At 27.7% G+C, this 115,343-nt stretch carries 126 protein-coding genes and 1 other RNA gene (1 of these 127 running past the window's edge); 101 read left to right on the top strand and 26 right to left on the bottom strand.

What is annotated here, in order from left to right; all coding sequences use genetic code 11:
• The 6 genes from CP965_RS04805 to CP965_RS04780 all read left to right on the top strand — a co-directional run.
• A protein-coding gene (locus CP965_RS04805) for an HAD-IIB family hydrolase (RefSeq protein ID WP_129060941.1) crosses the window boundary here: on the top strand, positions 1–90 show its final stretch. 717 nt of this gene lie to the left of the window's left edge; only the last 90 of its 807 coding nucleotides appear in the window; its start codon lies off the left edge, out of view; its stop codon occupies positions 88–90.
• On the top strand, positions 72–1,232 hold the full coding sequence (locus CP965_RS04800; RefSeq protein ID WP_129060940.1) for a glycerate kinase type-2 family protein: 1,161 nt from the start codon (positions 72–74) through the stop codon (positions 1,230–1,232). Before CP965_RS04805 ends, CP965_RS04800 begins: the two co-directional genes overlap by 19 nt.
• A gap of 1 nt (position 1,233) precedes the next feature.
• Positions 1,234–2,445, top strand: coding sequence for a glycosyltransferase family protein (locus CP965_RS04795; protein WP_129060939.1), 1,212 nt, complete (start codon positions 1,234–1,236; stop codon positions 2,443–2,445).
• Complete coding sequence (locus CP965_RS04790; protein WP_129060938.1) at positions 2,445–4,184, top strand: alpha-amylase family glycosyl hydrolase; 1,740 nt, start codon at positions 2,445–2,447, stop codon at positions 4,182–4,184. Before CP965_RS04795 ends, CP965_RS04790 begins: the two co-directional genes overlap by 1 nt.
• A complete protein-coding gene (gene galU, locus CP965_RS04785) occupies positions 4,181–5,014 on the top strand; it encodes a UTP--glucose-1-phosphate uridylyltransferase GalU (RefSeq protein ID WP_129060937.1) in 834 nt (277 codons plus the stop codon). Before CP965_RS04790 ends, galU begins: the two co-directional genes overlap by 4 nt.
• 88 nt (positions 5,015–5,102) lie before the next feature.
• Positions 5,103–6,368 carry a glucose-6-phosphate isomerase gene (locus tag CP965_RS04780; RefSeq protein ID WP_129060936.1) on the top strand — a complete coding sequence of 422 codons (1,266 nt, stop codon included), beginning with the start codon at positions 5,103–5,105 and terminating at the stop codon, positions 6,366–6,368.
• A gap of 2 nt (positions 6,369–6,370) precedes the next feature.
• On the opposite strand, the gene CP965_RS04775 is transcribed toward CP965_RS04780, so the two are convergent.
• The 3 genes from CP965_RS04775 to CP965_RS04765 form a co-directional block, all read right to left on the bottom strand.
• Entirely contained in the window at positions 6,371–7,276 is a 906-nt protein-coding gene (locus tag CP965_RS04775; RefSeq protein ID WP_228712675.1) for a DMT family transporter, read from the bottom strand.
• Positions 7,266–8,165, bottom strand: coding sequence for a uroporphyrinogen-III synthase (locus CP965_RS04770; RefSeq protein WP_129060935.1), 900 nt, complete (start codon positions 8,163–8,165; stop codon positions 7,266–7,268). The genes CP965_RS04775 and CP965_RS04770 overlap by 11 nt, the downstream gene beginning before the upstream one ends.
• A 141-nt stretch (positions 8,166–8,306) precedes the next feature.
• A complete protein-coding gene (locus CP965_RS04765; RefSeq protein WP_129060934.1) occupies positions 8,307–9,209 on the bottom strand; it encodes a helix-turn-helix domain-containing protein in 903 nt (300 codons plus the stop codon).
• Positions 9,210–9,312: 103 nt separating this feature from the next.
• On the opposite strand from CP965_RS04765, the gene CP965_RS04760 reads away from it, so the two are divergent.
• Positions 9,313–11,424: a TonB-dependent receptor gene (locus tag CP965_RS04760; protein WP_129060933.1), complete on the top strand. Its 2,112-nt coding sequence runs from the start codon at positions 9,313–9,315 to the stop codon at positions 11,422–11,424.
• A 507-nt stretch (positions 11,425–11,931) separates the two neighbouring features.
• Here CP965_RS04760 and ssrA read toward each other — a convergent pair.
• Positions 11,932–12,333: a transfer-messenger RNA gene (gene ssrA, locus CP965_RS04755) on the bottom strand.
• A 46-nt stretch (positions 12,334–12,379) separates the two neighbouring features.
• Between ssrA and bioA the strand changes: the two genes are divergently transcribed.
• Genes bioA through ppk2 (CP965_RS04730) form a run of 5 tightly spaced genes read left to right on the top strand, consistent with a single transcriptional unit; the run spans position 12,380 to position 18,024 of the window.
• Positions 12,380–13,630 (top strand): adenosylmethionine--8-amino-7-oxononanoate transaminase, encoded by a 1,251-nt coding sequence (bioA, locus tag CP965_RS04750; RefSeq protein ID WP_129060932.1) that lies wholly within the window; start codon positions 12,380–12,382, stop codon positions 13,628–13,630.
• Positions 13,631–14,824 carry a saccharopine dehydrogenase family protein gene (locus tag CP965_RS04745; protein ID WP_129060931.1) on the top strand — a complete coding sequence of 398 codons (1,194 nt, stop codon included), beginning with the start codon at positions 13,631–13,633 and terminating at the stop codon, positions 14,822–14,824.
• 2 nt (positions 14,825–14,826) lie between these two features.
• Positions 14,827–15,966, top strand: coding sequence for a carboxynorspermidine decarboxylase (nspC, locus tag CP965_RS04740; RefSeq protein ID WP_129061458.1), 1,140 nt, complete (start codon positions 14,827–14,829; stop codon positions 15,964–15,966).
• Between the two features lie 16 nt (positions 15,967–15,982).
• Positions 15,983–16,906: a polyphosphate kinase 2 gene (ppk2, locus tag CP965_RS04735; protein ID WP_129060930.1), complete on the top strand. Its 924-nt coding sequence runs from the start codon at positions 15,983–15,985 to the stop codon at positions 16,904–16,906.
• A gap of 2 nt (positions 16,907–16,908) precedes the next feature.
• The gene (ppk2, locus tag CP965_RS04730; protein ID WP_129060929.1) at positions 16,909–18,024 is read left to right on the top strand and encodes a polyphosphate kinase 2; all 1,116 of its coding nucleotides are present in this window, start codon (positions 16,909–16,911) and stop codon (positions 18,022–18,024) included.
• A gap of 2 nt (positions 18,025–18,026) precedes the next feature.
• Here ppk2 (CP965_RS04730) and CP965_RS04725 read toward each other — a convergent pair whose 3' ends face one another.
• Complete coding sequence (locus CP965_RS04725; protein WP_129060928.1) at positions 18,027–19,748, bottom strand: tetratricopeptide repeat protein; 1,722 nt, start codon at positions 19,746–19,748, stop codon at positions 18,027–18,029.
• 100 nt (positions 19,749–19,848) lie between these two features.
• Here CP965_RS04725 and tig point away from each other — a divergent pair, with 100 nt between their 5' ends.
• The 10 genes from tig to folE all read left to right on the top strand — a co-directional run bounded on the left by tig (position 19,849) and on the right by folE (position 29,415).
• The gene (tig, locus tag CP965_RS04720) at positions 19,849–21,150 is read left to right on the top strand and encodes a trigger factor (protein ID WP_129060927.1); all 1,302 of its coding nucleotides are present in this window, start codon (positions 19,849–19,851) and stop codon (positions 21,148–21,150) included.
• A 15-nt stretch (positions 21,151–21,165) separates the two neighbouring features.
• Positions 21,166–21,750, top strand: coding sequence for an ATP-dependent Clp endopeptidase proteolytic subunit ClpP (clpP, locus tag CP965_RS04715; RefSeq protein WP_129060926.1), 585 nt, complete (start codon positions 21,166–21,168; stop codon positions 21,748–21,750).
• A gap of 5 nt (positions 21,751–21,755) precedes the next feature.
• Positions 21,756–22,271, top strand: a complete 516-nt coding sequence (gene def / locus CP965_RS04710; RefSeq protein WP_129060925.1) for a peptide deformylase — start codon at positions 21,756–21,758, stop codon at positions 22,269–22,271.
• Positions 22,272–22,346: 75 nt separating this feature from the next.
• A complete protein-coding gene (locus tag CP965_RS04705; RefSeq protein ID WP_129060924.1) occupies positions 22,347–23,849 on the top strand; it encodes a YifB family Mg chelatase-like AAA ATPase in 1,503 nt (500 codons plus the stop codon).
• A 66-nt stretch (positions 23,850–23,915) separates the two neighbouring features.
• The gene (era, locus tag CP965_RS04700) at positions 23,916–24,800 is read left to right on the top strand and encodes a GTPase Era (RefSeq protein ID WP_129060923.1); all 885 of its coding nucleotides are present in this window, start codon (positions 23,916–23,918) and stop codon (positions 24,798–24,800) included.
• Positions 24,801–25,430: 630 nt separating this feature from the next.
• On the top strand, positions 25,431–25,688 hold the full coding sequence (locus tag CP965_RS04695) for a hypothetical protein (RefSeq protein ID WP_129060922.1): 258 nt from the start codon (positions 25,431–25,433) through the stop codon (positions 25,686–25,688).
• Positions 25,660–26,313: a hypothetical protein gene (locus tag CP965_RS04690; protein WP_129060921.1), complete on the top strand. Its 654-nt coding sequence runs from the start codon at positions 25,660–25,662 to the stop codon at positions 26,311–26,313. Before CP965_RS04695 ends, CP965_RS04690 begins: the two co-directional genes overlap by 29 nt.
• Positions 26,300–27,646 carry a GspE/PulE family protein gene (locus tag CP965_RS04685; RefSeq protein ID WP_129060920.1) on the top strand — a complete coding sequence of 449 codons (1,347 nt, stop codon included), beginning with the start codon at positions 26,300–26,302 and terminating at the stop codon, positions 27,644–27,646. The genes CP965_RS04690 and CP965_RS04685 overlap by 14 nt, the downstream gene beginning before the upstream one ends.
• Positions 27,643–28,830 carry a type II secretion system F family protein gene (locus tag CP965_RS04680; protein WP_129060919.1) on the top strand — a complete coding sequence of 396 codons (1,188 nt, stop codon included), beginning with the start codon at positions 27,643–27,645 and terminating at the stop codon, positions 28,828–28,830. The genes CP965_RS04685 and CP965_RS04680 overlap by 4 nt, the downstream gene beginning before the upstream one ends.
• Before the next feature lie 12 nt (positions 28,831–28,842).
• The gene (gene folE, locus CP965_RS04675; protein WP_129060918.1) at positions 28,843–29,415 is read left to right on the top strand and encodes a GTP cyclohydrolase I FolE; all 573 of its coding nucleotides are present in this window, start codon (positions 28,843–28,845) and stop codon (positions 29,413–29,415) included.
• A 24-nt stretch (positions 29,416–29,439) separates the two neighbouring features.
• Here folE and mgtE read toward each other — a convergent pair whose 3' ends face one another.
• Positions 29,440–30,792, bottom strand: a complete 1,353-nt coding sequence (gene mgtE, locus CP965_RS04670) for a magnesium transporter (protein ID WP_129060917.1) — start codon at positions 30,790–30,792, stop codon at positions 29,440–29,442.
• On the bottom strand, positions 30,792–31,982 hold the full coding sequence (locus CP965_RS04665; protein WP_129060916.1) for a peptidoglycan DD-metalloendopeptidase family protein: 1,191 nt from the start codon (positions 31,980–31,982) through the stop codon (positions 30,792–30,794). Before CP965_RS04665 ends, mgtE begins: the two co-directional genes overlap by 1 nt.
• An 80-nt stretch (positions 31,983–32,062) precedes the next feature.
• Between CP965_RS04665 and CP965_RS04660 the strand changes: the two genes are divergently transcribed.
• From CP965_RS04660 to CP965_RS04650, 3 genes are all read left to right on the top strand, one after another.
• The gene (locus CP965_RS04660; RefSeq protein WP_129060915.1) at positions 32,063–33,022 is read left to right on the top strand and encodes a L,D-transpeptidase family protein; all 960 of its coding nucleotides are present in this window, start codon (positions 32,063–32,065) and stop codon (positions 33,020–33,022) included.
• Positions 33,023–33,090: 68 nt separating this feature from the next.
• Entirely contained in the window at positions 33,091–35,304 is a 2,214-nt protein-coding gene (gene purL, locus CP965_RS04655) for a phosphoribosylformylglycinamidine synthase subunit PurL (protein WP_129060914.1), read from the top strand.
• 11 nt (positions 35,305–35,315) lie between these two features.
• Complete coding sequence (locus CP965_RS04650) at positions 35,316–35,696, top strand: DUF302 domain-containing protein (RefSeq protein WP_129060913.1); 381 nt, start codon at positions 35,316–35,318, stop codon at positions 35,694–35,696.
• 10 nt (positions 35,697–35,706) lie between these two features.
• On the opposite strand, the gene CP965_RS04645 is transcribed toward CP965_RS04650, so the two are convergent.
• From CP965_RS04645 to amt, 5 genes are all read right to left on the bottom strand, one after another.
• Positions 35,707–36,129, bottom strand: a complete 423-nt coding sequence (locus CP965_RS04645) for a hypothetical protein (protein ID WP_228712674.1) — start codon at positions 36,127–36,129, stop codon at positions 35,707–35,709.
• A complete protein-coding gene (locus CP965_RS04640) occupies positions 36,129–36,434 on the bottom strand; it encodes a metal-sulfur cluster assembly factor (protein ID WP_129060912.1) in 306 nt (101 codons plus the stop codon). The genes CP965_RS04645 and CP965_RS04640 overlap by 1 nt, the downstream gene beginning before the upstream one ends.
• Positions 36,424–37,674 (bottom strand): hypothetical protein, encoded by a 1,251-nt coding sequence (locus tag CP965_RS04635; protein ID WP_129060911.1) that lies wholly within the window; start codon positions 37,672–37,674, stop codon positions 36,424–36,426. Before CP965_RS04635 ends, CP965_RS04640 begins: the two co-directional genes overlap by 11 nt.
• Complete coding sequence (locus CP965_RS04630; RefSeq protein WP_129060910.1) at positions 37,674–38,012, bottom strand: hypothetical protein; 339 nt, start codon at positions 38,010–38,012, stop codon at positions 37,674–37,676. The genes CP965_RS04635 and CP965_RS04630 overlap by 1 nt, the downstream gene beginning before the upstream one ends.
• Positions 38,013–38,112: 100 nt before the next feature.
• A complete protein-coding gene (gene amt / locus CP965_RS04625; RefSeq protein ID WP_129060909.1) occupies positions 38,113–39,927 on the bottom strand; it encodes an ammonium transporter in 1,815 nt (604 codons plus the stop codon).
• 149 nt (positions 39,928–40,076) lie between these two features.
• Here amt and purH point away from each other — a divergent pair, with 149 nt between their 5' ends.
• The 7 genes from purH to CP965_RS04590 all read left to right on the top strand — a co-directional run bounded on the left by purH (position 40,077) and on the right by CP965_RS04590 (position 46,733).
• The gene (gene purH / locus CP965_RS04620) at positions 40,077–41,609 is read left to right on the top strand and encodes a bifunctional phosphoribosylaminoimidazolecarboxamide formyltransferase/IMP cyclohydrolase (protein WP_129060908.1); all 1,533 of its coding nucleotides are present in this window, start codon (positions 40,077–40,079) and stop codon (positions 41,607–41,609) included.
• Positions 41,610–41,979: 370 nt separating this feature from the next.
• Entirely contained in the window at positions 41,980–43,017 is a 1,038-nt protein-coding gene (locus CP965_RS04615; protein ID WP_206732256.1) for an RES family NAD+ phosphorylase, read from the top strand.
• 99 nt (positions 43,018–43,116) lie between these two features.
• Complete coding sequence (locus CP965_RS04610; protein WP_129060907.1) at positions 43,117–44,169, top strand: DUF6414 family protein; 1,053 nt, start codon at positions 43,117–43,119, stop codon at positions 44,167–44,169.
• A 70-nt stretch (positions 44,170–44,239) separates the two neighbouring features.
• Entirely contained in the window at positions 44,240–45,067 is an 828-nt protein-coding gene (locus CP965_RS04605) for a PIN domain-containing protein (RefSeq protein ID WP_129060906.1), read from the top strand.
• Between the two features lie 109 nt (positions 45,068–45,176).
• The gene (locus tag CP965_RS04600) at positions 45,177–45,617 is read left to right on the top strand and encodes a GNAT family N-acetyltransferase (RefSeq protein WP_129060905.1); all 441 of its coding nucleotides are present in this window, start codon (positions 45,177–45,179) and stop codon (positions 45,615–45,617) included.
• 67 nt (positions 45,618–45,684) lie between these two features.
• On the top strand, positions 45,685–46,002 hold the full coding sequence (locus CP965_RS04595; protein ID WP_129060904.1) for an antibiotic biosynthesis monooxygenase family protein: 318 nt from the start codon (positions 45,685–45,687) through the stop codon (positions 46,000–46,002).
• 359 nt (positions 46,003–46,361) lie between these two features.
• Positions 46,362–46,733 carry a hypothetical protein gene (locus CP965_RS04590; RefSeq protein WP_129060903.1) on the top strand — a complete coding sequence of 124 codons (372 nt, stop codon included), beginning with the start codon at positions 46,362–46,364 and terminating at the stop codon, positions 46,731–46,733.
• Positions 46,734–47,125: 392 nt separating this feature from the next.
• Here the strand turns inward: CP965_RS04590 and CP965_RS04585 are convergent, their stop codons facing one another.
• The gene (locus CP965_RS04585) at positions 47,126–47,449 is read right to left on the bottom strand and encodes a hypothetical protein (RefSeq protein WP_407646396.1); all 324 of its coding nucleotides are present in this window, start codon (positions 47,447–47,449) and stop codon (positions 47,126–47,128) included.
• A gap of 69 nt (positions 47,450–47,518) precedes the next feature.
• Entirely contained in the window at positions 47,519–47,767 is a 249-nt protein-coding gene (locus CP965_RS04580; RefSeq protein WP_129060902.1) for a helix-turn-helix domain-containing protein, read from the bottom strand.
• Positions 47,768–47,863: 96 nt separating this feature from the next.
• On the opposite strand from CP965_RS04580, the gene CP965_RS04575 reads away from it, so the two are divergent.
• The 16 genes from CP965_RS04575 to CP965_RS04505 all read left to right on the top strand — a co-directional run bounded on the left by CP965_RS04575 (position 47,864) and on the right by CP965_RS04505 (position 56,183).
• Positions 47,864–48,079 (top strand): hypothetical protein, encoded by a 216-nt coding sequence (locus CP965_RS04575; RefSeq protein ID WP_129060901.1) that lies wholly within the window; start codon positions 47,864–47,866, stop codon positions 48,077–48,079.
• Positions 48,080–48,210: 131 nt separating this feature from the next.
• Positions 48,211–48,450 (top strand): hypothetical protein, encoded by a 240-nt coding sequence (locus CP965_RS04570; RefSeq protein WP_206732255.1) that lies wholly within the window; start codon positions 48,211–48,213, stop codon positions 48,448–48,450.
• A gap of 191 nt (positions 48,451–48,641) precedes the next feature.
• Positions 48,642–48,776 (top strand): hypothetical protein, encoded by a 135-nt coding sequence (locus CP965_RS14440; RefSeq protein ID WP_267285279.1) that lies wholly within the window; start codon positions 48,642–48,644, stop codon positions 48,774–48,776.
• 90 nt (positions 48,777–48,866) lie between these two features.
• Positions 48,867–48,989, top strand: a complete 123-nt coding sequence (locus CP965_RS14435; protein WP_267285278.1) for a hypothetical protein — start codon at positions 48,867–48,869, stop codon at positions 48,987–48,989.
• Positions 48,990–49,100: 111 nt separating this feature from the next.
• Positions 49,101–49,250, top strand: coding sequence for a hypothetical protein (locus tag CP965_RS14215; protein ID WP_206732254.1), 150 nt, complete (start codon positions 49,101–49,103; stop codon positions 49,248–49,250).
• A gap of 183 nt (positions 49,251–49,433) precedes the next feature.
• The gene (locus CP965_RS04560; protein ID WP_129061455.1) at positions 49,434–49,928 is read left to right on the top strand and encodes an AAA family ATPase; all 495 of its coding nucleotides are present in this window, start codon (positions 49,434–49,436) and stop codon (positions 49,926–49,928) included.
• Positions 49,929–50,007: 79 nt separating this feature from the next.
• On the top strand, positions 50,008–50,607 hold the full coding sequence (locus tag CP965_RS04555) for a Crp/Fnr family transcriptional regulator (RefSeq protein WP_129060899.1): 600 nt from the start codon (positions 50,008–50,010) through the stop codon (positions 50,605–50,607).
• A gap of 57 nt (positions 50,608–50,664) precedes the next feature.
• Complete coding sequence (locus tag CP965_RS04550; protein ID WP_129060898.1) at positions 50,665–51,435, top strand: isocitrate lyase/PEP mutase family protein; 771 nt, start codon at positions 50,665–50,667, stop codon at positions 51,433–51,435.
• Positions 51,435–51,950, top strand: a complete 516-nt coding sequence (locus tag CP965_RS04545) for a methylated-DNA--[protein]-cysteine S-methyltransferase (RefSeq protein WP_129060897.1) — start codon at positions 51,435–51,437, stop codon at positions 51,948–51,950. Before CP965_RS04550 ends, CP965_RS04545 begins: the two co-directional genes overlap by 1 nt.
• 2 nt (positions 51,951–51,952) lie before the next feature.
• Positions 51,953–52,099, top strand: coding sequence for an Ada metal-binding domain-containing protein (locus tag CP965_RS14495; RefSeq protein WP_129060896.1), 147 nt, complete (start codon positions 51,953–51,955; stop codon positions 52,097–52,099).
• Between the two features lie 205 nt (positions 52,100–52,304).
• Complete coding sequence (locus CP965_RS04535) at positions 52,305–53,045, top strand: alpha/beta fold hydrolase (RefSeq protein ID WP_129060895.1); 741 nt, start codon at positions 52,305–52,307, stop codon at positions 53,043–53,045.
• 124 nt (positions 53,046–53,169) lie between these two features.
• Positions 53,170–53,343 carry a DUF4062 domain-containing protein gene (locus tag CP965_RS04530; RefSeq protein WP_129060894.1) on the top strand — a complete coding sequence of 58 codons (174 nt, stop codon included), beginning with the start codon at positions 53,170–53,172 and terminating at the stop codon, positions 53,341–53,343.
• Positions 53,344–53,566: 223 nt separating this feature from the next.
• Positions 53,567–53,926 (top strand): VOC family protein, encoded by a 360-nt coding sequence (locus tag CP965_RS04520; protein ID WP_129060892.1) that lies wholly within the window; start codon positions 53,567–53,569, stop codon positions 53,924–53,926.
• A 205-nt stretch (positions 53,927–54,131) separates the two neighbouring features.
• Complete coding sequence (locus CP965_RS04515) at positions 54,132–54,551, top strand: hypothetical protein (RefSeq protein WP_129060891.1); 420 nt, start codon at positions 54,132–54,134, stop codon at positions 54,549–54,551.
• A gap of 95 nt (positions 54,552–54,646) precedes the next feature.
• A complete protein-coding gene (locus CP965_RS04510; protein WP_129060890.1) occupies positions 54,647–54,994 on the top strand; it encodes a carboxymuconolactone decarboxylase family protein in 348 nt (115 codons plus the stop codon).
• A gap of 103 nt (positions 54,995–55,097) precedes the next feature.
• Complete coding sequence (locus CP965_RS04505) at positions 55,098–56,183, top strand: AAA family ATPase (RefSeq protein ID WP_129060889.1); 1,086 nt, start codon at positions 55,098–55,100, stop codon at positions 56,181–56,183.
• A gap of 43 nt (positions 56,184–56,226) precedes the next feature.
• Here CP965_RS04505 and CP965_RS04500 read toward each other — a convergent pair whose 3' ends face one another.
• Together CP965_RS04500 and CP965_RS04495 are read right to left on the bottom strand one after the other, a co-directional pair.
• On the bottom strand, positions 56,227–56,439 hold the full coding sequence (locus CP965_RS04500; RefSeq protein WP_129060888.1) for a hypothetical protein: 213 nt from the start codon (positions 56,437–56,439) through the stop codon (positions 56,227–56,229).
• An 84-nt stretch (positions 56,440–56,523) separates the two neighbouring features.
• A complete protein-coding gene (locus CP965_RS04495; RefSeq protein WP_206732253.1) occupies positions 56,524–57,402 on the bottom strand; it encodes a LysR family transcriptional regulator in 879 nt (292 codons plus the stop codon).
• 98 nt (positions 57,403–57,500) lie between these two features.
• Between CP965_RS04495 and CP965_RS04490 the strand changes: the two genes are divergently transcribed.
• The 6 genes from CP965_RS04490 (at position 57,501) to CP965_RS04465 (ending at position 64,363) form a co-directional block, all read left to right on the top strand.
• Positions 57,501–58,517 (top strand): YeiH family protein, encoded by a 1,017-nt coding sequence (locus tag CP965_RS04490; RefSeq protein ID WP_129060887.1) that lies wholly within the window; start codon positions 57,501–57,503, stop codon positions 58,515–58,517.
• Between the two features lie 99 nt (positions 58,518–58,616).
• Positions 58,617–61,220, top strand: coding sequence for an ABC transporter substrate-binding protein (locus CP965_RS04485; protein WP_228712673.1), 2,604 nt, complete (start codon positions 58,617–58,619; stop codon positions 61,218–61,220).
• Positions 61,221–61,239: 19 nt separating this feature from the next.
• Positions 61,240–61,893, top strand: coding sequence for an NUDIX hydrolase (locus CP965_RS04480; RefSeq protein WP_129060886.1), 654 nt, complete (start codon positions 61,240–61,242; stop codon positions 61,891–61,893).
• A gap of 9 nt (positions 61,894–61,902) precedes the next feature.
• A complete protein-coding gene (locus tag CP965_RS04475) occupies positions 61,903–62,760 on the top strand; it encodes a tetratricopeptide repeat protein (protein WP_129060885.1) in 858 nt (285 codons plus the stop codon).
• Between the two features lie 46 nt (positions 62,761–62,806).
• Positions 62,807–63,421, top strand: coding sequence for a fumarylacetoacetate hydrolase family protein (locus tag CP965_RS04470; protein ID WP_129060884.1), 615 nt, complete (start codon positions 62,807–62,809; stop codon positions 63,419–63,421).
• 84 nt (positions 63,422–63,505) lie between these two features.
• Entirely contained in the window at positions 63,506–64,363 is an 858-nt protein-coding gene (locus tag CP965_RS04465; RefSeq protein ID WP_129060883.1) for a bifunctional methionine sulfoxide reductase B/A protein, read from the top strand.
• 27 nt (positions 64,364–64,390) lie between these two features.
• Here CP965_RS04465 and CP965_RS04460 read toward each other — a convergent pair whose 3' ends face one another.
• Positions 64,391–64,729, bottom strand: coding sequence for a hypothetical protein (locus CP965_RS04460; RefSeq protein WP_129060882.1), 339 nt, complete (start codon positions 64,727–64,729; stop codon positions 64,391–64,393).
• A gap of 87 nt (positions 64,730–64,816) precedes the next feature.
• Positions 64,817–66,733, bottom strand: coding sequence for an ankyrin repeat domain-containing protein (locus tag CP965_RS04455; protein ID WP_129060881.1), 1,917 nt, complete (start codon positions 66,731–66,733; stop codon positions 64,817–64,819).
• 114 nt (positions 66,734–66,847) lie between these two features.
• On the opposite strand from CP965_RS04455, the gene CP965_RS04450 reads away from it, so the two are divergent.
• A complete protein-coding gene (locus CP965_RS04450) occupies positions 66,848–67,162 on the top strand; it encodes an MTH1187 family thiamine-binding protein (protein ID WP_129060880.1) in 315 nt (104 codons plus the stop codon).
• Here the strand turns inward: CP965_RS04450 and CP965_RS04445 are convergent.
• The gene (locus CP965_RS04445) at positions 67,154–67,720 is read right to left on the bottom strand and encodes a ribonuclease HII (RefSeq protein WP_129060879.1); all 567 of its coding nucleotides are present in this window, start codon (positions 67,718–67,720) and stop codon (positions 67,154–67,156) included. The genes CP965_RS04450 and CP965_RS04445 overlap by 9 nt on opposite strands.
• Before the next feature lie 64 nt (positions 67,721–67,784).
• On the opposite strand from CP965_RS04445, the gene CP965_RS04440 reads away from it, so the two are divergent.
• The 11 genes from CP965_RS04440 to CP965_RS04390 all read left to right on the top strand — a co-directional run bounded on the left by CP965_RS04440 (position 67,785) and on the right by CP965_RS04390 (position 80,727).
• Entirely contained in the window at positions 67,785–68,894 is a 1,110-nt protein-coding gene (locus CP965_RS04440; RefSeq protein ID WP_129060878.1) for an ABC transporter substrate-binding protein, read from the top strand.
• Positions 68,894–70,000 (top strand): ABC transporter substrate-binding protein, encoded by a 1,107-nt coding sequence (locus CP965_RS04435; RefSeq protein WP_129060877.1) that lies wholly within the window; start codon positions 68,894–68,896, stop codon positions 69,998–70,000. Before CP965_RS04440 ends, CP965_RS04435 begins: the two co-directional genes overlap by 1 nt.
• Positions 69,993–72,119 carry an ATP-binding protein gene (locus tag CP965_RS04430; protein WP_129060876.1) on the top strand — a complete coding sequence of 709 codons (2,127 nt, stop codon included), beginning with the start codon at positions 69,993–69,995 and terminating at the stop codon, positions 72,117–72,119. Before CP965_RS04435 ends, CP965_RS04430 begins: the two co-directional genes overlap by 8 nt.
• Before the next feature lie 74 nt (positions 72,120–72,193).
• A complete protein-coding gene (locus CP965_RS04425; protein ID WP_129060875.1) occupies positions 72,194–74,770 on the top strand; it encodes an ATP-dependent Clp protease ATP-binding subunit in 2,577 nt (858 codons plus the stop codon).
• 86 nt (positions 74,771–74,856) lie between these two features.
• Positions 74,857–74,991: a 50S ribosomal protein L34 gene (gene rpmH / locus CP965_RS04420; protein ID WP_044417745.1), complete on the top strand. Its 135-nt coding sequence runs from the start codon at positions 74,857–74,859 to the stop codon at positions 74,989–74,991.
• Positions 74,979–75,332 carry a ribonuclease P protein component gene (rnpA, locus tag CP965_RS04415; protein ID WP_129060874.1) on the top strand — a complete coding sequence of 118 codons (354 nt, stop codon included), beginning with the start codon at positions 74,979–74,981 and terminating at the stop codon, positions 75,330–75,332. The genes rpmH and rnpA overlap by 13 nt, the downstream gene beginning before the upstream one ends.
• Positions 75,316–75,663, top strand: coding sequence for a membrane protein insertion efficiency factor YidD (yidD, locus tag CP965_RS04410; protein ID WP_129060873.1), 348 nt, complete (start codon positions 75,316–75,318; stop codon positions 75,661–75,663). Before rnpA ends, yidD begins: the two co-directional genes overlap by 17 nt.
• Positions 75,644–77,251, top strand: coding sequence for a membrane protein insertase YidC (yidC, locus tag CP965_RS04405; protein WP_129061452.1), 1,608 nt, complete (start codon positions 75,644–75,646; stop codon positions 77,249–77,251). Before yidD ends, yidC begins: the two co-directional genes overlap by 20 nt.
• A gap of 9 nt (positions 77,252–77,260) precedes the next feature.
• Positions 77,261–78,139 carry a Jag N-terminal domain-containing protein gene (locus tag CP965_RS04400; protein ID WP_129060872.1) on the top strand — a complete coding sequence of 293 codons (879 nt, stop codon included), beginning with the start codon at positions 77,261–77,263 and terminating at the stop codon, positions 78,137–78,139.
• A gap of 2 nt (positions 78,140–78,141) precedes the next feature.
• Positions 78,142–79,482, top strand: coding sequence for a tRNA uridine-5-carboxymethylaminomethyl(34) synthesis GTPase MnmE (gene mnmE, locus CP965_RS04395; RefSeq protein WP_129060871.1), 1,341 nt, complete (start codon positions 78,142–78,144; stop codon positions 79,480–79,482).
• A gap of 6 nt (positions 79,483–79,488) precedes the next feature.
• Positions 79,489–80,727 carry a BaiN/RdsA family NAD(P)/FAD-dependent oxidoreductase gene (locus CP965_RS04390; protein WP_129060870.1) on the top strand — a complete coding sequence of 413 codons (1,239 nt, stop codon included), beginning with the start codon at positions 79,489–79,491 and terminating at the stop codon, positions 80,725–80,727.
• Here the strand turns inward: CP965_RS04390 and CP965_RS04385 are convergent.
• The gene (locus CP965_RS04385; protein ID WP_129060869.1) at positions 80,724–81,203 is read right to left on the bottom strand and encodes a SixA phosphatase family protein; all 480 of its coding nucleotides are present in this window, start codon (positions 81,201–81,203) and stop codon (positions 80,724–80,726) included. The two genes, CP965_RS04390 and CP965_RS04385, sit on opposite strands and share 4 nt — an antisense overlap.
• Before the next feature lie 88 nt (positions 81,204–81,291).
• Positions 81,292–81,780, bottom strand: a complete 489-nt coding sequence (locus CP965_RS04380; RefSeq protein WP_129060868.1) for a SixA phosphatase family protein — start codon at positions 81,778–81,780, stop codon at positions 81,292–81,294.
• A gap of 112 nt (positions 81,781–81,892) precedes the next feature.
• Here CP965_RS04380 and htpX point away from each other — a divergent pair, with 112 nt between their 5' ends.
• The gene (gene htpX, locus CP965_RS04375; RefSeq protein WP_129060867.1) at positions 81,893–82,741 is read left to right on the top strand and encodes a zinc metalloprotease HtpX; all 849 of its coding nucleotides are present in this window, start codon (positions 81,893–81,895) and stop codon (positions 82,739–82,741) included.
• A 12-nt stretch (positions 82,742–82,753) separates the two neighbouring features.
• On the opposite strand, the gene CP965_RS04370 is transcribed toward htpX, so the two are convergent.
• On the bottom strand, positions 82,754–83,407 hold the full coding sequence (locus CP965_RS04370) for a DUF134 domain-containing protein (RefSeq protein WP_129060866.1): 654 nt from the start codon (positions 83,405–83,407) through the stop codon (positions 82,754–82,756).
• A gap of 314 nt (positions 83,408–83,721) precedes the next feature.
• On the opposite strand from CP965_RS04370, the gene CP965_RS04365 reads away from it, so the two are divergent.
• Complete coding sequence (locus CP965_RS04365; protein ID WP_129060865.1) at positions 83,722–84,060, top strand: hypothetical protein; 339 nt, start codon at positions 83,722–83,724, stop codon at positions 84,058–84,060.
• Positions 84,061–84,161: 101 nt separating this feature from the next.
• On the opposite strand, the gene aroC is transcribed toward CP965_RS04365, so the two are convergent.
• Genes aroC through CP965_RS04345 form a run of 4 tightly spaced genes read right to left on the bottom strand, consistent with a single transcriptional unit; the run spans position 84,162 to position 87,416 of the window.
• Positions 84,162–85,235: a chorismate synthase gene (gene aroC, locus CP965_RS04360; protein ID WP_129060864.1), complete on the bottom strand. Its 1,074-nt coding sequence runs from the start codon at positions 85,233–85,235 to the stop codon at positions 84,162–84,164.
• Positions 85,236–85,269: 34 nt separating this feature from the next.
• A complete protein-coding gene (gene rnc, locus CP965_RS04355; protein WP_129060863.1) occupies positions 85,270–85,950 on the bottom strand; it encodes a ribonuclease III in 681 nt (226 codons plus the stop codon).
• Positions 85,943–86,392: a ribonuclease HI gene (rnhA, locus tag CP965_RS04350; protein ID WP_129060862.1), complete on the bottom strand. Its 450-nt coding sequence runs from the start codon at positions 86,390–86,392 to the stop codon at positions 85,943–85,945. Before rnhA ends, rnc begins: the two co-directional genes overlap by 8 nt.
• Positions 86,367–87,416: a tetratricopeptide repeat protein gene (locus CP965_RS04345; protein ID WP_129060861.1), complete on the bottom strand. Its 1,050-nt coding sequence runs from the start codon at positions 87,414–87,416 to the stop codon at positions 86,367–86,369. The genes rnhA and CP965_RS04345 overlap by 26 nt, the downstream gene beginning before the upstream one ends.
• Before the next feature lie 80 nt (positions 87,417–87,496).
• Here CP965_RS04345 and dnaG point away from each other — a divergent pair, with 80 nt between their 5' ends.
• The 33 genes from dnaG to CP965_RS04180 all read left to right on the top strand — a co-directional run bounded on the left by dnaG (position 87,497) and on the right by CP965_RS04180 (position 115,167).
• Complete coding sequence (gene dnaG, locus CP965_RS04340) at positions 87,497–89,131, top strand: DNA primase (protein WP_129060860.1); 1,635 nt, start codon at positions 87,497–87,499, stop codon at positions 89,129–89,131.
• A 55-nt stretch (positions 89,132–89,186) separates the two neighbouring features.
• Positions 89,187–89,570 (top strand): Rid family detoxifying hydrolase, encoded by a 384-nt coding sequence (locus CP965_RS04335; RefSeq protein WP_129060859.1) that lies wholly within the window; start codon positions 89,187–89,189, stop codon positions 89,568–89,570.
• Positions 89,571–89,672: 102 nt separating this feature from the next.
• Complete coding sequence (gene rplU / locus CP965_RS04330) at positions 89,673–89,990, top strand: 50S ribosomal protein L21 (RefSeq protein WP_129060858.1); 318 nt, start codon at positions 89,673–89,675, stop codon at positions 89,988–89,990.
• A gap of 17 nt (positions 89,991–90,007) precedes the next feature.
• Positions 90,008–90,262, top strand: a complete 255-nt coding sequence (rpmA, locus tag CP965_RS04325) for a 50S ribosomal protein L27 (protein ID WP_129060857.1) — start codon at positions 90,008–90,010, stop codon at positions 90,260–90,262.
• Between the two features lie 74 nt (positions 90,263–90,336).
• The gene (gene obgE / locus CP965_RS04320) at positions 90,337–91,428 is read left to right on the top strand and encodes a GTPase ObgE (protein ID WP_129060856.1); all 1,092 of its coding nucleotides are present in this window, start codon (positions 90,337–90,339) and stop codon (positions 91,426–91,428) included.
• Entirely contained in the window at positions 91,428–92,222 is a 795-nt protein-coding gene (gene proB / locus CP965_RS04315) for a glutamate 5-kinase (RefSeq protein ID WP_129060855.1), read from the top strand. The genes obgE and proB overlap by 1 nt, the downstream gene beginning before the upstream one ends.
• Positions 92,223–92,276: 54 nt before the next feature.
• Positions 92,277–93,197, top strand: a complete 921-nt coding sequence (fmt, locus tag CP965_RS04310; protein WP_129060854.1) for a methionyl-tRNA formyltransferase — start codon at positions 92,277–92,279, stop codon at positions 93,195–93,197.
• Positions 93,198–93,333: 136 nt separating this feature from the next.
• Positions 93,334–93,969 carry a biotin--[acetyl-CoA-carboxylase] ligase gene (locus CP965_RS04305; RefSeq protein WP_129060853.1) on the top strand — a complete coding sequence of 212 codons (636 nt, stop codon included), beginning with the start codon at positions 93,334–93,336 and terminating at the stop codon, positions 93,967–93,969.
• The gene (locus CP965_RS04300; RefSeq protein WP_129060852.1) at positions 93,966–94,742 is read left to right on the top strand and encodes a ParA family protein; all 777 of its coding nucleotides are present in this window, start codon (positions 93,966–93,968) and stop codon (positions 94,740–94,742) included. Before CP965_RS04305 ends, CP965_RS04300 begins: the two co-directional genes overlap by 4 nt.
• A gap of 20 nt (positions 94,743–94,762) precedes the next feature.
• A complete protein-coding gene (locus tag CP965_RS04295; protein ID WP_129060851.1) occupies positions 94,763–95,626 on the top strand; it encodes a ParB/RepB/Spo0J family partition protein in 864 nt (287 codons plus the stop codon).
• Positions 95,627–95,730: 104 nt separating this feature from the next.
• Complete coding sequence (locus CP965_RS04290; RefSeq protein ID WP_129060850.1) at positions 95,731–96,153, top strand: F0F1 ATP synthase subunit B family protein; 423 nt, start codon at positions 95,731–95,733, stop codon at positions 96,151–96,153.
• 10 nt (positions 96,154–96,163) lie between these two features.
• Positions 96,164–96,682, top strand: coding sequence for a F0F1 ATP synthase subunit B (locus CP965_RS04285; protein WP_129060849.1), 519 nt, complete (start codon positions 96,164–96,166; stop codon positions 96,680–96,682).
• On the top strand, positions 96,682–97,212 hold the full coding sequence (locus CP965_RS04280) for a F0F1 ATP synthase subunit delta (protein ID WP_129060848.1): 531 nt from the start codon (positions 96,682–96,684) through the stop codon (positions 97,210–97,212). The genes CP965_RS04285 and CP965_RS04280 overlap by 1 nt, the downstream gene beginning before the upstream one ends.
• 21 nt (positions 97,213–97,233) lie before the next feature.
• Positions 97,234–98,751, top strand: a complete 1,518-nt coding sequence (atpA, locus tag CP965_RS04275) for a F0F1 ATP synthase subunit alpha (RefSeq protein ID WP_129060847.1) — start codon at positions 97,234–97,236, stop codon at positions 98,749–98,751.
• A 10-nt stretch (positions 98,752–98,761) separates the two neighbouring features.
• A complete protein-coding gene (gene atpG, locus CP965_RS04270) occupies positions 98,762–99,649 on the top strand; it encodes an ATP synthase F1 subunit gamma (RefSeq protein ID WP_129060846.1) in 888 nt (295 codons plus the stop codon).
• Positions 99,650–99,667: 18 nt separating this feature from the next.
• Complete coding sequence (gene atpD, locus CP965_RS04265) at positions 99,668–101,062, top strand: F0F1 ATP synthase subunit beta (RefSeq protein ID WP_129060845.1); 1,395 nt, start codon at positions 99,668–99,670, stop codon at positions 101,060–101,062.
• Between the two features lie 16 nt (positions 101,063–101,078).
• A complete protein-coding gene (gene atpC, locus CP965_RS04260) occupies positions 101,079–101,456 on the top strand; it encodes an ATP synthase F1 subunit epsilon (RefSeq protein ID WP_129060844.1) in 378 nt (125 codons plus the stop codon).
• Positions 101,457–101,464: 8 nt separating this feature from the next.
• Complete coding sequence (locus CP965_RS04255; protein WP_129060843.1) at positions 101,465–102,025, top strand: MotA/TolQ/ExbB proton channel family protein; 561 nt, start codon at positions 101,465–101,467, stop codon at positions 102,023–102,025.
• 2 nt (positions 102,026–102,027) lie between these two features.
• Positions 102,028–102,417, top strand: coding sequence for a biopolymer transporter ExbD (locus CP965_RS04250; RefSeq protein WP_129060842.1), 390 nt, complete (start codon positions 102,028–102,030; stop codon positions 102,415–102,417).
• A gap of 1 nt (position 102,418) precedes the next feature.
• On the top strand, positions 102,419–103,147 hold the full coding sequence (locus tag CP965_RS04245) for a TonB C-terminal domain-containing protein (RefSeq protein WP_164970995.1): 729 nt from the start codon (positions 102,419–102,421) through the stop codon (positions 103,145–103,147).
• Between the two features lie 3 nt (positions 103,148–103,150).
• Positions 103,151–104,434 (top strand): Tol-Pal system protein TolB, encoded by a 1,284-nt coding sequence (tolB, locus tag CP965_RS04240; protein WP_129060840.1) that lies wholly within the window; start codon positions 103,151–103,153, stop codon positions 104,432–104,434.
• Between the two features lie 71 nt (positions 104,435–104,505).
• Positions 104,506–105,456, top strand: coding sequence for a YbgA family protein (locus CP965_RS04235; protein WP_129060839.1), 951 nt, complete (start codon positions 104,506–104,508; stop codon positions 105,454–105,456).
• Complete coding sequence (locus tag CP965_RS04230) at positions 105,453–106,796, top strand: cryptochrome/photolyase family protein (RefSeq protein WP_129060838.1); 1,344 nt, start codon at positions 105,453–105,455, stop codon at positions 106,794–106,796. The genes CP965_RS04235 and CP965_RS04230 overlap by 4 nt, the downstream gene beginning before the upstream one ends.
• The gene (locus CP965_RS04225; RefSeq protein WP_129060837.1) at positions 106,783–108,198 is read left to right on the top strand and encodes a phytoene desaturase family protein; all 1,416 of its coding nucleotides are present in this window, start codon (positions 106,783–106,785) and stop codon (positions 108,196–108,198) included. Before CP965_RS04230 ends, CP965_RS04225 begins: the two co-directional genes overlap by 14 nt.
• Positions 108,191–109,180, top strand: coding sequence for a sensor histidine kinase (locus CP965_RS04220; RefSeq protein WP_129060836.1), 990 nt, complete (start codon positions 108,191–108,193; stop codon positions 109,178–109,180). The genes CP965_RS04225 and CP965_RS04220 overlap by 8 nt, the downstream gene beginning before the upstream one ends.
• A gap of 4 nt (positions 109,181–109,184) precedes the next feature.
• Positions 109,185–109,895, top strand: a complete 711-nt coding sequence (locus CP965_RS04215; protein ID WP_129060835.1) for a LytR/AlgR family response regulator transcription factor — start codon at positions 109,185–109,187, stop codon at positions 109,893–109,895.
• Positions 109,896–109,907: 12 nt separating this feature from the next.
• Positions 109,908–110,768: a TIGR01777 family oxidoreductase gene (locus tag CP965_RS04210; RefSeq protein ID WP_129060834.1), complete on the top strand. Its 861-nt coding sequence runs from the start codon at positions 109,908–109,910 to the stop codon at positions 110,766–110,768.
• Positions 110,765–111,211, top strand: coding sequence for an SRPBCC family protein (locus CP965_RS04205; RefSeq protein ID WP_129060833.1), 447 nt, complete (start codon positions 110,765–110,767; stop codon positions 111,209–111,211). The genes CP965_RS04210 and CP965_RS04205 overlap by 4 nt, the downstream gene beginning before the upstream one ends.
• Positions 111,212–111,299: 88 nt before the next feature.
• Positions 111,300–111,857 (top strand): OmpA family protein, encoded by a 558-nt coding sequence (locus tag CP965_RS04200; protein ID WP_129060832.1) that lies wholly within the window; start codon positions 111,300–111,302, stop codon positions 111,855–111,857.
• Positions 111,858–111,859: 2 nt separating this feature from the next.
• Positions 111,860–112,852: a tetratricopeptide repeat protein gene (locus tag CP965_RS04195; protein WP_129060831.1), complete on the top strand. Its 993-nt coding sequence runs from the start codon at positions 111,860–111,862 to the stop codon at positions 112,850–112,852.
• A gap of 8 nt (positions 112,853–112,860) precedes the next feature.
• Positions 112,861–113,433 (top strand): FKBP-type peptidyl-prolyl cis-trans isomerase, encoded by a 573-nt coding sequence (locus CP965_RS04190; RefSeq protein WP_129060830.1) that lies wholly within the window; start codon positions 112,861–112,863, stop codon positions 113,431–113,433.
• 113 nt (positions 113,434–113,546) lie between these two features.
• Positions 113,547–114,479 carry an ACP S-malonyltransferase gene (gene fabD, locus CP965_RS04185; protein WP_129060829.1) on the top strand — a complete coding sequence of 311 codons (933 nt, stop codon included), beginning with the start codon at positions 113,547–113,549 and terminating at the stop codon, positions 114,477–114,479.
• Positions 114,472–115,167, top strand: coding sequence for a 5'-methylthioadenosine/adenosylhomocysteine nucleosidase (locus tag CP965_RS04180; protein WP_129060828.1), 696 nt, complete (start codon positions 114,472–114,474; stop codon positions 115,165–115,167). The genes fabD and CP965_RS04180 overlap by 8 nt, the downstream gene beginning before the upstream one ends.
• Positions 115,168–115,343 lie beyond the last annotated feature (176 nt).

Below are 115,343 nucleotides of genomic sequence, written 5' to 3'. Positions count from 1 at the left end.
CAAACAGATTTCAAAAATAGTTTAAAGTCTACATATAAAGGTTCAAAAGGTTTTAAGGAGATGATTTTAAAATGTCTAAAGAAATACTAGAAAAGCTTTATTTTAAAGCAGTAAATAAAGTAAAAGCCAAAAACTTAATACAAAATAATATTTCACTTAAAGATAATATTTTAACTTTAGTAGATACAAAATATGATTTAGCTAAGTATTCAGGGTTATATATATTTTCTGTAGGAAAAGCTTCTTTTTCAATGGCTAGGGAAGTTGAAAAACTTCTAAAAGATAAAATAACTGGTGGTTTAGCAGTTTGTTTAGAAGAAAAGAAATTAAAGTATATTGATACTTTTAAATCTTCTCATCCCTTAGTTACAAAAAGAAGTTTTAAAGCTGGAAATTTATTAATAGAAAAAATGTCATCTTTAAGTGAAAAAGATTTAGTACTTTTTTTCTTATCAGGTGGGGCTTCAGCAATGGTTGAAAAACCAATTGAAGGTTTATCTTTTAAAGATTTTGAAAAAGTTTCTACAGCAGTTTTAAAAAGTGGAGTTGATATAAAGGTTTTAAATAGTGTTCGAAAATCAATTTCACAAATAAAAGGTGGAAAATTAGCCTCTTATACAAAAGCAAAATGCCTTACTTTAGTTTTAAGTGATGTAATAGGAGATGATTTAAATACAATTGGTTCAGCATTAATGTATGATAAAAAAGTTCCTCATTATATAATTGGAAATAATAAAATAGCCCTAAAAGAAGCAAAAGAATCTATTAAAAATAAAGTGGAAAAAACAAAAATTATTACAACAAAACTCAATAAAAATACAAAAAGTGCAGCTAAATATATAAAAGAAATAGTTCAAAAATATGATAACAACTATGATAGCTTTGCACTTTTTTTTGCTGGAGAAACAACCACAAAAGTTAAGGCAAATGGAATAGGTGGAAGAAATCAAGAGTTAGCTTTAAGATTATTAGAAGAAACACAATTTAGTGAAAATATCTCTATCTTATGTGCTGGAAGTGATGGTATTGATGGAAATAGTAATTCCGCGGGTGCTTTTATTGATAAAGATATTTATTCAAAAATAAAAAAGATGAATCTAGATAAAAATGAGTATTTAAAAAATTGTGATAGTAATACTTTTTTTAAAAAACTAAATTATGATTTTACTATAAAAGCAACAGGCACAAATGTAATGGATTTTATCTTTGTATTAAAAATAAAAAGGAGTTAAAATGGCAGATTTTTTTCAAAATGGAGTAATCACTACTTTACAAAATCTAGGGAATAGAAATTTAGAAAGTTTAGAAGAAGATTTACATGAGTTTAGTAAAAGAAGAAGAATGGTACTTCTTTTACCTGCATTATACTCAGAGTTTGAAACTCCTGCAATGCATAAAATAATCGAAGAGTTAAAAGAAGTAAAATATCTTTATAAAATAATATTAGGTTTAGATAAAGCTACAAAAGAACAGTTTGAAGAAGTAAAACAATTAATGTCCGTCTTACCTTGTAAAGTTGATATTCTTTGGAATGATGGACCTTCAATACAAAAACTTTATAAGGAACTGACAAAAGAAGGTTTTCCTGGTTTAGAAACTCCAGGAAAAGGAAGAAATGTTTGGACAATGATAGGATATGGACTTACAGATAAAGATGCTTATGCTTTTGCTTTACATGATTGTGATATTGTAAATTATACAAGAGAAGTTCCTGCAAGACTTTTTTATCCAATTGTTCATCCCGCATTAGATTTTGAATTTAATAAAGGCTTTTATTCAAGGGTAACTTATAAGCTTCATGGAAGAGCTACAAGATTACTTTTTACTCCTTTAGTTAATTCTTTAAAAAAAGTTTTTGGAAATGATAGATATTTAGAATATATGGAAAGTTTTAGATATTCCCTATCAGGAGAGTTTTCCTTTATAAGGTCTCTTGGAAGAGGAATTGCAATTTCTCCAACTTGGGGCTTAGAAGTTTCTACTTTAAGCGAAGTTTATAAAAATACTTCAAATAAAAGAATTTGCCAAACAGAAATTATGGAAAGTTATGAACATAAACATCAAGATTTGGGAAGTTCTGATAGTGGTGGTGGAATATATAAAATGGCAAATGATATTGCAAAAACACTTTTTCGTGTAATGGCACAAGAGGGAGTTGTTTTTTCACAAAGCTCTTTTAAAACCCTTCTTGCTACATATTTTCAAGAATCAAGATTCGAAATTTCAAAATACAATGCTTTAAGTAAATTAAATGCACTTTCATATAATAGGGAAAAAGAGATAAAAGCAGTTGAAGCCTTTCAAGAAGCTATAAAAGAAGCAGCTCACGAATTTTATGAAGACCCAATGGGAATACCTTCTTTATCTCCTTGGATTACAGTTAGATCGGTTCTTCCTGATTTTTCTTATAAATTTTATGAAGCAGTACAAGAGGATAATAAATAATGCATATTTCTAATTCCAAACATACAATTAATAAAAGAATCAATAAGTTGTATCCTCCAGAAATTGCCCAAAAAGCTGTAAATAGTATTATTGATTTAGTTTTTAAGTATAAATCAAGAATTGAATCAAAACCTTATCATCTTAGTGAAAAAGATGTTATTTTAATAACTTATGGTGACCAAGTAAATAAAGAGAGTGAACCATCTTTACAAACGTTAAAGGAGTTTATGGACTCTCATTTAAAAGGAATAATAAACTCAATACATATTTTGCCTTTTTATCCATACTCTTCAGATGATGGTTTTTCTGTAGTAAATTATAATGCCGTTGACCCTCATATGGGTTCTTGGAAACAAATAGAGCAAATTTCTAATGAATATAGACTAATGGTTGATGGAGTTATAAATCATGTGTCACAATTTTCTGATTGGTTTAGAGCATATTTAGCATCAGATGAGTATTTCAAGGACTATTTTATAGAAGTAGATCCAAGTACTGATTTAAGTAAAGTTGTAAGACCAAGAGCAACACCATTATTAAGTGAGTTTACTGATGACTGTGGGAAAATAAGACACATTTGGACGACTTTTAGCAAAGACCAAGTTGATTTAAATTATAAGAGTCATAGAGTTTTAAGAAATGTACTTGATAGTATGTTTTATTATATTGAAAAAGGGGCTACATTAATTAGACTTGATGCAATTGCATTTATTTGGAAAGAAATAGGAACATCATGTGTTCATCTTCCTCAAACCCATGAATTGATTCAACTTATGAGAGAGGTATTACATGAGGTTGCCCCTGAAGTAATTATAATAACAGAAACAAATGTACCACACAAAGAAAATGTTTCATATTTTGGAAGTGGAGATGATGAAGCACAGATGGTATATAATTTTGCATTGCCACCTTTATTGGTACACTCAATACATAATGCTGACACTAAGAAATTAAGCTCTTGGGCAAAAACTCTGTCTTTGCCAAGTGATAAAGTATGCTTTTTTAATTTTACTGCAAGTCATGATGGAATAGGTCTTAGACCTGTAAATGATATTTTAGAGCAAGAAGAAATTGATAACTTAGTTGAAAGAATAAAAGAGAATGGAGGTTTAGTATCTTATAGAGCAAATGAAGATGGTTCTCAAAGTCCTTATGAATTAAACTGTTCTTATATTGATGCTTTAACTTTACCTAAGGAAGATGATCATTTAAGATTAAAAAAAATGCTTCTCACTCAAGGGACAGTTTTAGCCATGCCCGGAGTTCCTGGAATATATTTTCATTCTCTAGTTGGTTCAAGAAACTATTATGATGGAGTAAAACATAGTGGACAAAATAGAACAATAAATAGAGAGAAACTTAATATAGATTGGTTAGAACAAGAACTTTCAACTCAAGGAACACTCGCAAAAACAATGTTTGATAGTTATAAAAGATTAATTTCAATTAGAATAAATGAGAAAGCTTTTAATCCTTTTGGACAGTTTGAATTTTTAGATTTAGATTCAAGACTTTTTATAATTGATCAAAAATGTGTAGCTTGTGAAGAACGTATCTTAGCAGTTCATAATTTTTCTAATGAAATAGTAAAATGTGAAATTCCTAAAGAAATAAGCCTACCTTTATATGATATACTTTCGTCAAATTTAACAGTAAAAATAGAAGAAAAAAGAGAAATAACTTTAGAACCTTACCAAATGCTTTGGTTAAAAGGGAATATAAAAAAGGAGAAAAAATGATAAAAAAATGTTTATTTCCAGCAGCAGGATATGGAACAAGATTTTTACCTGCAACTAAAGCAATGCCTAAAGAAATGTTACCTATATTAACAAAACCACTTATTCAATATGGAGTTGAAGAAGCAATGGAAGCAGGATGTGATGTAATGTCTATTATTACAGGACGAGGGAAAAGAGCTATAACTGATCATTTTGATATATCTTACGAATTAGAGCATCAAATTCAAGGTTCATCAAAAGAAAAAATGCTTGCAGATATTAGAAATATTATTGATAAATGTACCTTTACTTATACAAGACAAAATGAAATGAAAGGTTTAGGCGATGCAATATTTAAAGGTAAAGTTTTAGTGGGAGAGACAGATCCTTTTGCTGTAGTTTTAGCAGATGACCTTTGTGTAAATCCAAAAGGTGATGGAATCTTAAAACAAATGGTAAAACTTTATGAAAAATATAAGTGTTGTATTGTAGCTTGTATGGAAGTTCCTAAAGAAGATGTTCATAAATATGGAATAATAGAAGGAAATCAAATAGAAGAGGGTGTATTTATGGTTTCAAATATGGTTGAAAAACCTGATAATGATAAAGCTCCCTCAAATCTAGCTGTAATAGGAAGATATGTTCTTACTCCTGATATTTTTGAAATAATTGAAAAAACAAAACCTGGTAAGAATGGTGAACTACAAATTACAGATGCTCTTTGTTCACAAGCAAAAAAAGGAATGGTAATAGCATATAAATTCAAAGGGAAAAGATTTGATTGTGGTAGTGTAGATGGTTTTGTAGAGGCAACAAATTATTACTATAATTTAGAAAAAGAAAAAAAATAATTGTAATTTAATTGAAACCTTTATAATTTATAATATTTATAAGTATAAAATACTATAATTGGACAAGATTTTTTAAAGGTAATTTGAAATGATAAATTTTGAACATAGATTTGAAGCTAAAATTGGAAAAGTAGCAAAAGAAGTAATAAAAAAGAGCTTTAAAGGTTTAGAAAGAGAAAGAGATTCTGATAAAATTGGTTATTATAATTTACCAAAAAATAGTTCAAAATTAGTAAACTCTTTAGAAGTATTTAATAATGAAAATAATTATCTTAAAAAAGATTTGATTAGAGATGTAGTTGTTATTGGTATTGGAGGATCAAGTTTAGGTACAAAAGCAGTATTTGAGTTTTTGAAGCACAACACTAAAACAAAAAGAAAATTATACTTTTTAGAAAATGTTGACCCAATATATATTAGTGAAACTTTGAAAAGAATTGATAAAAATAAAGCACTGTTTTTAGTTGTCTCTAAATCAGGAACAACAATTGAAACAACTTCAATTTTTAAATATATTTTAAAAAAATATAAATTTGATTTAAATAAAAAGTCAGATTCCCAAAGATTTGTTACTATCACAGATAAAGGTTCTGCTTTGTCAAAATTTTCTGATAAGTACTCTATAAAACAGTTTAATATACCAAATAATGTGGGAGGAAGATTTTCTGTTCTTTCAGCTGTTGGAATTGTACCTTTATATTTAATGAATATTGAAGTAAAGTCTTTACTAAAGGCTTCAGAGAATTTTATTGAATCTTTTTTTAACCAAAAACAAAATAATATTCTAGAAAAAGCTTTTTTTTATACAAAGATTGCAAAAAGATATCCTATAAATGTACTGTTTAGCTATTCTTCTTCTTTTACATATTTTAATCAATGGTATGTACAACTTTGGGCAGAATCATTAGGAAAAAATGATATTTTTGGAAATAGTGTAGGTTTAACTCCTGTTCATTTAGTTGGTTCAGTTGATCAGCACTCTTTTTTACAATTAATTATTCAAGGCCCAAAAGATAAAACTGTAACGGTTTTAAAAGTAGAAGATTTTGAAAATAAAAGTAAAATACCAAATATTCAATTAGATTTTTTAGATAATACAAATTATATAAATGGACAAACTTTTAGTAAACTTATAAATGAAGAGTGCAATGCAACTTTTGAAACAATAGTTGAAAATGATATTCCAGCTGATTTAATAACTTTAGATAAAATATCAGCTTCAAATATGGGAGTTTTAATATCTTATTATGAATTACTAACATCAGCAGTAGGACAGATGTTAGAAATAAATACCTATGACCAACCAGGAGTTGAGTTTGGTAAGAAAAAGTTAGTAAAAAAGTTTAAAAAATAGTTTTAAACTTTTTTCTCCTGATGTAAAATATATTGAAGTAAAACTGTACTTATGCAAGAAATAAATATAAATATCCAAACAATATAGTCTAAAACAATTCCATTAAATATAGCTACTAAAATAGCAACAATTGCTGGATTTAAATAAATATATGACATTATAATTTTAGGATTTAATACAGCAGTAGCTTTTTGATATAAATATAATGTAAGTAAAGTGGTCATAATGATTAAATAGCCAATATCAAAAGCATATCTTCCTTTTATAAAAGACCAATTAAGAGGGATATCAAATAAAATCAAAATTAAAAACATCCAAAAAGAACCACCTAATAAAATAGAAAATACCATAACAATTGGTGCTTCATTTTTTTGAAAAAGTTTAAGTACAATAGAATAAAAAGCCATTAAAATCATACTAATAAAAAATACTAAATCCCCTTCATTTAGAGAAAAACTTAATAATAAATCAAGACTTCCCTTAAAAATAACTCCACAAGTACTAATTACTGCTAGAAAAAATATTGAATATTGTTTTATAGAGATTTTATCTTTAAAAAAGAAAATACTAAATAAAGCAGTTAATAAAGGAGTTAAGGTATATAAAGCCCCTGTATTTAAAGCAGTTGTATCTTCTAAAGCGATTAATTGAAGAATAAAAAAACCTGCATAAAAAAGACTAATTATAGCTCCTCTTTTTAGTGTAGGAATGACTTGTCTTCTTAGCTTTTGTCTAAATAAAACAAAAGGAGATAAAATTATGGCAGAAATCAAAAATCTAAGTAGTATTAAAGAAAAAGGATTTATTAAACCAGCTAAATTTTCAACAGCAATAAAAGAACCACCTATTAAAACAGTGGCTAAGAAAATATAAAAATGCCCAAAAGCTATAGAATTGTTATGAGTCAATTTCTACTGCTTTTTGTACGCAAGCCTCTATTGAAGTATCATCAGCAATTATTGGTTTTATATAGTCTGGAAAATGTTTTGCAGTTGTATTTCCTATAGATATTGCATGATAAGTATCTTTCCATTTAAAATTTTTTAAGAAATACTCAATTGTAGATGGAGAAGAAAAAATTATTTTAGAATTTTTTGGAAGTGAAATATTTTTATCAGGTTTTTTATAATTATTTTCATAAATAGAAATCTCCTCACAAGTTACACCCTTTGAATTTAAAATATTAACTAAATCAGAAATAACTTTTTCACCTCTTAAGTAAAGAACTCTTTTACCTTTTAATTCTTCGGCAATTTCTAAAGCAAATTTATCTCCATGTTTTTCTTTTCCAATAAATTTAAGATTTCCATTTAAACTTTTAACTAGTTTAGCACTTTGATATGAAATAACATAAGATGGAAGCTTTTTCCAATCTTTGTTAAAGGAATTTATAGAATTAATAGCACTTTTTGAAGTAAAAATCAAAGCATCATAATTATCTAAATAGATATCTTTTTTTATATATTTTATTTCAAAAAGAGGAATGTTTTTTGCCCATTTAACTTTTTTGTTACTTAAAACATAAATATTTTTATTTTTATTTTTAAGATCTTCTACAAAAGATTTATATGCTCTTTTTATTTTGCAAGGTATAGAATTTTTTGAATTAACCAAAATAGACTTGTCTCCTAACACATCAAATTTTATATGTTTTTTTGATAAATAAAAAGTTATTTTTGTAAATTCTCTTTGGGTATGAAAATTAGAATAACTATTATCAACTTTGATTATATTTGTTTTTGGATTATACTCATAATAGATTAAATCTAAAGAATCAATAAGTTTTTTTATATTCATAACCTAACTCCCTATTTAAAATGTAATATATGTTTTTTAAGATTAATTTATTCTTAAATTGTAACCAAAAAATAGTAATAATGAGATTTTTAATAACTGAAAAGTTAATTATCTAAGAATTTTACTCCAATATATAAAATTTTAAAAATAATATTTTCTTTTTTTCATAATATCAATAGGTCTTACACCATATTTTTTAACAAAAGCTTTTGTAAAACTTTGTAGATATTTATATCCTGTCTGCTTTGCTATCTCTCCTACATTCATATCAGAAGCAAGTAATAACTCTTTTGCATATTCTAATTTATAATCTAGAAGAATATTGTATGGAGTATCATTAAAAACTGTTTTAAAACCAGATTTTAATTTAAACTCATTTATTCCTATCGTATGAGAAAGTTCAATTATGCTAGGAGGATTTTTCATATTTTGGACAAGAATCTCTTTTGCTTTTTTTATTGCTTCAATATCATAGTCATCTAGTTTTAATTTATTGTTTTTATTTGGTTCTATATCTATAAGGCTTTGAAACTCTAAATAAATAAGTTCTAATATTTTTGATTGGGCATAGAGTTCATCAAGTTGGCTGTTAAAAGGGTTGTTGTATAAAGTATTTAGTAAAAGTTGTGATTGAGGATTAATATCTTTTTTTGCTAAAAGTTCGCAAGGTTTATTTGTTTCAAGGTTTTCTATGATCTTTTCTTTTACTTTTCCCTCAGGAAGACTTTTTAGTAAAAACTCTTTTTCTAAAGTGATACTTGAAGTAGAAATATCTCCTTTTTTAATAGATATAGTTCCTTTATCATTATTATTCACAGTTAGTACCGAAAATGGTTTTTCTTGATAAGATGTAGATAAAGATAAACTTTCAAAATCACAATTACTATTGCCTTGGTGATGATAGAAGAAAACCAAGCCACTTATTGGCATTGAACCTGAGTATCTTATATTGTCTTCTAAATAATATTGTGATTTTAAAAAAAATAAGTTATCAGAAATTTTTTTAAATGGATTTTTATTACTAAATAAATTTCTATATGACAAAAAAACTCCTTATAAATTTAATTATACTACATATAGGATAAATAAAGATTTGATTTTGATAATCTCTATTAGTATACTATGAGAAAAATAAAAGGTACATCAAATGAAACAAAGAATAGTAAAATTATCTTTTTCTACAGCATTAATATTATTTAATATTCTTAATGCAAATGAAACTCAAAATGTAGGCGAAGTAACGGTAACTGCAAATAAAATGGAAGAAAATATTAAAGATATTCCTCAAAGTATTACGGTTATGACAGATGTTGAAATTGAAGAAAAAGGGATAGATAAGGTTAGTGACTTAATAAAATATATTCCAAATCTTATTACATCTTATATGAATTCAGATAGAGTAAATTTTAGAGGGATTAATAATTCACATTTTACAAATACAAATCCAATAGTGATATTTATAGATGGAATACCTTATAGTAATATGTATGGTTTCGATAAAACAATATCAAATATTTTAAGAGTAGAAGTTCTAAGAGGTCCACAAGGCTCAATTTATGGAAGAGATTCTATGGGTGGAGTTATTAATATCATTACTAAAGAGCCATCAAACACAGTAGAGGGAAGTATCTCTGCTGAATATAGCACAGATAATACAAAAGACACGGCTTTTGATATAAGTACTCCATTGATTGACAATAAACTATTTTTAGGAATAAACGGTACTTATTTTCAAACTGACGGCTATGCTACGAACCATCATCCAAAGAATAAAGAAAATGCAAATGAACAAGAAAGGTATCTTTTCAATGCAAATTTAAAATATAACCCAACTGATAATCTAAGTATAAAATTTATTATAAACAATGATAAAAATGATAAATACGGTATAGAAGGTGGAATAGCACCTTTAGGTTCAGATATCAGTAGTTATAAAAAAGAAGATTTTGAAGAACTATCTTATGATGTGGATACCTACACAAAAGCAAAGACAAATTCTCAGGCTTTACATGTGGACTATGATTTTAATGATATCACTTTTAGTTCACTTACAACTCACAGTATATCAAATACAGAGACAAACATAGATCTTGATTTATCTGATGATCCTGTATGGGATGATTTATCAACATTTTCAAAACAGGAAACAAAAAATCTATCGCAAGAGTTTAGACTGTCAGGTGAAAAAGATACATTTAAGTGGATAGCAGGTGTATATTATGAAAAAAATAAATTAAATAACGATAAATTCGGAGCAACATATCCTGCTTCTATGATGGGCAATCCTTTTGGAGCAGGGATAGATGTATCGATGAATGCCATTTCTGAAATAAATAGTGATACAATAGCAACTTTTGGACAAGTTGTTATCCCTTTTTGGGAGGATTATGAGCTAACTTTAGGTGGAAGATACCAAAAAATTAAAAAAGAGATAGATTTAAACTATTATGTTTTACCTTCTGGTACTACGGGAAATCCTATTAATACTTTTGATACGGATAATACTTGGAATACTTTTTTACCTAAACTTGCTCTTTCATACAAGATAGATAATGATCTAACATCTTACTTTAGTATCACACAAGGATATCTTGCAGGAGGGTATAATCTTTTTCCTAGCGGTGGAGGAACTGTAGAACAAAATAAATTTGATGCTCAAAAATCTACAAACTATGAACTTGGAATTCGGGGTAATTTATTGGATAATAGTTTATATCTCTCAGCAGCACTTTTTTATATGGATATAGATGATATGCATGTTTATAGTTATGATGCAACGGCTACGGGATATACTTCAAATGCTGGGAAAGCACACTCTCAAGGACTAGAATTAGAACTAGAATATACTATAAATGATAATTGGAGTATAGGCACCTCTTTAGGATTTATAGAAGCAAAGTATGATGAGTATACTGATCAAAGTGGAAATAGTAATAAAGATAACAAAATAGAGATGACTCCTTCACATACCGCTAATATAGGAGTATCGTATTTTAATGATAATGGAATATACGGTAGATTTGATATAAGAAATCAAGGGAAAATATATTTTGATAGTGCAAATGATATGAAAGAAGATCCTTATACTATAGCAAATATAAAAGTAGGATATCTCTTTGATGATTGGGATATTTATACTTATGCTAATAATATGACAGATGAAAGCTATTTAACCACTGCTACTGCTTGGTCTACGGGAAATGCTTTGACTTTCGGCAAAGGAAGATTTATAGGGATCGGTGCTAAATATCGTTTTTAGTGTATAAATATGAAAGTTGATATTAATTTATCAACTTTTCAAAACATTTGATAAAGGACCTACTGCGCCAATTGTCAGGGTGTCTGATTCCGGTACTATTGAAAGGGTCAGACTTCACATGACATTTGTATTTATAATGTTGTCTTTAGAAAAAATGGCATGAAGGTTTCATTTATGATAAAAAGATAGCATCTCGCCATATTATATTTTAATAATATTTCCTACTTCTTATAAGCTTTTTTGGTCTTACTCTAAACCGTTTATAAAAAGCTTGGGTGAAATTTGAAGGGTCTTTATACACCTACAAGCTTTGTTAGCTCATTTATATGTAAATCAAAAGATAATGTTCTGATTGTGGAATAATTAGCATTGTGTATATTAGTAACTTTTTTATATGAAAAACTATAAATTATTTATAGCTTTTTTAATTAATATTTTAAATTCTTTTTTAAATAAAAGAGAATATTACTTTAATTAAAATAAGTATGAGAGCATAATCATTAATATTGGTGGAGATGTGGAGAATCGAACTCCAGTCTTAAAACAGCTACTACCAGCGTCTACATGCTTAGAAGGGTTGAAAAATTTCACTTCACAACAGCTCAACCCGCAAAACAATTGCGAAGCTAAGATTTAAAAGTGTCTCAAATTAGCCAAATCAATTCTAAGATGATAATCTATCTTGGGTGAACCCACTAAAATCTACTTAGATAGAATCAGTAGTGTGAGCCTCCGAGGTCTCAAGCCCTAAGGCGAGTCCTATAAGTTTGTTAAAACTTACGCAGCTTTTGCGTAAGCTGGAGCGTAATCAGTATTGTTTGCGTCTAAAAAAAAGTGAACCGCGTAACGGCATGTTCAGGCCGACATGCAACTGATCCTCACTGCTCTAATCGATACCAAGTCATCCCCAGTAAATAAAGTGGAATTATAGCACTTTTTTTATATAATGTCACTTATGAATTATATAGAATTAGATAAAAAGCATACTTGGCATCCTTATAACTCTTTGCCAACAAAAACAAAAATACTACCAGTAAAGAAAACTTTTGGACAAACTATTGTTTTAGAAGATGATACTGAACTTATAGATGCCATGAGTTCATGGTGGAGTGCAATCCATGGATATAACAATCCAAAGCTAGTAGAGGCTTTACAAAAACAAGCAAATATTATGCCTCATGTTATGTTTGGAGGACTTACTCATGAACCAGCAGCTCTTCTTTGTGAAAAGTTAGCAAAACTTACAGGTTTACCTAGTGTATTTTTAGCAGATAGTGGAAGTGTTAGTATTGAAGTTGCATTAAAAACAGCTATTTTATACCAAAAAGCAAAAGGTAAAAATGTAGATAAGTTTATATCTTTAGAAAATGCTTATCATGGAGATACCTTAGGCTGTATGGGAGTGTGTGACCCAAATAATAGTATGCACTCACTATATGGAAACTATTTACCAAACAATATTTTTACAAGTATTGAAAATATTGAAAAAACAATAGAAAAACATCACCATGAAGTTGCGGGTATAGTATTAGAACCAATAGTTCAAGGTGCAGGTGGTATGAAAATTCATAAACCTGATTATCTAGTAAAGTTGCGTGAATTATGTACGAAATATGATATAATTTTCATCGCTGATGAGATAGCAACAGGCTTTGGTCACACTGGTAAAATGTGGGCTTGTGAACATGCAGATGTAGTACCTGATATTATAACAATAGGAAAGTGCCTAACAGGTGGTATGATGACACTTGCTGCAATGTGCACAACAAAACACATAAGTGATACTATTTCAAACTCTGAAATAGGTGTACTTATGCATGGTCCAACATTTATGGGAAACCCTTTAGCTTGTAGTGTGGCAAATGCTAGTATTGATTTACTATTAGAGTCAAACTGGCAAGAAAAAGTTTCAAATATCAATAAAATATTTACTCAAAAACTAAACACTTTGGAAGAAGTAGAAATTGTAAAAGATATTAGAACAATTGGTGCAATTGGTGTAGTAGAACTTCATGACCCTAATTTCGCTCAGTTTATACAAGATGAGTGTCAAAAAGAGGGTGTATGGATAAGACCATTTGGAAAACTGATTTATTCAATCGTTGCTTATACAATTACTAATGAAGAATTAAATAAGATATGTAATGCAATGATAAACGCAATTAAAAAAGCAAATATTCAATTTAAAAATATGGAGCAAAAATAGATGAAAAAAGGTATTTTAATCATTGGTGCAGGTGGAGTTAGTCGTGTGGCAACTGTAAAGTGTGCTATGAATATTGATACATTTGAAAAAATTACACTAGCGTCAAGAACGGTTAAAAAGTGTGATTCAATCGCAATGGATATTAAAGAGAAACTTGGAGTTGAGATTCAAACTGCCCAAGTTGATGCTGATGATATTCCTCAATTAGTAAGTCTAATTAAAGAGGTTAATCCAAAGGTTGTTTTAAATGTAGCCTTACCTTATCAAGATTTAACAATCATGGATGCTTGTACTGAATGTGGTGTTGATTATGTAGATACTGCAAATTATGAGCACCCAGATGAAGCTAAGTTTGAGTACAAAGAACAATGGGCTAGACATGAACAGTTCGAAAAAGCAGGTGTAAAAGCTTTACTTGGAAGTGGTTTTGACCCAGGTGTTACAGGTGTATTTTGTGCCTATGCCCAACAAAATCTATTTGATGAAATAAACTATATTGATATCATGGATTGTAATGCAGGTGACCATGGATATCCTTTTGCTACAAACTTTAACCCAGAAATCAACTTAAGAGAAGTATCTGCAAATGGAAGATATTGGGAAGATGGAAAGTGGATTGAAACAAAGCCATTAGAAATCAGAGTTGACCATGATTATCCAGAAGTTGGAGTTAAACCTTCATATCTTTTATACCATGAAGAGTTAGAGTCATTATCAAAAAATATCAAAGGCTTAAAAAGAATTAGATTCTTTATGACATTTGGAGATTCTTATATCCAACATATGAACTGCTTACAAAATGTAGGAATGTTAGGTATTGAACCAATAATGCACAAAGGTGTAGAAATCACTCCAATAGAGTTTTTAACTACATTATTACCAGACCCTGCTTCATTAGGACCAAGAACAGTTGGTAAAACAAATATTGGTTGTATTATTGAAGGTATCAAAGATGGAAAGAAAAAGAAAGTTTATATCTACAATGTTTGTGACCACCAAGAGTGCTACAAAGAGACAGGAGCACAAGCAGTTTCATATACAACAGGAGTTCCAGCGATGATTGGAACAAAAATGTTATATAAAGGTATCTGGGATGGAAAAGGTGTGTTCAATATTGAAGAGTTTGACGCGAAGCCATTTATGGATGAACTAATGACTCAAGGTCTTCCTTGGAAGATATTAGATTTAGAGTAGATATGGAAAACCAAACTTTTAAGTCACTAGAAGAGTTACCAAGTCCAGCATTTATATGTGAAGAAGAGCTTTTAGAAAACAATTTGAAGTTGCTAAAAAAAGTTCAAGATGAAGCAGATGTAAAAATTTTACTTGCCCTAAAAGGTTTTGCATTAAAGTCTAGTTTTGAGCTTTGTAGAAAGTATCTCCACGGCTGTTGTGCAAGTGGATTACATGAAGCACTTTTAGCAAAAGAAGAGTTTCAAAAAGAAGTTCATACTTATAGTCCTGCTTTTAAAGATGAAGAGATAGATGAGATTATAGATATTTCTAATCACTTAGTATTTAATTCATTTTCTCAACTTGAAAGATATGGCAAAAAAGCATATGGAAAAACTTCTATTGGACTTAGAGTAAACCCTGAATACTCTTCAGTAGAAGTAGATTTATACAATCCTTGTGGAGCCTTTTCTAGACTTGGAATTACAAAGAAAAACTTCCAAGAAGATAAACTTGATTTAGTAGAAGGTCTACATTTTCATGCTCTTTGTGAGCAAAATGTAGATGCCCTAGAAGGGGCTTTATCAAATTTTGAAGAAAACTTTGGTGAATATTTAGCACAAATGAAATGGGTAAACTTTGGTGGAGGACATCATATCACAAGAGCTGACTATGATGTTGAAGGTTTAATCAAACTATTAAAAGAGTTCAAAAATAGATATCCTCATTTGGATGTTTTTCTAGAGCCAGGAGAAGCAGTAGGTTGGCAAACGGGTTACCTTATGGCAACTGTTTTAGATATCGTAGAAAATCAAATGCAAATAGCCATTTTAGACACTTCAGCAGAAGCTCATATGCCTGATACCTTAGCTATGCCATACCGAGCAGATATTAGAAATTCTGGTAAGCCAAATGAAAAAAAATACACATATCGTCTTGGAGGAAACACTTGCTTAGCAGGTGATATTATCGGAGATTACTCTTTTGATAAGCCGTTAAAAGTAGGGGATAAAATCATTTTAGAAGATATGATTCATTATACAATGGTAAAAACAACAACTTTTAATGGAATAAAGTTACCATCTATTGTTTTAAAAAATACACAAGGGTGTTACCAAGTTGTAAATAAATTTGGATATAATGCATATAAATCTAGATTATAAATGACGGGAATAACTAATGGGAAGAGAAAGAAATATTATAAATGAAGAGTTTAAGGATGAAGAGGAAATAGATACTCAGAAAAATGAAAAACATAAAAGAAATAATTTTCAAAGAGTAAGAGAAGAGTTAAAGATAAAAGGTGACAAAGTCCAGATTTGGGTGAAAAAAGAGACTTTAGAGTATGAAAAAGAGCTTACCAAATTACAAATTGAACTTTTAAAATTTCAAAACCATGTGAAAGATAAGGGTTTAAAAGTTTTAATGATTTTTGAAGGAAGAGATGCTGCTGGAAAAGGTGGCACTATAAAAAGAATCACAGAGCATTTAAATCCAAGGGGAGCAAGGGTTGTTGCCTTAGAAAAACCAAGTGATGTAGAAAAAACACAATGGTATTTTCAAAGGTATACAAAACATTTACCAAGTGCTGGTGAAATTGTACTTTTTGATAGATCATGGTACAACAGAGCTGGAGTAGAACCTGTAATGGGATTTTGTACTCCTGAAGAACACCATGAATTTTTAAGAGAAGTTCCAGAATTTGAAAATATGCTTGTAAAGTCAGGAATTATTCTTCTTAAATTTTATTTCTCTGTATCTAAAAAAGAACAAGCAAGAAGATTTAAAAAAAGAGAAGTTGACCCACTAAAACAGTATAAATTATCACCTGTTGATAAAGAGTCTCAAAAACTTTGGGATAAGTATACTGTAGCTAAATTTTCTATGCTTATGGCTTCAAATAGTGACCATGCTCCTTGGACAATTATCAAAAGTGATAACAAGAAAAAAGCTAGATTAAATTGTATTCGTCATATTTTATGTACAGTTAATTATCCTAGTAAAATAGATAAATCAGAAATAAAAATAGATAAAAAAATTCTGATTAGTGGGACAAAAGAGTTAGAATATATGGAACAAGAAAATAAATTTGCAAAGGCGTAAGGATGAACTTAAGTGATTTTGAAAAAACAAATTATAGTGGACTTTATATATCAAAAACAGCACATCCAACTTTTGGAAAAAAATATATTGCAAGATTTCAATACAATAAAAAAAGATATGTAAAAGTTTTAGGATATACAAAAAAAGATAACCTTACAAAAAAATCAGCTTTAACTTTAATGCAAAGGTTTAAAGACTCAATTGTTGTAGAAAAAGAAGAAAGTACTCCTACAGTAGTTGCAACAGATAAAAATTTTGATAAAAAATATCAAGAAATATTAGAAGAAAATAAAAATTTAAAAGCAATATTAGGAAACTTCAAAGATATTGATCCAGAAGTTTTAAAAGATGGTATTCAAAAGATTTATGATTTAGAAGAATTAAAACGATATCAAATTGAGCTTATTAAACTTCAAAATTATCTTGAAGCAGAAAATAAAAGAATGATTATTCTTTTTGAAGGAAGAGATGCCTCAGGAAAAGGTGGAGCTATTAGACGAATTACAAGATATATGAACAACAAACACTATAGAGTTGTTGCACTTGGTAAACCAAATGAAACACAAAAAAACCAATGGTTTTTCCAAAGATATATTCAACATTTTCCTACAGGTGGAGAAATGGTACTATTTGATAGGTCTTGGTACAATAGAGCTATGGTTGAGCCTATTTTTGGATTTTGTACAAAAGAAGAGTATGAAATTTTTATGGAAGATGTTGTGAACTTTGAACAGGATTTAGTAAGACAAGGAATGATTCTTATTAAGTTATATTTTTCTGTTTCTAAAGATGAACAAAAAAGAAGATTTGATAGAAGAATAAATGATCCTCTTAGACAATGGAAGTTTTCAGAAGTAGATATGCAAGCTCAAGATCTATGGTCTGAGTTCTCAGAAAAAAAATATGAGATGTTAAGAAGAACATCTTCAAGATCTGCACCTTGGTATATTGTAAGAAGTGATGATAAACACAAAGCAAGATTAGAGGCTATGAAGATTATTTTAAATTCTGTTGATTATGATGGAAGAAATTATGCTTTAGATTTTAATGCAGATGAAAAAATAAATATTTCTGTACAAAAAGAATTAATGCAAATGAGAAAAACAGCAAACTACTAAAATTACCAAGGAGTTAAAGTGTTATTATCTTCACTTTGCTCTTTGGAGTCAAATTTTTTAAGCATTACAGGCATTTTTTTATTGTTTTCTAATTTTCTAAGCCATTTTTGTTCTTCTAAATCTGATAATTGATTTTTTTGTATTTTGCTATTATCAAAATTTTTATTTATCTCTTTATTTTTTTGTTTTTCCTTTTCTTCCTTGCTTTTATCTTTTGATTCTTTTTCTTTATTATTTTCTTGTTTATTTTTATTCTTTGATTCATTTTTGTCTTTTTGATTCTCTTGTTTATTTTGATTGTTTTTATTATTTTCTTTATTTTGGTTTTGGTTTTTATTATCTTGCTTTAAAGCTTTAAGAACTTCTTCTAAGTTTTCTTTTGTTTCTTTATCATCTTTTATTTTTAAAGCTTTTTCATAAACTCTTTTAGCATTTTGTAAATCATTTAATTTAACAAAAGAGTTCCCCATATTATGAAGTTTTTTATATTCTAAATTTGAATCAGAAGATATAACTTTTTGATAGTTTTCTAAAGCTTGTTTATATTTTTTCTGTTTGTAATAAGAGTTTGCTAAATTATAATAACTTTCTGGAGTTTTAGCTACTTTCTCAAACTCTTTTTGTGCTTTTTCATAATTTTGTTTTTTATAAAACTCATTTGCTTTTTCAATATCCTTAAACTCAAAAACAGAAGCATTTAAGTGATTATTACTTGATAAGATAAAAGCTAAAATAAAAAGTGAAATCTTATTTGATCTTTTTAAAAAAGTTGGAAAAGAAGAAAATGCAAGTAAAAGTATAAAAATAGAAAGTGCTAAAGGATAATAAAATAATTCAGTATAAGTTTTAAATTCTCTAGAATCCAAAGTTTTTTTCTTTGAGTTTGCATTTATCTCATCAATTAATTGTTTGATATCACTATTTGATAAAGAATATTTTATAAAAGCTGCATTTGTATTTAGACTTAAATTTTTTATATTTTCATTTAGTTTTACTGTAACAATACTACCTTTATTGTCTGTTAAAAAGTTTCCATCATTTAGTTTTATAGGAGTTAAATCATCACTTGCTAATGCTAGGGTATAAATATTTATATTATTTTTATTCGCGTATTCTATTTCTTTAGAAAAATCATTTTGATTTCCCCCATCACTTAAGATAAGAAGGTTTTTGCTTTCATAATCTTTTAGTAGCTTATTACTTGCTTCTAAAGTTGAAAAAATATTAGAACCATTGTCAAAATTCATACCAGTGTCAATATTTTCTATTAAAATTTTTAAGGAGTTATAATCTTGTGTTACAGGTGAAAGTATAAAAGAAGATTTTGCAAATAAAATAATTGCAATAGAGTTTTGTTTTGCATAATCAATTATTTCAAGAATCTTTCTTTTTCCAAAAACTAAACGATTTGGGGGTAAATCTGTAGCAAGCATTGATTTTGAAACATCTAATGCAATAGCCATTGAAACAGCTTCTTGTTCAAACTTTTGATTTTTTTCATTTGCAACAGGTCTTGCTAATGCTATTGTCATTAAAAATAAAGCTATAAAAAGAAGAGTATTTCTAGTTGTTTTTGTCATATAGCTATTTTTTATAGAAAGTTTTGACAAAGTCTCTTTTGTAAAATATTTTTCAAATTTATTTTTATTTGTTAAAATTAGAAACATTAAAATAATAATTGGAATTAACATAAAAAATAAAACATTTGGATATAAAAACTGCAATAAAATTCCTTGCTTTTTTTTTGATTTTGATATTTTATATTATCCCAAGTAACTTTTAGATAAAATCACGACTAAAATTAAAATAATCGGAGTAGATTTAATGGAATTGAATGCAAATAGAATTGACGAAGCTAATGCAGTTATTACTTCAACAATCTCAAAAGAAACAATTGAAAGTAACTTAGACAAAGTAGCTAAACAAGCTGCAAAAACTATGGATATTCAAGGTTTTAGAAAAGGGAAAGTTCCTGTAAAAGTTGTAAAACAAAGATATGCAGATAAGTTAAGAGAAGATGCAGAAGGTGAAGCAGTAAGAAAAGTACTAACTGATGGTTTAGCTGAGTTAAAAATTGCAAATGAAGATTTAATTGGTGAACCTACATTTGGAAAGTATGATAAAAAAGAAGATGGTTCTGTAGAAGTAGAAATTAAAGTTGCGTGCAAGCCACAAGTTGATTTAGGTGATTATAAATCATTAGTTCCTGATGTTGAGAAAAAAGAAGCAGATGCAAAAGAAGTTGAAGCTAGATTAGAAGAAATGGCTAAACAATCTGCACCATTAGAAAAAATCAAAAGAAAAAGAATGGTAAGAGAAGGTGACTTCGCTGTTATCGATTTTGAAGGATTTGTTGATGGTGTTGCATTTGAAGGTGGAAAAGCTGAAAAATTCCCATTAGAAATTGGTTCTGGTTCTTTTATCCCTGGATTTGAAGATCAAGTTGTTGGTATGAAATATGAAGAAGAAAAAGATGTTGTTGTAACTTTCCCAGAAACATATCAACAAAAAGATTTAGCAGGAAAAGAAGCTACATTTAAAGTAACTTTACATGAAATTCAAGAAAAAGTTGCAGAAGAATTAAATGATGATTTTGCAAAAAAAGTTTTACCTGGTGAAGCAGAAGCTACATTAGAAATGTTAAAAGAAAAAATTTCTGAACAACTTGTAGGTGAAGCAAAAGCTAAATACTATAGAGATGAATTAAAACCAGTATTTTTAGATAAATTAGTAGAAAATATTAATTTTGCACTTCCTTCTTCAGTAATTGAGCAAGAAATAAACTATACTTTAAATAATAAAGTAAGAGAAATGAAAGAAGAAGAAATTAAAGAACTTCAAGAAGATGCATCAAAAGTTGAAGCAATTAGAGAAGAATTAAAAGGTGACGCTGAAAAATCAGTAAAAGCTACATTTATTGTAGATGCTTTAGCAAAAGCTGAAAATGTAGATGTAACAGATCAAGAAGTTACACAAATTCTTTATTATGAAGCAATGCAAATGGGACAAAACCCACAAGATGTTTTAAAACAATATCAAGAAGCAGGATATTTACCAGCAATCAAAATGTCTTTAATTGAAGAAAGAGTTATTTCAAAACTTTTTGATGAAAAATCAGGAAACTAATCAGTAGGATAAGAGATGAGTTATATACCATATGTAGTTGAGAAAAGTGGAAGAGGGGAAAGAAGTTATGATATTTATTCAAGACTTCTTAAAGATAGAATCATCATGTTAAGTGGTGAAGTTAATGATCAAGTAGCATCAACAATTGTTGCACAATTGTTATTTTTAGAAGCAGAAGATCCAGATAAAGATATCTATTTATACATTAACTCTCCAGGTGGAGTAATTACAAGTGGTATGTCAATTTATGATACTATGAATTATATTAAACCTGATGTTTGTACTATTTGTATAGGACAAGCAGCTTCAATGGGAGCATTTTTATTATCTTCAGGAGTAAAAGGTAAGAGATATTCTTTACCAAACTCTAGAATCATGATTCACCAACCTTTAGGTGGTGCTCAAGGTCAAGCAACTGATATTCAGATTCAAGCTAAAGAGATTCAAAGAATGAAAGATGATTTAAATAGAATGATATCAGAGCAAACTGGTCAACCATTAGAAGTAATTGAAAAAGATACAGATAGAGATAATTTTATGAGTGCAACAGAAGCTTGCAATTATGGTTTAATTGATGAAGTAATTTCAAGTCATAAGTAAAAAAGATGATTAGAGAAGTTTTAACATATCCAAATAAACTACTTAGAACAAAATCAAGTGATGTAGAGAAGTTCGATGAAGAACTTCATACATTGCTAGATGATATGTATGATACTATGATGGCCGAAAATGGTGTAGGTTTAGCAGCAATTCAAATAGGAATCCCTCTTAATGCCTTAATTATTAATCTTCCAAATGAAGAAGATTTTCAAGATAAAGAAGATTTAATAGAAGCAATTAATCCTGTAATTACTCATAAAGACGGTGTTCAAGTTTTTGTTGAAGGCTGCCTTAGTGTACCAGGTTTTAATGAAGAAGTAAAAAGAGCAGAACATATTATAGTAGAGTACTATAATAGGCATGGTGAAAAGTTAACTATGGAGTGTGAAGATTTTCTTGCAGTTGCTTGGCAACATGAGATGGAACATTTAACTGGACATTTATTTATAGAAAACTTATCGATTACTAAGCGAAAAAAGTTTGAAAAAGAGTGGAAGAAAAAACACAAAAATAAAAACTAATTAATTTTAAATAACTTTAAAACTTACTTTTATGAACCTTTTTATATAATGAATTAAATTATATAAAGAGTTTATATGAAAATAATAAAATCTGCAAGTCTTACAAATATTGAAGCAAATGAAGTTTTAGTTGAATCTACTTTTACTAAAGGTTTACCAAGTTTCACAATAGTTGGTTTACCTTCTGATCATATAAAAGAGTCAAAAGATAGAACTAAATCTGCACTTTTAACAAATGACTATAAATTTCCTCCTAAAAAAATTACTATTAATCTAGCTCCAAGTGAAATTAAAAAAACAGGAACACATTTTGATTTACCAATTGCACTTTTAATTGCTTTATATGAGGAAAAGAATATTAATTTTGAAAATATACATATTTTTGGTGAATTATCTTTAAATGGTGAGATTAAAGATAGTACAAGTATCTTTCCTATAATTTTATCTTTGGCTAAACAAGAGATAGTAAAAGAAGTTCTAGTTTGCGAGAAAAGTGCTCAAAAAATATCAAAAATTCCAAATATAAAAATATATTGTGTTAAAAACTTATTTGAGGCAATAGAGTTTTTTAGTAAGAAAAATAAAAATGATTTTTTGTACAAAAAAGAAAATCTTGAATATGAAAAGATTAATATAAATAATAAAGATTTTTATTATGAACAGAAATATCCAAGTGATTTTCTTGATATTAAAGGACAAGAAAATGCTATAAATGCAGCATTAATTGCAGCAGCAGGCAATCACAATATTTTGTTAGAGGGAAGTCCTGGTTGTGGAAAATCAATGATTGCAAAGAGGTTGCCATATATAATGGCACCAATGAGTCTAGATGAAATTTTAGAAATTGCAAAACTGCAATCTTTGGATTTAAAAGAACCTGATTTTAGACCAATTAGAGTTTCTAGAAATCCTCATTGTTCTTCTACAAAAGCTTCAATTATGGGAAGTAGTAATAGTTTGGGAGAAGTTGCATTAGCAAATGTAGGATTACTTTTTTTTGATGAAATACCTCATTTCCCTGGTTCCATTTTAGAATCATTAAGAGAACCTTTAGAAGATAATTGTTTGTTAATAAGTAGAGCTAATTCTAAAATAAAATATGAAACAAAATTTTTATTTGTCGCTGCTATGAACCCTTGTCCTTGTGGTAACCTTCTATCAAAAACAAAAAATTGTAGATGTTCCGAACTAGAAATAAAAAGATATAAAAGTAAATTAAGTGAACCTTTCTTAGATAGAATAGACCTTTGTGTAGTAATGAATGAAACTAATATTGATGATAAATCAATAGTTGATTCTAAAACTTTACATAATAAAGTTATTGAAGCTTTTAAAATGCAAATTTTAAGAGGACAAAAGAATTTAAATGGGAAACTAGATGATGAAGAGATAAAAAAATTTTGTATTCTAACAAATGAATCTCAAGAGCTGTTAAGAAAAGCAACACAAAATTTTGATATGTCCTTTAGATCTATTAATAAAGTTCTAAAAGTTTCAAGAACAATTGCAGATTTAGATGGAAGTTCTGATATAAAAAAAGAACATCTTCTTAAATCTTTAGGATATAGAAGAAGATAGATTTATAGATTTATTAGAAAATAGCAGTTTTTATATGTTATAATCCAAAAAAACATAAGGACTCAAATGACAAAATGTGGTTATGTATCTGTAGTTGGAAGACCAAATGCAGGAAAAAGTTCACTACTAAATTGGCTTGTAGGTGAAAAAATTGCAATGGTTTCACATAAAGCAAATGCTACAAGAAAAAGATCAAATATAATTGTAATGCATGAAGATGACCAAATAGTATTTGTAGATACTCCAGGTATCCATGAAACAGAAAAGTTATTAAATCAGTTTATGCTAGATGAGGCTTTAAAAGCTATTGGTGATTGTGATTTGATTTTATTCCTAGCTCCTATTACTGATAAATTAACTCATTATGAAAACTTTTTGGAAAAGAATAAGAAAAATACAAAACATATTTTACTTCTTACAAAAATTGATAATGTATCAAATAAAGAAGTTCTTGAAAAAATGCAAGAATATGAACAATATTCTTCAAAATATGAAGCTATTATCCCTGTATCAATAAAAAAACAAACTAAGCATGGAGATATACTTGATGTGGTAGTAAAATATTTACCTGAACATCCTTATTTATATGATCCAGAAATTATGACAACAGAACATTTAAGAGATATTTTTAAAGAGTTTATTAGAGAGTCTATCTTTGATAATATTTCAGATGAAATTCCTTATGAAACGGATGTAATTATAAATAGAGTTGAAGAGAAAAAAGATTTAGATGTAGTTAAAGCAACAATAGTTGTACAAAAATCAACTCAAAAGGGAATGATTATAGGAAAAGGTGCAACAGCAATTAAAAGAATTGGTAAAGATGCAAGAATAAAAATAGAAAAACTTACTGGAAGAAAATGTTATTTAGAACTTTTTGTTTCAATCAAAAAAGGTTGGACAAAAGATAAAAAAGGTTTAAAAGAATTAGGTTACGATGTAACTTTCTAAAATAACTAAAAAATATATTTATTTAAACTGTATTAAAACTTTTTAATAATAAAATTACTTATATTTTATTATAAAGGTTTTATTATAGTACTTTATGAAATAGAAGCTCAAGAAAAAATTGCTAATAAATTCTTAAAAAAGTTTATTCTTACTAGTTTACAAAATCTTGATTGCAAGTTAGATAATAAGGACTTGATTTATTCTTCTTATTACGAACAAAATAAAACTTATTTTGTTTTTATTATAACTACTTTAAAAAATTACCCAAAATGCTTTTATCATAGTTGTCAAGAAGAAAACGAATTACTAATTTTGGAGAATTCTTATTATTTTTATAAAAATAATAAGTTAATTTTTTTTCAAGAATTAAAAAGTTTTTTAAGTGAAGAACAAATATTAAACTTCTTAAAAAATAAATTCAAAGTAAATAATATAAAGGTACGAAATAAAATAAATGAAAATAAAAAGTTAATAAAAAAATATACTTTTTTTTCTTTAAAACAAAATTATCTTTTTAAAGTATTCCTTCTTTATTTAGTATTCATTTTATTTTTTTACTTTTTTGTTTTTTCTAATAACAATATCGAAAAAAGTGAAGTTAGAATTTCTGAGTTAAAAGAAAAGTTTTCTATGGTAAAAGAGAAAAATAAATTCTTTTCTTTTTCTAACTGGTTAGTAGATTTCTATTTTTTAGCTAAACAAAAGGCTATAAAAATAGATTCATTAAAAAAAGACAATGAATATATACAGATAAGTTTGAGTTCTAAAAATAAAAACAGTATTTATGATTTTATTAAAATCTACAATAGTGAAATAAGTGAACTTATATATGATGAAAATACAAAAGAGTATAAAGCAAATGCAAATCTTCTCATTACTAGAAAATAAATTTGAGCAATTAAACTTTAGACTCAAAATAGAAATCTTTTTACTTCCTATTCTTCTTATTGGCTTTTTTTATTACTTTGAAAAAAGTTTTTTTATCAAAAAAGAGTATGAAGATAAAAGAATTTCAATAGAAAAAGAAAAAAATATGAGTAAGAATTTTATTGATATAATAAAAGATATTGAAAACTATTTATCAAAAAATAAAATAAATTTACATAATCTTTCAAATGAAAATCAAATTATAAAAATAGCTATAAATACCTCACTTATCAAACAACTAAACTTTTTAGAATTTTTAGAAAAATACAACTCATACTCCCATTTACATTTAGTTCAATTAAGAGGAAGTACTTTGTCCTTAGAATTAAACTTTAGAAAGTTTTATGTAAAAAAGATTGAAGATAAGAAATCTATATTAGAAAAAATCAAACAATATGAGCAAATAAAAAATGAGTTTATTTTGCAAGCAATAGTTGGTGAAAATGTTTTGATTAATAAAAAATGGAAAAAATTAAATGATTTTATTGATGGTTTTAAAATAATTTCTATTGAAAAAAATAGTGTAATTTTAGAAAAAAATACTTTTTTAATAGAATCAAAGGTTTATAATAATGAAGCTTTTTGAAAATCTTATTGATTATAGTTTTGTAAGTACTTTTGATATTGGCTTATTAAGAGAAAATTTAGTGATACCAATAAAGAATAATGGTATTTATATAAAATGTTTTACTTGTGAAGAGTCAAATTTGAATAATTTGAACTTCTCTTCAATAATTGAAGAAGTTTTTTTATCAAAAAATGAAATAGAGTTTTTTTTAAGTGATATTGATACTAGAATATCTTTTTTTAATTATAGTGAAGAGTTGGTAAAAATAGCAGATGTAAATCCAATTTTAGTAAAGGAGTTTTTTTCAAAATTTTTAAATAAAGCTTTGGTTCTTAGAAGCAGTGATATTCATTTTGAAACTTTAAAAGAATCTATGTCAATAAGATTTAGAATTGATGGTGAGCTGAAACTTTTTTATCTATTTAATAAATCCTTTTTCTCTATTTTAAGTTCTTATATAAAAATGCTTTCAAAACTTGATGTGACAATTATAAGAAATCCTCAAGATGGAAGATTTAGTTTTAACAATATGGATTTTAGAGTCTCAACAATGCCAACGATAAATGGAGAATCAATTGTTATTAGAGTTTTGGATAATCTTGATGTAGCAAAAGACTTTTCATCTTTAGGTTTTTCTTCTCATATATTAAAAGATTTAAAAAATATTTTAACTTTAAAAGAAGGATTGGTTTTAATTACTGGGCCTACAGGAAGTGGTAAAAGTACAACTCTTTATTCTATAATAAAAGAGTTAAATAGTGAAGATAAAAAGATAATTACAGTTGAAGATCCAGTTGAATATAAAATAGAGCAAGTTCAACAAGTAAATGTAAATGAATCTTTAAATTTGGATTTTCAAACTATTTTACGAAATATATTAAGGCAAGACCCTGATGTGATTTTAATAGGAGAAATAAGAGATTCTTATTCTTTAAGAATCGCATTACAAGCTTCCTTAACAGGTCACTTAGTCTTAGCCTCAATTCATGCAAATTCAAGTATTGATACAGTATCAAGACTTTTAGACTTAAATGCTGATAATTATCTTCTTGCTAGTACTTTAAAGTATATTATTTCTCAAAGATTAATATTAAAACTATGTGAATATTGTAAAGGAACAACTTGTGAAAAGTGTAACTATAAAGGCTTTTATGGAAGAACAAATATTGCAGAATCTTTAAAGATTGATGAAGCAATTAAAAAAATATTAGTAGAAAAGAAATCCACAATTCATATAAAAGAGTACTTAGAAAATAAAAATTATAAAACAATTTTAGATGATGGCTTAGCTAAGGTATCTTTAGGTCTAAGTACAGAAAAAGAACTTTTTAAAGTGGTAAACTTACAATGACTTATTATATAAAATATCAAGAAAATGGGAAAATAAAAACAAAAGTTTTAGAAGAAGAACAGTATCATAAAAAGAATTTACCCAATAATATTATTGAAATAAAAAAGAAAAATATAACAAATCAAAGTCTTTTTACTCAAAATAAAAGAATATCAAATAAAGAATTAATAAATAGTTTATATGAATTAAATCTAATGTTAGAAGCCAATTTATTGTTAGATGATGCTCTTGAAATTTTAATTGAGAATACAAAAAAAGATAATATAAAAGAATTTTTTAGAAAACTGAAATTTGCTTTTTCAAATTATCTAGATGTAAATAAAAGCTTAAAAGAGTTTAAAGTTGATTTTTTAGTAAAATCTTTATTTAAAATTACTCAAGACAATGGAAATATAAAAGAGAATATAAGTATTTTATATGAAATTTTAAATGAAGAATATGAAACTAGAAAAGAGTTGAAAAAGGTTTTTGCTTATCCTTTTATTTTATTAATCTCTTTTTTTCTAGCTTTATATGCAATTTTTAAAGTTGTAGTTCCTAAGTTTGAATATATGTTTACACAAAATGATATACCACTTTCTTTTGCAACAAAAGTTTTATTTCAATTGAAATATTTTTTTGAAAATTACTCTTTGATTTTTTTAGTTCTTTTCTCTTTTTTTATATTTTTAATTTATATTATGTATAAAAACAATTTAAAAGTAAGATACTTTATTCAAAAGTTTATATTCTTAAAAATACCTATTTTAAGTGCCATATATAGATATCAACAATTTTATAGATATTTTACTGTCATAAATAGCTTATTAAATAGTAAATATGAATTTTATGAAACTTTGAATAAGTCTAAATCTTTAATAAGTAACAAATATTTTTTAGATAGAATTACAAAAATTGATAATCTACTAAAAAGTGGGAAAAGTATAAGTTATAGTTTTTCTAAGGTTGAAATATTTGATGATATCGTTTTAAATATCATAAAAACAGCTGAGAAAACTAACTCTTTGACTAAAGTAAGTTTTGATATTAAAAATATCTATAAGAAGAGATTTACAGAAAAAGTAAAATTCTTTTCTTTATTTATTGAACCTGCCTTTTTTATTTTAATTATGGGTTTAATAATTTGGATAGTTTTAGCAATCTTTGTTCCCCTTTGGAGTATGAGCGATATTTTAAAAGTATAAGAGGAAAAATTTATGAGTAAAGAGTTAGAATTTGAAAACTCTGTTAAAAATATTTTAGAATACATCGGGGAAGATGTAAACAGAGAAGGATTAGAAAAGACTCCAAGTAGAGTAAGAAAAGCTTTTGAGTTTATGTGTGGAGGATATAAACAAGACCCAAAAGAGATTATAAATCAAGCACTTTTCACAAGTACAAATGATGAAATGGTAGTAATAAAAGATATTGAGTTTTATTCAATGTGTGAACATCATATGTTACCAATTATTGGAAAAGCTCATATTGCATATATTCCAGATGGAAAAGTTGTAGGGCTTAGTAAAATACCAAGGATAGTAGATGTATTCGCTAGAAGACTTCAAATACAAGAGCAAATGACTGAACAAATTTGTGATGCCCTTCATGAGGCTTTAAATCCAAAAGGTGTTGCTGTTATGATAGATGCAAGGCATATGTGTATGGAAATGAGAGGAGTTGAAAAAATCTGTTCAACAACTGTTACTTCTGCACTTAGAGGATTATTTAAAAGAGAAAAGACAACAAAAGATGAGTTTCTATCAATAGTAGCTCAATCTTTACATAAGTAGGCTTTTAAGCTTACTTATTAGCTTTTATAGTAATATTATTTTTGCTAGCATTAAAAAGCTAAAAAAACCAACAATATCTGTCACTGTTGTAAGTAAAACAGTACTTCCAATAGCTGGGTCAATATCAAACTTTTTAAGAAGTAGAGGAATTACAGCTCCAAAAAAACCTGCACTAAAAAGGTTAATTACCATTGACATTGCAATAACAACACCTAACATTGTTTTATCAAACCATGCCCAAGCAATAAGACCTATAATAAGTGCAAAAACAAAACCATTTACTATGGAGATAAAAACTTCTTTTTTTATAGCATCTTTACTATTATCAAAATCAATATCTCCTAAAGCTAACTGCCTTACCATTACGGCTAAGGTTTGAGTTCCTGCATTTCCTCCCATTGATGCAACAATAGGCATTAAAATTGCAAGTGCAACATAAGATTGAATTGTATCATCAAAAAGTCCAATTACTAAAGAAGCTAAAATAGCAGTTCCTAAATTAAGAAATAGCCAAAAACCTCTTTTTTTAGCAATAGTAAGTAAATTATCATCTTGTTCAAACTCTTCATCTACCCCTGCTAATTGATACATTTGTTCCGTTGCATTTTCTTCAATTACATCTAAAATATCATCAGCTGTAATTCTTCCCATTAACATACCTTGAAATCCTGTAACTGCAACAACTGATAAATCATATTTTTCAAACTGTTTTGCTACATAATCAATGTCATCATTATCTTGGACTATAAAAGGTTTAAATTTATTTTCTTCATGGGAATTGATAATCTCTTCATAAGTTTTTGAAAAATCAAAAATAATCAAATCTTCAAGTAAAATTGAAGCAATAAGTTTTTTATCATCATTTACAATGAAAACTTGATGAATATTAACTAGCTCATCACTTTCTTTACCTTCTCTAAGTCTATTAATTGAGAATTGAATAGTCTCTTTTAAATTTGCAGAAAAAAGTTCTGTTTGCATATATGAACCAGCTTCATCTTGATCATATCTTTTTAGCCAGTTAATTTCTTCTTGGTCTTCTTCTTCTAAACCATCAATGACTTCTTTTGCTTTATTTTCATCAATCTCTTCAATTTCTTGAATAATATCTGTAGCATCATCTGATTCAAGTTCTTCAACTGCATCAGTAAGTTTTTCAATTGATAGTTCTTCGTATACATCTTCCCTTAAATAATCAGGAAGTTCTAAAATTACTTCCCCTAAAAGTTCATCGGGAATTTGTTTTATAGTATTAAAAAAAAGTTCGTGATTTTCTTTATTAATTCTTTTTAAAGAGTAAGCAATATCACTAGGATGAAGCTCTTCAATTTTTTTTAGAAGTTCTTCTGCATTTGATATAACTTGCTCTTCTAACATTAAATATTCCTAATTTTAATAGGAGTACTTGAAATCATATCTTCGAGTTTTGTAGGTATTAAGTCATTAATATTTTTAGTCTTATTTTGCAGTCTATTTGATAACGTTTTAGCATATTGCAAAAATACTCTTTTTTCTTTTCCTTTTAGTTTATTTTTTGTTACTTTTATGATTCTTAATGGATCAATTGCAACACCATTTCTGTATAAACCTAAGTGTAAATGAGGACCTGTACTAAGTCCTGTACTTCCAACATAAGCTATTAGTTGACCTTTTTTTACTCGACTCCCAACTCTTAATCCACCTTTAAATTTATATAAGTGCGCATATAAAGTTCTTAATCCATTTTTATGTTGAACAATAACAGTATTTCCATACCCACCTTTTCTTCCTCTAAAAGTAATTCTTCCGTCTGCTGCTGCTTTTACCTTTGTTCCTGTTGGTGCAGCGTAATCTACTCCTAGGTGAGCTCTATATCTTTTTAAAACAGGATGATATCTTCTTTTTTGAAATTTACTTGAAATTCTTTTATATCTTACAGGAGTCATAAATGTAAAATTTGTCAAGCTTTTACCCTCTAAGTTATAATATTGACCATCTCTTTCATGTCTGAAAATAAAATGATTATCTCTATTAACTTGTACCATTGCTGCCACTATTTCAGGTTGTCCAAAATATTTACCTAATCTTATTTTTTGTTTATAGTTTATTACAACAAAATCACCTTTTTGCATACTTCTAAAGTCTACACTTGATTTAAATGCACGGATAAGTTCATTTGCAAGATTTTTATTGTTTGTTTTTTTCATAATATCAAGATAGGGAGAGCTTGTTGTACTTATAACTAAAGTTTCTTCAAATTCATCATATGAAATAGGTAAAGTTTGAAACTTATAATTTCCATCCTTTTGTTTTGATACATGTAATTGAATATCTTCTGAAACAGGAATTAATACTTGTTTTAAAGTATTGTCTTCATTTAATAATAAATGATAATTTATACCTGCTCTAATCTCTGAACATAATTCTTTATCTTCTTTTTCTAAGTCGAAATAAAGGGATTGAGGAATATTATAATGGTCAAGAAAAGTTAAAAAAGATTCTCCTCTTTGCCACTTTAACTCTTGAACCTCTTGGGCAACTACAATTGAATTTAAAAACATAAATAATAATAAAATAATTCTCTTCACGGCACTTCTTTATACTAAAATTAGAGAAATTATTATACAATCCCGAACTTAAAGAGTTAATAAAGAAAATAGGGAATTTTATGAAAAAAGTAATTCTTCTTTTATTTTTATCGTATACATGGTTAGTTTCAGACCTAGTTGACCTTTATAGAAATGAAGGTTTAGATGCAGTAAAAAGAGAACTTGAGAAAGAACTTCTTAAAAAAGAGTACTGGCAGAATTATTTAGCCAATAAAAATGTAGAATATGGATATTATGAATCTAAAAAGTATCTTATCATAGCACAAAAAAAGACAAAAGAACTAAAAGTATTTAAAGTGGAAAAAGATGATTATGATTTATTATTAGAAGATGATATTATTGTAGGAGAAAAAGAGGGTGATAAACAAATTGAAGGGGATTTAAAAACTCCAGAGGGTGCATATTTACTAACAAAAAAACTTACAAAGTTAGATCAATTTTATGGACCTCTTGCCCTTGTTACATCTTATCCAAATACTTTTGATAAGGCTTTAAATAAAAATGGACATGGAATTTGGATTCATGGAATGCCTTTAAATCAAGAAAGGGAAAAATATACACAAGGTTGTATTGCTTTAGATAATGCTCAATTGGAAAAAATTGATGAGACTATTTCCCATGAAAAATCTATTTTATTGATTAGTAATGAAGATCTAAAAAAAGCTAATAAAGAAGAAATAAGTACAATTTTAGCTGCTATTTATAAGTGGCGAGATGCTTGGAAAAAATCAGATTTAGAAGAATATTTAAACTTTTATGATGAGTCTTTCAAAAATGATAGAGGAATGTCTTTTGAAAAATTTTCTAAATATAAAAAGAGAATTTTTGATAAAAAAGAAGAAAAAAAGATTATATTCTCAAATATAAATATAGCTCCTTATCCAAATTCATTAAACAAGCAAATGTATAAAGTTATTATGGATGAAGATTATCAAACAAAATATTATACTTTTGTAGGAAAAAAAGAGTTATATATTGAATTAAAAGATGATAAGGTAAAGATACTTTCAGAAGGTTAAAACAAATACTAAGAGCTTTTTTTGTATAATCGCATTAACTTATAAACTACCATAATTTAAGGGCGAAGATGCAAAAAGAAGAGATGAATCTTGAAGAGATGGCACTTGCACACTCTTTAACACTTGATGAACTTGAAAATATTAAAGAAATTTTAGGAAGAGAACCAAATTATGTGGAGATTGGAATTTTCTCTGCAATGTGGTCTGAACATTGTTCGTATAAATCAAGTACAAAATATTTAAAAGGTTTCCCAACTAAAGCACCATGGGTTATTCAAGGTCCAGGTGAAAATGCAGGGGTTATTGATATTGGTGACGGTTATGCTGCTGTATTCAAAATGGAATCTCACAATCACCCATCATTTATAGAACCATATCAAGGTGCTGCAACTGGTGTTGGTGGAATTATGAGAGATGTATTTACAATGGGAGCTAGACCTGTTGCAAGTATGAACTTAATTCAATTTGCTGGAATCGAAGGTGACAGTGAAATTGCTAAGAAACATAGATACCTTTTAAGAGGAGTTGTTGCTGGTATTGGTGGATATGGTAACTGTATGGGAGTTCCAACTATTGGTGGACAAACAAACTTCGAAGAGTGTTATGCAGGAAATAACCTTGTAAATGCATTTAACTTAGGTATTGCAAAAGCAGATGAAATCTTCTACGGAAAAGCAGAAGGTATCGGAAACCCAGTAATGTATGTTGGGTCTAAAACTGGACGTGATGGACTTGGTGGGGCTGTTATGAGTTCTGCTTCATTTGATGAAGATTCTGAATCAAAAAGACCAACTGTACAAGTTGGAGATCCATTTACAGAAAAATTACTTTTAGAAGCTTGCTTAGAATTATTTAAAGAAGATTTAATTATTGGTATTCAAGATATGGGTGCTGCAGGACTTACTTCATCTTCATTTGAAATGGCAGGAAGATCTGACTCTGGTATGATTATGCACTTAGATAAGATCCCAGCAAGAGAAGAGGGAATGACTCCTTATGATTTCATGTTATCTGAATCACAAGAGAGAATGCTTATTTGTGCTAAAAAAGGTAGTGAACAAAAGATTATTGATATCTTTGAAAAATGGGAACTAGATGTTGCTGTTGTTGGTGAAGTAACTGATACAGGAAATATGGAACTATTTTGGCATGGTGAAAAATGCGCTGAAGTACCAGTTCAACCAGTTTCTGAACAATCACCAGTATTAGATAGACCAGTAGCAAAACCAGCATATTTAAGTGATATTGAAAATATCTCTTTAGATAAAGATATTTCAAATCAAGAAGCCTTTGATAAACTATTATCTGATATGGAAGTAGTTGATAAATCTTGGGTTTATGACCAATATGATTCAATGGTACAAACAAATACTGTAAAAGGACCAGGTAAAAATGATGGTTCTGTAATTAGAATCAAAGAGACTGGAAAAGCTTTAGCTATGTCGGCTGATTGTAATACAAGACAATGTTATGTTAACCCTGAACTTGGAGCTGCTGCTGCTGTTATGGAATCAGGAAGAAATGTTGCTATGACAGGAGCTACTCCAAAAGCAATTACAGATTGTCTAAATTTTGGTAACCCACAAAACCCAGAAGTAATGTGGCAGTTTGCCCAAGCTTGTGAAGGTATCAAATCTGCTTGTAAAGAGTTAAATACTCCTGTTATTGGTGGAAATGTATCTTTATATAATGAAACAAATGAAGTAGGTGTTTTTCCAACTCCTGCAATTGCAATGGTTGGTGTAAATGATGATGCAAATAAAGTATTACCTTCTTGCTTACAAGAAGATGGAAACTCTTTATATCTTTTAGGAGATACTAAAGGAGAATTTGGTGCTTCTTTATATCTTAAAAAACTATATGGAAAAGTTGCAGGAGCTCATCCAGAAGTTGATTTTGCAAAAGAACTTAACCTATGGAATACAGTAATTGAAGCAAATAACCAAGGTTTATTAAAAGCTGCAAAAGATGTTAATGTTGGTGGGTTAGCAATTGCATTAGCAAAAATGGCAGTTGTTGGAAACAAAGGTTTAGAAGCAAATATTAAATTAGAAGCTGACAAAGATTTATTCTCTGAAACATTAAGTAGAGCTGTTGTTGAAGTTACACCTGAAAATAAAGATGCATTTGAAAAACTATGTGCTTCAAAAGGAATGAAAGCTACAGAATTAGGAAAAGTTGGTGGAGAAAAAATTGCCATCAATGATATTAATACAAAATTAGAAGATGCTAAAAATGTATACTTCAATAGATTTAAAGAAGTAATTGAACAAGATTTATAGGAATTTTTAAAATGCAACAATATATTAAGAAATCTTCAAAAAGTGTTCAAGAGGTAGTAAATTCTATTTGTGAAAAAGCACCAAATTATAAGTTTGGTGTTTTACATATTCATAATGTAAAAGAAACTCTTAATTCAAAAGGAATAGAGTTTGATGATGAATGTCAAATTCTTGATGTTTGTAATCCAAATGTGGCAAAAGAGTTTTTAACTGCAAATAGAAACTTATCTTCAATTATGCCATGTAAAATTTCAGTATATAGTAAAGATGGACAAACAGGTATAGTTATGAATTCTATTGAAGGTTTAGTTAAACCAATAGAAGAAAGTATGCTATCAATAGCAAAAACTACACAAGAAACTTTACATAATTTAATAGATGAAGCTATTTAAGCTTTATCTATTAAATGCTATACATTATTTGTGATAAAAATATAATCAAAATAACCAAAATAAATGGAAGTCTGTGACCTTTAAATACAAAAGGTTGAATTCCAAAAAACACTTGTAAAATACCTCTAAATCCTAGCCATAATCCTAAAATTGCTTTTAATGAAAGAAGAATTTGAAAAGATGAAAAGTCATAGTTTTCAGGAAAACTTCCAAAACTAATATGAAATAAGTATATTCCAGAAATCACTGCAATTACTAAAGCTTTTGGAACTATAGCACGTGTTAGTTTTGCAAAGTAAGATCTAACTTCTTTATATTTTTCTTCACTTAGAGTTTTTTGCATTCTCATTAAAATAAGGTTATCAGTAAATAAAAAACCTGCATATATAAATACTGAAAAAATATGAATTAATTTTACAAGTAAAAAAGTCATTAAAAAGCACCAAGTTTTTGTTTTACATGATCTTGTGCCATTGAAATATTCCAAACCGGTTCCCAAACTAAATCAACACTTGCAAGTGTTACTTCTGGAAGTTCCTTTAAAACTGCTTCTTCCACCCATTGAATAATTAGTTGATGTAAAGGACAAGCTTTTGTACTAAGGGTCATAGTTACAAGAACTTCCATTTTTTCATTACAACTTGCATCATAAATAAGTCCCATCTCTACAAGATTAAATCCAACTTCAGGGTCAATAACAGTCGAAACTGCACTAAAAATTTCTTCTTTAGAATACATATGATTCCTCCTTAATATTTGCCATATATAAAATATCTTTTAGTAAAAAGATAACACCAATAGTTAAGAAACATAAACCACTTTTATAAATCTCACTTATATTTGTTAATAATCCAATTGTCACAATTATAATTCCTATAGAAGACATAATAAACTGAAAATTTGAGCTTTTTTTAGGAATTAAATCATTTAACATAGGTACTTGTTTTTTCCCAACAAACATAGAGAATCTTTCATACCAAACTAAGAAAGGAACTATTTTATACAAATGTCCTGCAATTAAAAACCCAATAAAACCAACAAGTATAAGCCATGATGCAGAAATTAAAAGATTGTCATTTTCATAAAATAAGTATGTTATTAAAAAAATAAGTGATATTATTAAACTAAAGTATGAAAAAACCATACTTTTAAAGTAAATATCAACTTCTACTCTTACTCTTTTTTTGTATATTACAAATATTTGTACAAAATATAAAAGTAGTGAGATTATACAAAGTATATAAGATATCATTTCAAAGATATTAATATTTAAAAAACTAAAAATAAGCATTGAAATAATACTTGAACATAAAATATAAAAAGCACTTTTCACATAAAGCCATGAAAAGCTATGACTTAACCAAAACATTGGAAGTAGTATTAAACTCATACTCATAATAGTAGTTCCCACATATCCAAAGAAAACTAAAAAAATATGAGCTTTTAAAAGTTTAAATGAATCAACAGAAATGATTCCTGAATGATTTAGTGCTAAAACTATACCAACAATTAGTCCCAAGAGTAAAAATATATTTGAGATGATAATTGTGCCTATAATGAAATTTATCTTCTTAACTTTTAATATTGTTAAAAATGTTTCAATTAAGAAAATTGACATTGCTATAAAAATAGCAGTTCCTCCAAAAGGAAGTAAAATAGGTAAGCTATAAAAACCAAAAGCCATTAAAGTAGTACCTACAATAACTAAAGGATAAATAGCATAATATAAATCAACTGCACAATGACCAACTTCTAAAACTACAGGAACAAGTTGAGCCATTGCTCCTAAAATAATAAGCATTACAAATGAAAGTAAGAAAATATGAACCCAAGCAAGAGTACTACTGTTTAAGTAGTGCAAAGTCTCAAGGTTAGATCCAAACATAAGTAAAATGCTTATTAGAAAAAACATTACTCCTAAAACAAAAAAAGGTGCAACAAGTTTAAAAGGTGGTGCAAATGCAGTTGAAATATTCATTAGTGATTACATCCTGTTCCACCGCAACTAGTTTGTGTAAAATCAGTTTCTTCATTAGAATTTGCTTTTTTTCTAAATACTACTTTTGCTAATCCGTTTTCTAATTCTTCCACAAAAAAAGTAAATTCTTCTTCTATTTTTGGAAATAAACCTGCTGGTGATTTATGATTAATCATAATTAACTGACTATTTTCATCTAATAATTGAAGTCCTGCCATTGCATTTACCATTGGTTCAGGTGGACCACATTTACTTGTATCAAAATGATAAGTTGTTAAACCATCTTCAATTGATTTAAAGAAATCAACACTTGCTCCTTGAACTTCTATTTTTTCCATTTTAATTCCTTATGTTATTTATAGAAGTTTAACGATTTTAAAAAATAAATTTATTGACTGGCATCAATAAAAATAGAAGAATAGATAATTATAAGAAAAATTAATAACAGTAAACTCTATTTCTTCCTAGTTTTTTAGCTTGATATAAAGCCTCATCTGCATTTTTAAATATATCCTCAAAGTTTTGATTCTTTTTCTTAAAATTACTTGCTCCAAATGAAGCAGTTACATTTCCTACTGTAGTAAATTTTGAACTTGCAATATCAAGTCTTATCTTTTCTGCAATATTTTGCACAATATTTAAATCACTAGTATTTATAACAATTATAAACTCTTCTCCTCCCCATCTTGCAAAAATATCATGTGAACGTATCTTTTTACTTATTAAAGAGGCAAATTCACTTAAAATAATATCTCCTACATCGTGTCCATAAGTATCATTTACATTTTTAAATTTATCAATATCAGCAATAATTATTGAATATTCATCCTCAAAAGGTTTATTTTTGATTTTTTCTAATAAACCTCTCCTATTTAAAATATTTGTTAAAGAATCATAATAAGCTTTTTTATGTAAAGAGGTATTTGATTTTTTAAGATTTTCATTTTTCTCTCTAAGCATGGCAAGTAAGTAGTTAAAAAATTTTGCAACAATTCCAACTTCTGTATCTCTTTCTTCATATATTTTTTTATTTATATTTCCTGTTTTCATAATTGTTACAATACTTTCAATTGTTTCTACCCAAGGAAGTTTTGCATTATGTTCACTTGTATTTAGACCAATTACTTCATGTTTTTTTCTAACTCTTAATAATTTATATCTTTGTAAAACAAGAAATAAAATCAAGCCCAAAACAAATGAAAATAAAAAAGCACTTAATAGTCCTAAAGTTTGAACAAGAATAAATTCAAAAGTAGATAAGCCTATTTGAGAATCAGTAAAAATTGCAACAGCAAGAGTTCCCCAAGCTCCGGCAAAACCATGAATACTAATAACACTCAAAGGGTCATCAATTTTTAGTTTTTTTGTTAAATATTCATTTGTAATATGCATAATAATAGCAGACATAAAACCTACAAAAGCAGATTCATAAACAGAAAATACATGACATCCAGCAGTTATACCAACTAATCCAGAAATAATTCCAAAACTGAAAATTTCTACACCTGTTCTTTCTTTATTGATAAAAGTTATTAACCAAGCAGCAAAACCACCAAATAGTGCAGAAATTAAAGTATTAAATAATATAAGAGTAACTTGAATATCAAATTCAAATAAACTTCCAGCATTAAAGCCAAACCAAGCTAACATAAGAACAAATACCCCAAAAACTATAAAGTTATGATTTGAAGGTGCAAAATAGTTTACTTTCCCTTTTCTAAATTTTCCTAATCGTGCTCCCAGTACTAAAGTACCTGCAAGCCCAATCCAAGCTCCTATAGAGTGGACAACAGTAGAACCTGCAAAATCTACAAATCCCATTTGCTTTAGCCAACCTTGAGAGTTCCAACTCCAATGCCCAAAAATAGGATAAATAATAGAAGCCACAATTATTGCAACAATAATATAAGCATTGAATCTTATTCTTTCTGCAACTGCTCCTGAAACAATAGTAATAGCAGTTGCAGCAAACATAGCTTGAAAGAAAAAGATTGCATTTTGTTCTAAATTTTTGCCATCTATTAGAAAACTATCTATTCCAATAAAACCTGAATTACTACTTCCAAACATTAAACCAAAACCAATAATCCAGAAAAAAATAATACCAAATACCGTATCTATTAAGTTTTTCATTGCTACATTTATGGTATTTTTTGTTCTCACAGTACCCGTTTCAATTAAAGAAAAACCAAATTGCATTAGGAAAACTAAAAAAGCACTAAGTAATATCCATAATAAATCAAGATTGCTCATATAAGACCCTTCAAAAGAAAATATTATAACAGTAAAAATAACAATCCCTAGTATAAAAGTTATATATAAAATAGACAATCTTAAACAAGCAACACATAATCACTTTTTTAGTATAATGGCAAGTATAATAATTTAAAAGAGGACTTAAATTGAGAGCATTAATTAGTGTAAGTGACAAAAGTGGTGTTGAAAACTTTGCAAAAGAACTTGTAGAGTTAGGTTATGAAATTATTTCTACTGGTGGTACATATAATAAGCTTAAAGATGCAGGAATAGCTGTAATTGAAGCAAATGAAGTTACAAAATTCCCTGAGTGTTTTGAAGGTAGAGTTAAAACTCTAAACCCATATATTCATGGTGGTATTTTACACAGACGTGATAAACAATCTCACTTAGACCAAGCAAAAGAACTTGGAGTTGAAGGTATTGATTTAGTATGTGTTAATTTATACCCATTCAAAGCAACTATTGAAAAAACTGATGACTTTGAAGAGATTATTGAGAACATCGATATTGGTGGTCCAGCTATGGTTAGATCTGCTGCTAAAAACCATGACTCTGTTATCATTGTAACTGATGTTGCTGATTATGATGTTGTATTAAACAACCTAAAAAATGATACAAATACTCAAGAGTTCAGAAGAGACTTGATGATAAAAGCATATGAGCACACAGCAGCATATGACTCTATGATTGCAAACTATATGAACAAAAGATTCAACAACGGTATGGGGCAAAAACAATTTATCGTTGGTGAGAAAGTATTTGATACAAGATATGGAGAGAACCCACACCAAAAAGGTGCTTTATACGAGTTTGATAAACACTTATCAAATAAATTTATCACACTAAAAGGTGAAGCAAGTTTCAATAATATGGGAGATATCTCAGGAGCTGCAAAAATAGCATCTGCTTTTGGTGATGACAATGCAGTTTGTATCGTAAAACACGGAAACCCTTGTGGATTTGCTATCAAAGATACACTTTTAGAATCTTATACTGAAGCTCTTAAATGTGACCCAATCTCTGCATTTGGTGGAGTTGTAGCAGTAAATGGTGTAGTTGATTTAGACTTAGCAGTAAAAATGAATGAAATCTTCTTAGAAGTTGTATTTGCAGCTGATTTCACTCCTGAGGCAGAAGAAGAGTTAAACAAGAAAAAAAGAATCAAACTATTCAAACAAGGAACTGCAAAACTTGAAATGGCAAATGATGCATTTAACTTCAAAATAGTTGATGGTGGATTTGTTTACCAAGATGCTGATAAAGTTGAAGATGATGAAGTAAGAAACTCAGAACTAAAATCAAAAAGAGAAGCAAGCGAACAAGAAGTAAAAGATATGGAAATAGCATATAAAGTAGCTTCTTTAACAAAATCAAATTGTGTTGTATACGTGAAAAACTCGGCAATGGTAGCAGTTGGTATGGGTATGACTTCAAGAGTTGATGCAGCTAAAGCAGCACTTAGAAAAGCAGAAGACTTAGGACTAGATGTAACAGGTTCAGTTCTAGCATCTGAAGCATTCTTTCCATTTAGAGATTCAATTGATGCTGCACAAGAAGCAGGTGTAAAATGTGTGATTGAACCAGGTGGAAGTATCAGAGATGATGAGATTATTGAAGCAGCAAATGAGTTTGGTATGGCTTTATACTTCTCAGGTAAAAGACACTTTTTACACTAAAAATAGAAAGATTGCATAAAAGCAATCTTTCTTCATAACTCTCTACCTTGATTTATTTTGAAATAAAATATATATCTTTGCCCATAATATCTCCTAAACTATAAAATGTTATTTAAAGTTAAATTTTTCACTTTTAACATACATTATGTATATTAAAGTTTCAAATATCGATATAAAATATACATAAAAATTATAACTTATAATAAAAATATATAGAAAAAATATTGTATTTTGTAATCTTTATTTATAAAGATGCGTGAAATAAGCTTTTTTACTAAATATATAATAAATTAGTGGATTTAAGTACTTTATTTATATAATGTATATTCAATAAATAGTTAGGTATATACAAATAATTGAAAGGTGATACGTGGTTTTATGCTCTGAATGTTTTTATGATGAAGGTCTAAAGTTAAGTGCTTTTCAAATGGGTGTAGAAAATGACAACCTTTGTGAAAACTGTGGAAGTAAACTAGGACGGAAGCTTGATGAAGCACGTTTAATTCAATTAGCCCATCGTTTCTTTGTTTGGGGAACACTTTATAGATGTGATTATGGAGCGGCTCCAATTGTTCAATTTAATCAGCATCAAAAAACAAGTATAGCTTCATCAACTTGGATTCAGAACGATATTCATCTTTTTGAAAAAGTATTAAAAATAGGTTTTTTTCATTACGGTCCAAGATTATGGATGGTTGGTGAAATCGAACCACTCAAAGAATTGATTAGTGAAACAAATCGAAAAAATGTATTAGAGAGAGTATTAAATGAATACCCTACAATTGATTTTTCAAAAGATGACCTTTTTTATCGTATACGAATTAACCCCGAAAAACCTCATGTTGAATCTGAATATGATAGCCCTCCACTAGAATATTCAGGCAATGGTCGTTTAGATTCTACTGATTTTTCAATTCTTTATGGTTCTCAGGATTTACAAGTTTGTATTCACGAGTGTCGAGTGAGTGCAGAGGACGAAATTTTTGTAGCAACTTTTCAACCAACCAGAACATTAAAACTTCTTGATCTTACTGCAATACTCAAAGAAGATTGTACTGAATTTGAAAGTTTGGATATGGCTGTACATATGCTTTTTTTAGCCGGTAAACACTCTTATGAAATATCAAGAGACCTTAGTAGGTTGGCAAAGGAGAATGGATATGATGGAATTGCTTATCCATCATATTTTAGTTTACTTCGTTCAGGAGGGATGCCATTTGAAACAACGTATGGTCTGTCACATAGGTTAATTCCTCAATTACATGAGTATGAAAAAAGTAAAATAATTCAAAACCTTGCATTATTTGGAAAGCCTCTTAAGGAATCAAAAATAAGTGTTAAATGTATAAATAGATTAGTTTTACATACTGTTGAGTACGGAGTACATTTTGGACCAGTGGAATATTAAAAGAATACCTAACAAATCAGCGGAGCCAATAAATTACCCTGCGGGCAATTCATCGGCTCATTTTAAACGTTAGGCGAAAAATTAAAATAAGGAAGTCCTGTGAATTTATATGACTATTTGTATGTTGATTTAGATAAAGCAATTTCATTGTACAGTCAGCTCACGGGAGGCGTTGTTGAGCTTAAGGAAACTCAATCTGAGAAAAGTATCACCTCAGACAACAAAAGAAATTACGATTTCAAAGTGTTTAAACATGATGCAGGTGGAACCACTCAAGACAAAGATCAAGACAAAACAACAATCAAGCCTCATCATGCACTGCTGCAAGAATTGGAAGCAGAATTATTGTCGTCAGGTTATCTCTTGGACTTAGACGGTCTTGACGGAGACAAAACCCTTAAAGACCCAGAGCTAAGAGCAACATTGAAAAATGCATTATGTATCAAATGCACAGGGCGAATAGTCATTGAAGACTATGAAAGAATGAAGAAAATTGGTAAAGACTTTCCTGATATCGTGAAACTTATCAATAGGAGTCATGCCGATTCATTAAAAGACAATCCTGAGTATCAGGCAATTGAACAGCAGATAAAAGAGCTTGAAAATACGACAGGTGATAGGAATAAGAAATCTAAGGCAAAACAAAAAGCAAAAGAATTAAGAGAAGGACTAGATAATTTAGTTTCCTCATCGACAGCGGTAGATGCTGTACCTCAGTGGATACTGGATGGGATGAGAACATGGATTGATGCTTTCTTGCCCAATATTACTAATATTCGAGTCTATCCCTTCAAAGATCAAAACGATGAGCATATCTTTGGGCATTTAGACTCCGAAAACTTCACAATTAATGACCCAACTGCATTCCATTTCACATACGGGTCCTTTCCAACAGAAGAGTTTACCATACTTGGAATCGTAACTTCAGTACCACTGAATGAGGAGGAAAGCTTCTCCCCGTTGGAAGAATTTGAAAAAGATGAACTAGAAGATTTTGAAAGTGTTGAAAGTGCTTTTCGCGGTATGTTTAGAGGGTTTGACGGTATGGAGGCAATGGTGAGAACTTGTCGATATCCAAGAGTGTTAGTGCATCCAATTTTAGTTTATCGTCACACATCGCCTAACAAAGCATTGCAGCGGACAAGCCGCTGAATGCGGCGTTAGATAACAAAAAGAATATAGATAGTAGCTATTATATTAATAATATTTACTAAGGAACAAAATGATATATATAATTGATACAAATATTTTAATTCAATATCCACAAATTCTTTCTAGAATAGAAAGTAGAGAAATGGTAATACCTAAATCTGTAATGGATGAACTTTATATGTTTGGCCCCAAAACTAAAATGCCAGATATTTTCAAATTTGTATCAAGTTTTATAGATAATGGAATCAAAATTATTCATGCTCCTAAAAATCCCACAAAAAATATATCAGAATTAGATAAATCTAATTATAAATTAAGTGATAGTGATATAGACACTTTATATATAGCACTAGAAGAATCAAAAACTAATGTTCCTATTGTTGTTACTGATGATTTGAAATTTGCAAAAGTTTTAAAAAAGAATGGTGTAAAAACTATCACTGGTAAAGTATTTTTAGATGAGTCTGATAATGAAACAATTAATGAAGAAGTTAAGAATTCTGCAAATAAAATTGTATCATCTCAAAAAAAACAATTATTTATAAGTTTTTTCCTTGGAATTTTTGCGTCAATATTAGGTAATTTAATTTATTTTTATTTAAATATTATCATATCAACAATAACAGTTTGGGGAACATTAGTAGCATTACCTATTGTAGGAATTATACTTTTTTGGTTTAGAGAAAATTTTAGATTATCATATGGAGTATTTGAGTTCTTTGCTGGTATAATTATGTCATTATATGTATTCTTTCCATTATTTAATTATTCCACTTTGGGTCCAAAAGAAGGATTGCAGATATTAGCTGGATTATATGTAATGGTTAGAGGATTAGATAATATTGGCAAAGCTATTATCGGCACTAGAATTGAACCATTATGGGAAAAGTTTTTTTAAGGTATACATGATTTATAAAAAATAATCTAACAAAACCTTGGAGAGAAATAGTTTACCCTAGCGGGCAAAACTATTTCTCAAGATAAACGTTATATTTAAAGAAGGAACCATGAATATTCAAAAAGTTACAAAAGAAAATTATCAGGAATTAATCAATGTCTGGGAAGCTTCTGTTAGAGCAACACATAAATTTTTATCAGAGGAAAAAATCGCAGAGTTAAAACTTCTGATTTTAGAACAGTATTTTGATGCTGTTGATTTGCGTTGTTTTAAAGATATTAACGATAAGATATTGGCATTTATTGGTGTTGCTGATTCGAAAATTGAAATGTTATTTGTAGATCCAGATTATATCGGTCAAAAAATCGGTCGAAAGTTAACTAAATACGCCATTGAGAATCTTGGCGCATCAAAAGTTGATGTAAACGAACAAAATCTCGATGCAATTGGGTTTTATCAGCGAATGGGATTTGTTCAATCAGGTCGCTCTGTACTTGATGGAGAAGGTAACCCATTTCCTTTAATACACATGAAATTAAAGAAAATATAACAAATCAGGGGAGCTAATAAATTACCCTGAGGGTAATTCATCGGCTCATTTAAAAGGAAATTGACAAATGTCAAATATAAGTGATACACCAAAACCACCATATTATGCAGTGATATTTACATCGATAAAAATTGATGAAGACAAAGGATATAGTAAAATGTCCGATAAAATGGTTGAATTAGTATCTCAGCAAGATGGATTTCTTGGATTTGAATCTGCAAGAGAAGATCTAGGAATTACAGTTTCATATTGGAAAAATGAAAAATCAATCCAAAATTGGAAAAAGAATCTAGAACATCAAGAAGCTCAAAAACAGGGTAAGGAAATTTGGTACAAACAATACAAAGTTAGAATCGCAAAAGTTGAAAAAGACTATGAATTTTAACAAAAGTATATAACAAATTATTGGAGAAAAATAGTTGACCCTGCGGGTACAACTATTTTTCAAGTCAAACGTTACCCACCTTCAAAAAATAAAGAAGTTTTTAATTTTTTTTAAAATAGCCTAAAAAATATTTATTCTTAACAGCCTTGACATTAAATACTTCCGTAAAATATCTCCACACACATACCTACAACAAACTCATATAATATTAAATTAGTATGAATTGTAAATCAAATATCTTTTGCATCAGTATCATTTTAAGAAGCACCCTTAATATTAACATTAAATTGCATATAACTTAAACCATTATTAATAAAATAAGTAATACAATTCTTATTAGTAGTTTAAAAAGGATTCATATGATAGTAGATTCTTCAAATAATGTATTAAATTCTTTTAAAGAGATATTAACTTTACCCAAGGCGCAAAAACTTGATGAAGAAACTGTAAATAAAATAAACTCTGCTATTGCAGAAGTAGATAATCAACGAAAAGAATATGAACCAACAAAAGAACAATTAAAAGAATATCCTTGGTTAAAAAATGCTGTAAATGGCATAAGAAAAGTTTCAGATATAATTGAAAACTTCAAAAATGGGGAAGATGGCTCAGGTGATTTTACCATAACATCTGCTTCTCAAGATAGCTTCGATGTATATAATGGCAATGGAAGAACACATTATTATAATATATATGCACAAGTAGACTATACTACAACATTTAGCATATGATGATGAAAACTACACAAGAGAAGGCCAAACAAGAGTTAGCAGAATTGCTTTTCATACTAGCTACTATGAAAAAAGTGTAAATATACAAAAAGAGCTTCAATTAAATTTTACACTAGAAAAAGAAGTAGAAAGTGTAGATTTTAATAAATTATATGAAAGATTAAAAACTGACAAAGATTTTGAAAAAAAATTTATAGCTAGTATTGAAAGTTATTTATATAAAGATGATAAATCAAAATTAATTAAGCAATTGGAAAAAGCACTAGGACTTGATGACTCTACACTGAAATATAAAGATTCTGTAAACACAACAAATTTAGATATTTTTGTATAAAAAACCCACCTTCAAATAAAGAAGATGGGTTTTATTCAAATATTTTAACAGTTTAAAACTATTTTTTCTTAACAGCCTTTGCATTTGGTAAATCAGTAATACTCCCATGGAATATCTCTGCACACATACCTACAGACTCGTGTAGTGTTGGGTGAGCGTGAATTGTAAGTCCTATATCTTCTGCATCACAATCCATCTCTAGAGCTAGTGAGATTTCTCCTAATAGCTCCCCTGCGTTATCTCCTACGATTGCTCCACCAATTAGTTGGTGAGTATCTTTATCGAAGATAAGTTTTGTCATACCAGCATCTGCAACATCTGCTGCTAATGCACGTCCAGAAGCAGACCATGGGAATGATGAAACTTCATAATTGAGACCAATAAAAAGGTGTCTAAAAAGGTGTCTAAAAAGGTGTCAGGCACTATTTTAAGTAATTAATAATTTAAAAGATTAGTCATCTATCAACATACTCAATTTTATATCTAACACTTTAGATATTTTGTATAGTTGTTCTAGATTGAAGTGTTTTCCATATTTGTATAGTTCCGCTTTTGCTACATACCCAACAGAGTTATGACCAATTGCTAAGGCTAATTGCATTTGAGTAAAATTCTTTTCTTTTCGATATTTTCTTACATTATCTCCAATTCTTTTATAAAAAACTTCAATTTCTTCATTTGAAAAGTTAGTTGTATTCATAATATGTCCTATAGGTAATTTATTTATAAGTTTATAGTAGATATGATTCTTTATAAATGTTCTATAGAGCATAATTATTTAATTAAGGGAGTGTTGATGAAAGATAAAATAAAAATATCAATAGATAGAATTGAAAATTATAAAAATAATCTTCAAGAAGACCTAATACTTGTTGAAACAACATTAAATGTAATCAAATATTTACTATCAGAAAGTATTCCTACTGAGCAAAAAGAACAAATCTTAAAAAATATTGGAAATACAATTAAAATTATTGAAAAAAAAATAGATAAAATTGAAAAAAATGGTTGATTAATGTATTTGACACATAAGTACTTTTTTATATAAAATATTAATTACTTAAGGAGGAGTGAATGATTACATCTATCACTAAATTTAAGTTACCTAGTCCTATTTCTCAGGCTGAGGCAAAAGATATATTTTTGAGTACGGCACCAAATTATAAAAAACTATCTGGATTGATTCGAAAGTGTTATGTTATTTTTGATGAAGGTCATTCTGTTGGTGGAATTTATCTTTGGGAGTCTCGTGAAGATGCAGAAGCCGTTTATACTGAAAGTTGGAAAGAATTTGTTCGTGAAAAATATGGTTCAGAACCAGAGATTACTTATCTTGAAACACCAGTTATAGTAGATAATATTTTAAATGAAATAATCAGTTAATAATTCTAAAAAAGAAAGATTTATTTTAGAAAAAAGGTGTCAGGCACTATTTTATGTTATCCCTTATTCTAACAAGTAGTTTTTTATCCGTTATATTCAATAAATAGTTATATCTAAAGCTGAATATTTCCCTCAATTTTGAATATGCCTATTTATGAAAGTAAATTGGTAAATTTAAATAAAGGTGTAAAATGAGTTTTAAAGGCGGAAATACAGTTCAGTTAAAAGCTACTACTGAAATAATGACAATTGAAGAGATTGATGATGATTCGGCAACTTACATCTGGTTTGATAATAAGAAAATTAAAAGACATACTTTTTTATAATCACACTAAAAATTGTTTAATAGTTTTATTTAATGATAAAATATACATCATTTTGCTAAAATAATGTATATTTGAATATTGGAGTTTACTATGACAGCTTTAAAAGAAGATGAACTTTTTAATGAGATAGATATTTTACCAATAGATTTGAAAACTAAAATTGTTGACAAAATATTAGCTAGTATTACGCCTTTAAATAATGATATAGATTAACTTTGGATAAAAGAAGCAAATAAAAGAAAATAAGAAATCGAGTCAAATTCCGTTACGTTGGTTGATGGAAATGAAGTTTTCAAAAAAATCTCTCAAAGACTTAACTCATAAATGGCTTACTCTTTTCATCCAGATGCCGAACTAGAACTAAATGCTTTTGTTGATTATTATCAAGAGTGTAAAGATGGACTCGGTGTTGAATTTGCATATGAAGTTCAAAAAACAATCCAACAAATTTTAGAATATCTTGCTGCTTGGTAAAAACTAGATGGAGAAATAAGAAGATGCTTAACTAACAGATTTCCATTTGGCATAATTTATTTTCAAAGAGATGATGAAATTATTATTTTAGCTGTTATGCAACTTCATAACCGAACTATTGGAAAGAGAGAAAGATATAACAAATACGATCACGACAAACGTTATACACTAAAGGAAGAATTAATGAACCAAAAAGGAACACTCACTTTTTTTTGTGGAAAAATGGGAGCTGGAAAAACTACAAAATCAAAAACCATATCACTTGAGAAAAATGCAGTACTTCTTTCAGAAGATGATTGGCTGGAAGCTCATTATCCAAATCAAATAAACTCTTTTGATGATTTTATAAAATTCTCCATGCTGATTAAACCTTTTGTGAAGTCACATGTAGAACAGATTTTAAATACAGGTACAAATGTAGTTATGGATTTCCCTGCAAATACAAAAAAACAAAGACAATGGTTCAAACAACTATGTAATGAGGTAAAGTGTAATCATGAGCTTATCTTTCTAGACTTAAGTGATGAGCAGTGTTTAGTCCAAATTGCTAAACGAAGAGATCAACAACCTCATAGAGCACAATTTGATAATGAAGAAGTATTTAATCATGTTACACAATATTTTGAAGCTCCATCGAAAAGCGAAGGATTTAATATAATTATTGAAGCAAATGTATAACAAATCAGTGGAGACAATAAATTACCCTGAGGGTAAACTATTTCTCAATTCAATCGTTATAATTACAAAAAAGGCACTCATGAGATATTTAAAAAAACTAATCACAAAACATATAAATATAGCTGAAAACGAATGGGATGAATTAACTTCAAGATTTAAAAAAGTAGAAGTTAAGAAAGGTACAATTATTTCAAATGCAGGAGATATTTTCAGTGATTTTTATTTTATTAAAAGAGGATTGGCACGATCCTATTTTACAGATATAAATGGCAAAGATTTTACTTGGCAAATATATTTTAGAGGTAAAAGTAAATATGGATTAAACCACTTTATGGATGACAGTGTAAGTTATTATGAAAATGATGCTTCTATGTTACATTTTGAAGCTTTGGAAGACTGTATATTTTATGTTATTAGTTTAAGAGATATGGATGAGTTTTTGAAAAATGCAGATAAAAAATGGGAACATGTAGCCAGAGTTTGGTTACATGATACTTATTTTAGTTCTACCTATAAAAGAGTTATATCTTTGATGAGTGAAAATGTTGAGGAGAGATACAAAAGACTACTTGACGAATACCCAAATATTTTTAAAAAAGTAAAGTCATACCATATAGCCACATTTTTAGGAGTTGCTCCTCAAACTTTAAGTAAACTTCGTAAAAATGAATCTAGGTGAATGAAATAGATTTTATTTTTTAATACAATACTCTAAAATAACATAAAGGAGTATGACATGACAAAAACACAACAATTTAGAGAATTACATGTTTCTAAAGAAATTTTACATATTGGTAATGTTTGGGACTTAAATAATGCATTGATATTCGAAAAACAAGGCTATAAAGCTATCGGTACTTCAAGTTTTGCAATTGCCAAAAGCTTGGGTTATGAAGATGGTGAGGAGATGAGCTTTGAAGAGTTATATAAAATAGTAAAACAAATCATCTCTAAAGTAAATGTACCTCTTAGTGTTGATATTGAAGCAGGATATAGCCGTGATATCAACAAAATTATTGAAAATATTATTTCCCTTTATGATATTGGTGTAGTTGGTATCAATATAGAAGATTCTGTAGTAGAAAACGGGATAAGAGAAATTGTGGATAAAGATAGATTTGCACAAATATTAAAAGAGATTGTAGATAGCCTAAAGGAAAAAAATATTGATATATTTATAAATGTACGAACTGATAATTTTATTATGGGCTTAGAAAATCCACTTGAAAATACTTTAGAAAGAATTAAACTTTATGAAGACATAGGGGTTGATGGTATTTTTGTACCTTGTATAGTTAATATTGAAGATATTAAAACAATTACACAAAATATAAATTTACCCCTTAATGTAATGACAATGCCTGATTTAGACTCTTTTGATGTATTGGAAAATGCAGGAGTAAAAAGGGTAAGTCAAGGACCATTTATATACAATAAACTTATAGAAAATTTTGAAAATAAATTAGAAACAATAACTAAAGATAACTCATTTCAAAGTTTATTTTAATGAATAAAATTAATATACAATACTACAAAACCAAATATGCACATTTCATATTAGGCTCATTTGAAAACAAACTTTGCTTATTGGATTTTAAATATAGAAAAATGAGAACAACTGTAGACAATAGATTAAAAAAAGGTTTTGATGCCAAGTTTGTAGAGCAAGATGATGATATATTACAAGAGACAAGAAAGCAAATTGATGAATATTTTGATATGCAACGAAAAGAGTTTGATATACCAATTATAACTACTGGTACTAATTTTCAAAAGAGTGTTTGGGATGCTTTAATGAAAGTTCCATATGGTACAACTTCAACATATTTACAATTAGCAAAAAATATAGATAATGAAAAGGCAGTAAGAGCCGTAGCAAGTGCTAATGGTGCAAACTCCATAGGCTTAATTATTCCTTGTCATCGTATCATTGGAAGTAATGGAGAACTTATAGGATATGGTGGTGGATTAGCACTTAAAAAAAAATTGCTAAAATTAGAACAAAATTTATTTGTGGGTTAGAAATGATAAATCAAGGAAAATATCAAATTATTGGGCAAAAAGATACAAAATATGATAGTCTATTTTATACAATAGTAAAATTAACTGGGATATTTTGTTTACCATTTTGTAAGGTAAAAAAGTCCTTAAAAAAATGTACTATTTCATGATACAAGAGTTTAAGCTATTGAAAATGGATTTAGAGCTTGTAAGGTCTGTAAGCCATGAACTTATAACATAACTTTGGAAGAAACAAAGGTATACTTGTAGTAGTTTGAAGTTTTATTTAGTAAAATAAAAAAAGTAAATTTGAACAATCTCATGAAAAATACTCTTGTTTCAAGTTCAAGGTTAGCCAAATAAAAAAGGATACGGATGTCAATAAACAATATAAATCTTGAATATCACCGAATTGATAATGGCTCGATAAGTATCGTATTTTTAAATGGTTTTAGAATGCCATTTAAAAGTTGGGATAAAGTGTACCCAGAGCTTGCATTGGAAAATAGTGTGTTTTTATTTAATAGAAGAGGTGTTGGTAGGTCTAAGAAAGCAACTGAATCTCAAGATGGAAATACTATCCTTAGCGAAATGCGTTCATTATTTTATAACTTGAGATTAAGACCACCTTATATATTGGTTGCTCATTCTTTCGGTGGACTACTTGCTAATTTGTATTCTCGTGTTTACCCAGATGAAGTGTCAGGTATAGTTTTTGTTGACTCACCTTACCCCTCTGAAGTGATTGAACAGAAGAAGAATATTCCTCCATTTGTTGTTAATGCTTTTAATGAGGGTCTCAAATCAATGGAAAAGCTATTTGACAAATATAAATATTCGGAAGATGAACAAGTTGAAGAAACAATAGCACAAATTTCAGCAGCCGGACATTTCCCCAATATTCCTATTGCTGTAGTGTCAGGTACAAAGAAAATGCCATTTGTTCCAGAAGAAGCTTTTCAAGTACATAAAGAATTTCAAGCTAAATTAATGGACTTATCATCACACTCTATCCAATACATCTGTCATGAGAGTGGTCACTTTCCTCAAATCACAGAACCAGATAAAGTAATCATGGCTATACGAAACATTGTGAATGAAATAAAAATTAGTTAATAAGGTAAATCAGTTCCAATACTTACTTAGTGATTCAAATTTATAAATATTGTTTGGTGACTTATTTTATGTTGACAGATCAAAGTACTTTTATATATAATCTATCACTTAAAAAAGGTTATTTATGAAAAAAAGCGTTTTTATTTCATCTACATATATAGACTTAAAAGAACAGCGAAAAGAAATTTGGCAATTACCATCAAAATATGACATTAATCTTCTTGATATTGAACAATTTGGGAAGAATTCTCAGCAGTTCAAAACCTTTACTATTAATTTGATTGAAAAACTGCAATGAAGTATCTTATCAACTTTTTGCGCCTTCTTGTATTTTCAATTTTTCTACTTGCAATTGTTTGTGGAGCAGTGTTTGTATTTATTGTTATTAGTGAGAAGGGATTTTCGTCTTTTTGGTCATTTTTGGCTAGTGTAGCTATAATTGCTACGTTCTCTTTGTTGTATATTTTCTTGCCTTCTTTAATTGGCAAGAAAGATGATTAAGAAAGAAAAAGGATAACTAAATGAATATACATGAAAAAATAAATTATATAGAATTACCTGCTAAAAATCTCCAAATTACAAAAGATTTTTTTACAAAAGTCTTTGACTGGGCATTTATGGATTTTGGAGATGAATATATTGCATTTTCAGATGAAGGAATAGATGGAGGATTTTACAAATCAGATTTATCTATGTCAACAGCAGAAGGAAGTGCTTTAATTATTTTTTATAGTAATGATTTAAAAGCTACTCAATCAAAAATAGAAAATGCTGGTGGTTCTATTGTTAAAGCAATATTTCATTTTCCTGGTGGTTATAGATTTCATTTTAGTGACCCTAGTGGTAATGAATTTGCTGTCTGGTCAGACAAAGGTGTATAATAAATATTAAGTTGATTTAAAAATATTAAACATCATGAAAGGCAAGTATTTTTATCCAAAAATTCTTTGCAATGAGCTTTGCGGCACTTGGGCTTAAACTAGCATTTAGTGAACGGGGATAAGAATATCTGTGATATTATTTTTATATCAAATGTAGTTGGTTCTACATTTAAAGCAACACCATATTAAAATAAAGAGATTTACCTTGAATTTATTTTTTAAAATAGTTTTTTTCATAGGAGTATTCTATAATATTCTTTTATTAGTAAGTGGAGATTATACAAGTGACACAAAAGCAATGTTGTCAATCTTTACTATAAATTGTTTTTTAGCTTTTTTTATAAGTTTTCTTTTTAAAAAAAATAAACATTCTTGTAAAATTGCTTTTTTCTTAATCGTTTTGACCAATATTAGCTTTTTGATGAATACAAGTGGTTGGAATGAAGGAACTATGACTGGAACTAGTTATATTATTCCTTTTTTTCAATATATAACTGATTGGTTGTATGGGTTTTTACTTATTTCTGCATTTATGGGATTTATTCCAGTAGTACTATACTTAGTTTTTATTTATAGTATTGTTCTATTCTTTTGTAAAAGAAAAAGCGAAACTTTATATAAGTAAAATTTATATTTAAAAAGATTATTTATCAACTTTAATTAAGTATAAACTATATAGAATAATTAAGTTTATAATAAATCATTTAATAGGATAAAAATATGAAAAATTTCCCTGAACATTACGAAGAATTAACAAGCTGGATGAAAAAATTAGGTCTAGAAATGCCTGAAGTTATGCAAGGTTTTCAGTCTTTACATGGAGCTAGTTTAAAATCAAATGCCTTAGATTCTAAAACAAAAGAGTTAATAGCTTTAGGTATTGCTATAACAGTAAGATGTGATGGTTGCATATCATTTCACGTGCATGATGCAATGAAAGCAGGAGCTAGTAAAGAAGAAATTGCTGAAACAGTTTCTGTTTCTATTCTTATGGGTGGTGGTCCTTCAGTGGTTTATGGAATTGAGGCAATGCAAGCACTTAGTCAATTTCAAGAAAAAGGTATATAATAAAAATACCAAAAGTATTTATTATTAAATACTTTTGGTATTGACTTTGTAAAATAATTTAACTATACTAGAAGTATCTAAAAATAAATACTAAGGTTTTATAATGTTCTCTCCTTTTCCTTATGATAAAATTTCAGATAACAAGTGCTTCTTTGGAAGAGATAAAGAATTAAAAGAATTAGAAAAAACTGTAAAGTACTCAAACAATATTTTGATTCACTCAAAAAGGCGTATGGGAAAAAGCTCTCTAATTAGTAATTTTATAGAAAAACATTTTAAAGACTATCTTTGTATTTATGTTGATATTTTTGATATGACTTCAAAGGAAGACTTTGCTTATTCTTTACTAAAAGCTTTATCAAACTCTCAAGAAAGTGATTTAAAAGCTGCTATTAAAACTTTGACATCTTTATTTAAAAGAGTAAGAGTAGAACCTACTATTGATCCAACTACTTTAAAATATAGCATAAAGCCAGTTATTGCAACTCTTAGTTTTGAACAGATGATGGAAGACTTTTTTAACTCTTTAAATGAATTAGCAAAAACTAAACAAATTGTTTTAGCAATAGATGAGTTTCAACAAGTTGCAACTATAAAAGATATAAAATTAGATGCTTATCTTAGAACTTTTATTCAAAATAGAAAAAATATTTCTTATATATTCTTAGGTTCCAAAAGACATCTTTTGACATCTTTATTTGAATATAAGGCTCCATTATATGAGTTAGCAAATCATTTTGAATTACAAGCTTTAAAAGTAGCAGATATTTATGACTATTCAAAAAAGTATTTGAAAGTTTCTAAAGAAAATATAAACTATATTTATGAAAAAGCTAATGGAGAAACAAAACTTATTCAAAATTTATTACATTTATTATATGTTTATAAGGTTCAGAATATTACTGAAGAAAATATTGATGAACTTTTAAATGAAATAATATCATCAAAAGAGGCAAGTTTTAGAATTATTTATGATAGTTTAAATAACAATCAAAAAATTGCTTTAAAAATTGTTGGCAAATACAAAAGTGGTTTTTTTGTCAGTGAAGTTTTAAGTGAATATAATATAAAGAAACAAACCTTACAGTCATCTATAAATTCACTTTTTGCAAAAGAGTTTATTGATAAAGATGCCGATAAGTATTTTATCCCTGATAGAAGCTTAGAACTGTGGATTGAGCGTATATAAAAAGTATAATCAAGGAAAAAAGTTCCTCCTTTTATTCCTTAGATTAAATGTCTAATAATGTTTTTATATTGAAAACAAGACCTTGACTTTTAAATTGTGGTAAAAGATTTAGCAATGAATCTCTTCCATGTTCTGTTGTATGTTCGATTATTAAATCTCTTCTTGTGTCAGAGTATAAAATAACCTCTTCAGCTTTTGTTGCATTATTAGCTTTTATTGCTTGTAAAAGTTCAATTGATGTTGGAATAAATGTCATAAAAATCCTTTTGTTAAAATTGATGAAATAATGACAAGTTATTACTTATATTTGATAAAAAATTGTGTTACCATTTTGTAACCTTTAATTGTTGAAAAAACACTTTTTTATATACTTAGTAAACTCTAAAAAAAGTTTACTTTTATATTTGTTTTTATGATAAACCATAAATAATTCTCTATCAAATTTCAAGTTTTTTATTTTGATTTCAAATAAACTCTTTTCTTCAAGCTCTTTTTTAACTGCAAGCTTAGAAATACAAGTTATTGTTTCTTTATTTTCAAGTAATATATTTTTTATCTCTTCAAAGTTTGAAACTTCCATGGTAATATTTAGCTCATCTTGATATTTTACTTTACTTAGAAAAACTTCTCTTGTAGCAGAACCTTTTTCTCTTAAAAGCCAATTATATTTATAAAGTTGGTCAATAAAATACTCTTTTTTAGTTAATTCTTTATTTGAACTTACAATTATTAAAGAGTCATCAGCAACTTTTTCTTTTATAATATTTGCCTCATTAAAATCACTTTCCACAAAGCCTATATCTATAGAAGAATCTAAAATAGAGTCTAAAATTTCTTTAGTATTTATTGAGTGTTTTGTAATATGTATATTATGTTTTGAAATAAATTTATAAATACATTGAGAAAGGTTTATACTATTAAAAGTTTTACTTGCTGCAATTTTTAGATTTCCTTGTAGTTTATCAGAAAAGAAACTCTCTTTTGCATGAATTAAGTCTAAAAAAGGAGTATATGCTTTTTCTTTGAATAATCTTCCTCTTTCATTTAAAATAAGTTTTCTTCCAATTCTATCAAAGAGTTTCTCCCCTAGTTTTTTTTCTAAGCTATTTAAACTTATTGATATTGCAGCTTGAGTCATATTCTGTTTCTTAGCTATATTTGATAGGTTTGTTTCTTCACACAATTTAAAAAATATATCTAACTCTTTAAAGCTTATCATAAAAATTCCTTATAAATTTTATTTATGATTATAACAAAAATAATTAATTTTACAAATGTATAGTAAGTTACTATAATTTCACAAAAGGAGAGTTATTTATGACAAAATTCAAAGATAAAAACTTTTATATAGCCTTAATACTAATTTCTATGTTAACTTTAATAGCAAAATTTATATCTAGTTTTGAAATATTTAAAAATATAGGATTTTCTTTACTAATTGTTTCAATTTTATTAGGAATGATAATAACAAATATCTTAAAAATAAAATTACCACAAAAGTTTGATAAAGCAATTGCTTTTTGTACAAAAGAGATTCTTCGAATGGCAATTGTTTTTTATGGCTTTAGATTAACTTTTAATGATATTTTAAATATTGGTTTAGATGGAGTTATTGTAAGTATAACAGTTGTTTTTTCAACTTTTGTTTTAGGATATTTTATAGGAACAAAAATACTTAAATTAGATAGAGAAATTACTATTTTAACAAGTGCAGGAAGTGCAATTTGTGGAGCTGCTGCTGTTTTAGCTACAGAAGGAGTTTTAAAAAACAAACCCTATAAGAGTGCTATTGCAGTTTCTACTGTGGTTTTATTTGGAACTATTTCTATGTTTTTATATCCTTATTTATTAAAAATGGATTTTATAAGTTTAAGTGAAAATGCAAAAGCCTTATATATTGGTGGTACTTTACATGAAGTTGCTCATGTTGTAGGAGCTGGAAATAGTTTTAATAATGAAGTTATTTCAGAAAACTCAATTGTGGTTAAGATGTTAAGAGTAATGTTATTAGCACCATTTTTGATTTTAATTTCTTTATTTTTAATGAATAGTAAAAAAGCAGATAAAAAAGGTAAAATAACTATACCTTGGTTTGCGGTATTTTTTATTTTGGTTGCAGTTTTTAATTCTTTTTCTTTTATTCCTACGAATATAATAATTCAGATAAATGAAATTGATACTTTTCTTTTAGCAATGGCAATGATGGCTTTAGGATTGAAAACAGACTTAAGAAGTATAAAACAAACAGGGTTTAAACCTATTGCTTTAGCAACAATATTATTTTTATGGTTATTGATTGCAGGATATTTTTTAGTGAAGTATTTAACTTATTAATAAAATAAAATAACTAAAAAATAATTTTATAATTATGCTTAAGTTAAAATCTTTAAATTATTTTATATAATTAGCCCTAGATAAATACAAAGGGCTAATTTGCTAAATAGACTATTTAAAATACTTTTTCTTTTTCTCTTTTATATTACTTTTTTACAAGCTAAAGATTTAAAAAAAGTAAGTCTTCAACTTTCATGGTTTGATCAATTCCAATTTGCTGGATATTATATTGCAAAGGAAAAAGGCTTTTTTAAAGATTATGGTTTAGATGTAGAAATTAAACCATTTACATTTGGTATTAGTGTTCCTACTGAAGTAGATGAAAAAAGAGCAGATTTTGGAATTGATAGAGAAACTTTAATCTTACAAAAAGTTGCAGGTAAAAATATTGTAGCTTTATATGCTTTATTTCAAGAATCTCCATTAGTTTTATTTGCCAAAGATGATTTAAATATAAATAGTATTGAAGACTTTAAAGATAAAAAGATAATGACAACAATAGATGATTCTAGTGAAGTATCTATAAAGTCAATGATTCAATCAAAAAATATTAAAATCGAAGAGTTAAATTTTATTAAACATACTCATAATATATTGGATTTAATAGAAGGAAAAGTAGATATTATTTCAGGATATCTTTCAAAAGCACCTTATACATTAGATAAAATGAAAATTGATTATAAAACTTTTGATCCGAAAAACTATGGTTTTGATATGTATAGTGACTTTTTATTTACAAACAAAGATATGATTGAAAATGATATTCAGACAGCTTTGTCTTTTAAACATGCAGCTTTAAAAGGATGGGAATATGCATATTCTAATATGGAAGAAAGCGTGGAAATTCTTTTAAAAAAATACAACTCTCAAAATCTATCTAAAGAAGAATTACTTTTTGAAGCAGAAGTTTTAAAAAAATTATCATACTCAAATACTGAAGAGTTAGGAAAAATAAAACCTGAAAAAATGCAAAGAATTTATGATTTATACAATATTATGGGTTTAACTCCTAAAAAAATTGATTTAGATAAATTCGTACTTTACGAAAAGTTCTATGAAAATATAAATTTAACAAATACAGAAAAAGAGTATATTGAAAAAAGTTCAAATATAAAAATGTGTATTATTCCTAATATAAAACCTTATAGTTTTATTGAAAATGAAAAATTTGATGGATATGTTTCTGATTATATGAATCTTATTTCTGAAAAAACGAGTTTGAAATTTGATTTAGTAAAAACTACTAATATGGCTGAATCTTTGAAATTTCTAAAAGAATCAAAATGTGATATTTTAGCTTCTGCACAAGAAACCAAAAGAAGAGTAGATTATTTAACTTTTACTGAGCCTTTTTTAGAAACCTCTTTAGCCTTAATTGGAAGAAATGAAACTAGTTTTATAGATAGTATAAAAATGCTAAAAGGTAAGAAACTAAGTATTTATGAAAGTTATTCTTTTAATAAAATATTAAGAGAAAAGTATCCTAAATTAACTTTTATAAATGTAAAAGATTTAGATGAAGGAATTAAAAAAGTAAGAGATAAAGAGGTTTTTGCTCATATTGATTTTTTACATACCTCATGGATTAAAATTCATGAGTTAAATTATTCTGATTTAAAAATTGCAGGAAAACTTGATGAGGTAATTCCTTTATCATTAGCAATAAATAAAGAAAATCTTTTTTTAAGTAGTGTTTTGCAGAAAGCTGTTAGAAGTATAAAACAAGAGGATAAAGATAGATTATTAAAAAAATGGGTAGCAATAGAGTATAAAAAAGAGTTTGATTATGATACTTTATCTAAAGTAATTTTAGGATTTATTGTTATTCTTGCAATTTTCTTTTACCGACAGTCTTTACTAAAAAGAGTTAATAATACTCTTCAAAAAAGAGTAGAAGAAAAAACAAGAGAATTACAGATAATGAATCAAGAACTAGAAAATAGAGTAAAAAATGAAGTTGAAAAAAACATAAAAAAAGATGCTCTTTTAACAAAACAATCAAAAATGGCTGCAATTGGTGAGATGCTTCAGAATATTGCCCATCAGTGGAGACAACCTTTATCTATTATTTCTACAGGAGCAAGTGGTTTAAAGCTTCAAAAAGAAATGGATGGAAAAATCGACTCCAAAATGTTAGATGAGACTTTGGATAAAATTGTAGAAACTTCAGTATATTTATCAACAACAATTGATGATTTTATGCATTTCTTTAAACCAAATGAAGCTAAAAGAGTCTTTTTTATTCAAGATACTATTACCAAAACTTTAAATATTTTTGATTATAATTTGCATATTGGAAAAATAAAAATTATAAAAAATATAAATGATGTTAAACTAATCAACTATGAAAGTGAATTAATCCAAGTTATTATGAATATTTTAAGTAATTCTAAAGATGCTTTTATTGAAAGGCAAATTGAAAAAAGATACGTTTTTATATCAACAAAAGTAGAAAAAGATATTTTATTTCTTTCTATAAAAGATAATGCAGGTGGAATTCCAAGGGATAGTATTGATAAAATATTTGAACCATACTTTACTACAAAACATCAATTTCAAGGAACAGGAATAGGCTTATTTATGTGTCAAGAAATTATTACAAAACATATGAAAGGCGAAATTTTTGTTTCAAATCAGACTTTTCAGTATGATAATGAAGAGTTTGATGGAGCAGAGTTTATTGTCAAATTACCAATGAAGTAAATTTTAAATAAAATAAATCATGAATAAAAAAGAATTTAAAAAACTTATAAAAAATCTACCTCTGACACCAAATGTAATGGCAAGAGATAGGTTTTTTAATTCTGCTGTATTAATTCCACTTATTAAAATCGATAAAAAGTATTATTTACTTTTTCAAAAAAGAGCAGCCCATATTAGACAAGGTGGAGATATATGCTTCCCTGGTGGAAGATATGAGAAAAAAGATAAAGATTTTAAAGAAACTGCTTTAAGAGAGACCGAAGAAGAATTGGGTATTAAAAGTAAAAATATAAAAATAATAGGGCAGCTAGATACTTATGTTGCACCTATTGGAGCTTTAGTAGAACCTTTTATTGGAATAATTAAGAAAAAAACATTAAAAACAATGAAGATTGATAAAAATGAAGTTGAAAAAACTTTATTAATACCTATTGAGTTTTTTAAAAAAAATCCACCAACTGAATATACTTTAAAGTATGAAGTACATCCATTCTCTATAGATGAAGAGGGTAAGAAAGAAATACATTTTCCTGTTGAAGAGTTAAATCTACCTAAAATGTACCATAAACCTTGGGGACATAAAAAGCATAAAGTTTGGGTATATGAATATAAAAAAGATGTTATTTGGGGATTAACAGCTGTAATTGTAAATGACTTGTTAAAAAAATATTAGGAGGAAATAGTGAAAAAAGTAATATTAGTATCTTTGTTTTTAGTTTTATTATTTGCTGGTTGTGTAGCAAATAATGGTCAAAATGTATCAAAACAAAATAAGAAATATGGTGAAATAGAGGATTGTAAAATATATCCTGAGGATTTTAGAAGATTTGATTGCTATAAAGAGAAAGCTAATGAAGGTGATATTGTTGCTCAAAGTTGGGTAGCTTACTATTACAATGTTGGACAAATTGTACCAAAAAATCAAGCAAAAGCTACAACTTGGTATTTAAGTGCTGCAAAAGCAGGGGATGTATATTCTCAAAGAGAATTAGGATTAAATTACTTGCAATTTAAAGACTATGAAGAGGCTTTTTATTGGTTAGAAAAGGCTGCTAATTCAAATGATGCAATAGCACAAAGGGAAATGGCTAATTTATATGATAAAGGGAAGAGCGTTAAAAAAGATGTAAATAAGGCTTTTGAATACTACAAGAAAGCTGCTTTTCAAGGTGATACTCTTGCTGAGAACCAACTTGCCTATTATTATCAATATGGTTATGGTGTAGAAAAAGATTTTAATAAAGCAAAATATTGGTATGAAAAAACTATGAAAAAAGGTGATGCTTATGGTCTTTCTCAAATAGCTTATTTATATGCAAATGGATACGGTGTAGAAAAAGATTATAACAAAGCTTATGATTTATTTTTAAAAGCAGCTCAAAAAGGTGATAAATATTCAATGTCTTGGTTAGGATATCTTTATGAAAAAGGTTTTGGAATAAAAAAAGATTTAGAAAAGGCAAAAGTTTGGTATATTAAAGCTGGAGATGATTATTCAAAAAAAAGATTTTATATATTAGAAAATAAAATAAAAGAATAGTGACTATCAATTTAGATGGTCGTCCAAATAGTTAAAGGATATTATAGTGAAATCAATAATAATTAATAATAAAGAGCTTTACCCTTCAAAAGTAGTATGTATTGGAAGAAATTATACAGAACATATTAAAGAGTTAAACAATGAAACTCCTGATTCTATGGTTTTTTTCTTTAAGCCAAATTCTTCAATATCTGATAAAATAGTTTTCCCTTCAAATAGTAATTCTTGTCATTATGAAGCAGAGCTTTCTTTTTTAATAGAAGAAAATAAAATTTCAGCAGTTGCTTTTGGTTTAGACTTAACTTTACGTGATGTTCAAAGTAAATTGAAAGAAAAAGGTTTGCCTTGGGAAAGAGCAAAAGCTTTTAGAAATTCAGCTGTTTTTTCTAAGTTTATAAGTTTTTCTGGTGATGAGTCTGAATTAGAACTAGAACTATATATAAATGATGAACTTAAACAAAAAGCTTCTGCTAAATTGATGATTAATAAACCTAAAGAGATTATCACTGAAGTTTTATCTTTTTGTGATTTTGAAGATGGAGATATTCTAATGAGTGGAACTCCTAAAGGTGTTGGCTCATTTAATAAAGGTGATATTTTCTTGGGAAAAGTTTTTTATAAAAATGAACTTTTAATAGAAGAAAGATTTAAAGTAAATTAAAAGTAAAAATTATTTATATTTTTAATTTAAAGATATTTCTCTTTTAGCTAGAATCATTTTATAAAACATTAAAGAGGTTTTGATATGAAATATAATGAATTAACCGAAGAAGAGGCTTATGTCATAGAAAATAAAGGAACAGAACGACCTTTTAGTGGGAAATATAATGATTTTTATGAAGAAGGTATTTATCGCTGTAAGAAGTGTAATGCTGCTTTATATAAATCTGATGATAAGTTTTCTTCAGGTTGTGGATGGCCTAGTTTTGATGATGAAATCCCAAATTCGATAAAAAGAGTCTTAGATGCAGATGGAAGAAGAGTAGAAATTCTTTGTGCAAATTGTAATGCCCACTTAGGACATGTTTTTGAAGGAGAAGGATTTACTTCTAAAGACACTAGGCATTGTGTTAATTCTATTTCATTAAAATTTGAAAGTAAGAATTGTAATTGTAAGGAACATGCTGTTGCTTATTTTGCAGCAGGTTGTTTTTGGGGAGTGGAATACTTTTTTAATAGTTTAGAGGGTGTTCATAATGTAGTTTCTGGATATATGGGAGGACATTTAGATAACCCTACTTATCAAGCAGTTTGTACAGGAACAACAGGACATTTAGAAGCGGTAAAAGTAGAGTATGATGAATGTAAAATATCTTTTAAAGAATTAACAAAACTTTTTTTTGAAATCCATGACTTTACTCAAACTGATGGACAAGGACCGGATATAGGAAGTCAATATTTATCTGCAATTTTTTATTTAGATGAAAAACAAAAAAGTGCGGCTTTAGAATTGATAGATGAATTAGAAGATATGAATTATAAAGTAGCTACTTCTCTTCATGAGGCTTGCAAGTTTTATGAAGCAGAAGATTTTCATCAGAAATATTATGAAAAAACAGGAAAAACACCTTATTGTCATTCTTATCGAAAAGTTTTCAAATAAAATAGAGAAATTCTCTCTATTTTATTTTTATAAAGTACCTAAAATATAATATACTTCTTTACCATCTAGTTTTTCAAGTTTAATATTATATTTCTCTGCCCAATGTTTAACTTCATCATGAAATTCTTCTAATATTTCATCAGCATCATTTTCATCACATTTGATTTTTAAGTATTTTGTTGAATTTGAAAGTCCAACATAAGCATTCATTTTCTTTAAGTGATCATTTAAACTAATTAAATGTTTTGAAAACTTATTAAAATCTTTTGTTTGTGAAATAACAAATTGAGCCTGTTGTAAAGATGTGTCACTTTTTGAGTAACCTAGTTGAGAAAGTAAAACTTCTGGAGATACTTCTAAATGCATATTTTTTCCTTTTTATAAAATAAATTTATATTAACAAAAAATATGTAAATAATTATTAAAAAATATATATAATATGGACTTTTTCTATTAAATAATGAAAAATTCTTTTTTCATAGTTTCTTTTAGGAGTTTTAAATTTTTTTCATCAACTGCATTTTTTGCATGTTCTGGCAAAGTTAAAATATTTTTGTGGTATTTTTTAAAGAATTCTAACATTTTTTTATCTATTTTGTTTGTATTATTTATATGTGCATATTCATCAAGCATTGTTATTACTAAATCATATTTACCCATAAAGGCTGCATAATTTATGGGAAGTATTCCAAAAGTATCTGCTTTGTTTACTATTGTATTATCATAAGAGTTGATTAACCTAAAAGTTCTTGAACAATCTTTCCATACTACATTGTGAATGATAGTACGTCCTTTATTATCCGTTGCTTTATAGTTTGGTTTTGCATTTAGTAAAAGTTTTACTGTATATATTCCTTTATCCAGTATTGCTATATGCAATGCACTAGCACCATTTTCATCTTTTTCATTAATATTTACTCCTAAGTTAATCAAATTTTGTAAAGTTGTTAAATAAAGTTTTTGTTTTTTAGGGTTTTCAGTATGAGCATTTTTAATTAAATAAAATATTACATTACAATGTTCTAAATCTTTTTGATTGATATTTATTCCATAATATTTTAACAACTTAAATAATTCAAAATTGTAGTATAAAACTACATCAAAAAATAAAGGTTTACTCTTTGAATTATATTTTTTTAAGTCTACTTTTGTGTTTTTTAATAAATACTCTAATAAATCATAGTAATTATGTTCAATATGAGATTTCAATAAAAGTTTTGAATCTATCTTTTTTTGATTTTGATAGTGCAAAATTAATTCTATAAGTTTTTCTATTATCGTTGAGTCTTCATTATCTCTTATATTTACATCAGCTCCAAAAGATAATAGCTTTTCAATAATTTCTATATTTTCGAAACCTTTAAAGCAGGCTTCACTTAATATTGTTTGTCCTTCAATATTTTTATGATTTATATTAAATACATTTAAATTAAGAAAAAGATTAATAAGTTGATTGTCTTCACTTCTTATAGCCTCAAATAAAACAGTTTCTTCTTTCTTATCTAGACTGTTAACATTGATATCATATGAAATTAGTTTTTTAATAAGTTTAAAAAAAGATTCATCTTCATTTGAATTATCTCTTCTTGCTTTTAAATAAAGTGATACTACATGATTTAATACAGTTTTTTCTTCAAAGTCTTTATAATTTACTTCACAACCATATTCAATAGCTTTATCTATTATAAGTTCATTTTCTATGCCGTTTAAAATAGCATAAAATAAAAAGTTTTTTCCATCTTTGTCAACTAAAGTTGGATTGGCTCCATTTTCAAGCAAATTTAATGCAAGTTCATGGTTTTTTAAAACACTTTCTTTATGGAGAATAGTGTTTTTATCATTATTTATGCAATTAATGTCTATTTTTTTATTTTTTAAAATGCTATTTACAATTTCATTACTACCATTTGAAACGGCATCAAATATTAAGTTATTTCCATAAATGTCTTTATTATTTAAATCATTAGTATTTTCCAATAAAAGTTTATAAGTTTTATTCCCTTCTATTACAGCTTCTTGTAGAGCAGTTCTATTATATATATTTTTATGATTTGTATTAGCACCTTCTTCAATAAGAAATTTCATCATTGTATAATTATTTGATTTAACCGCATAGAATAGGGGTGTTTCTTTATTTAAAGTTTGGTCCTCTAATCCAAGTCCTTGCTTTAATAGCCATTTGAATGATTCTAAATAAGCATTTCTTGCACTAATATGCAATAAAGACTCTTTTTGTTCATTTTTTTCATTTAGATTAATATCTTCAGTATAATTAAAATCTACTTCTTCTTGATTAAAAACTGGGTTTAATAGAGCGTTTATTAAATTTTCTTTTGAAGGCTTATTACTTTTTATTAATTTCTTTAACATATTTTTGTGCTTTTTTAGATATATTATAATTATATAAATAATAGCTAAAATCACTTTAAAATAAATAAGTAAATGATAAATTAAAATTTTTTATAATAAAACAAGGAGTTTAGGTTGAGTATTTTATTAGAAATGGCAATGTTCCCAACTGATCAAAGTGAAAGTAAAAGTGAATATGTTGCACAAGTAATAGAAGTGATAAGAGATTCTGGCTTTGATTATCAATTGACATCAATGGGAACAATAATTGAAACTAAAGAGTTATCACAAGCTTTAGAAATCATTCAAAAGTGTTATGATGTTTTAGATAAAGCAGGATGTAATAGAGTTTATTCAACTTTAACTTTTGATATTAGAAAAAATCATAAAAATAGACTTAAGACTAAAGTTGAATCTATAGAAAACAAAATAGGTTCTGTTTCAAAATAAACTATCTTGATTTAGAATATCGTCTATTCCTTTTATTTTAAAAGTAGTTCGATGTTCTTCACATCTTCCATATTCTTTTATTAACTCTATATGGGCTTTAGTTCCATAACCTTTATGTTTTTCAAAAATATATTTAGGAAATTTTAAAGCAATTTCTTTCATATAATTATCTCGACTGACTTTGGCTAAAATTGAGGCAGCACTTACTTCTTCAACTGTTGCATCAGCTTTTATTTTATATTGTAAATTTTGTATTCCAAATGAAGTATTTCCATCCATTAAAAAACTACTAGCTTCTTTTTTTAGGTTTTCCATAATTTCTTTTATCGATAGTTTTAAGCAAGCACTTAAGCCTTTTTCATCAATAGTTTTAGAGTCAGTAAAGACAACATGATAAAAACTTTTCTGTTTTATTTCATCAAATAGTTTTTCTCTTTTTTTTTCACTTAATTGTTTTGAGTCGTTTAATCCTTCAACCTTCTCTTTTAAAATTACCCCAACTACAACTAAAGGACCAGCTAAAGGACCTCTTCCTGCCTCATCAATTCCACATAACATCTTTACTCCCAGATATAAATTATTTTGTAGTATAATAAAACTTTATTAAAAAATAGGAAACTATATGAAAAAAGTATTTATAGCCTTTTTCTTTTTTAGTTTTTTAGTTTTTTTACTTTTTAGAGGTTTATATGAAGATAAAATTAAGATAGGATTTTTAGCTGGTCTTAGTGGTAAATATTCTGAGGTAGGACACTCTTTATTAAATGGGACAAAGCTTGCTTTTGAAGAAATTGATTATGAATTAAATGGTAAAGAAATTGAAATTATCTCAAAAGATGATAGGCAAGAAGAAGCTTATGTAAAACTTGCAATTGAAGAGTTTCGTCAAAATAATGTTAAATTAATTTTAGGTAGTGGCACTAGCTATATGACTAATGTTGCCTTAAAGTTTTTTGATGATGAATATCAACCTATAATCTTCTCTGCATCAGCAAGTAGTAATAGCTTTTCTAAAAAAGATGATAACTTTTTAAGAACACATGTTTCTCAGTCTCCAGAAAGTTTTACCAAACTATCAAATTACTTAATTAAAAATAATATTAGAAATATTTATGCAATTTATGACTCAAATAATAGCACTTATAGTAAAAATTATATAAAAAATTTTGAAAAATCTTTCATATCTAAAGGTGGAAATAAATTTTTTGATCTTCAAGAAATTTCAAGTAATTTTTCTTTCATTTTAGAAAATATTAAAAAAATAGAAAATATTGATGCAATAGTTATAATTGGAACACCTTTGGATTCTTCAAAACTAGTTCAATATTTAAAAATAAATGGTATAAATAAACCAATAATTGGTTCAAGTTGGGAAAAAGGTACTACTCTTTTAGAAAATGGTGGAAAATATATTGAAGGAATGATTTTTTTAAGTTCCTTTAATAGTAATTCACAAAAAAAATCTTATTTAGATTTTGTAGATAAGTATAAAAATAAGTATGATAGTTTTCCTGATCTTTTTGCATTACAAGCATATGAAACTGCAAAAATTACTATTGAAGTTTTAAAGAATAATGACAATTTGGATAGTTTTAAAGAAACTTTATTAAAAATGAAAGATTTTAATGGACTACAAAGTGAAATAATTTTTGATAAATATGGAGATAGTCAAAGAGATTATTTTTTAATGACTATAAAAAATGGCGTTTATCAGGAATTAAAGGATAAATAATGAAAAAAATATATTTTTTAATAATCTTAACAATAGTTTTTGTTTGCATCTTTTTATTTAGTAAATTAAAAGAAGAAAAAAGTATTAAAATTGGATTCGTTGGAGCTTTAACTGGAAAATATTCGGTTTTAGGGAATGCTATGGTAAATGGTGTTTTATTGGCTTTTGAAGAAAATAATTATGAATTAAATGGGAGAAAAATTGAATTAGTATTTAAAGATGATAAACAAAATGAAGAATTAAATAAACAAATAATAAATGCTTTTATAGAAGATGATATTAAAATTATAATTGGGAATGTAACTAGTTCTATGTCAAAGGTTTCTATGTCAATAATTAATAAAGTTAATGATATGTTTATGATTTCAGCATCTTCAGCTAGTAATGAATTTGCAGGTATAGATGACAATTTCTTCAGAGTTCATGTGGCAAACAATACTCAAAGATTTGATTCTTTTTCAAACTATATAATTAAAAATAATTACAAAAATATATATGGAATTTATGATCCCCATAATAAAACTTATTCAATGGATTATTTGTTAAACTTAGAAAAAGCTCTTATCTTAAAAAAGGAAAACTCTTTTATCAATTATGCAAGTAGTAATGATGATTTAACTAAACTTATTGAAAATCTAAATGAACTAAAACCAGACTTGATTTTAATTTGTGCAAACTCTGTAGATACTGCAAGGCTTGTTCAATATTTTAGATTAAAAGGTCTATCTATCCCTATTGCTTCATCTGAGTGGGCAATGACACCATCTTTTATAGAAAATGCTGGAAAATCATCAGAGGGAGTTATTTTCAATATTGATTATAATGCAAAAGCAGATAACTTAGTATATAAAACTTTCGTAAAAAAATATTTAGATAAATATGGTATTTATCCATCAATGTTTGCTTCTAAGGCATATGAGTTAAGTAATATTATTATAGAAATGTTAAAAAAGGGGAAAGAAACTCAAATAAAAGAAAATATATTAGCAAAAAAAGAGTTTGATGGTTTACAAGGAAAAATAATTTTTGATGACAATGGAGATGTAAGCAGAAAATTTAACACTTTTGTAGTGGTTAATGGGGAGTTTAAAAAAGTAGATGACTAAAGTAAAAAGTATAAAAAAAGAGATTTTTCAAGTATTAATTTTCTTTTCAATCTCATTAATAATAGTAGTTGGTATTTTAACTGCTTGGAATTTATATAATTCAAAAATTGAAATTATAAAACATAATCAGAATCAGGTCTTAAAACAAGTTGATAAAGAAGTAAATAAACTCTTGATAAATATTGAAAAAATTGCTCAATATATTGCTTCAAATTATGATAGAAATAATTTGCTTCTTAAAAATATTGTAGAAATAAACAATAATATTTCTTCAGTATTAATTTTAAGTGAAGAAGGTGTAATTAAAGACTTTCACGCAATTTCTAATTTAAATATATATAAAGGCTTTGATTATTCAAATAAGGTTTACTTTAGAAAATTGACAGATAATTTAAACTCTTATTGGAGTAATGTATTTTTGTCTTCAATTGATGAGGAACCAACAATTTCTTATAGTTTTAAAATGGAAAAAAGTATTGGTGTTATTATGATTAGATTAACTGAATTGTCAGATTTTTTACAAAGGTTTAAATCTCAAGATAATAGCCATATGATTAGAATTTTTGATGGAAGTGGAGTTATGATAATAAATCCTGATGCAAAACATCTTGTTTTACAAAGATATAATGCAAGTTCTTCTCCTGTATTTACTCAATTGATAAATAAAGAAAAGCCTTTTACTCAAACTATTTTTAAATCATTAAGTTTAAAATCAAATCAATTTGGAGCTTATACAAAAATAAAAAAAACATCTTGGAGTATTTTAGTTAGAGATAATCATAATATTATAATGAAGTCTTTAATCTCATTACTTGTTTCTATAGGTTTAATTATTTTCTTTTTTATTGCATTATCGATATTTTTAAGTATTCGTCTTTCAAAAAATATTTTTAGCTCTTTTGATAAACTTCAAACTATAACTTCTAAAATTGCTGATGGACATTATAATGTTGAATTGAATGATTTGCATTATAAGGAATTGAATAATTTATTAAAAAGTTTTAATAAAATGCAAGTTGAGATAGATAAAAGAGAAGATAATTTGGAAAAATCATTACATAGTTTTAAATCTTTATTTAATTCTACCATGGAATCAATTGTTCTTACAAAAAATGGAAAAATTGTTGATGTAAATGATATTACTTTAAAATTATTTAACACTGAATCAAAAAAAGAATTTATTGGTAAACAAATGTTTGATTTTATTGAAGAAGATTATCATGATTTAGTTAAATCAAATTTGATAAAAAATACGCAACCTTACGAAGTTGAATTAATCAGACCTGATGGAAAAAGATTACAAGCTTTAGTTCAAGGAAAAATTATTGAATTTGAAGGAAAAGAATTAAGATTAACTGCTGTAATTGATATTACAGAATTAAAACAAAAAGATCAACTACTTTTTCAACAAAGTAAAATGGCTTCAATGGGGGAGATGATAGGTAATATAGCTCACCAATGGAGACAACCTTTAAATACAATAAGTACTTGTGCTAGTGGAATCAAGTTTGAAAAAGAGTTTGGTGTATTAAATAATGATAGAATAGTTGAAACTATGGATATTATAGTTGACAATACTCAATTTTTATCAAAAACAATAGATGACTTTAGGAATTTTTTTAAATCAGATAAAAATTCAGAGAAATTCTTAATAAAAGATATTGTAGATCAAGCCTTAAAAATTCTAAATGCAAGTTTAAAAAATTATGATATAGAAGTTTCAAAAAAGTATTTAGATGAAGAGTTTTATTATGAAGGTTTGTCTAATGAGTTTGTACAAGTGATTATCAATCTAATAAATAATTCAAAAGATGCTTTTATCTCAAATAAAGTAGCAGATAGATTTATTTTTATTACGGAAAGCATAGAAAATAATAAATTTATTTTAGAAATAAAAGATAATGCCGGTGGAATACCTAGTGAAATAGTAGATAAAATATTTGAACCATATTTTACTACTAAACATAAGTCACAAGGTACAGGTATAGGTCTTTATATGTCTCATCAAATTATTGTTGATCATATGCATGGAAATTTGAGTGTAAAAAATATTAATATGCATATAGATTCAAAAACTTATATAGGGGCGAGCTTTAAAATAGAACTTCCTTTAGAATAAAGACTTTATTTCTTGACAAAATATGACTCAAGTGCTATAATTAATTTAGCAGTTATATATAAGGAGTGCTAAAAATGAAAAAATTATTTGAAAAATTAACAAATCAAATGAATGAAACAATTGATTCAGGAGTTTCATTAGCTTTACATAATAAAAATCAAGAAATAGAAGTGATTCATCTTTTATGGGCTTTATTGACAAATACAAATTCTGTATTAAATCAATTATTAAATAGAATGAATGTAGATAAAGCAGCAATAGAATTAGAAACAAAATCATATGCAAATAAATTACCTTCTGTTTCTTCAGTAACAAAAGAGAATATCAAATTATCAAAAGCATTAGTTGCAAGTTTACAAAAAGCAGAAGGTTTATCTGTAAAACAAGGAGATAAGTTTATAGCAATAGATACTTGGCTTATTGCGAATTTTGATACAAAAGAATTAAAGGAAGTTCTTGGAAAATATTTAGATTTATCTGAGGTAAAAAAAGAATTAGAAGCAATGAGGGCAGGGGCAACTGTTGATTCTGCAAGTGCAGATGAGAATTTTGATGCTTTAGAAAAATATGGAATAAATTTAAATAAAAAAGCAATAGATGGAGAGTTAGATCCTGTTATTGGAAGAGATGAACAAATAAATAGAATGATGCAAATTCTAATAAGAAAAACAAAAAATAATCCAATTCTTTTAGGAGAACCAGGAACAGGTAAAACAGCTATTGCTGAAGGTTTAGCTCAAAGAATAGTAAATAAAGATGTACCCACATCACTATTAAATAAAAAAGTTATAACACTTGATATGAGTGCATTAATTGCTGGAGCAAAATATAGAGGAGAGTTTGAAGATAGATTAAAATCTGTAGTAGATGAGGTTAAAAAAGCAGGAAATATAATCCTTTTTATTGATGAAATTCATACAATCATTGGCGCAGGAGCTAGTGAAGGTTCTATGGATGCAGCAAATATTTTAAAACCTAGTCTTGCAAGGGGTGAACTTCATACAATAGGGGCAACAACATTAAAAGAGTATAGAAAATACTTTGAAAAAGATGCAGCAATGCAAAGAAGGTTCCAGCCTGTAAATGTTGATGAACCAAATGTAAATGAAGCTTTACAAATTTTAAGAGGGATAAAAGAAAAACTAGAAACACATCATAATGTAACAATAAATGACTCAGCCCTTGTTGCAGCAGCAAAACTTAGTGATAGATATATAACAGATAGGTTTTTACCAGATAAGGCAATTGATTTGATAGATGAGGCAGCAGCTGAACTTAAAATGCAAATAGAAAGTGAACCAATTGTTTTATCAACTATAAAAAGAAAAATTCAGTCAGTTAATGTGGAAAAAGAAGCATTAAAAATGGAAAAATCTAAAAAAAATGAACAAAGACTTGAAGAAATTGAAAAAGAACTTGCTAATTTAAATGAAGAAAAGCAAGCTCTTGAAGCAAGATTCGAAAATGAAAAACAAACATTTAATGCTCAAAGTTCATTAAAAACAAAAATTGATGAATTAAGAACAAAAGCTGCAAGAGCAAAAAGAGAGTCGAAATATGAAGAAGCTGCTTCAATAGAATATGGAGAAATTCCTCAGTTAGAAGCGAAAATAAAAGAAAATCAAGAAAAATGGGCAAAGATGCAAGAAGAAGGTACTCTTCTTCGAAATTCAGTTGATGAAGAAGCAATTGCTAGCATAGTTTCAAGATGGACAGGTATTCCTGTAAATAAAATGATGGACTCTGAAAAACAAAGAGTTTTAAAAGTTGAGCAAGTTTTAAAAGAAGATGTAATAGGTCAAGATGAAGCTTTAAAAGCGATTTCTCGAGCAATTAAAAGAAATAAAGCAGGTTTAAGTGAAGATAGTAGACCTATAGGTTCTTTTATGTTCTTAGGACCTACAGGAGTTGGTAAAACAGAAAGTGCAAAAACATTAGCAAGATTTTTATTTGATGATGAAAAATCACTTATAAGATTTGATATGAGTGAATATATGGAAAAACATGCAGTAAGTAGACTTATTGGAGCAGCCCCTGGTTATATAGGATATGAAGAAGGAGGTCAATTAACTGAAGCAGTTAGACGAAAACCTTATAGTGTTATCTTATTTGATGAAATTGAAAAAGCTCATCCGGATGTATTTAATATTTTATTACAAGTATTAGATGATGGACGATTGACAGATAATAAAGGTGTAACTATTGATTTTAAGAATACAATTATAATTTTAACTTCAAATATTGGAAGTGCAAAAATTATAGAAATATCAGATAAAGAGGAAAGAAGAAAAGAAGTTCTTAATGAACTTAAAGGTCATTTTAGACCAGAATTTTTAAATAGATTAGATGATATTATCATTTTTGAACAATTAGGATTAGAAGCAATTACTAATATTGTAGATATTATGTTTGATTCAATTAAGAAAAAAGTTGAACAAAAAGATATTAAAATCTCTTTAACTTCAAAAGCAAAAGAGTATATAGCAAAAATAGGTTTTGATCCTGTATATGGTGCAAGACCTCTAAAAAGAGCAATATATGAAATTGTTGAAGATAAATTAGCAGATCTAATTTTAGAAGATAAAATTGCTGAAGGGTCGACTGTAGAGTTTGATTTAATTAATGATGAAGTTGAAGTAAATATAAAATAAATTTATGAAGACACTTAAACTAAACAAAATTTAAGTATAGTTTAAATATAATACGCGACTTAATTTGTGAATAGAGGAATAAGATTATGAAAAGAACATATCAACCGCATAACACGCCAAGAAAAAGAACGCATGGTTTTAGAATCAGAATGAAAACTAAGAACGGAAGAAAAGTTATCAAAGCTAGAAGAGCTAAAGGTAGAAAAAGATTAGCTGTTTAAGTAAATCTCACCGTCTTAATAATTCGAAAGATTTTAATCAACTTTATAAAAGCGGCAAAAGGTGGCATACCCATACTTTTGTCGCTTTTTTTATGCCTAATAAAAACACAAAACTTGCTTTTGTTGCTTCAAAAAAAGTTGGTAATGCAATCAAAAGGGCAAAAGCAAAAAGAAAACTTAGGGCTCTTTGTTTAAAATATGAAAATAAATTAATAGACGGAAAATATATCTTTGTAGCAAAAGAGAAAATTTTTGAAAAAGATTATAAAAATTTTGAAAAAGATTTTTTTTATGCAATGAAAAAACTGCAATTATTAAAAGAAAATGAAAAAAATATTTAAATATTTAATACTTTTTTATCAAAAGTATCTAACCATTTTATCCTTTGGGTCTTGTAGATATTACCCATCTTGTTCCAATTATGCTTTATGGCAATATGAGAACAATACTTTCTTTAAGGCAACTTATTTTACAATAACACGCATATTAAGATGCAATCAACTTTTTGCTGGAGGGTTTGATTATCCTGTTGTAAGAATTGCAAGGCATAATAATATTAGTTTTAAAAAAATAAAAATCAAATATTGGTACGTGCCAGTAGGAAATGATAAATATCTCATAGTAAAAAATCGGGAGTGGAAAAATAATAATGATGAACAACATGAACAATAATAATGGTATGCAAAAAAGAATGCTAATAATGACATTAGTAGTATTTGCATTTTTTATAGCTTATGAGTTTTTAGTATTAAAGCCTCAACAAGAACAAAAAGCTAAACAACAAGAAATTGCTAAACAGGAAAAACAAAATAGTGCACCAAATGTTATAAATACACCAAATGCAAGTACAGTTTCTGAAGATAATATGACAAAATCTGTTTCTGCTTTATCAAGCAAAGCAATTGGTTCTTCAAGTATTATTACTACAATTAAAACAAATAGAAATATTATTGAAATAGATAAATTAGGTAGGGTTGCACAAGTAACTCTTTTAGAATCTAAATATAAAGATGAAGAAGGTAATCAAATAAAACTTTTTGAAGCAGATCAATTAAGACCTTTAGAAGTAAGATTCGCAAATACAGACATAAATGATGAAGCTTTCAAAATAAGTTATAAAGCAAGTTCAACAAACATAGATGCTACAAATACTATACAAAAATTTTCATTAACTCAAGAATTATCTACTCTTACTTTAACAAAAAACTTTACAGTATATCCTAATGGACACTATGATTTAAATGTAACAACAAATTCAAAAGAACAATTTTTTATTACAAATGGCTTTAGACCAAATGTATTAGCTGATATGTATGCAGACCATGGTTTATATTTAAAATTAAATGATGGAACTATGGAATTAACTTCAGATGAAGATTTAGATAAAGTTAAATCATATACAGGAATTAGATTTGTGTCTAATTTTGACAGATATTATGCAACAGTAGTTTATAACTTTACTAATTCATTACAAGTTTCACTTATGCCAGATGATGAAAATAATCCACAAGCCTTTATTCATGCAAAAGAGAATATTTCATTTTCAGGTTATATGGGACCAAAAAACTTTAATGATTTAAAAGCTTTACATGAAGAATTAACTGATGTTATTGAATATGGTTGGTTTACTTTTATTGCAAAGCCAATGTTTACATTTTTACAATTTATACAATCTTATGTAGGAAACTGGGGTTGGACAATTGTAATTCTAACAATTATAATTAAACTTGTTCTTTATCCTTTATCATATAAAGGTATGGTTTCTATGCAAAAGCTAAAAGATTTAGCTCCTAAAATGAAAGAGATACAACAAAAATATAAAGATGATAAGCAAAAACAATCTATGCATATGATGGAATTATACAAAAAACATAATGCAAACCCAATGGGTGGTTGTTTACCTTTAATTTTACAAATTCCTATTTTCTTTGCTATCTATAGAGTTTTATTAAATGCTATTGAACTAAAAGGTGCAGAATGGATTTTTTGGATTCATGATTTAGCAGAAATGGATCCATACTTTGTATTACCAATTTTAATGGGTGCTTCTATGTGGTTACAACAAAAAATTACACCAAACACAATGCAAGACGAGATGCAAAAAAAGATTTTCCAAATGTTACCAATTATCTTTACATTCTTTTTCTTATGGTTCCCAGCTGGATTAACTCTTTACTGGTTTGTAAACAATGTATTCACAATTGCTCAACAATATTTTATAAATCAAATGTTTGAGAAAAAAAGAGCTGCTAAAAAATAGGAGTCTATTATGAAAAAATTTGAAGCAAAATCTTTAGAAGAAGCTTATGAGCTTGCTACCTCAGAATTTGAATGTTCTATAACAGATTTAGATATTGATATAATCCAACAGCCAAGCAAAGGATTCCTTGGCTTTGGAAAGAAAAATGCAATCATTACTGCTACTTCTATAAAAAGAAAAAAAGATTTTAGAAAACATAAAGAACAAAAATTTAGAAAAAAAGATATAAAAATTGAAGATGTTTCTAAAAGAATAGAAGATTCAAATAGAAGTTATGAAGAAGTTAAAACTTCAAATAATGTGAAAAATGATAGAAAATTAAATGATGTTCCTAATGTTGAGTCAAAAGAACAAATTTTCGATAATTTTTATTCGGAATCAGATAATAATGAGATTTCAAAAATTATTGTAAAAAAAGAGTCTCAAGAAATTCTTAATGAAGTTAAAGAAGGTTTATATTCTTTATTTGAAGGTACTTGTTATGGAATTGACAATATAAAAGTTGAATTTTATGACGAAAATACTCTTTATATAGAATTTACAGGAGAAGATTCTGCTTTACTTATTGGTAAAGAAGGCTATAGATACAAAGCCTTATCATATATTTTATTTAACTGGATTAATGAAAAATATGGACTTATGTTAAGACTTGAAGTAGCAGAATTCTTAAAAAATCAAGAAGCTGCAATTCATACTTACTTAGAGCCTGTAATTGAAACAATAAAAGAAAAAGGTTCTTATAAAACAAAACCTCTTGATGGTATTTTAGTACATATTGCACTAAAAAAACTAAGAGAAGAATTCCCTGATAAATATGTGGCTGTGAAAACAAATATCAGAGGAGACAAATACGTACTTGTAAATGAGTACAGAAGCAAAGAGCAATAAAATTGTTAGATGATAATACAATTGTAGCCATTGCAACCGCAAATGGCGTTGGCTCAATCTCTATTGTAAGAGTTAGTGGTAAAGATGCTTTATCAATAGCTCTAAGACTTTCAAAGAAAAAAGAACTTAAACCAAGAGTTGCAACTCTTGGAACTATTTATAATACAAATGATGAAATCATAGATGAAGCACTTTTAATTTATTTTAAAAATCCACACTCTTTTACAGGTGAAGACATTGTAGAGTTTCAATGTCATGGTGGAATTGCAATTTCTAATATTATTATGGAAGAAGTTTTAAAATGTGGGGCAAGACTTGCAAATCCAGGTGAGTTTTCTAAAAGAGCTTTCTTAAATGGAAAAATTGACCTTACAAAAGCAGAAGCTATTGCTAAAATTATAGAAGCAAGAAGTGAAGATGCAGTTAAATTATTAGCAAAGCAGTTAAAGGGTGAATTAACAGATTTTGTAAATGATATTAGAGAAGATTTACTTTTTATGCTTGCATATACAGAAGTAAATATTGATTATGCAGAAGAGGATTTACCAAGTGATATTTTTGAACAAATCCAAAATAAGCTTAATAAAATAGAAGAAAAACTATCTAATACCCTTGATGCAAGTAAAAGAAGAGAAGGTCTAATTGAAGGCTTTAAAGTTGCTATTGTTGGAAAACCAAATGTTGGAAAATCTTCACTTTTAAATAAACTTTTAAATTTTGATAGAGCAATTATTTCTGATATTGCAGGGACTACTAGAGATACCATAGAAGAGTCTGTTAAAATTGGAACTCATATAATCAAAATAGTTGATACTGCAGGTATTAGAGAAGCTTCTGATGTAATTGAAAAAATAGGTATTGAAAAATCTATTGAAGCAGTAAATGAAGCTGATATTGTAATCGCACTTTTTGATAATAGTAAAGCTTTAGATGAAGAGGATAGAAAGATTATAAACCTTTTAGAAGAAAACTCTCATAAAGAAATAATTACTATTTTAAATAAATGTGATTTAGAAAATAAGTTTGAAAAAGATAAGTTAGAAAACTTTGTTAGTTTAAGTACTAAAGAGACAATTACTCCTTTAATACAAAAAATTGAACATATTTTAGATTCTAATACACATAGTGATGATATGACTTTGGTTTCAAAAAGACAAGTGGATGAAGTAGAGAATACTTATTCTCATATTAAACAAGCATTTCTCCCTTTAGAAACTGGGGAGTTAGAGTTTTTCGCACATCATATAAATGAAGCTTTAGAGTCTATTTCAAATATTACTAGACCATATGAACATGACCAGATGCTAGATGTTATGTTTGGTTCTTTTTGTCTAGGAAAATAATAGTTCATGAAAAACAGTTATGACTTAGTAGTCATAGGTTCTGGTGCAGCAGGTATGATATCTGCAATTGTAGCAGCAAGAAATGGCAAAGATGTTCTTTTATGTGAGCAACAAGAAAAATTAGGACCAAAACTAAAAGCTACTGGTGGAGGAAGATGTAATCTTACTAATACACTTTCAAATGAAGATTTTATGAACTCTTTTGGAAAAAATGGTAAGTTTATGTTTGATGCACTAAAAGATTTCAATCATCAAGACCTAATAAACTTCTTAGAACAAATTGGAGTAGAAACTCATATTCCTGATGGCTTTAAAGTATTTCCTGTAACTCACAACTCTTCAACTATAATAAAAGCCTTAGAGCAAGAACTTATAAATGTAGGTGTTGAAGTTGCTTATTGCACAAAAGTAGATGATATAGTTTTTGAAGATAACTGTGTTAAAAAAGTTTGTACTTCAAAAGGTGAAGTTAATACAACAAATGTAATTGTTGCAACAGGAGGTTTAGGTTATCCAAAACTTGGAGCAAATGGTGATGGTTATACCTTTGCAAAAGCTTCTGGGCATAGAGTTACTTCTTTACATCCTGCAATGACTCCTTTACTTACAAAAGAGACTTGGGTTGCACAATGTCGTGCTGATACAATAGCAAAAGCACAAGTTAGTGTAAATATAAAAAAGCATAAAAATCTTAAAAAGACTGGGGATTTAATTTTTACAAATAAAGGTGTTCGAGGTCCAGTTGTTTTAGACTTTTCAAGGGAAGTAACTCCTTTACTTGAAAAGTATGGAGAAGTTCCTATTTTAATAAATATGTTAAAAGGAAAAAATGAAGAAGAACTTTTTTCATATATAAAAAAAAGAACAGCATCTAATCCTGATTTTAATATATTGCAAACTATAGAAACACTTTTACCAAGCTCTGTTATTAAAGAATTATGTAAATTAGTCCATGCTGATTATGAATTAAAATTCAAAGATTTAAAAGGTGAGATAAGACAAAATCTTGTAAAGATTTTAGTAAATACTCCTTTAACAATAACAAATCATTTAGGTTTTGAAAGAGCTATGATAACAAGAGGTGGAATAAGTTTAAAACAGATAAATCCAAGAACTATGCAAAGTAAACTTGTTCAAGGTTTATATTTTTGTGGGGAAGTTGTAGATTTAGATGGTCCATGTGGAGGTTACAACTTGCAATGGTCATTTGCAAGTGGAAACCTAGCTGGGAAACTTTTGGATTAGTCTACTTTAATATGTTCAATTAGTTTTGAATTAGATTTATCAATTTCCGTCCATGAATTACAATTAAAATCAATTCTTACTATTTCTCCCATTAATATTTTTTCTTTTAATCCTACAAAACTAACTCCTAATGCAGTTAAAGATGGATTATGCCCAACAATTATTAATGTATTTACATCATCAAATGTATAAGTAATTGATTCCACAAGTTCATTCATAAAAGCTTGGTATAAAACTTCATTATACATTATATTTTTAGTATAATTTAATTCCTTTGAGATTATATCAGCAGTTTGTCGTGTTCTTATAGCTGGACTTGAGACTATTAAATCAGGGATAACACCTTTTTCTTTTAATTTTATTGATTGATTTTCAATGTCTTTCAATCCCTTTTTTGTAACTTCAATATCATAGTCATCTACAGTCTCATCTATAATATTTTTTTCTCCATGCCTAACAATATATAATGTTTTCATTCATATACCTAATTATAAAGTTTTGTAATATAATTTTAAATCGTTTTTACTTTTAATAATGTTAAAAATAAGATAATTGTGAAATATTTTAAGAGTATTTTTTTGGATATTCAAAAGAGATTAATTTTGCATTTTTTTTAGAGATTTTTCTCCACGTATTACTATCAAATTCAATTTCCAAAATACCACAAGTAGGAATATTTTTATTAAATTCAACTAAATAAAAAGCTAATACATTTAAACTTGGGTTATGTCCTACTAAAAATACAGAATCAATAGTATCATCTAAATAGTTTAATATTTCTAACATAGTTTGCAAAGATGCTTCATATAAATGTTCATCAAAAATAATATTAGAACTATATGATATTTTGTTTGAAAAAATAGTTGCAGTCTTTTTTGCTCTATATGCAGGACTTGAAAGAATTAAATCAGGTTTAATATTTTTTGAATTTAATAGTTCAGCCATAAAAGGAGCATTTTTTTCTCCTCTTTTATTTAAAGGTCTATCAAAGTCCTCTAATGTTGGGTTTGACCAATCAGATTTTGCATGACGTATTAAGTAAAGTTTTTTCATTTTTTTTCCTAATTGTAATGTTATATCTTTTTTCTGTATAATTGTCAAAAATATTTATTTTTACTATAATTATATTTCACTAAATATTTTATAAAATTTTAAAGGAGATAGAATGGAACAAGTTAAAACAGTTTTTTTATTAACCCTTTTAACAGTATTATTTGTTTTTATAGGTTATTCATTTGGTGGAACAAATGGAATGTTAATATCTTTTCTTATAGCTGGAGGAATTAACTTTTATGCATATTATTATTCAGATAAGCAGGTATTAAAACATTATAATGCAACACCAATAGAAGATAAAAATCATCCTATTTATAGAATTACGGAAAAATTAGTGCATAAAGCGAATCTTCCTATGCCAAAAGTTTATTTAATTCCTGATCATACTCCCAATGCTTTTGCAACAGGTAGAAATCATGAAAATGCAGCAGTTGCAGTTACAATGGGTTTATATGAAATGCTAAATGAAGAAGAACTTGAAGGGGTAATTGCCCATGAGTTATCTCATATAAAACACTATGATATTTTAATTGGAACAATAGCTGCAGTTTTTGCAGGTGCAATTGCAATGATTGCTAATGTAATGCAGTTTAGTGCAATGTTTGGAGGGAGTAATAGACAAGGTACTCATCCTATTGTTATGATTCTTATGGCAATTATATTGCCTTTAGCAGCTTCAATTATTCAAATGACAGTTAGTAGAAGTAGAGAGTATATGGCAGATGAGGGTGCTGCTAGAATTACAAGAAATCCAGCTGGTTTACAAAGTGCTTTAGCAAAATTGGAAAACTACGCAAAAGGGCATCAAGTAAATAATGCTACAGAAGAAACGGCGCATATGTTTATTATTAACCCTTTTTCAGGGAAAAAAAGTTCTTTTGGAGATTTCTTTAGAACTCATCCAACAACTGAGGATAGAATAGCGAGGTTAGAAGAGTTAAAATATGAGTTTCAATAAGGGATTTATCTCTTATTGAAAAATATCAACAATTGTATCTTCACTAGTTTCTTCTTTTAATATCGGATATATTCCTTTTGCTATTAAAGAAATTTTTAAATCATAATCAATGTCTTCAAGTAAGAAATAATTTGCTTTATAATCATATAAAACATCAGGTAGCACATTACATGCAGCTTCTTCATTATTTTTATACATAGGGTTTTTTATACAATTAGAAGATTTTAGTTTATAGTCTTTTATAAAATAAATCCAAATAAATTCTGCATTTGCATCTGAGTATTCTAATTGAGTATTACTATTTGAACATACTGCAATGTGAAATTCATTTTTTATTTCATGAACTTTTATATTACTTCCAGTTATTAAAGCTAAAGATATTTTTTTTCTTGCACTTTTTATTATTCTTGCAAATGTTGCTCTGGAAACATTCATTTTTTTTGCAGCGTCTTCTTGGTACATACAGAAAGAATCCATTAAATGTATAGCTTCTAATTCTTCATGGAGCAAAATTACATCTTGTTTTGCTTTAATATCTTTAGGACCAAAATACTTTGATACTGGTTTTAATTCAAGTTTTCTTTGCAGTTTTTCTCTAGCCATTAATAGAACCTCTTGTTTTAGTAGTGAAATTTTATCATAATTTGGTTGAATTATACTTGACATATGCTCAAAAAATTGTTATAATTCGGTCATATGTTCATTAAGTGATAACATTCATTCCCATTGTTATTCTGTAAATAGGTATTTATGATCTTCTTTTTAGTAACCATTCATTGGTTTCCTTATTCTACAGATTAAATATATTATGTTTGCTTATATAGAATATATTTTTAAACATCAGTTACTATTAGGAACAAAAATATATAATTGTCTTTTCCCTAGTCATTACTTTTTTTCACTCTTTCTAATAGTACTGATGTTTTAAATACTCTCTTTTTTGAACAAAACAATTTTTTTAGCCCATATAAGGAGGGACTATGCTTCAAATAGTATTTCCATCAAATGAGAACTTAAGTTATATTTCAAAAGTTAATGCTACTTTCCAAAATTCAAGATATTTAATAGTTTTAGATATAACAGGACAAAATATAACTGGTGTTGATATGATAGAGAATCCAAACTATTATTCAAAAGATAAACTTCTACAAACTTGTTTAGATAAAAAATTTAAAGTTTTAATTATTCCTGAAAATGATAATTTAAATATAAAAGAATTTAAAGAAAAAGGAATTAATATATATAAAGCAGAAAATAAGAAAAAGAAAGTTTTAAATATTTTTAGTGATTATGTCCAAGATAAGTTAATTAAAGTTTAAAAGCGAAGCAATAGCTTCACTTTTACCTTTCAACTTGACCAAAGTAAAGGTTAAAAACAATTTTACAGAAGTTTTCTTTAAAATATATGAAGGTTTTATAACTAGTTATAAACTTTTTTTATATTTTCAATTTTACTACTCATATTTAATAAAACCATATCTGCAATAACTAATGCTAACATCGATTCTGCAACAATACTTCCTCTAATAGCTACACAAGGGTCGTGTCTTCCTTTTAGCTCACAATCAACCTCATTTTTATTAATATCTATTGTTTCTTGTTTTATAAAAATTGATGGTGTTGGTTTAAAATAAACTTTTACATCAATATCAGCACCTGTACTGATTCCTCCAAGAATTCCTCCACTATGATTTGTTTTAAATCCTTCAGCTCTCATTTGGTCATTATTTTCATCACCTTTTTTAGAACTTGCCTCTATTCCATCTCCAATCTCAACAGCTTTAACTGCATTTATTCCCATCATTGCACTTGCAATTTGAGCATCAAGTCTTTGGTAGATTGGTTCTCCTAATCCTACAGGTGCATTTTTAACTTTTACAAAAGCAACACCACCTACTGAATTATGTTCTTTTTTTGCTTTAATGATTGCTTCTTTTTGAAACTCTTCTTTATTTTCATCAAGAGCATATATTTCAGAAGTTTTTGCAAAATTGAAATTTGTATTTGAAGATTTAATACCATCAATTTCACAAATACCACTTAGAACTTCAATGTTTAGTTCTTTTAGTAGAAGTTTTGCAATTGCTCCAGCTGCAACTCTTGCAGATGTTTCTCTGGCGGAACTTCTTCCTCCACCTCTATAGTCTCTAATTCCATATTTTTCAAAATAAGTAAAATCGGCATGTCCTGGTCTAAATAAATCTTTTACATTTGTATAATCACGACTTTTTTGATTTTCATTAAAAATAACCATTGCTATTGGAGTCCCTGTTGTTTTCCCTTCAAAAACACCACTTAAAAATTCTACTTTATCTGCTTCTTTTCTTGATGTTGCATAGATATTTTGTCCAGGTTTTCTTCTATCCATTTCCTCTTGAATAAAAGATTCATCAATAGTAATCCCTGCAGGAACACCATCAACTATACAACCTAAACCTTTACCATGGCTTTCTCCAAAACTTGTAAATTTAAATTTATTTCCAAAGCTATTCAAATTATCCTCCAATTATACATCTATCATATATTTTTTAGTTTTTTTCATTTTTTAGTTTATCAATTGCTATTTTTGCTACTGCTTGTTGTGCGAGTTTTTTGCTTTTCCCAATAGCTTTACCATAAGATACACCATCTATCCAAATTGAAATTTCAAACTCTTTTTTATGGTCAGGACCATATGAACCTTCAATCTTATATTCAGGAATACTACCAAATTGGGCTTGAGTAACCTCTTGTAAGGCTGTTTTATAGTCACTAAATAAAACATCAAGATTAATTTTATCATAAGAAATTTCAAGCAGTTTTAATATAATAGGTTTTAAGGCTTCTAATCCAGACTCTAAATAAATAGCTCCCATAATAGCTTCAAAGGCATCTGAAAGAATAGAAGCTTTATTTCTTCCTTTATTTCTTTCTTCAGCATTTGAAATAAAAATATAATCACCTAATTTTATTTGTTTAGCAAGTTTAGTAAACCCTGTTTCATTAACTAAGCTTGCCCTTATTTTAGAAAGTTCTCCTTCATTTGATTTAGGAAATTTTTTAAAAAGGTATTCACCTACTATTAAATTTAGCACAGCATCCCCCAAAAATTCTAATCTTTCATTATTATATGGTTTTTTATAACTTTTATGTGTAAGTGCTTCGATTATCAGATCTTTGTTTTTAAACTGATAATCCAAACACTTCTCTAATTTTGAGTAATCACTCATTTTCTTCTCCTTTTAATTTTTCAGCTTCAGTACGTGCAAGTATATCACATCTTTCATTATGAGAATGTCCAGCATGTCCTTTAACCCACTTTGCTATTATAGTATGTTTTTTAGAAACTTCAAGATATTCTTGCCATAAATCTAAATTTTTTACTGCTTTTTTAGCAGAGTTTCTCCAGTTATTTCTTATCCAACCTTCTAACCACTCATTTATTCCTTTGACTACATAAGTTGAATCTGAAATTATAGTCACTTTACAAGGTTCCTTTAAAGCTTTTAATCCTTCAATAACACCTTTTAATTCCATTTGATTATTTGTTGTGTTATCTTGAGCTCCACTTAATTCTTTTTCTTTTCCTTTATAGTCCAAAATTGTACCCCAACCACCTGGTCCAGGGTTTCCCAATGATGAACCATCACTGTAAAGATTGATTTCTTTCAATTAAATCCTTAGTAAGATGATATTTTATATCAAATGTTAATATGCTATGACAATTTGGACATCTATTATCAAAAATAGGATGAACATGTTTACACGAGCTGCAAATAAATTCAAAGTCAACAGTTGCAGGAATTTTATGCTCATGATTATTTAAAGCAATTAAAATATCAAAGACAAAGTCATCACTATGTTTTGCTGTATTTAAATAACCCTTTGCTGTGTATAATTCATTTAAAAAAACATTTTTAGAAACTTTTTTAAGATTTATATCTTTATAATCTAGATACCATAATAAATCAATTAGTTTTTTTAAATCAAAGTAGTCAATAATATCCCAAAAATGTTTTTTATTATTTTCAATATAATATTTTGCAATCAATCTTTGAATACTTGGATTATTTTTTAAAATGACATCTAATTTTTTGCTTTTTAATTCAAAAGACTCAATAGGATTATTTATTATGCTTAATGTTTCAATGAAAAGTTTGTCTTTTTGGATATCTTCTCCAATCTCATCTAAACAATCAATTATTTCATTAGCACTTTTATAGTCCTTTAGTTTTTCGTTCACTATCAATAAGTATTTTAATGCCTGAGTATTTCTAGGTGAAAATTTTAATATTTTGATAAAAATTTCTTTTGCTCTTTGCATAAAACCACCCTTGAAGTAAGTGGTTCCCAATAATTCTAATAATTCTTCTTTTTTTACTCTATCTGTAACGTGTTCTAAAAGAGTTAGGTATACGGAAATAGCTTTATTATAGTCACCTTTATGTACAAAACTAGATGCTAAAAGAATTATTGAATCAAAAGGTAAGTTATATGTTTTATATAAATGAACATAGTCTTCTTCTTTCAATTTTCCAATTTCAAATCTTTTTAAAAGTTTTCTATAATCTTTTCTTGCAATTTTTTCTTTATATAAAGAAAAAGAATAAGTAATGAAAGATATTGTGAAAATTAAAATAAAAAATATGATGATACCAAATAATGGGTCTCTATATTCTAAAACTAAACTATCCAAAACAACCTCTTTTTTTAAGTAAAAAATATAATATCATAAAAGTACATATACTATTATAAATTTTTGGATATAATCCCAAAATGATTACAAAAGAATCCATAGAGAATTTAAAAAACCACTTAGATATAGTAGATGTAGTATCTCAATTTTTAGAACTAAAAAAAAGTGGTGCAAACTTTAAGGCTTGTTGCCCTTTTCATGGTGAAGATACACCTTCTTTTGTAGTAAGTCCTGCAAAACAGATATATCATTGTTTTGGTTGTGGAGCAGGGGGTGATTCTATAAAATTTGTTATGGAATATGAAAAACTATCTTATCCTGAAGCCTTAGAAAAACTTGCTTCAATGTATAACGTTTCTTTAGCCTATGACAATAAAAATCAAAAAAAACAAGATACAAAAGTATTAGAAGCTGCAAATAAGTTTTATCAAAAACTTTTTGTGAATAATAGTAAAGCAAAAGAGTATATAAAAAGTAGAGGAATATCTGAGTTCTCTATTGAAAAGTTTGAAATTGGATATGCACCTTCTTCAAGTGACACTATAAATTATTTAAAAAACAATCACTTTAATTTGGCTGAGGCAAAAGATTTAGGTTTAATAGATACTGGGACAAATGGATTATATTCAAGATTTATTGAAAGAATAACTTTCCCTATTTATTCAATAAGCAGTAAGATTGTTGGGTTTGGTGGAAGAACTATATCTGGACATAATGCTAAATATATAAATTCTCCTCAGACAAAGATCTTTAATAAATCCAAACTATTATATGGTTATAACTTAGCAAAAGAAAATATTTATAAAAAAAATCAACTAATTGTTACAGAAGGTTATTTAGATGTAATTATGCTACATCAAGCAGGTTTTAATACTGCAGTTGCAACTTTAGGTACAGCTTTGACAAAGGAGCATCTACCTTTATTGAGAAGAGGAGAACCGAAAGTTATAGTAGCATACGATGGAGATAAACCTGGACTAAATGCAGCTTTTAAAGCTTCAGTACTGTTATCTCAAAGTGAATTTGAAGGTGGCGTTGTTATTTTTTCAGAAGGGAAAGATCCTGCTGATATGGTAAAAGAAGGGCAAGTTGAAGAATTAAATAAGATATTCTCAATACCCACTACTTTTATTATATACTCAATAGATTATATCATTTCAAAATATAATATTAATGATCCAGGACAAAAACAAAAAGCTTTATTAGAAGCAAATGATTATTTAAAAACTTTAAATGAATTATATCAAGATGAGTACAAGAGATATTTAGCCCAAAAATTAAATATAAGAGAAAATTTAGTTAAAGTCAGTTCAGACAAAGTACGTAGAAATGATGTTAATCTTACAAAAATCGATATTGCAGAATTATGTATTATAAAATCAATTTTAGAAAAACCTGAAAGATTAAATATGACTTTAGACCTTGTAGATTCCTCAATGTTTGAATATCATCAAAATGAGTTTCAATCTTTGTTAAGTGACAAAGGTAATCCAATTTTAAATGGAATATTATTAAATGATAAATTAGAAGTTTATGAAGATGATAGGTTAAAATCAGAATTATTAATTCTTCTTTTAAAATTTTACACAAATGAGTTAAGAAAAGTTCAGTATAACAAAGAACTTCCATTTCGTGAGAAAGCAAATTTACTTAGAAAAATTAAAGATAATATCTATCAATTAAAGCAAGGAAAATTAGTAAGTTATAATCTTTAATAAAAGATTTATTAAAAAAGTATATAATTTTTCTAAAATATTTTAGGAAATAAGTATGGAAAAAATAAATTCTGATAAATTACCTCAAGCAATAGGTCCATATTCTCAAGCAATAAAAGCAAATGGATTAATTTATACTTCAGGACAAGTTCCTTTAACTTCAGATGGAGAGATGGTTGAAAAGGATATTAAAATTCAAACAAGGCAAGTTTTTGAAAATTTGAAAAATTTACTTGATGATGCACAAAGTGCTATGGATAGAGTTATAAAAATTACAATTTATTTAGAAAATATTAACGATTTTGGTGTTGTAAATGTTATTTGTTCAGAAGTTTTTGGTGAACATAAGCCAGTTAGAACAACTATTTCTGCAAAAGGTTTGCCTATGAATTCAATGATTGTTATTGATGCTATTGCTGAACCTTATGATTATTATTAGCATAAACTTTTTCGCTTAAAGAAACTTTAAACTAGAATTAGTTAGTATTTCGTCCCGTTAAAGAATAAGTTAATAAAGAATTGATAAGTTAGAGGAATAAATATGTACGCAATTATTAAGTGTGGTGGTAAACAGTATAAAGTAACAGAAGGTGATGTTTTAGACATCGATTATACTGGAAAAGCTGCTAAAGAAACTCTTGAAATCACTGATGTTTTAGCTATAAATGATGGTGAATTAAAAACTGGTGATGCTGTTTCTTCTGCAAAAGTTGAAGCAGAAGTTATTTTAGATGGAACAGGTGTAAATAGAGCTAAAAAAGTTATCATTTACAAAAAAAGAAGAAGAAAAGATTCTAAATTAAAAAGAGGTTTCAGAAGAAGCTTCACAAAAGTTAGAATTACTAAAATCGCTGCATAATTTTAAGGAGATAGAAGATGGCTCATAAGAAAGGTCAAGGAAGTACTCAAAATAATAGAGATTCAGCTGGTAGAAGACTTGGTGTTAAAAAATTTGGTGGAGAAACAGTAAGAGCTGGTAACATCATAATTAGACAAAGAGGTACAAAAGTACACTGTGGAGAAAATGTAGGAATCGGAAAAGATCATACAATTTATGCACTAATTGATGGTGTTGTTAAATTTGATGTGAAAAGTAAAACAAGAAAAAAAGTTTCTGTATACGCTTCATAAAAAGTTTAGTGAAAAATTTTCTCAAAGGGTGTAGTGCTTTTGCCTACACCCTTTTTTAGTTTTAGGAGTTTTAAGTGTTTATAGATAGTGTAAAATTCACTGTATCATCAGGAAAAGGTGGACAAGGTTGCTCTTCTTTTAGAAGAGAAAAGTTTGTTATAAAAGGTGGTCCAGATGGTGGAGATGGTGGAAAAGGTGGAGATGTAGTCTTTTTAGTAGATAGTAATACAGATACTTTGTCTTGGTATAAAGGAAGAAAAGTCTTAAAAGCCGATAATGGTAAGCAAGGTGAAGGTGGTAGAAGAACTGGAAAGTCTGCACAACCCTTAGTACTAGTTGTACCTCCAGGAACACAAGTAATAGATAGTGAAACAAATGAAGTATTATTGGACCTTTTGGAAGAAGGACAAAAAGAAGTTTTCCTTGAAGGTGGAAAAGGTGGACTAGGTAATACTCACTTTAAAAACTCAAGAAATCAAAGACCTACTTATTCTCAACCTGGATTACCAGGAGAAATAAAAGAAATTAGACTTGAATTAAAATTAATAGCTGATGTTGGATTAGTAGGATATCCAAATGTGGGGAAATCAACTCTTATTTCAACGGCATCAAATGCAAGTCCAGAAATTGCAAATTATGAATTTACAACTTTAACACCTAAATTAGGAGTTGTTGAAGTAGGTGATTACAATTCATTTGTTATGGCAGATATTCCAGGAATTATAGATGGGGCAAGTGATGGTAAAGGTTTAGGAATAGAGTTCCTAAAACATATTGAAAGAACAAAAACTTTATTATTTATGATTGATATTGCAAACTATAGAACAACAAAAGAACAGTATGATGTGTTAAAAGAAGAAGTTAAAAAGTTTTCAAAAGAACTTAGTGGAAGAAATTTTGCTATAGCACTAACAAAAACTGATGCTTATTATGGAGAAGATATAGAAAAAGATATTAAAGAGTTTATTACTGAACTTGGATTAGAGGTTTCAAATGAAAATTCATATGGCTTTGATAAATCTTTACCTTACTTTGTTCAAGACTTAACTTATTCAAAATTCGATAAAACAAAACCTTTTTTTATTTTACCAATATCATCAGTAACTCATTTAAATACTGAATCAATTAGATTTGCACTTTATGAATTAATAGGACAAAATAAATAATGATAAAAGAAGATAAAATTCTACTTACAAATAAAAGAATAGTAATAAAAGTAGGTAGTGCTGTTTTAAGAGAAGGAAATACTTTAGCTATAGAAAGGCTAAATAATTTAGTAGATTTAATAGCAACATTAAAAAAGGAAAAAAATACACAAGTTATTTTAGTGTCTTCTGGTGCCGTTGCGGCAGGTAATATTGCATTAAAATTAGATAAAACACAAGTACTAAATAGACAAGCACTTGCTGCTATAGGGCAACCTTTATTGATGAAATATTATAAAAAAAGATTTAAAGAACATGGTTTTAGATGTGCACAGATGCTCCTTGTAGAAGAAGATTTTGATTCAAGGAAAAGATCGAAAAATGCAAAGGGTGTTATGGAAATTCTTTTAACTAATGATATTATTCCTATTTTAAATGAAAATGATGTTATTGCAAATAAAGAATTACTTTTTGGAGATAATGATCAACTAGCAGCACATGCAGCTTATTTTTTTGATGCAGATCTTTTAACTATTCTTTCTGATGTTGATGGTTTATATGATTCAAATCCACATGAAAATCCAAATGCTAAAATGAGAAAGATTGTAAATAATATTGAAGATGATGAATTAGAAATGAAGCATACTCCTAATTCAGAATTTGCAACAGGTGGAATTGTTACAAAATTAAAAGCTGCAAACTTTTTACTAAAAAGAAATAAAATGATGTACTTATCATCAGGCTTTGATCTAACAAATGCTTATGATTTTTTAGTTCATGAAAATCATAATAGTGGAACACTATTTAAAAAATAAATCTACTATTGTATAGAGTATTCTTTAATAGAAAATGAGATAAAAGGATTAAATATGTCTAAACGAATTGTATTTATGGGAACACCAGATTATGCAACAAAGATATTTGAGAGACTAATTAACAGCTCTTATAAGCTTGTTGCTCTTTATACTCAACCGGATAAACCTGTTGGAAGAAAGCAAATATTAACTGCACCCCATGTAAAACAATTTTGTATAGATAACTCTTTAAATATTCCTATTTATCAACCTTTAACATTAAGAAAAAACAAGGATGTAGAAAAAGATATTAAAGCTTTAAAACCTGATTTTATAGTAGTTGCAGCTTATGGACAGATTTTGCCAAAAGAGATTTTAGATATTGCACCTTGCATAAATCTTCATGCTTCATTGCTACCTAAATATAGGGGAGCAAGTCCAATTCAAGAATCTTTATTAAATGATGATATATATACAGGTGTCACTTCTATGCTTATGGAAGAAGGACTTGATAGTGGTGATATTTTGGGTTTAGAATATTTAAAAATCACACCTACAATGGATGTAGTAGAAGCTTTTAATAAACTATCTGATATTGCTGCAAATTTAACAATTACAACCTTAGATAACTATGAAAAAATAAATCCTAAAAAACAAAATGAAACAGAGGTTAGTTTTTGTAAAAAAATCAAAAAAGAACATGGCTTAGTAAGTTTTTTAAATGCAAAAAAACTTTACTTAAAATATAAAGCATACTCTTTTTGGCCGGGTATCTTTTTAGAAAGTGGTCTAAAATTAAAAGATGTAAAACTAGTTGAGGAAAAGTCTTTAAATGAAGAAGGTATTATTCTTCAAATAAATGAGTCTTCAGTTATAATAGCTTGTAAAAAAGGTTCTATTGAAGTAAAAACTTTACAAGCTCCATCAAAAAAAGCTATTAATGCTGTTGATTATTTAAAAGGGAAAAGACTTACAATAACTAATAAATTACAATAGTTTTTAAAACATCAAATTTATTTATTAATGTTTCTAAATGTTTCAATACTTATAAATATTATAAGTATCCTTTTTATTAAATTGAGTAATTTTTCTACTTAACTCTTTATTGTATAAATATTTGATATAATTTTTTATGGAAATTGTATATTTAGATAAGATTGACTCAACTCACACATATTTAAAAAATATGATTAAAAAAAATGAATACCTTTCTCCCATATGTATTTGTGCTGATTTGCAAACAAATGGCATTGGGAGTAGAGGCAACTCTTGGCAAGGGAAAAAAGGAAATCTTTTTTTTTCTTTTGTTTTAAATAAAGAACAATTACCAAAGGACTTGGCTCTTCAAAGTGCTTCAATATATTTTTCTTTTATGTTAAAAGAAGTTTTTCTTTCACAGGGGTCAAAACTTTGGTTAAAATGGCCAAATGATTTCTATATTGAAGATAAAAAAATAGGTGGAACAATAACTACTGTAAGCAATAATTATGTTTTTTGTGGAATAGGAATTAATTTAAATACTGTAAATAATGAATTTGGAAAGCTAGACATTGAAGTAGATAAAAAGTATATCTTAAAGTTATATTTTGAAAGTTTAAAAAAAAATAAATCTTGGAAGGAAATTTTTAACTCTTTTAGGGTAGAATTCCATAAGAGTAAAAAATACAAAGCTACAATTGAAAATAAAAAAGTTTCTTTAGAAAATGCAATACTAAATATTGATGGTTCTATAAATATAGATAATAAAAAGGTTTTTAGTTTAAGATGACAGAGATAATATCTATTGCTAATCAAAAAGGTGGAGTAGGCAAGACTACAACTGCCGTAAACTTAAGTGCTGCATTAGCACTTGAAGGTAAAAAAGTTCTATTGATTGATGCAGATCCTCAAGCAAATGCAACAACATCTTTAGGTTTTCATCGTGACACTTATGAATATAATATTTATCATGTAATGTTAGGAACAAAAGAGTTGAGTGAAATAGTTCTAGATTCTGAAATTGAGAACTTAAAAGTTGCACCTTCAAATATAGGACTAGTAGGAATTGAGAAAGAGTTTTATAAGAATGCTAAAGATAGAGAACTAGTTCTAAAAAGAAAAATAGATCCAGTTAAAAAAGATTATGATTATATTATAATTGACTCTCCTCCTGCATTAGGACCTATCACAATTAATACTTTAAGTGCATCTAATTCTGTGCTAATACCAATTCAGTGTGAGTTTTTTGCACTAGAAGGATTAGCTCAATTATTAAATACAATTAAATTGGTTAAACAAACTATTAATAGGCAATTACAAATTAGAGGTTTCCTTCCAACTATGTATAGTGCACAAAATAATTTATCAAAACAAGTTTTTGCAGATTTAGCACAGCATTTTGAAAGTAAATTGTTTAAAGTTGATGAAAGTTCATATGTTGTAATTCCAAGAAATATTAAGTTAGCAGAAAGTCCAAGTTTTGGTAAACCAATAATGTTGTATGATGCAATGGCTGCCGGAACTAAAGCATATACAAATTTAGCACGTGCAATAGCAGGATAAATTTACTATTAGGATAAAATATGGCATTAGGTAGAGGTCTTGGCGAATTATTAGGTGAAGTTGAAACAGCTTATGGAAACTCTAATACTGAAAGAAACTATAATGAAATTATAGAATTAAGAGTTGAACAAATAAAACCAAACCCACATCAACCTAGAAAAATATTTGATGAAGAAAGATTAAAAGAATTATCTGATTCAATTATTGAGCATGGACTTATTCAACCAATTACTGTTATAGAAGATGAAAATGGTTATATTTTAATAGCAGGGGAAAGAAGATTACGTGCTCATAAATTAGCAAATTTAGAAACAATAAAAGCTACAATAGTTGATGTCGAAGAATTAAAGTTAAGGGAATTAGCTTTAATTGAAAATATTCAAAGAGATGATTTAAATGTTATAGAATTAGCTTATTCATATGCCCAATTAATTAATGAACATAATATTACTCATGAAGAATTATCTAAAAAAGTATTTAAGAGTAGAACCTCAATAACTAATACCTTAAGGCTACTGCAATTAAGTTCTTATACCCAGCAATTGTTAGCAAATAATAAGTTATCAGCTGGTCACGCAAAGGTTATGTTAGGATTGAGTGATGAAATCCAAAAAAAAGTTGCTGACTCAGTTATAGGTCAGAAGTTATCAGTGCGTGAAACTGAACTTTTAGTAAAAGATTTAAAATCACAAACAAATAAAACTCCTAAGAAAAACAAACAAAAAATAAATAAAAATTATGATTTTAACCCATTAAATAATTTAGTTGAAAAACTTAAAGAAAATAATTTAAAAGTTAAAGTAGAAAAAGATTATTTTAAGATAGAAATTAAATCTCAAGAAGATATTGAAAAGATTTCTAATTACTTTGGTAACACTTTATAAAATTCTTTACAAGATTTCTCCATTTTAATATATATTTATAATTCTTTTAGATAAAATTTAAGCAGTTTTAGTCAAACTAAACTGTAAAAAATATGGAGGAATGAATGTTAGACATAAGTCCTGTATTGTTGCTAAGCACAGCAATAATCTTTCTTTTTGTTGTAGCAAGACTTAATAGCTGTCTATTTGTACCCCTATTAAAGCATATGGATGATAGAGATAAATCTATAAAAAAAGATTTAGAAAATGCTCAATCAAACTCTGCTGATGTAGATGGTATGTTAGAAGAAGCAAGCCATGTAATTGCTGAAGCTAAAAAAGAAGCAGCAGCCATTAGAGAAAAAGCTTACAATGAAGCAAGAGATGTAGCTGATGCTAAACTTGCAAGTGCTAAAGAAGAATTAGAAGCTAAAACTATTAAGTTTAAAGATGAACTTAATAATGAAACTAAAGCTTTAAAAGACTCATTAGTTGCTGCAATGCCTCAATTTAATGAGAGCCTAAAAGCTAAGATTAGCTCAATTTAAGGGGGTAGGGTTGAAAAAATTACTACTATTATTAGGATTAGCTTTAACTCCTATGGTATTAGCTGCTAGTGAAGGTGCGGAAACTGATTACGATATTGTACAAAGAACCGTTAACTTTATTATTTTTGCTGGTATTTTATGGTATTTACTTGCTGATAAATTAAAAGCTTTTTTTGCTGGAAGAACTGCTTCAATTCAAGCTGAACTTGATAAAGTACAAGATACTTTAAAAGCTTCACAAGATAAAGTTGAAGATGCAGCAAAAAAACTAGAAGAGGCAAAAACTTTAGCAAATGAAATTGTTGAAAATGCTAAAGTTGATGTTGATTCTGTTAAGCAAAGAGTTTCAGATGCTGTAGATACTGAGATTGCAAATCTTGAAAAAAGTTTTGATGAGAAAGTAAGAATTGAAACATCAAAAGCAAAGAAACAAATTGTTTCTGAAGTACTAGAAGAATTATTAAATTCTGATAATGTTTCTTTAACTCAAGAAGAGTTATCAAACATTGTACTTAAGAAGGTTGCATAATGAATGATTTAATAGCAAAGAGATATGTAAAAGCATTATTAGATGGTAGAAATGTAGATTCTGCAGCTGCTATTTGTAATGATTTAAAAACAATATCTTCAGCATTTAATGAAGATAAATTTCTTTCAATTATTACTTCGACTGAAGTAAAAATGGAAGATAAGGTTGAATTAGTTTTATCATTTTTAAATAACTGTGGAAATGATTTGAAAAACCTTGTTAAATTATTAGGAAGTAAAAAAAGACTTGAAATAATTCCTGATATAACAAGTGAATTAGAATCGCAAATTGCAAAAATGAATAATTCATATACGGGTATAGTTTATTGTAATAAAGAATTATCAACTGATTATGTTTCAACTATTGAAAAAAAATTCAGTGAAAAATTTAATGTACAATTATCGCTATCACAAAATGTTTGTGATTATGATGGTATCAAAGTTGATATTGATAGTCTAGGTATTGAGATTTCATTCTCAAAAGATAGACTTAAGTCACAAATGATTGATCATATTTTAAAAGCAGTTTAGAATTTATAAAGGAGATATTGAATGGGTGCAAAAATTCAAGCAGATGAAATCAGTTCTATCATAAAAGAAAGAATTGATAACTTTGAATTAAATGTAGACGTTAACGAGACAGGTAAAATCATTTCATTTGCAGATGGTATTGCTCAAGTTTACGGTCTTAAAAATGTAATGGCTGGGGAGCTAGTAGAATTTGAAAATGGTGAAAGAGGATTAGCATCAAACTTAGAGGAATCTGCAGTTGGTGTTGTTGTTCTTGGTTCTGGAGAAGGATTAAGAGAAGGTTCTTCTTGTAAAAGACTTGGAAAACTATTAGAAACACCAGTTGGTGAAGGAATGGTTGGAAGAGTTGTAAATGCACTTGGTGAACCAATTGATGGTAAAGGTACTATTGAAGCAGCTGAGTCAAGATTTGTTGAGGAAAAAGCTCCAGGAATCATGGCTAGAAAATCTGTTCATGAGCCATTACAAACTGGTATTAAGGCAATTGATGCACTAGTTCCAATAGGACGTGGGCAAAGAGAGCTTATTATTGGTGATAGACAAACTGGTAAAACAACTGTTGCAGTTGATACAATTCTTAACCAAAAAGGTGAAGATGTAGTTTGTATTTATGTTGCAATTGGTCAAAAATCATCTTCTGTAGCTAACGTTGTTAGAACTTTAGAAGAGGGTGGAGCAATGGATTATACTGTTGTAGTTAATGCATCAGCTTCTGAATCATCTGCACTTCAATTCTTAGCACCATATACAGGTGTTACAATTGGTGAGTATTTTAGAGATAACGCTAAACATGCTTTAATTATCTATGATGATTTATCTAAGCACGCAGTTGCATATAGAGAGATGTCTTTATTATTAAGAAGACCTCCAGGTAGAGAGGCATTCCCAGGGGATGTATTCTATCTACACTCAAGATTATTAGAAAGAGCTGCAAAAATGTCTGATGAAAATGGTGCTGGGTCTATGACTGCATTACCAATTATTGAGACACAAGCAGGTGATGTTGCTGCATATATTCCAACAAACGTTATTTCTATTACAGATGGTCAAATCTTCTTAGAAACAAACCTTTTTAACTCTGGTATTAGACCTGCAATTAACGTTGGTTTATCTGTATCAAGAGTTGGTGGTGCTGCACAAATTAAAGCTACTAAACAAGTTGCTGGTACATTAAAATTATCTCTTGCACAATATAGAGAGCTAGAAGCATTCGCACAATTCGCATCTGATTTAGATGAGTCTACAAGAAAAGAGCTTGAGCTTGGTCAAAGAATGGTTGAAGTACTTAAACAAGGTGTTAATAAACCATTAGTTATTGAAAAACAAATTGTTATTATCTATGCTGGTACAAAAGGTTATTTAAATGATGTTGCTGTATCTGATGTAGTTAAATACGAAGAAGAGTTACACTCATTCATTGAACAAAAATATGCAAATATTTTAGATGATATTAAATCTAAGAAAAAATTAGATGATGAGACTGAGTCAGCATTAAAAGCTGCATTAGAAGAGTTTAAAACTGTTTTTAATGCTAAATAAGGATTAGTCTATGGCTAACTTAAAAGAAATTAAATTAAAAATTGGAAGTGTTAAAAACACTCAGAAGACTACAAAAGCTATGAAGCTTGTATCTTCTGCAAAACTTACTAGAACTAGACAACTGTCTGATCAATCTAGAAGTTATGCTAAGAAGATTAATGAAGTTCTTTCTGAGATCGCAAACAGAGTTAGCAAAGTTCAAGATGGTGGTAATCACAATAAAGCGTTTATCCCTAACGAGAACCCAAAAACAATTGATATTGTTTTTGTTACTGCTGACAAAGGTCTTTGTGGTGGTTTTAACATGGCAACGATTAAGAAAGTTAATGAATTAGCCGCTGATTATAAATCTAAAGGTGCAAATGTTAGATATAGAGCTGCTGGAAGAAAGGGAGTTGATTTCTTCTCTTTCCAAGGTGTTGAATTATCTCAGAAGGTAACAGACTTATCTTCTGCACCAGATTATGATAGAGCTGCAGATTTCATTAAAGATGTAGTAGAGGATTTCCAAAAAGGTGAAACTGATAAAGTAATTTTAGTTTACAATGGATTCTTAAATATGCTTACTCAAGAAATTAGAGTAAGAGAACTACTTCCAATTAGCCTAGAGGATGTTGAAACTATAGAAAATGAAACATCTATGCTAGAAATTGAACCAGATGATGATGAAGAAGTGTTAGAAGAATTAACGAATAAATATATTGATTTCAATATGTACTATTCTTTAATTGATTCTTTAGCAGCAGAACACTCTGCAAGAATGCAAGCTATGGAAGCTGCAACTAATAATGCTAAAGACAGAGTTAACTCGCTAACAGTTGAGTATAATAAAGCTAGACAAGCTGCAATTACAACAGAGCTGATAGAGATTATCAGTGGTGTTGAATCATTAAAATAATTTAAAGGAGCTGCCCGTATGAAAGGTAATATTATTCAGGTAATGGGTCCTGTTGTAGACGTTGAGTTCGACGGATATTTACCAGAAATTAACGAAGCTATTGAAGTTACATTAGCGGACGTTAACCAAGATAGATTAGTTCTAGAAGTTGCTGCACACATTGGTGATAGCAGAGTTAGAACTATTGCTATGGATATGACAGAAGGTTTAAAAAGAGGACAAGAGTGTACTGCTACTGGTGGACCAATTAAGGTTCCAGTTGGTGAAGCTGTACTTGGAAGAATCTTTAACGTAATTGGTGATCCAGTTGATGAAGGTGAAGCAATTTCAGAAGATACTGAAAGATGGTCAATCCATAGAGCTGCTCCAACTTTTGAAGAGCAATCTACTAAAACTGAAATGTTTGAAACAGGTATCAAAGTTGTTGACTTACTTGCACCATACTCAAAAGGTGGTAAAGTAGGACTATTCGGTGGTGCTGGTGTTGGTAAAACAGTTATTATTATGGAGCTTATCCATAATGTTGCATTTAAACACTCAGGTTACTCAGTATTTGCAGGTGTTGGTGAAAGAACAAGAGAAGGTAATGACCTTTACTACGAAATGAAAGACTCTAATGTACTTGATAAAGTTGCATTATGTTATGGTCAAATGAGTGAGCCTCCAGGTGCAAGAAATAGAATTGCATTAACTGGTCTTACTATGGCTGAGTACTTCAGAGATGAAAAAGGTCTTGATGTATTAATGTTCGTTGATAATATCTTTAGATTTGCTCAAGCAGGTTCTGAGATGTCAGCATTATTAGGAAGAATTCCATCAGCTGTTGGTTACCAACCAACATTAGCTAGAGAAATGGGTGCATTACAAGAGAGAATTACTTCAACTGCAAAAGGTTCAATTACTTCTGTTCAAGCTGTATACGTTCCAGCTGATGACTTAACTGACCCTGCTCCTGCTTCAGTATTTGCCCACTTAGATGCAACTACAGTACTTAACAGAAAAATTGCAGAAAAAGGTATCTACCCAGCGGTTGATCCACTAGATTCATCTTCTAGAATTCTTTCTGCAGATGTATTAGGTGAAGAACACTATGCAGTAGCAAGAGGTGTTCAATCAGTATTACAAAAATATAAAGATTTACAAGATATTATTGCAATTCTTGGTATGGATGAATTATCTGAAGAAGATAAACTTGTTGTTGCAAGAGCTAGAAAAATCGAAAGATTCTTATCTCAACCATTCTTCGTTGCAGAAGTATTTACAGGATCTCCAGGTAAGTATGTTGAATTATCAGATACTATCGCTGGATTCAAAGGTATCTTAGATGGTAAATATGACGATATTCCAGAAATGGCATTTTATATGGTTGGTGGAATCGACGAGGTATTAGCAAAAGCTGAGGATATGAAATAACAAATAAGGCATGCTTATGGATACACTAAAATTATCAATAGTTGCACCAAATGGTCAGATCTTTAGTGATGATGTAAAGTCTGTAACTCTTCCAGGAAAAGAGGGAGAGTTCGGAGTTTTACCAGGACATGCGTCTTTAGTATCATCACTTACAGTTGGCGTAATTATAATTGAAAAAGAAGATTCAACTGAAGCAGTTGCAATTAACTGGGGTCACGTTAAAGTTGGTGAAAGTTCTGTTGACGTTTTAGTTGATGGAGCAGTAGCTCTTACTTCAGGAGCTGACTCTGAAATTGCTAAAAATATTGAATCAGCAAAAGATTTAGTTAACTCTGTTAAAGATGCAAATGTATCATTAGCAGCAGTTGAGGCTAAAATCAACTCATTCGCTTAAGAAAGATAATGATTGATTCAGCTTTAAATTATTTAAGTAATGGTAGTGCTATAACACTTTTAGTGTTATGGTCACTTTCATTATATATGATTATAGTTTTTTGGATATTTATTTATAGATTCCTTTCTTTAAAGTCTTCAATTCTTACTGAAAAAAAATCTTTAGAAGCATTAACATCAAGAAGTTCAACTTTAAGTCCTATGTCTGCACTTAGTAAATGTGCAAATGGAGTTACAAATAAAGATATTCTTCATGCATGTGAAATAAATATAATTAAAGATGCAAGTGTTGGAATATCATGGATGTCAATTATTGCATCAACTGCTCCTTTTATTGGACTGTTTGGAACAGTAGTAGGTATTCTTGAATCATTTGCAAAATTTTCAAGTCACTCAAAAGTAGGTTTTTCTGTAATTGCTCCTGCAATTTCTGAAGCTTTAGTTGCAACTGCAGCTGGTATTTTTGTAGCAATTTTTGCATATACATTTCATCAAATATTAGTAAGAAAAGTTTATGAATTAAATACTTATATTAAGGCACAAGCAAAAATCTTGATAGCAAAAGGTTAATCATGTTTGATTATAATCAAAAACCTGACTTAAATATTACTCCTTTAGTTGATATTATGCTTGTGTTACTTGCAATTTTAATGGTTACTGCACCTGTTGTAGAATTTGAAGAGGCTATTAATCTTCCAAAAGGAAGCAAATCTCAACAAATAAAAGCAGTTAAAAAAATTGATATCCTACTTACAAAAGATAAAGAGATTAAAATTAATAAAAAAAGTTTCGAGTTTTCTGATTTTGCAGATAATTTTGTACTTTTTGCAGAAAGTATGGATAGAAAAACTCCCATTCACATACGTGCAGAAAAAACTTTAATGTATGATGATGTAATATATATATTAAGATCAGTTAAAGAGGCTGGTTTTACTAAAGTTTCTTTAATAACAGATGGATGAAATGAAAGATAAAGAATATTTTTATCTATCAGGGTTAGTTTCAATTTCTATTTATTTAGTAGTTGGTCTTTTATTTCTTTTTTATATAAATTCACCTACTGCAAAAAAATATGATATAAGTACTAAAGCCACCATTTTAGAACTTGAATTAATTACTAGTAAGTCTGAAAAAAAACAAGTTGCAAAAAAGAGTGAAAAAAAAGTAGAAAAAGTTGTAAAAAAATCTACTTCACGATCAAATAAAGAAAAAGCAGATTTTAAATCTTTATTTGCTAATGTTAAGACGAAATCAAAAAATATTGTGGAAAAAGAAACTACAACACAAAAGGCATCTATTGACCCTAGTAGGTTTCGTTCAAAATTCCAAAAACAAAAGAAAACAGATAATGTGTCAGTTTCAAAACTTTTAAATGATGTAAAAACAACAACGAATAAACAAATAAAGTCTACATCTAATAAAGGTGAAGAACATGAATATTTTTCAAAAGTAAAAGAAATTCTATGGCAAAGATGGAATCCAAAACTTTTAGAGAATGGTTTAACTGTAAAAGTTCTTGTAATGATTACAAATGGTGGAGATTTTGATTACAGAATTATTAAGTATTCAAATGATGTACGTTTTGATGAGTCATTAAAAGAGTTTTTAGATTCTCAAGTTAATGAGTCTTTTCCTACACATAATATCAATGATAAAGTTGATATTATTATTAATTTTAAATCAGAAGGGTAATAAATGATAAGAAATAGAGGTACAAAAATAGTTTTTTTACTATTTTTTATGATTACATCAGTCTTTGCAGCTGATGCAGAACTTGATATTATTAAAAAGTCAGGTTCTCTTCCAAAAATAGTAGTTTCAGTAGCTCCTGATGCAATGCAGTCGTCTCTTACATCAAAAGTAGCAAATATGATAGAAAAAGACTTAAAAGTAAGTGGTCATTTTGATGTTTTAAAGAGTCAACAAGTAATTAATTATAATTCAAGTCCTGATATGCTTGCTTTATCTAATAAAGGTATAGATCTTTTTGTAAATGTTAGTTCTACAGTTAGTAGCTTTGGGGGCTATTCTGTTATGATAAAAATGTATGATATTAATGCAAAAAATATGGTATTAAATAAAAGTTTTTCTACCTCAAAAGAAGATAGATATCCTTTTGTAGCTCATAGGGCTGCAATATCAATTAATAAATATTTAAATGCACCACCAATTGATTGGATGGATAAGTTTGTAATTTTTTCTCAATATAAGAGTGCAAAAAAAGCAGATATTATAATTGCTGATTATACATTAACTTTCCAAAAGTCTATTATTAGAGGTGGGCTAAATATTTTTCCTAAATGGGCAAATGAAAAGCAAGATTCTTTTTATTATACAACATATGATAAGGGTATACCGACCCTTATTAAAACTAATATTTATACTAGGCAAAGAGAAGTATTAATGACTAGTGAAGGAATGTTAGTTGCATCAGATATAAGTAAAGATGGAAATAAGATATTAGTTACTGCCGCACCAAATAATCAACCTGACATTTATTTATTCGATACAAAAACAAAAACAAAAACAAGACTTACTACATATAATGGAATTGATGTTGGAGCTCATTTTATTGAAAATGAAAAACGAATTGTTTTTGTTTCAGATAGATTAAATTATCCTAATATATTTGCAAAAAAAATTGGTGGTAGAGGTGTTGAAAGATTGGTTTATCATGGAAACAATAACTCTTCAGCAACATCTTATAAAGATTACATTGTTTATACAAGTAGAGATAGGAATAGTGAATTTGGAAGTTTTATTTTTAATCTTTATTTAATGTCTACAAAAAGTGATTTTCTTAAAAGACTTACTTCAACAGGAAGTAATCAATTTCCTAAGTTTTCAAAAGATGGAGAATCTATAATTTTCTTAAAAACAGTAAATAATAGAAGTTCAATAGGTATTATTAGACTTAATTATTCTAAATCATTTACCTTCCCATTAAAGAATGGAAAAATTCAATCTATAGATTGGTAATATTATAAACTAACATTTTATATATACAAAGATATACTAGTTTTATTATAATTTCCTAAAAGGAGTTTAAAATGAAACTAGGTGTATCTTCTTGTCTTATTGGAACAATGTGCCGATATGATGGTGCTAATTCTAAAGACAACTTCATAACAAATATTTTACAAGAGTACTTTGAGTTTGATCCTTATTGTCCTGAAAAGATGGTTTTTTCTACACCAAGAGAGGCTATTAGATTAGTTGAAAAAGATAATGAAGTACGAGTTATTACTTCAAATACAAAAAAAGATGTTACTGACGAGTTAGTAAATATATCTCAAGTTTGTGTAGAACAAATGCAGCAAGATGAACTTTGTGGTTTTATTTTAAAATCAAAGTCTCCAACTTGTGGACTTGAAAGAGTAAAGATCTATCAAGATAAAGAAGCTCCAAGTGAAAAAAAAGGTGTTGGTGTATTTGCAGGTAAAATAAAAGAAAACTTTCCTTTACTTCCTTTAGAAGAAGAAGGACGATTAAATGACCCTTGGCTTAGAGAAAACTTCTTAATGCAAATATTTGCATATAGACATCTTTTTGAGTTTTTAAAATCAAAGCCATCTTTCAAAGATTTAGTTGATTTTCATACTTCTTATAAATACCTAATATATTCAAAATCTCAAAGTTCATACAAAGAACTTGGAAATATTGTTGCAAATCATGAAAAAAAAGATATAGAAGAGGTCTTATCTTTATATAAAGTAGCTTTTTTAGAAGCAATTTCAAAAAAAGGAAGTATTTCAAAAACTTACAATGTACTTCTTCATATACTAGGTTATTTTAAAAAGTTAATCACAAAAGAAGAAAAAGAAGAAATGTTAGAATCAATGGAAGAGTTTAAAGAAGGGATTATTCCTTTAATTGCAGTGATTAAACTTCTTAATATTTATACAAAAAGATTTGATTTAGAGTATTTATTAAAACAAAAATTTTTAAGCCCTTATCCAAAAGAATTAGCTTTAAGATCAACAGTAAAGGCTTATAAATGAGACAAATACTTTGGTTTAGAAGAGATTTAAGAGTTTCAGATTCAGCATTATTAGCCTATGCAGAAAACGAAGTTCTTCCTATTTTTATTTTTGATAAAAATATTTTAGGCTCTTTACCAAAAGATGATAAAAGGGTTTCATTTATTTATGAGTCTGTATTAAACCTAAAGAAAGAGCTTCAATCTTTAGGTTTAGATTTAGCAATATTTTATGATGAACCATTAAATGTTTTTAAAAATTTAGCAAATGATTTTGATGAAGTTCTATGTTCTGTAGATTTTGATTCTTATGCTATTAAAAGAGATAATGAAGTTGAAAAAATCATTCCTTTAAAAAGATTTAATGATTCATTTATTTTAAATCCAAATGAACATCTTAAAAGTGATGGAACTCCTTATAAAGTATTTACACCTTTTTATAAGTCATTACACTTGATAACTCAAGCTTCAAATATTGAAGAGTATAAAAGAAATGAAAATCTTAAACTTGTAAAGTTTGATTACGAAAAGTTTGTCTCATTAGAAGAATTAGGTTTTCAAAAACAGGAATTACCATCTTTTTTATATAAAGATGCAAAAAAGTTATTAAAAGAGTTCTTATCAAAAATAGATGAGTATCAAGTAAATAGAGACTTTTTTTATATAGATGCCACTTCAAAATTATCTGTTCATTTAAGATTTGGACTAATATCTGCAAAAGAGATATTTAACATTGTAAAAAGATCAAATATGAATGATTATGAATTCTTTATTAGAGAGCTTTTTTGGAGAGAGTTTTACAATTATATACTATTTCATTTTCCAAACTCACAAAAAGAAAATTTTAATGGTATAGAAATAAAGTGGAATCAAAATAAAGAAGATTTTAAAAAATGGTGTGAAGGTAAAACCGGTGTTCCTATAATTGATGCTGCAATGATTCATTTAAATAAAACTGGTCGAATGCACAATAGATTAAGAATGATTGTTGCTTCATTTTTAACAAAAAACCTTTTTGTTGATTGGAAGAAGGGTGAGAAGTATTTTGCTTTAAAACTTCTTGATTATGAAGCAAGTTCAAATATTGGTTCCTGGCAATGGGCTGCAAGTACAGGTGCTGATGCTGCTCCATATTTTAGAGTATTTAATCCTTATACTCAATCTTCAAAATTTGATAAAGATGGTCTTTTTATAAAATCAGTTATTAAAGAATTAGAAGAAGTGAACCCAAAACTTTTCCATATAGAAAATGCACTTTCTTCAAATCTTTTTTATAATTATCCTAAAGCAATAGTTGATATATCTTTATCAAGAAAAAGAGCAATAGAAAATTTCAAAAGGGCTAAAGATGAAAACTTATGATTTAGCCATTGTTGGCTCTGGAATGGGAGGTAGCATGATTGCCTCTTTAAATAAGCAAAAAGATGTAATAGTTTTTGAAAAAGATACTAATCTTGGAGGCTGTGCAAGTACTTTTAAAAGATTTGGCAATTATTATAATAGTGGAGCAACAACACTTGTTGGCTATGAAGAGAATCATCCTTTAAAAAAGATATTTGATAAAGCTAATGTAAATTTAGATTTAAAAAAGAGTGATATAGCAATAAGAATTCTTCAAAATGGTAAAACAATTGATAGAGTAAAAGATTTTGAAAAGTTTTTATCTCAGATAGACAAAGCTTATCCAAATAAAAACAATAGAGTCTTTTGGCAGATAATAAAGCAATTAGATGAGAAGTTTTGGAAACTAAAAAATGTATATTATTCAAAATACTCATTATCTTCTTATATAAAAACAATTAAATCAGTAAGTGAGATTTTTTTAACTTTTAAGTTTGATTTATTTAAAACTGCAAGAGGTTTTATAAAAGATACTTTAGGTGATATTTCAAAGGAGTATCAAGACTTTATAGATTCACAGCTTCTAATAACTTTGCAAACAACATCAAAAGATATCTCTTTGTTATCATTAGCTTTAGGTTTAGCTTATCCTTTCCATGATGTATTTTATGTAAATGGTGGAATGGGTTCAATTTTTGATGAATTATTGAAAGAAGTAGAAACTCATAATAAAGAAGAAGTAAAATCAATAATAAAACAAAATGATATATATCTTTTAAAAACAAGAAAAGGTGAGTATAAAGCAAAGAATGTGATATTGAATTCTACAATTTATGATAGTTCAAAGTTATTTGAAGATGAAAAAATAAAGTCATATTATAATAAGTTTTCATTCAATGACCAAAGTGCTTTTGTTATACATATGACCATAAATAAAAAAGAAAACTTATTACATCATTATCAAATAATTTTAGAAAATGAGATTCCAAATGCTCTTTCTAACTCTTATTTTGTATCTCTTAGTTCCATAGACGATAATAAAATGTCTGAAAATGGAATAAGTATAACTATATCAACCCATACAAAAGCAAGATTTTGGAGTAATTTAAATAAAGATGAGTATAAAAGACAAAAATTTATAACTGAAGAGTTTATAATAAATAGTTTTTTAGAAAACTTTGATAACATAAGTAAAGAAGATATTCAAATCTCTTTTAGTGGAACAGCTAAAACATTTAATCGTTTTATAAATAGAGATAACTGTGGTGGTAAAGCAATAACTTTAAACACTTTACTACAAATTCCAAGTTGTAGAACACCATTTGAAGGTTTGTATAATGTTGGAGATACAGTTTTTGCTGGACAAGGTTGGCCTGGAATTGCTTTAGGCGTACATGTATTAAAGGAAGAGTTAAATGGATAGTGTAAAATTAAAAATATCAATTGTTGATTGGTTATATATTATTTTAATTGGTGCATGTTTTGGTTTTTTAATCTCTTTATTTCTTTATTTTATGAATGAAGACTTACAAAATATATCAACTATTTTTTTTAGCATTTTAAGTGCTGTATCTATTTCATTTTTTGCATTTATTCTAATAACTATTTCAAATGACTATATTTTACCTCGAGTTAATGAAAAGTTTTGGTATTTAATTAGTTTTATTTTTTCTTTCTTTTCTGGCTTTTTAGGTTTCTCTTTCTCTTACTATATCTTTTCTCTAAGTGAATATAATATTATCAATTTCATTAAGCCTTTCTGGTTTTATATTAGTATTACAATAGGATTTTTAACTTTTTTAGTAGGTATGATTCTTCATCAGTTTATTTCAATGAAATATAGAAATGAGTCAATCACAAGTGAGGTTTTAGAAACAAAAATTAAAGCTTTAGAAGGTGAACTTAATCCTCATTTTTTATTTAATGCCTTAAATTCTCTTTCTGAATTAATTTATATTGACCAAAAAAAAGCAGAAAAAGCAGCACTGGATATTTCAACTTTTTTAAGAAATGCAATTACTAAAGATAGTCTTATCTCTTTAGAAACAGAAATAAAAATGGTTGAAACCTATTTAGATATAGAAAATATTAGATTTGATAATAATATAAAAATGACAAGCTCTTTTGATGAAGATACAGGATATATTCACGTACCAAAGTTCTCTATTCAACTATTAGTAGAAAATGCAATAAAACATGGATATAAGTCTGAAGCTTTAAATATAGATATAAAAGCTGATTCGAACTCAATTGTAGTTACAAATGATGGTGTTTTACCAGAAGAAGTGAAATTTGGTACTGGACTTAGTAATTTACAGAAAAGATTGCACTTATTAAACATAGGAAAGCTAGAATATAAGATAGAAAATGAAAAAATGAGTTTTATAATAAAGATAAAAAGGTAAAGTTTTGAAAACACTTATTGTAGATGATGAAAAATTAGCTCTTAGTAGATTAAAAAGAATTTTAGAAGAAGAGGGTATTAGTGATATTACTGAAGCTTCAACACCACTTGATACTATAAAAGAAGCAACAAAATCAAAGTTTGATATTGCTTTTTTAGATATTTCTATGCCTACAATGAGTGGTCTTGATTTAGCAAATACTCTTTTAGAGATGAATCCAAATACTTTTATTATCTTTCAAACGGCTCATGAAGAGTATGCTTTAGAAGCTTTTAAAAGTGGAGGAATGGATTATCTATTAAAACCAATATCTAATGAAACTGTTAGTAAGTGTTTAGAAAAAATAGGAAAATATATAGATACTAAGGTTAGTGAAACTAAAAAGATAGTTGCTAAAAGAGGAAATAAAATATATTTAATCTCTTTAGATGATATATACTATATAAAAGCGGATTTAGATGAAGTTATTATAAAAATCAAAGAAACCGATGCTTATGTTAGAAAAAAAATTGGTGATATGGAAAAGATTCTTTCAGATAAGAACTTCTTTAGAGTTCATAGGTCATATATAGTCAATGTTGATAAAATTAAATCAATGCAAAGTATTGAACAATCAAAACTAGAAATATCGTTTGTTGATATAGATGACTTAGTTACAACATCAAAAGATGGTGCAAAAGAGTTTAGAGAATATTTAGATAATAAAACTATATAAAAAGGATTTTAGATGAAAACTATAGCAATAACTGGTTCAAGTGGATTTGTTGGAACAAATATAAAAAGTTTTTTTTCTAAAAAAGATTTTGATGTTATTTCAATCAAAAGAGAAGATTTAAAAAATAAAGCAAAGCTACTATCAATTATAGAAAAAGCTCATATTGTTATAAATTTGGCTGGGGCAAATATAATAAATAGATGGACAGACTCTTATAAAAAATTATTGTATAGCAGTAGAATTGATACAACAAAAGCTTTAGTTCATGCAATGACAAAAGCAAAAGTAAAACCAGAACTTTTTATTTCAACTTCAGCTGTAGGTATATATAGCAATAAAGATTGTTATGATGAGGAGTATTTTGAGTACGCAGATGATTTTCTATCAACTCTTTGTAAAAACTGGGAAAAAGAAGCTTTAAAAGCAAAAGAGTTAGATATAAGAACTTCTATTTTTAGATTTGGAATAGTTTTAGGAAAGGGTGGAGCTTTAGAAAAAATGTTACTTCCTTTTAAAATGGGAGTAGGTGGAACTATTGGAACTGGAAATCAACATTTCTCTTTTATTCATATAGATGATTTGTTAAATGCATATAAATTTGTAATTGAGAATGTAGATTTAAATGGAGTATTTAATCTTACTTCACCTATGCCAACAACGAATAAAGGATTAACAAAAGCTTTAGGAACAGCTCTAAATAGACCAACTTTATTACCTGTTCCTGAATTTATGTTAAATCTTATCTTTAGTGAAGGTGCAAAGGTTTTAACAGATGGACAGTGTGTTGAGCCAAAAAGATTGGTTGATAGTGGCTTTGTTTTTAAACATACAACTATTGATGAAACAATTAATAGTATAGTAAATAGAAAATGAAAAAGTATGAAAAAATATCACTAATTAGCTGTGAATTAGAAGAGTTATTTGATTTTCATTTGGATGTAAATAATTTAAAAGCAATTACTCCAGATAACATACAAATAACTTTTTTAAAAGAAAACTTCACTCCCAAAAAGAATGAAGTTTTAAAAATAAAAACAGTAAAAAATTTTTTACCTATAAACTGGGAAGTAAAGATAGAAAAATTAGAAAGACCAAATATCTTAGTTGATTTAGCCTTAAAGTCGCCCTTTAGATATTGGAAACATTATCATATTTTTACAAAAAAAGGTAATTTATGTGAGTTAAAAGATATTGTAGAATATGAGTTACCTTTTGGCATAATAGGTAACTTTTTTAATTTTTTAATTCAAAGAGAGTTAAATACAATGTTTACATTTAGGCATAAAATAACAAAAGAACTATTAACAAAAGTATAAAAACTAGGTTTGTATCCTAGAAATAATTAGTCAGTATTAAGTTTAAATTTTGTAAAATCAATACAAATTTTTTTTAAGGGAATTAATTATGAAGAAAGTAAGTATTTATTCTTTATTAATTGCAGCAGTACTTTTTACTGGGTGTAGTCAAAAAGAAGTTGAAGTTTCAAGTCCAGCTACACAAGCTCCAGAAACATCGGAATCAGCATTAAATAATATTGATGATTCAAATATCCAAGATGAGGTTATTAATGATTCACTAGTTGAAAGTAGTGAAGATGGTTATTATTATATGATTAATGGAAAAAAAGAGTTAATCAAAAATATTTATTTTGGTTTTGATAAGTATAGTTTAACTACTGAAATGAAAGAAGTTGCAAAAGAAAATGCTTCTAAATTATCTTCTGTAGAATCTGATACAATTATAAAAGTAGAAGGTAACTGCGATGAGTGGGGAACTGATGAATATAATTATGCATTAGGATTAAAAAGAGCAAAAGTTGTTAAAGACACTTTAGTTATGGATGGAATTAATGAAAATGCAATTAAAGTTGTAAGTTTTGGTGAAAGTAACCCAGTTTGTAATGAAAAAAATTCAGCTTGTTGGCAAAAAAATAGAAGATCAGAACATAAATTAGTTAAATAATAATGATTAGAAAATTACTAGTATCTAGTTTTCTTATAACTAGCACAATAACTGTTACAGCAGATGAAGTATCAGTTTTTGGTGCTGGTGATTTAGACTCTAAAAATCCATATGGGTTAAACTCTGCAGAAAAAAATATTTTAAAAAATAAAAAAACTTTAGGTAGCATTGATTCTAAAGTTAAAGATGTAAAATACAATTTAAATTCAGTGAATGAAAGAATAGATGGTTTAGAATCAATTTATGAAGGCGATTCTCAAAAACTAAATAAAACAGTTTTGAAATTGAATGAAATAATAAAAAAGGTTGAAGAAAATTCAACAAAAAATGAAAAAAACTTTTCAGATATTGAAAGTTTAAAAACAGTATCTACTCAAATATTATCTATGCAAGAAGAATTATCTGAACAAAATAAAAAAAATATAGAAAATATAAAAAAAGCTTTAAATACATTAACTCAATCGGTAAATAAGCTTAATAAAACTTATATATCGGAAAAAGAGTTTAAATCTAATATGAATCAATTTATTACTAGAAGTGAATTTGAAGCCTTAAAAAAATCTTTAGGTGCGAAAACTAGTAAAAAAATAACAAGTAAAAAAAAGTCTAATAAGGTACTATCTTACAAAGAAAAAGATGCTATGTTAGAGGAAGCAAAAGAACTATTTAAAAAAGATTACTTTACAAAAGCAATTCCAATGTTTGAAGAGTTAGTAGAAGTAAACTTTAAACCTGCAGAAGGTAATTTTTACTTAGGTCAAATATGGTATTATAGAAAAAAATATGAAGATGCAATTTCATATTTTAAAACATCTGCAATGTTATATGATAAAGCAGACTATATGCCAGAGCTTCTACTTCATAGTGCAATTTCATTTGAAAAAATAAAAGATTTTGGAAATGCAGCTAATTTTTATACTTCTTTAATTGAAATATATCCAAATTCTAAAGAAGCAAAAACAGCAACAAGAAATCTATCAAAAATAAAACAATAGGAGTAAAAATGTCAAAAGTAATAGGAATTGAATATACATTAAAAGATGCAAATTCTGGTGAACAATTAGATTCAAATGTTGGGGGAACACCTTTAGAATTTGTTTCTGGAAAAGGTCAAATAATTCCAGGATTAGAAAATCAATTAATTGAAATGTCTGAAAATGAACAAGCAGATGTAATGGTTCAAGCAAAAGATGCATATGGTGAGTTTAATGAAGAAGCAGTACAAACTTTACCAAAAGAGCAATTTGCTGGAATTGAGTTAACTGAAGGAATGTCTTTATATGGTACAGGGGAACAAGGTGAAACTGTTCAAGTAACTGTTAAATCATTTACTGATTCTGATGTAACTATTGATTATAATCATCCGTTAGCTGGTAAAACATTGATGTTTTCAGTTACAGTATTGAGTTTAAGAGCTGCAACTGAAGAAGAAATTCAAACAGGTGTTGTTGGTGGAATGGCTGCTATGGGTGGCGGTTGTTGTGGTGGTGGAAGCCATGACCATGGATCTGAAGGGAGTTGTTGTAGCTCTGAGCCTCAACAGCCATCACATGGTGGTTGTGGTTGTAGTCACTAGTCTACTCATTATTAAAAATATAAAAGGCTCAGGAGTTTCTTCTGAGCCTTTTTATTTTACTAACTAAAAAACTTAAGTATAATAAAAAACTAAATTAATTTAAAAGGTTTATAATGAAAAAAGTAGCTTTCATTTTTCCAGGTCAAGGAAGTCAATCTATTGGGATGGGAAAAGATTTTTTTGAAAATAGTGAATTAGCAAAAGAGATGATTTCAAAAGCTAGCCAAAGACTGAATATTGATTTTGAAAAATTACTTTTTGAAGAAAATAATAAAATAGGGCAAACTGAATATACTCAACCAGCAATTTTGCTTGTTAGTTCAATTGCAAATGCAATATTTAAAGAAAAATGTGATATCCAACCAGAGTTTTTATTAGGTCACTCATTAGGTGAATTTTCTGCATTAGTAAGTGCAGGTGCAATTGATTATTTAGACGCTGTAGAACTTGTTCATAGAAGAGGTTTATTTATGACAGAAGCTTGTAGTGGACAAGATGCAGGGATGATGGCTTTAGTAGGTTTAGATGACACTATAGTTGAAAATATTTGTAAAGAACAACAAGACCTAGGTAAAAAAGTTTGGCCAGCAAATTATAATATGGATGGTCAATTAGTTTTAGCAGGAATCAAAGCAGATTTAGAAAGCTTAGTAGATGTATTTAAAGAAAAAGGTGCTAAAAGAGCTATTGTCTTAGATATGTCTGTAGCTTCACATTGCGAATTATTAAGAAGTTCTGTAGAGAATTTAAAACCATATTTAGAAGAGTATTTAAAAGATGAATTCTCACCAGTTATTTCAAATGTAACTGCTAAAGCATATTCAACAAAAGATGAAGCAGTTGAATTATTATCTTCTCAATTAACAAGTCCTGTAAAATATAAACAATCAATTGCTGCAAATGCAAATAAAGTAGATTGTTTTATCGAGTTTGGTAATGGAATTGTTTTAAAAGGTTTAAATAGAAAAATTTGCAAAGGTACACCTACAATAAATGTAAGTGATTTTGCATCATTAGAGAAAGTACTTGGTGAATTAAATGACTAAATTAGCAATTATGGGAGCAATGGAAGAAGAAATAGAACCGCTTTTATCTTACTTTGATAATATAAAAATTACTAATTATGCAGATAACAAGTATTATGAAGTAAACTATAATGGATTAGAAATTGTTATTGCCTATTCAAAAATAGGTAAAGTATTTGCTTCTTTAACTGCAAGTACAATGATTCAAAAGTTTGGATGTGACACTTTATTATTCTCTGGAGTTGCAGGTGGAATTAATCCTTCACTTAAGATTGGAGATTTAATAATTGCAGATAAACTATGTCAGCATGACTTAGATATTACTGCTTTTGGACACCCAAATGGATATGTCCCTGGAGGGAAAATATTTGTTGAAACTTCTAATGAATTAAGAGAAGTAGCAAAGAAAGTTGCTCAAGAAAATAAACTTGATGTATTTGAAGGTATTATTGCAACAGGTGATCAGTTTGTTCATTCTAAAGAGAGAAAAGAATTTGTTCAAGAAAAATTTAATGCAGATGCATTAGAGATGGAAGGGGCAAGTGTAGCTGTAATATGTGATTCTTTAAATATTCCATTTTTTATATTAAGAGCAATTTCAGATGTTGCAGATATGGATGCAGGTTTTGATTTTGATGAATTTTTAAAATCTTCTGCAAAAAATTCAGCAAATTTTTTAATAAAAATAGTTGAACAGTTAAATAAATAATATTTAGCTAGTAAAATCAGTTAAAATAACTGATTTTGAACAAAAAAGAAAGAATTTCAAAATTTAAGCCAGGATTAATAAATAACTCTTGACAAGGGGAGAAAAATCTATTATAATTCCCATCCAATTTCAGAGGAACGGCATCAAAAGTGATTGATAAAGTTGTGAAGAGATGG

The organism is Halarcobacter mediterraneus, assembly GCF_004116625.1.
GTDB lineage: Bacteria > Campylobacterota > Campylobacteria > Campylobacterales > Arcobacteraceae > Halarcobacter > Halarcobacter mediterraneus.
This window is presented reverse-complemented; position numbering and strand designations above follow the sequence as displayed.

Excerpts from the sequence above, each read along its gene's own strand:
- CP965_RS04800 (WP_129060940.1), top strand. The coding sequence starts at position 72 with ATGTCTAAAGAAATACTAGAAAAGCTTTATTTTAAAGCAGTAAATAAA.
- CP965_RS04795 (WP_129060939.1), top strand. The coding sequence starts at position 1,234 with ATGGCAGATTTTTTTCAAAATGGAGTAATCACTACTTTACAAAATCTA.
- CP965_RS04790 (WP_129060938.1), top strand. The coding sequence starts at position 2,445 with ATGCATATTTCTAATTCCAAACATACAATTAATAAAAGAATCAATAAG.
- galU (WP_129060937.1), top strand. The coding sequence starts at position 4,181 with ATGATAAAAAAATGTTTATTTCCAGCAGCAGGATATGGAACAAGATTT.
- CP965_RS04780 (WP_129060936.1), top strand. The coding sequence starts at position 5,103 with ATGATAAATTTTGAACATAGATTTGAAGCTAAAATTGGAAAAGTAGCA.
- CP965_RS04770 (WP_129060935.1), bottom strand. The coding sequence starts at position 8,165 with ATGAATATAAAAAAACTTATTGATTCTTTAGATTTAATCTATTATGAG.
- CP965_RS04760 (WP_129060933.1), top strand. The coding sequence starts at position 9,313 with ATGAAACAAAGAATAGTAAAATTATCTTTTTCTACAGCATTAATATTA.
- bioA (WP_129060932.1), top strand. The coding sequence starts at position 12,380 with ATGAATTATATAGAATTAGATAAAAAGCATACTTGGCATCCTTATAAC.
- CP965_RS04745 (WP_129060931.1), top strand. The coding sequence starts at position 13,631 with ATGAAAAAAGGTATTTTAATCATTGGTGCAGGTGGAGTTAGTCGTGTG.
- nspC (WP_129061458.1), top strand. The coding sequence starts at position 14,827 with ATGGAAAACCAAACTTTTAAGTCACTAGAAGAGTTACCAAGTCCAGCA.
- ppk2 (WP_129060930.1), top strand. The coding sequence starts at position 15,983 with ATGGGAAGAGAAAGAAATATTATAAATGAAGAGTTTAAGGATGAAGAG.
- ppk2 (WP_129060929.1), top strand. The coding sequence starts at position 16,909 with ATGAACTTAAGTGATTTTGAAAAAACAAATTATAGTGGACTTTATATA.
- tig (WP_129060927.1), top strand. The coding sequence starts at position 19,849 with ATGGAATTGAATGCAAATAGAATTGACGAAGCTAATGCAGTTATTACT.
- clpP (WP_129060926.1), top strand. The coding sequence starts at position 21,166 with ATGAGTTATATACCATATGTAGTTGAGAAAAGTGGAAGAGGGGAAAGA.
- def (WP_129060925.1), top strand. The coding sequence starts at position 21,756 with ATGATTAGAGAAGTTTTAACATATCCAAATAAACTACTTAGAACAAAA.
- CP965_RS04705 (WP_129060924.1), top strand. The coding sequence starts at position 22,347 with ATGAAAATAATAAAATCTGCAAGTCTTACAAATATTGAAGCAAATGAA.
- era (WP_129060923.1), top strand. The coding sequence starts at position 23,916 with ATGACAAAATGTGGTTATGTATCTGTAGTTGGAAGACCAAATGCAGGA.
- CP965_RS04695 (WP_129060922.1), top strand. The coding sequence starts at position 25,431 with ATGGTAAAAGAGAAAAATAAATTCTTTTCTTTTTCTAACTGGTTAGTA.
- CP965_RS04690 (WP_129060921.1), top strand. The coding sequence starts at position 25,660 with ATGCAAATCTTCTCATTACTAGAAAATAAATTTGAGCAATTAAACTTT.
- CP965_RS04685 (WP_129060920.1), top strand. The coding sequence starts at position 26,300 with ATGAAGCTTTTTGAAAATCTTATTGATTATAGTTTTGTAAGTACTTTT.
- CP965_RS04680 (WP_129060919.1), top strand. The coding sequence starts at position 27,643 with ATGACTTATTATATAAAATATCAAGAAAATGGGAAAATAAAAACAAAA.
- folE (WP_129060918.1), top strand. The coding sequence starts at position 28,843 with ATGAGTAAAGAGTTAGAATTTGAAAACTCTGTTAAAAATATTTTAGAA.
- mgtE (WP_129060917.1), bottom strand. The coding sequence starts at position 30,792 with ATGTTAGAAGAGCAAGTTATATCAAATGCAGAAGAACTTCTAAAAAAA.
- CP965_RS04660 (WP_129060915.1), top strand. The coding sequence starts at position 32,063 with ATGAAAAAAGTAATTCTTCTTTTATTTTTATCGTATACATGGTTAGTT.
- purL (WP_129060914.1), top strand. The coding sequence starts at position 33,091 with ATGCAAAAAGAAGAGATGAATCTTGAAGAGATGGCACTTGCACACTCT.
- CP965_RS04650 (WP_129060913.1), top strand. The coding sequence starts at position 35,316 with ATGCAACAATATATTAAGAAATCTTCAAAAAGTGTTCAAGAGGTAGTA.
- CP965_RS04645 (WP_228712674.1), bottom strand. The coding sequence starts at position 36,129 with ATGACTTTTTTACTTGTAAAATTAATTCATATTTTTTCAGTATTTATA.
- CP965_RS04640 (WP_129060912.1), bottom strand. The coding sequence starts at position 36,434 with ATGTATTCTAAAGAAGAAATTTTTAGTGCAGTTTCGACTGTTATTGAC.
- CP965_RS04635 (WP_129060911.1), bottom strand. The coding sequence starts at position 37,674 with ATGAATATTTCAACTGCATTTGCACCACCTTTTAAACTTGTTGCACCT.
- CP965_RS04630 (WP_129060910.1), bottom strand. The coding sequence starts at position 38,012 with ATGGAAAAAATAGAAGTTCAAGGAGCAAGTGTTGATTTCTTTAAATCA.
- amt (WP_129060909.1), bottom strand. The coding sequence starts at position 39,927 with ATGAGCAATCTTGATTTATTATGGATATTACTTAGTGCTTTTTTAGTT.
- CP965_RS04605 (WP_129060906.1), top strand. The coding sequence starts at position 44,240 with ATGATATATATAATTGATACAAATATTTTAATTCAATATCCACAAATT.
- CP965_RS04600 (WP_129060905.1), top strand. The coding sequence starts at position 45,177 with ATGAATATTCAAAAAGTTACAAAAGAAAATTATCAGGAATTAATCAAT.
- CP965_RS04595 (WP_129060904.1), top strand. The coding sequence starts at position 45,685 with ATGTCAAATATAAGTGATACACCAAAACCACCATATTATGCAGTGATA.
- CP965_RS04590 (WP_129060903.1), top strand. The coding sequence starts at position 46,362 with ATGATAGTAGATTCTTCAAATAATGTATTAAATTCTTTTAAAGAGATA.
- CP965_RS04580 (WP_129060902.1), bottom strand. The coding sequence starts at position 47,767 with ATGAATACAACTAACTTTTCAAATGAAGAAATTGAAGTTTTTTATAAA.
- CP965_RS04575 (WP_129060901.1), top strand. The coding sequence starts at position 47,864 with ATGAAAGATAAAATAAAAATATCAATAGATAGAATTGAAAATTATAAA.
- CP965_RS14440 (WP_267285279.1), top strand. The coding sequence starts at position 48,642 with ATGAGTTTTAAAGGCGGAAATACAGTTCAGTTAAAAGCTACTACTGAA.
- CP965_RS14435 (WP_267285278.1), top strand. The coding sequence starts at position 48,867 with ATGACAGCTTTAAAAGAAGATGAACTTTTTAATGAGATAGATATTTTA.
- CP965_RS14215 (WP_206732254.1), top strand. The coding sequence starts at position 49,101 with ATGGCTTACTCTTTTCATCCAGATGCCGAACTAGAACTAAATGCTTTT.
- CP965_RS04560 (WP_129061455.1), top strand. The coding sequence starts at position 49,434 with ATGAACCAAAAAGGAACACTCACTTTTTTTTGTGGAAAAATGGGAGCT.
- CP965_RS04555 (WP_129060899.1), top strand. The coding sequence starts at position 50,008 with ATGAGATATTTAAAAAAACTAATCACAAAACATATAAATATAGCTGAA.
- CP965_RS04550 (WP_129060898.1), top strand. The coding sequence starts at position 50,665 with ATGACAAAAACACAACAATTTAGAGAATTACATGTTTCTAAAGAAATT.
- CP965_RS04545 (WP_129060897.1), top strand. The coding sequence starts at position 51,435 with ATGAATAAAATTAATATACAATACTACAAAACCAAATATGCACATTTC.
- CP965_RS14495 (WP_129060896.1), top strand. The coding sequence starts at position 51,953 with ATGATAAATCAAGGAAAATATCAAATTATTGGGCAAAAAGATACAAAA.
- CP965_RS04535 (WP_129060895.1), top strand. The coding sequence starts at position 52,305 with ATGTCAATAAACAATATAAATCTTGAATATCACCGAATTGATAATGGC.
- CP965_RS04530 (WP_129060894.1), top strand. The coding sequence starts at position 53,170 with ATGAAAAAAAGCGTTTTTATTTCATCTACATATATAGACTTAAAAGAA.
- CP965_RS04520 (WP_129060892.1), top strand. The coding sequence starts at position 53,567 with ATGAATATACATGAAAAAATAAATTATATAGAATTACCTGCTAAAAAT.
- CP965_RS04510 (WP_129060890.1), top strand. The coding sequence starts at position 54,647 with ATGAAAAATTTCCCTGAACATTACGAAGAATTAACAAGCTGGATGAAA.
- CP965_RS04505 (WP_129060889.1), top strand. The coding sequence starts at position 55,098 with ATGTTCTCTCCTTTTCCTTATGATAAAATTTCAGATAACAAGTGCTTC.
- CP965_RS04500 (WP_129060888.1), bottom strand. The coding sequence starts at position 56,439 with ATGACATTTATTCCAACATCAATTGAACTTTTACAAGCAATAAAAGCT.
- CP965_RS04495 (WP_206732253.1), bottom strand. The coding sequence starts at position 57,402 with ATGATAAGCTTTAAAGAGTTAGATATATTTTTTAAATTGTGTGAAGAA.
- CP965_RS04490 (WP_129060887.1), top strand. The coding sequence starts at position 57,501 with ATGACAAAATTCAAAGATAAAAACTTTTATATAGCCTTAATACTAATT.
- CP965_RS04480 (WP_129060886.1), top strand. The coding sequence starts at position 61,240 with ATGAATAAAAAAGAATTTAAAAAACTTATAAAAAATCTACCTCTGACA.
- CP965_RS04465 (WP_129060883.1), top strand. The coding sequence starts at position 63,506 with ATGAAATATAATGAATTAACCGAAGAAGAGGCTTATGTCATAGAAAAT.
- CP965_RS04460 (WP_129060882.1), bottom strand. The coding sequence starts at position 64,729 with ATGCATTTAGAAGTATCTCCAGAAGTTTTACTTTCTCAACTAGGTTAC.
- CP965_RS04455 (WP_129060881.1), bottom strand. The coding sequence starts at position 66,733 with ATGTTAAAGAAATTAATAAAAAGTAATAAGCCTTCAAAAGAAAATTTA.
- CP965_RS04445 (WP_129060879.1), bottom strand. The coding sequence starts at position 67,720 with ATGTTATGTGGAATTGATGAGGCAGGAAGAGGTCCTTTAGCTGGTCCT.
- CP965_RS04440 (WP_129060878.1), top strand. The coding sequence starts at position 67,785 with ATGAAAAAAGTATTTATAGCCTTTTTCTTTTTTAGTTTTTTAGTTTTT.
- CP965_RS04435 (WP_129060877.1), top strand. The coding sequence starts at position 68,894 with ATGAAAAAAATATATTTTTTAATAATCTTAACAATAGTTTTTGTTTGC.
- CP965_RS04430 (WP_129060876.1), top strand. The coding sequence starts at position 69,993 with ATGACTAAAGTAAAAAGTATAAAAAAAGAGATTTTTCAAGTATTAATT.
- CP965_RS04425 (WP_129060875.1), top strand. The coding sequence starts at position 72,194 with ATGAAAAAATTATTTGAAAAATTAACAAATCAAATGAATGAAACAATT.
- rpmH (WP_044417745.1), top strand. The coding sequence starts at position 74,857 with ATGAAAAGAACATATCAACCGCATAACACGCCAAGAAAAAGAACGCAT.
- yidD (WP_129060873.1), top strand. The coding sequence starts at position 75,316 with ATGAAAAAAATATTTAAATATTTAATACTTTTTTATCAAAAGTATCTA.
- yidC (WP_129061452.1), top strand. The coding sequence starts at position 75,644 with ATGAACAACATGAACAATAATAATGGTATGCAAAAAAGAATGCTAATA.
- CP965_RS04400 (WP_129060872.1), top strand. The coding sequence starts at position 77,261 with ATGAAAAAATTTGAAGCAAAATCTTTAGAAGAAGCTTATGAGCTTGCT.
- CP965_RS04390 (WP_129060870.1), top strand. The coding sequence starts at position 79,489 with ATGAAAAACAGTTATGACTTAGTAGTCATAGGTTCTGGTGCAGCAGGT.
- CP965_RS04385 (WP_129060869.1), bottom strand. The coding sequence starts at position 81,203 with ATGAAAACATTATATATTGTTAGGCATGGAGAAAAAAATATTATAGAT.
- CP965_RS04380 (WP_129060868.1), bottom strand. The coding sequence starts at position 81,780 with ATGAAAAAACTTTACTTAATACGTCATGCAAAATCTGATTGGTCAAAC.
- htpX (WP_129060867.1), top strand. The coding sequence starts at position 81,893 with ATGGAACAAGTTAAAACAGTTTTTTTATTAACCCTTTTAACAGTATTA.
- CP965_RS04370 (WP_129060866.1), bottom strand. The coding sequence starts at position 83,407 with ATGTCAAGTATAATTCAACCAAATTATGATAAAATTTCACTACTAAAA.
- CP965_RS04365 (WP_129060865.1), top strand. The coding sequence starts at position 83,722 with ATGCTTCAAATAGTATTTCCATCAAATGAGAACTTAAGTTATATTTCA.
- rnc (WP_129060863.1), bottom strand. The coding sequence starts at position 85,950 with ATGAGTGATTACTCAAAATTAGAGAAGTGTTTGGATTATCAGTTTAAA.
- dnaG (WP_129060860.1), top strand. The coding sequence starts at position 87,497 with ATGATTACAAAAGAATCCATAGAGAATTTAAAAAACCACTTAGATATA.
- CP965_RS04335 (WP_129060859.1), top strand. The coding sequence starts at position 89,187 with ATGGAAAAAATAAATTCTGATAAATTACCTCAAGCAATAGGTCCATAT.
- rplU (WP_129060858.1), top strand. The coding sequence starts at position 89,673 with ATGTACGCAATTATTAAGTGTGGTGGTAAACAGTATAAAGTAACAGAA.
- rpmA (WP_129060857.1), top strand. The coding sequence starts at position 90,008 with ATGGCTCATAAGAAAGGTCAAGGAAGTACTCAAAATAATAGAGATTCA.
- proB (WP_129060855.1), top strand. The coding sequence starts at position 91,428 with ATGATAAAAGAAGATAAAATTCTACTTACAAATAAAAGAATAGTAATA.
- fmt (WP_129060854.1), top strand. The coding sequence starts at position 92,277 with ATGTCTAAACGAATTGTATTTATGGGAACACCAGATTATGCAACAAAG.
- CP965_RS04305 (WP_129060853.1), top strand. The coding sequence starts at position 93,334 with ATGGAAATTGTATATTTAGATAAGATTGACTCAACTCACACATATTTA.
- CP965_RS04300 (WP_129060852.1), top strand. The coding sequence starts at position 93,966 with ATGACAGAGATAATATCTATTGCTAATCAAAAAGGTGGAGTAGGCAAG.
- CP965_RS04295 (WP_129060851.1), top strand. The coding sequence starts at position 94,763 with ATGGCATTAGGTAGAGGTCTTGGCGAATTATTAGGTGAAGTTGAAACA.
- CP965_RS04290 (WP_129060850.1), top strand. The coding sequence starts at position 95,731 with ATGTTAGACATAAGTCCTGTATTGTTGCTAAGCACAGCAATAATCTTT.
- CP965_RS04280 (WP_129060848.1), top strand. The coding sequence starts at position 96,682 with ATGAATGATTTAATAGCAAAGAGATATGTAAAAGCATTATTAGATGGT.
- atpA (WP_129060847.1), top strand. The coding sequence starts at position 97,234 with ATGGGTGCAAAAATTCAAGCAGATGAAATCAGTTCTATCATAAAAGAA.
- atpG (WP_129060846.1), top strand. The coding sequence starts at position 98,762 with ATGGCTAACTTAAAAGAAATTAAATTAAAAATTGGAAGTGTTAAAAAC.
- atpD (WP_129060845.1), top strand. The coding sequence starts at position 99,668 with ATGAAAGGTAATATTATTCAGGTAATGGGTCCTGTTGTAGACGTTGAG.
- atpC (WP_129060844.1), top strand. The coding sequence starts at position 101,079 with ATGGATACACTAAAATTATCAATAGTTGCACCAAATGGTCAGATCTTT.
- CP965_RS04255 (WP_129060843.1), top strand. The coding sequence starts at position 101,465 with ATGATTGATTCAGCTTTAAATTATTTAAGTAATGGTAGTGCTATAACA.
- CP965_RS04250 (WP_129060842.1), top strand. The coding sequence starts at position 102,028 with ATGTTTGATTATAATCAAAAACCTGACTTAAATATTACTCCTTTAGTT.
- CP965_RS04245 (WP_164970995.1), top strand. The coding sequence starts at position 102,419 with ATGAAAGATAAAGAATATTTTTATCTATCAGGGTTAGTTTCAATTTCT.
- tolB (WP_129060840.1), top strand. The coding sequence starts at position 103,151 with ATGATAAGAAATAGAGGTACAAAAATAGTTTTTTTACTATTTTTTATG.
- CP965_RS04235 (WP_129060839.1), top strand. The coding sequence starts at position 104,506 with ATGAAACTAGGTGTATCTTCTTGTCTTATTGGAACAATGTGCCGATAT.
- CP965_RS04230 (WP_129060838.1), top strand. The coding sequence starts at position 105,453 with ATGAGACAAATACTTTGGTTTAGAAGAGATTTAAGAGTTTCAGATTCA.
- CP965_RS04225 (WP_129060837.1), top strand. The coding sequence starts at position 106,783 with ATGAAAACTTATGATTTAGCCATTGTTGGCTCTGGAATGGGAGGTAGC.
- CP965_RS04220 (WP_129060836.1), top strand. The coding sequence starts at position 108,191 with ATGGATAGTGTAAAATTAAAAATATCAATTGTTGATTGGTTATATATT.
- CP965_RS04210 (WP_129060834.1), top strand. The coding sequence starts at position 109,908 with ATGAAAACTATAGCAATAACTGGTTCAAGTGGATTTGTTGGAACAAAT.
- CP965_RS04205 (WP_129060833.1), top strand. The coding sequence starts at position 110,765 with ATGAAAAAGTATGAAAAAATATCACTAATTAGCTGTGAATTAGAAGAG.
- CP965_RS04200 (WP_129060832.1), top strand. The coding sequence starts at position 111,300 with ATGAAGAAAGTAAGTATTTATTCTTTATTAATTGCAGCAGTACTTTTT.
- CP965_RS04195 (WP_129060831.1), top strand. The coding sequence starts at position 111,860 with ATGATTAGAAAATTACTAGTATCTAGTTTTCTTATAACTAGCACAATA.
- CP965_RS04190 (WP_129060830.1), top strand. The coding sequence starts at position 112,861 with ATGTCAAAAGTAATAGGAATTGAATATACATTAAAAGATGCAAATTCT.
- fabD (WP_129060829.1), top strand. The coding sequence starts at position 113,547 with ATGAAAAAAGTAGCTTTCATTTTTCCAGGTCAAGGAAGTCAATCTATT.
- CP965_RS04180 (WP_129060828.1), top strand. The coding sequence starts at position 114,472 with ATGACTAAATTAGCAATTATGGGAGCAATGGAAGAAGAAATAGAACCG.